Source organism: Haloplanus sp. CK5-1, from assembly GCF_037201915.1.
Classification (GTDB): Archaea; Halobacteriota; Halobacteria; order Halobacteriales; family Haloferacaceae; genus Haloplanus; species Haloplanus salilacus.
The window spans coordinates 2,972,744-3,085,558 of the sequence record NZ_CP147505.1; the positions used below are offsets into that span (position 1 = coordinate 2,972,744).

The 112,815-nt window shown below is 63.6% G+C and carries 112 protein-coding genes, 2 tRNA genes and 3 pseudogenes (2 of these 117 only partly in view); 56 read left to right on the forward strand and 61 right to left on the reverse strand.

All coding sequences use genetic code 11. From position 1 onward, the window contains the following. From NBT81_RS15785 to NBT81_RS15795, 3 genes are all read right to left on the reverse strand, one after another. Nucleotides 1–1,667: the 5' portion of a 4Fe-4S binding protein gene (locus NBT81_RS15785; protein ID WP_338739810.1), read on the reverse strand. It extends 358 nt beyond the left edge of the window; only the first 1,667 of its 2,025 coding nucleotides appear in the window; it begins with the start codon at nt 1,665–1,667; the stop codon falls past the left edge of the window. A gap of 164 nt (nt 1,668–1,831) precedes the next feature. Next, nucleotides 1,832–3,364, reverse strand: a complete 1,533-nt coding sequence (locus tag NBT81_RS15790) for a hypothetical protein (RefSeq protein WP_338739811.1) — start codon at nt 3,362–3,364, stop codon at nt 1,832–1,834. Further along, nucleotides 3,364–4,197 (reverse strand): PspA/IM30 family protein, encoded by an 834-nt coding sequence (locus NBT81_RS15795; protein ID WP_338739813.1) that lies wholly within the window; start codon nt 4,195–4,197, stop codon nt 3,364–3,366. Before NBT81_RS15795 ends, NBT81_RS15790 begins: the two co-directional genes overlap by 1 nt. 76 nt (nt 4,198–4,273) lie before the next feature. On the opposite strand from NBT81_RS15795, the gene NBT81_RS15800 reads away from it, so the two are divergent. Next, nucleotides 4,274–4,864, forward strand: coding sequence for an alpha/beta hydrolase (locus tag NBT81_RS15800; protein ID WP_338739814.1), 591 nt, complete (start codon nt 4,274–4,276; stop codon nt 4,862–4,864). A 59-nt stretch (nt 4,865–4,923) separates the two neighbouring features. Then, the gene (locus tag NBT81_RS15805) at nt 4,924–5,436 is read left to right on the forward strand and encodes a hypothetical protein (protein ID WP_338739815.1); all 513 of its coding nucleotides are present in this window, start codon (nt 4,924–4,926) and stop codon (nt 5,434–5,436) included. 28 nt (nt 5,437–5,464) lie between these two features. On the opposite strand, the gene NBT81_RS15810 is transcribed toward NBT81_RS15805, so the two are convergent. Next, nucleotides 5,465–5,695: a hypothetical protein gene (locus NBT81_RS15810; protein WP_338739817.1), complete on the reverse strand. Its 231-nt coding sequence runs from the start codon at nt 5,693–5,695 to the stop codon at nt 5,465–5,467. Nucleotides 5,696–5,954: 259 nt separating this feature from the next. Here NBT81_RS15810 and NBT81_RS15815 point away from each other — a divergent pair, with 259 nt between their 5' ends. From NBT81_RS15815 to NBT81_RS15830, 4 genes and pseudogenes are all read left to right on the forward strand, one after another. Further along, the gene (locus NBT81_RS15815) at nt 5,955–6,296 is read left to right on the forward strand and encodes a hypothetical protein (RefSeq protein WP_338739818.1); all 342 of its coding nucleotides are present in this window, start codon (nt 5,955–5,957) and stop codon (nt 6,294–6,296) included. Next, nucleotides 6,293–6,655: a phage integrase SAM-like domain-containing protein gene (locus NBT81_RS15820; RefSeq protein WP_338739819.1), complete on the forward strand. Its 363-nt coding sequence runs from the start codon at nt 6,293–6,295 to the stop codon at nt 6,653–6,655. The genes NBT81_RS15815 and NBT81_RS15820 overlap by 4 nt, the downstream gene beginning before the upstream one ends. Nucleotides 6,656–6,661: 6 nt before the next feature. After that, nucleotides 6,662–7,299: pseudogene (locus NBT81_RS15825) on the forward strand (IS6 family transposase). A 33-nt stretch (nt 7,300–7,332) separates the two neighbouring features. Then, a pseudogene (locus NBT81_RS15830) lies at nt 7,333–7,929 on the forward strand (tyrosine-type recombinase/integrase); the annotation flags it as partial. A 370-nt stretch (nt 7,930–8,299) separates the two neighbouring features. Here NBT81_RS15830 and NBT81_RS15835 read toward each other — a convergent pair. Next, nucleotides 8,300–9,652, reverse strand: a complete 1,353-nt coding sequence (locus NBT81_RS15835; RefSeq protein ID WP_338738141.1) for an IS4 family transposase — start codon at nt 9,650–9,652, stop codon at nt 8,300–8,302. A 67-nt stretch (nt 9,653–9,719) separates the two neighbouring features. Next, nucleotides 9,720–10,157: a hypothetical protein gene (locus NBT81_RS15840; RefSeq protein WP_338739820.1), complete on the reverse strand. Its 438-nt coding sequence runs from the start codon at nt 10,155–10,157 to the stop codon at nt 9,720–9,722. Nucleotides 10,158–10,364: 207 nt separating this feature from the next. Between NBT81_RS15840 and NBT81_RS15845 the strand changes: the two genes are divergently transcribed. Next, complete coding sequence (locus tag NBT81_RS15845) at nt 10,365–10,685, forward strand: transcription factor S (RefSeq protein ID WP_338739822.1); 321 nt, start codon at nt 10,365–10,367, stop codon at nt 10,683–10,685. A gap of 74 nt (nt 10,686–10,759) precedes the next feature. Here the strand turns inward: NBT81_RS15845 and NBT81_RS15850 are convergent, their stop codons facing one another. From NBT81_RS15850 to pyrG, 10 genes are all read right to left on the reverse strand, one after another. Beyond that, on the reverse strand, nt 10,760–11,077 hold the full coding sequence (locus NBT81_RS15850) for an RPA12/RPB9/RPC11 RNA polymerase family protein (RefSeq protein WP_338739823.1): 318 nt from the start codon (nt 11,075–11,077) through the stop codon (nt 10,760–10,762). A gap of 48 nt (nt 11,078–11,125) precedes the next feature. Next, on the reverse strand, nt 11,126–11,668 hold the full coding sequence (locus NBT81_RS15855) for a hypothetical protein (protein WP_338739824.1): 543 nt from the start codon (nt 11,666–11,668) through the stop codon (nt 11,126–11,128). After that, nucleotides 11,661–12,461: a hypothetical protein gene (locus NBT81_RS15860; protein ID WP_338739826.1), complete on the reverse strand. Its 801-nt coding sequence runs from the start codon at nt 12,459–12,461 to the stop codon at nt 11,661–11,663. The genes NBT81_RS15855 and NBT81_RS15860 overlap by 8 nt, the downstream gene beginning before the upstream one ends. A gap of 45 nt (nt 12,462–12,506) precedes the next feature. After that, on the reverse strand, nt 12,507–13,343 hold the full coding sequence (locus NBT81_RS15865) for an HTR-like protein (protein WP_338739827.1): 837 nt from the start codon (nt 13,341–13,343) through the stop codon (nt 12,507–12,509). A 24-nt stretch (nt 13,344–13,367) separates the two neighbouring features. Continuing rightward, on the reverse strand, nt 13,368–14,363 hold the full coding sequence (locus NBT81_RS15870) for a beta-ribofuranosylaminobenzene 5'-phosphate synthase family protein (RefSeq protein ID WP_338739828.1): 996 nt from the start codon (nt 14,361–14,363) through the stop codon (nt 13,368–13,370). Nucleotides 14,364–14,382: 19 nt separating this feature from the next. Continuing rightward, nucleotides 14,383–14,706 (reverse strand): cupin domain-containing protein, encoded by a 324-nt coding sequence (locus NBT81_RS15875; protein WP_338739829.1) that lies wholly within the window; start codon nt 14,704–14,706, stop codon nt 14,383–14,385. A gap of 103 nt (nt 14,707–14,809) precedes the next feature. Next, entirely contained in the window at nt 14,810–15,481 is a 672-nt protein-coding gene (locus NBT81_RS15880) for a hypothetical protein (RefSeq protein WP_338739830.1), read from the reverse strand. A gap of 108 nt (nt 15,482–15,589) precedes the next feature. Next, nucleotides 15,590–15,913, reverse strand: coding sequence for a DUF7126 family protein (locus NBT81_RS15885; protein WP_338739832.1), 324 nt, complete (start codon nt 15,911–15,913; stop codon nt 15,590–15,592). Beyond that, nucleotides 15,910–16,827 (reverse strand): glutamine-hydrolyzing GMP synthase, encoded by a 918-nt coding sequence (gene guaA / locus NBT81_RS15890; protein ID WP_338739833.1) that lies wholly within the window; start codon nt 16,825–16,827, stop codon nt 15,910–15,912. The genes NBT81_RS15885 and guaA overlap by 4 nt, the downstream gene beginning before the upstream one ends. Next, nucleotides 16,827–18,476, reverse strand: a complete 1,650-nt coding sequence (gene pyrG, locus NBT81_RS15895; protein ID WP_338739834.1) for a glutamine hydrolyzing CTP synthase — start codon at nt 18,474–18,476, stop codon at nt 16,827–16,829. The genes guaA and pyrG overlap by 1 nt, the downstream gene beginning before the upstream one ends. Nucleotides 18,477–18,588: 112 nt before the next feature. On the opposite strand from pyrG, the gene NBT81_RS15900 reads away from it, so the two are divergent. Together NBT81_RS15900 and NBT81_RS15905 are read left to right on the forward strand one after the other, a co-directional pair. After that, entirely contained in the window at nt 18,589–19,386 is a 798-nt protein-coding gene (locus tag NBT81_RS15900) for an aldo/keto reductase (RefSeq protein ID WP_338739835.1), read from the forward strand. Nucleotides 19,387–19,471: 85 nt separating this feature from the next. Then, on the forward strand, nt 19,472–20,308 hold the full coding sequence (locus NBT81_RS15905; RefSeq protein ID WP_338739837.1) for a ubiquinol-cytochrome c reductase iron-sulfur subunit: 837 nt from the start codon (nt 19,472–19,474) through the stop codon (nt 20,306–20,308). 28 nt (nt 20,309–20,336) lie between these two features. Here the strand turns inward: NBT81_RS15905 and NBT81_RS15910 are convergent, their stop codons facing one another. The 4 genes and pseudogenes from NBT81_RS15910 to NBT81_RS15925 form a co-directional block, all read right to left on the reverse strand. Next, nucleotides 20,337–20,627 carry a ubiquitin-like small modifier protein 1 gene (locus tag NBT81_RS15910; protein ID WP_338739839.1) on the reverse strand — a complete coding sequence of 97 codons (291 nt, stop codon included), beginning with the start codon at nt 20,625–20,627 and terminating at the stop codon, nt 20,337–20,339. Nucleotides 20,628–20,692: 65 nt separating this feature from the next. Then, nucleotides 20,693–21,547 (reverse strand): annotated as a pseudogene (locus tag NBT81_RS15915) (potassium transporter TrkA); the annotation flags it as partial. Between the two features lie 55 nt (nt 21,548–21,602). After that, entirely contained in the window at nt 21,603–23,006 is a 1,404-nt protein-coding gene (locus NBT81_RS15920) for a universal stress protein (protein WP_338739841.1), read from the reverse strand. A 4-nt stretch (nt 23,007–23,010) separates the two neighbouring features. Continuing rightward, nucleotides 23,011–23,745, reverse strand: coding sequence for a nucleoside phosphorylase (locus NBT81_RS15925; protein ID WP_338739843.1), 735 nt, complete (start codon nt 23,743–23,745; stop codon nt 23,011–23,013). A 156-nt stretch (nt 23,746–23,901) separates the two neighbouring features. Here NBT81_RS15925 and icd point away from each other — a divergent pair, with 156 nt between their 5' ends. The 11 genes from icd to NBT81_RS15980 all read left to right on the forward strand — a co-directional run bounded on the left by icd (nt 23,902) and on the right by NBT81_RS15980 (nt 37,970). Continuing rightward, the gene (gene icd, locus NBT81_RS15930; protein ID WP_338739844.1) at nt 23,902–25,161 is read left to right on the forward strand and encodes an isocitrate dehydrogenase (NADP(+)); all 1,260 of its coding nucleotides are present in this window, start codon (nt 23,902–23,904) and stop codon (nt 25,159–25,161) included. 120 nt (nt 25,162–25,281) lie between these two features. Beyond that, complete coding sequence (locus tag NBT81_RS15935) at nt 25,282–25,932, forward strand: adenylate kinase (protein ID WP_338739845.1); 651 nt, start codon at nt 25,282–25,284, stop codon at nt 25,930–25,932. 45 nt (nt 25,933–25,977) lie between these two features. Then, complete coding sequence (locus NBT81_RS15940) at nt 25,978–26,376, forward strand: hypothetical protein (RefSeq protein WP_338739846.1); 399 nt, start codon at nt 25,978–25,980, stop codon at nt 26,374–26,376. A gap of 35 nt (nt 26,377–26,411) precedes the next feature. Continuing rightward, a complete protein-coding gene (locus NBT81_RS15945) occupies nt 26,412–27,320 on the forward strand; it encodes a DUF106 domain-containing protein (protein ID WP_338739847.1) in 909 nt (302 codons plus the stop codon). Between the two features lie 45 nt (nt 27,321–27,365). Continuing rightward, on the forward strand, nt 27,366–27,947 hold the full coding sequence (gene cmk / locus NBT81_RS15950) for a (d)CMP kinase (protein ID WP_338739848.1): 582 nt from the start codon (nt 27,366–27,368) through the stop codon (nt 27,945–27,947). 1 nt (nt 27,948) lies between these two features. Beyond that, the gene (locus tag NBT81_RS15955) at nt 27,949–28,818 is read left to right on the forward strand and encodes an RNA-guided pseudouridylation complex pseudouridine synthase subunit Cbf5 (protein ID WP_338739850.1); all 870 of its coding nucleotides are present in this window, start codon (nt 27,949–27,951) and stop codon (nt 28,816–28,818) included. Nucleotides 28,819–28,859: 41 nt separating this feature from the next. Next, a tRNA-Pro gene (locus tag NBT81_RS15960) sits at nt 28,860–28,930 on the forward strand. 280 nt (nt 28,931–29,210) lie between these two features. Beyond that, the gene (locus NBT81_RS15965; protein WP_338739852.1) at nt 29,211–34,418 is read left to right on the forward strand and encodes a bifunctional DNA primase/polymerase; all 5,208 of its coding nucleotides are present in this window, start codon (nt 29,211–29,213) and stop codon (nt 34,416–34,418) included. Nucleotides 34,419–34,687: 269 nt separating this feature from the next. Continuing rightward, nucleotides 34,688–35,392 carry a transposase gene (locus NBT81_RS15970; protein ID WP_338739854.1) on the forward strand — a complete coding sequence of 235 codons (705 nt, stop codon included), beginning with the start codon at nt 34,688–34,690 and terminating at the stop codon, nt 35,390–35,392. A gap of 61 nt (nt 35,393–35,453) precedes the next feature. Next, entirely contained in the window at nt 35,454–36,644 is a 1,191-nt protein-coding gene (locus tag NBT81_RS15975) for an ISH3 family transposase (protein WP_338737857.1), read from the forward strand. 216 nt (nt 36,645–36,860) lie between these two features. Then, a complete protein-coding gene (locus tag NBT81_RS15980) occupies nt 36,861–37,970 on the forward strand; it encodes a transposase (RefSeq protein WP_338739856.1) in 1,110 nt (369 codons plus the stop codon). Between the two features lie 215 nt (nt 37,971–38,185). On the opposite strand, the gene NBT81_RS15985 is transcribed toward NBT81_RS15980, so the two are convergent. Continuing rightward, nucleotides 38,186–38,824 (reverse strand): IS6 family transposase, encoded by a 639-nt coding sequence (locus NBT81_RS15985; RefSeq protein ID WP_338739857.1) that lies wholly within the window; start codon nt 38,822–38,824, stop codon nt 38,186–38,188. A gap of 93 nt (nt 38,825–38,917) precedes the next feature. Between NBT81_RS15985 and NBT81_RS15990 the strand changes: the two genes are divergently transcribed. Beyond that, nucleotides 38,918–39,562 carry a hypothetical protein gene (locus NBT81_RS15990; protein ID WP_338739859.1) on the forward strand — a complete coding sequence of 215 codons (645 nt, stop codon included), beginning with the start codon at nt 38,918–38,920 and terminating at the stop codon, nt 39,560–39,562. A 20-nt stretch (nt 39,563–39,582) separates the two neighbouring features. Here the strand turns inward: NBT81_RS15990 and NBT81_RS15995 are convergent, their stop codons facing one another. Together NBT81_RS15995 and NBT81_RS16000 are read right to left on the reverse strand one after the other, a co-directional pair. Continuing rightward, complete coding sequence (locus NBT81_RS15995) at nt 39,583–40,347, reverse strand: helix-turn-helix domain-containing protein (protein WP_338739861.1); 765 nt, start codon at nt 40,345–40,347, stop codon at nt 39,583–39,585. 464 nt (nt 40,348–40,811) lie between these two features. Continuing rightward, nucleotides 40,812–41,129 (reverse strand): hypothetical protein, encoded by a 318-nt coding sequence (locus tag NBT81_RS16000; RefSeq protein WP_338739863.1) that lies wholly within the window; start codon nt 41,127–41,129, stop codon nt 40,812–40,814. 216 nt (nt 41,130–41,345) lie between these two features. Here NBT81_RS16000 and NBT81_RS16005 point away from each other — a divergent pair, with 216 nt between their 5' ends. Continuing rightward, nucleotides 41,346–41,873: a hypothetical protein gene (locus tag NBT81_RS16005; RefSeq protein ID WP_338739865.1), complete on the forward strand. Its 528-nt coding sequence runs from the start codon at nt 41,346–41,348 to the stop codon at nt 41,871–41,873. 467 nt (nt 41,874–42,340) lie between these two features. Here the strand turns inward: NBT81_RS16005 and NBT81_RS16010 are convergent, their stop codons facing one another. From NBT81_RS16010 to NBT81_RS16020, 3 genes are all read right to left on the reverse strand, one after another. Next, nucleotides 42,341–43,204 carry an HNH endonuclease gene (locus NBT81_RS16010; RefSeq protein WP_338739867.1) on the reverse strand — a complete coding sequence of 288 codons (864 nt, stop codon included), beginning with the start codon at nt 43,202–43,204 and terminating at the stop codon, nt 42,341–42,343. Nucleotides 43,205–43,409: 205 nt separating this feature from the next. Beyond that, a complete protein-coding gene (locus NBT81_RS16015) occupies nt 43,410–43,925 on the reverse strand; it encodes a hypothetical protein (protein ID WP_338739868.1) in 516 nt (171 codons plus the stop codon). Between the two features lie 1,190 nt (nt 43,926–45,115). After that, complete coding sequence (locus NBT81_RS16020; RefSeq protein ID WP_338739870.1) at nt 45,116–45,733, reverse strand: site-specific integrase; 618 nt, start codon at nt 45,731–45,733, stop codon at nt 45,116–45,118. Nucleotides 45,734–46,077: 344 nt separating this feature from the next. Between NBT81_RS16020 and NBT81_RS16025 the strand changes: the two genes are divergently transcribed. From NBT81_RS16025 to NBT81_RS16035, 3 genes are all read left to right on the forward strand, one after another. Further along, nucleotides 46,078–47,310, forward strand: coding sequence for an AAA family ATPase (locus NBT81_RS16025; protein WP_338739871.1), 1,233 nt, complete (start codon nt 46,078–46,080; stop codon nt 47,308–47,310). Continuing rightward, complete coding sequence (locus NBT81_RS16030) at nt 47,310–49,070, forward strand: 5-methylcytosine restriction system specificity protein McrC (protein ID WP_338739872.1); 1,761 nt, start codon at nt 47,310–47,312, stop codon at nt 49,068–49,070. Before NBT81_RS16025 ends, NBT81_RS16030 begins: the two co-directional genes overlap by 1 nt. 330 nt (nt 49,071–49,400) lie before the next feature. Continuing rightward, complete coding sequence (locus NBT81_RS16035) at nt 49,401–49,715, forward strand: hypothetical protein (RefSeq protein ID WP_338739874.1); 315 nt, start codon at nt 49,401–49,403, stop codon at nt 49,713–49,715. A gap of 20 nt (nt 49,716–49,735) precedes the next feature. Here the strand turns inward: NBT81_RS16035 and NBT81_RS16040 are convergent, their stop codons facing one another. Beyond that, entirely contained in the window at nt 49,736–50,119 is a 384-nt protein-coding gene (locus NBT81_RS16040) for a hypothetical protein (protein WP_338739876.1), read from the reverse strand. Between the two features lie 215 nt (nt 50,120–50,334). On the opposite strand from NBT81_RS16040, the gene NBT81_RS16045 reads away from it, so the two are divergent. After that, on the forward strand, nt 50,335–51,297 hold the full coding sequence (locus NBT81_RS16045; RefSeq protein ID WP_338739878.1) for a hypothetical protein: 963 nt from the start codon (nt 50,335–50,337) through the stop codon (nt 51,295–51,297). Nucleotides 51,298–51,520: 223 nt separating this feature from the next. Here the strand turns inward: NBT81_RS16045 and NBT81_RS16050 are convergent, their stop codons facing one another. Continuing rightward, nucleotides 51,521–51,997, reverse strand: a complete 477-nt coding sequence (locus NBT81_RS16050) for a hypothetical protein (RefSeq protein ID WP_338739880.1) — start codon at nt 51,995–51,997, stop codon at nt 51,521–51,523. Between the two features lie 212 nt (nt 51,998–52,209). On the opposite strand from NBT81_RS16050, the gene NBT81_RS16055 reads away from it, so the two are divergent. Together NBT81_RS16055 and NBT81_RS16060 are read left to right on the forward strand one after the other, a co-directional pair. Next, entirely contained in the window at nt 52,210–52,527 is a 318-nt protein-coding gene (locus NBT81_RS16055; RefSeq protein WP_338739882.1) for a hypothetical protein, read from the forward strand. A 94-nt stretch (nt 52,528–52,621) separates the two neighbouring features. Continuing rightward, nucleotides 52,622–53,272 (forward strand): hypothetical protein, encoded by a 651-nt coding sequence (locus NBT81_RS16060; RefSeq protein ID WP_338739883.1) that lies wholly within the window; start codon nt 52,622–52,624, stop codon nt 53,270–53,272. A 181-nt stretch (nt 53,273–53,453) separates the two neighbouring features. On the opposite strand, the gene NBT81_RS16065 is transcribed toward NBT81_RS16060, so the two are convergent. The 4 genes from NBT81_RS16065 to NBT81_RS16080 all read right to left on the reverse strand — a co-directional run bounded on the left by NBT81_RS16065 (nt 53,454) and on the right by NBT81_RS16080 (nt 56,997). After that, nucleotides 53,454–53,750 (reverse strand): hypothetical protein, encoded by a 297-nt coding sequence (locus NBT81_RS16065; RefSeq protein ID WP_338739884.1) that lies wholly within the window; start codon nt 53,748–53,750, stop codon nt 53,454–53,456. A gap of 357 nt (nt 53,751–54,107) precedes the next feature. Further along, nucleotides 54,108–55,298, reverse strand: coding sequence for an ISH3 family transposase (locus NBT81_RS16070; protein ID WP_425498664.1), 1,191 nt, complete (start codon nt 55,296–55,298; stop codon nt 54,108–54,110). Between the two features lie 63 nt (nt 55,299–55,361). Continuing rightward, nucleotides 55,362–55,943 carry a hypothetical protein gene (locus NBT81_RS16075; protein WP_338739885.1) on the reverse strand — a complete coding sequence of 194 codons (582 nt, stop codon included), beginning with the start codon at nt 55,941–55,943 and terminating at the stop codon, nt 55,362–55,364. Nucleotides 55,944–56,676: 733 nt separating this feature from the next. After that, nucleotides 56,677–56,997 (reverse strand): phage repressor protein, encoded by a 321-nt coding sequence (locus NBT81_RS16080; protein WP_425498689.1) that lies wholly within the window; start codon nt 56,995–56,997, stop codon nt 56,677–56,679. 245 nt (nt 56,998–57,242) lie between these two features. Here NBT81_RS16080 and NBT81_RS16085 point away from each other — a divergent pair, with 245 nt between their 5' ends. Continuing rightward, nucleotides 57,243–57,536, forward strand: a complete 294-nt coding sequence (locus NBT81_RS16085; protein WP_338739887.1) for a hypothetical protein — start codon at nt 57,243–57,245, stop codon at nt 57,534–57,536. Nucleotides 57,537–57,544: 8 nt separating this feature from the next. Beyond that, nucleotides 57,545–58,603 (forward strand): tyrosine-type recombinase/integrase, encoded by a 1,059-nt coding sequence (locus NBT81_RS16090; protein WP_338739889.1) that lies wholly within the window; start codon nt 57,545–57,547, stop codon nt 58,601–58,603. A gap of 469 nt (nt 58,604–59,072) precedes the next feature. Here NBT81_RS16090 and NBT81_RS16095 read toward each other — a convergent pair whose 3' ends face one another. The 4 genes from NBT81_RS16095 to NBT81_RS16110 form a co-directional block, all read right to left on the reverse strand. After that, nucleotides 59,073–59,255, reverse strand: coding sequence for a hypothetical protein (locus tag NBT81_RS16095; RefSeq protein WP_338739890.1), 183 nt, complete (start codon nt 59,253–59,255; stop codon nt 59,073–59,075). A gap of 93 nt (nt 59,256–59,348) precedes the next feature. Beyond that, the gene (locus NBT81_RS16100; RefSeq protein ID WP_338739892.1) at nt 59,349–60,677 is read right to left on the reverse strand and encodes a ribonuclease R family protein; all 1,329 of its coding nucleotides are present in this window, start codon (nt 60,675–60,677) and stop codon (nt 59,349–59,351) included. A gap of 53 nt (nt 60,678–60,730) precedes the next feature. Further along, nucleotides 60,731–61,042, reverse strand: a complete 312-nt coding sequence (locus tag NBT81_RS16105; RefSeq protein WP_338739893.1) for a DUF7562 family protein — start codon at nt 61,040–61,042, stop codon at nt 60,731–60,733. Between the two features lie 66 nt (nt 61,043–61,108). Then, entirely contained in the window at nt 61,109–61,615 is a 507-nt protein-coding gene (locus NBT81_RS16110) for a universal stress protein (RefSeq protein ID WP_338739894.1), read from the reverse strand. Nucleotides 61,616–61,748: 133 nt separating this feature from the next. On the opposite strand from NBT81_RS16110, the gene NBT81_RS16115 reads away from it, so the two are divergent. Both NBT81_RS16115 and NBT81_RS16120 read left to right on the forward strand, forming a co-directional pair. Next, nucleotides 61,749–63,341 (forward strand): COG1361 S-layer family protein, encoded by a 1,593-nt coding sequence (locus NBT81_RS16115; RefSeq protein WP_338739895.1) that lies wholly within the window; start codon nt 61,749–61,751, stop codon nt 63,339–63,341. Nucleotides 63,342–63,350: 9 nt separating this feature from the next. Next, nucleotides 63,351–65,684, forward strand: coding sequence for a hydrophobe/amphiphile efflux-3 (HAE3) family transporter (locus tag NBT81_RS16120; protein ID WP_338739896.1), 2,334 nt, complete (start codon nt 63,351–63,353; stop codon nt 65,682–65,684). Here NBT81_RS16120 and NBT81_RS16125 read toward each other — a convergent pair. After that, on the reverse strand, nt 65,681–66,082 hold the full coding sequence (locus tag NBT81_RS16125) for a helix-turn-helix domain-containing protein (RefSeq protein WP_338739897.1): 402 nt from the start codon (nt 66,080–66,082) through the stop codon (nt 65,681–65,683). The genes NBT81_RS16120 and NBT81_RS16125 overlap by 4 nt on opposite strands. A gap of 444 nt (nt 66,083–66,526) precedes the next feature. On the opposite strand from NBT81_RS16125, the gene NBT81_RS16130 reads away from it, so the two are divergent. Next, nucleotides 66,527–67,006, forward strand: coding sequence for an RNA-binding protein (locus NBT81_RS16130; RefSeq protein WP_338739898.1), 480 nt, complete (start codon nt 66,527–66,529; stop codon nt 67,004–67,006). On the opposite strand, the gene NBT81_RS16135 is transcribed toward NBT81_RS16130, so the two are convergent. After that, nucleotides 66,988–67,653, reverse strand: a complete 666-nt coding sequence (locus NBT81_RS16135; protein ID WP_338739899.1) for a DUF1028 domain-containing protein — start codon at nt 67,651–67,653, stop codon at nt 66,988–66,990. The genes NBT81_RS16130 and NBT81_RS16135 overlap by 19 nt on opposite strands. 105 nt (nt 67,654–67,758) lie before the next feature. Between NBT81_RS16135 and NBT81_RS16140 the strand changes: the two genes are divergently transcribed. After that, nucleotides 67,759–68,109 carry a cell division protein SepF gene (locus NBT81_RS16140; RefSeq protein WP_338739901.1) on the forward strand — a complete coding sequence of 117 codons (351 nt, stop codon included), beginning with the start codon at nt 67,759–67,761 and terminating at the stop codon, nt 68,107–68,109. A gap of 82 nt (nt 68,110–68,191) precedes the next feature. After that, on the forward strand, nt 68,192–71,179 hold the full coding sequence (gene uvrA / locus NBT81_RS16145; RefSeq protein ID WP_338739903.1) for an excinuclease ABC subunit UvrA: 2,988 nt from the start codon (nt 68,192–68,194) through the stop codon (nt 71,177–71,179). Between the two features lie 20 nt (nt 71,180–71,199). Here uvrA and NBT81_RS16150 read toward each other — a convergent pair whose 3' ends face one another. Then, nucleotides 71,200–71,694 (reverse strand): hypothetical protein, encoded by a 495-nt coding sequence (locus tag NBT81_RS16150; RefSeq protein ID WP_338739904.1) that lies wholly within the window; start codon nt 71,692–71,694, stop codon nt 71,200–71,202. Nucleotides 71,695–71,843: 149 nt separating this feature from the next. Between NBT81_RS16150 and NBT81_RS16155 the strand changes: the two genes are divergently transcribed. Then, a complete protein-coding gene (locus tag NBT81_RS16155) occupies nt 71,844–73,241 on the forward strand; it encodes a DUF402 domain-containing protein (protein WP_338739905.1) in 1,398 nt (465 codons plus the stop codon). Between the two features lie 87 nt (nt 73,242–73,328). Then, entirely contained in the window at nt 73,329–73,484 is a 156-nt protein-coding gene (locus NBT81_RS16160; RefSeq protein WP_338739906.1) for a hypothetical protein, read from the forward strand. A gap of 55 nt (nt 73,485–73,539) precedes the next feature. Here NBT81_RS16160 and NBT81_RS16165 read toward each other — a convergent pair whose 3' ends face one another. Then, complete coding sequence (locus tag NBT81_RS16165; RefSeq protein ID WP_338739907.1) at nt 73,540–73,986, reverse strand: universal stress protein; 447 nt, start codon at nt 73,984–73,986, stop codon at nt 73,540–73,542. Between the two features lie 81 nt (nt 73,987–74,067). On the opposite strand from NBT81_RS16165, the gene NBT81_RS16170 reads away from it, so the two are divergent. Then, complete coding sequence (locus NBT81_RS16170; RefSeq protein WP_338739908.1) at nt 74,068–74,805, forward strand: SDR family NAD(P)-dependent oxidoreductase; 738 nt, start codon at nt 74,068–74,070, stop codon at nt 74,803–74,805. Between the two features lie 3 nt (nt 74,806–74,808). Here NBT81_RS16170 and NBT81_RS16175 read toward each other — a convergent pair whose 3' ends face one another. Together NBT81_RS16175 and NBT81_RS16180 are read right to left on the reverse strand one after the other, a co-directional pair. Beyond that, nucleotides 74,809–75,201, reverse strand: coding sequence for a DUF5611 family protein (locus NBT81_RS16175; RefSeq protein WP_338739909.1), 393 nt, complete (start codon nt 75,199–75,201; stop codon nt 74,809–74,811). A 45-nt stretch (nt 75,202–75,246) separates the two neighbouring features. Beyond that, the gene (locus NBT81_RS16180) at nt 75,247–76,161 is read right to left on the reverse strand and encodes a DUF7093 family protein (protein WP_338739910.1); all 915 of its coding nucleotides are present in this window, start codon (nt 76,159–76,161) and stop codon (nt 75,247–75,249) included. A 102-nt stretch (nt 76,162–76,263) separates the two neighbouring features. On the opposite strand from NBT81_RS16180, the gene NBT81_RS16185 reads away from it, so the two are divergent. Together NBT81_RS16185 and NBT81_RS16190 are read left to right on the forward strand one after the other, a co-directional pair. Next, on the forward strand, nt 76,264–76,563 hold the full coding sequence (locus NBT81_RS16185) for a DUF6432 family protein (RefSeq protein WP_338739911.1): 300 nt from the start codon (nt 76,264–76,266) through the stop codon (nt 76,561–76,563). A 43-nt stretch (nt 76,564–76,606) separates the two neighbouring features. After that, nucleotides 76,607–77,731, forward strand: a complete 1,125-nt coding sequence (locus NBT81_RS16190) for an aminomethyltransferase family protein (protein ID WP_338739912.1) — start codon at nt 76,607–76,609, stop codon at nt 77,729–77,731. On the opposite strand, the gene NBT81_RS16195 is transcribed toward NBT81_RS16190, so the two are convergent. After that, nucleotides 77,725–78,858, reverse strand: coding sequence for a geranylgeranyl reductase family protein (locus NBT81_RS16195; RefSeq protein ID WP_338739914.1), 1,134 nt, complete (start codon nt 78,856–78,858; stop codon nt 77,725–77,727). The two genes, NBT81_RS16190 and NBT81_RS16195, sit on opposite strands and share 7 nt — an antisense overlap. A gap of 84 nt (nt 78,859–78,942) precedes the next feature. On the opposite strand from NBT81_RS16195, the gene NBT81_RS16200 reads away from it, so the two are divergent. Continuing rightward, nucleotides 78,943–79,953, forward strand: a complete 1,011-nt coding sequence (locus NBT81_RS16200; protein WP_338739916.1) for a PrsW family intramembrane metalloprotease — start codon at nt 78,943–78,945, stop codon at nt 79,951–79,953. On the opposite strand, the gene NBT81_RS16205 is transcribed toward NBT81_RS16200, so the two are convergent. Next, nucleotides 79,950–80,531, reverse strand: coding sequence for a riboflavin synthase (locus NBT81_RS16205; RefSeq protein ID WP_338739918.1), 582 nt, complete (start codon nt 80,529–80,531; stop codon nt 79,950–79,952). The two genes, NBT81_RS16200 and NBT81_RS16205, sit on opposite strands and share 4 nt — an antisense overlap. A 91-nt stretch (nt 80,532–80,622) precedes the next feature. Between NBT81_RS16205 and NBT81_RS16210 the strand changes: the two genes are divergently transcribed. Next, a complete protein-coding gene (locus NBT81_RS16210; RefSeq protein WP_338739919.1) occupies nt 80,623–80,883 on the forward strand; it encodes a DUF7533 family protein in 261 nt (86 codons plus the stop codon). Nucleotides 80,884–80,937: 54 nt separating this feature from the next. Here the strand turns inward: NBT81_RS16210 and NBT81_RS16215 are convergent, their stop codons facing one another. The 4 genes from NBT81_RS16215 to NBT81_RS16230 form a co-directional block, all read right to left on the reverse strand. Next, on the reverse strand, nt 80,938–81,624 hold the full coding sequence (locus tag NBT81_RS16215; RefSeq protein WP_338739921.1) for a M24 family metallopeptidase: 687 nt from the start codon (nt 81,622–81,624) through the stop codon (nt 80,938–80,940). After that, nucleotides 81,621–83,465 (reverse strand): ATP-dependent helicase, encoded by a 1,845-nt coding sequence (locus NBT81_RS16220; RefSeq protein ID WP_338739922.1) that lies wholly within the window; start codon nt 83,463–83,465, stop codon nt 81,621–81,623. Before NBT81_RS16220 ends, NBT81_RS16215 begins: the two co-directional genes overlap by 4 nt. A gap of 57 nt (nt 83,466–83,522) precedes the next feature. Beyond that, entirely contained in the window at nt 83,523–83,708 is a 186-nt protein-coding gene (locus tag NBT81_RS16225; RefSeq protein ID WP_338739923.1) for an HVO_0416 family zinc finger protein, read from the reverse strand. Between the two features lie 88 nt (nt 83,709–83,796). Further along, nucleotides 83,797–85,296, reverse strand: coding sequence for a carboxypeptidase M32 (locus NBT81_RS16230; protein WP_338739924.1), 1,500 nt, complete (start codon nt 85,294–85,296; stop codon nt 83,797–83,799). A gap of 98 nt (nt 85,297–85,394) precedes the next feature. On the opposite strand from NBT81_RS16230, the gene NBT81_RS16235 reads away from it, so the two are divergent. Together NBT81_RS16235 and NBT81_RS16240 are read left to right on the forward strand one after the other, a co-directional pair. Then, nucleotides 85,395–86,708: a divalent metal cation transporter gene (locus tag NBT81_RS16235; protein ID WP_425498691.1), complete on the forward strand. Its 1,314-nt coding sequence runs from the start codon at nt 85,395–85,397 to the stop codon at nt 86,706–86,708. 7 nt (nt 86,709–86,715) lie between these two features. Beyond that, entirely contained in the window at nt 86,716–87,279 is a 564-nt protein-coding gene (locus tag NBT81_RS16240) for a hypothetical protein (protein ID WP_338739926.1), read from the forward strand. Nucleotides 87,280–87,294: 15 nt separating this feature from the next. Here NBT81_RS16240 and NBT81_RS16245 read toward each other — a convergent pair whose 3' ends face one another. After that, nucleotides 87,295–87,756, reverse strand: a complete 462-nt coding sequence (locus NBT81_RS16245) for a hypothetical protein (RefSeq protein ID WP_338739928.1) — start codon at nt 87,754–87,756, stop codon at nt 87,295–87,297. Between the two features lie 236 nt (nt 87,757–87,992). Continuing rightward, complete coding sequence (locus tag NBT81_RS16250; RefSeq protein ID WP_338737857.1) at nt 87,993–89,183, reverse strand: ISH3 family transposase; 1,191 nt, start codon at nt 89,181–89,183, stop codon at nt 87,993–87,995. Nucleotides 89,184–89,433: 250 nt separating this feature from the next. Here NBT81_RS16250 and NBT81_RS16255 point away from each other — a divergent pair, with 250 nt between their 5' ends. Beyond that, a complete protein-coding gene (locus tag NBT81_RS16255) occupies nt 89,434–90,279 on the forward strand; it encodes a DUF4382 domain-containing protein (protein WP_338739929.1) in 846 nt (281 codons plus the stop codon). Nucleotides 90,280–90,291: 12 nt separating this feature from the next. Here the strand turns inward: NBT81_RS16255 and NBT81_RS16260 are convergent, their stop codons facing one another. Next, nucleotides 90,292–91,380, reverse strand: coding sequence for a M20 family metallopeptidase (locus NBT81_RS16260; RefSeq protein ID WP_338739930.1), 1,089 nt, complete (start codon nt 91,378–91,380; stop codon nt 90,292–90,294). Nucleotides 91,381–91,479: 99 nt separating this feature from the next. Between NBT81_RS16260 and NBT81_RS16265 the strand changes: the two genes are divergently transcribed. Continuing rightward, nucleotides 91,480–93,366 (forward strand): PINc/VapC family ATPase, encoded by a 1,887-nt coding sequence (locus NBT81_RS16265; RefSeq protein ID WP_338739931.1) that lies wholly within the window; start codon nt 91,480–91,482, stop codon nt 93,364–93,366. Here the strand turns inward: NBT81_RS16265 and NBT81_RS16270 are convergent. Continuing rightward, on the reverse strand, nt 93,363–93,644 hold the full coding sequence (locus NBT81_RS16270) for a helix-turn-helix domain-containing protein (protein ID WP_338739932.1): 282 nt from the start codon (nt 93,642–93,644) through the stop codon (nt 93,363–93,365). The genes NBT81_RS16265 and NBT81_RS16270 overlap by 4 nt on opposite strands. Before the next feature lie 107 nt (nt 93,645–93,751). On the opposite strand from NBT81_RS16270, the gene NBT81_RS16275 reads away from it, so the two are divergent. The 6 genes from NBT81_RS16275 to pyrF all read left to right on the forward strand — a co-directional run bounded on the left by NBT81_RS16275 (nt 93,752) and on the right by pyrF (nt 100,510). Next, nucleotides 93,752–95,860, forward strand: coding sequence for an acetate--CoA ligase family protein (locus NBT81_RS16275; RefSeq protein WP_338739933.1), 2,109 nt, complete (start codon nt 93,752–93,754; stop codon nt 95,858–95,860). Between the two features lie 92 nt (nt 95,861–95,952). Continuing rightward, nucleotides 95,953–96,267, forward strand: coding sequence for a hypothetical protein (locus tag NBT81_RS16280; RefSeq protein ID WP_338739934.1), 315 nt, complete (start codon nt 95,953–95,955; stop codon nt 96,265–96,267). Nucleotides 96,268–96,269: 2 nt separating this feature from the next. Beyond that, complete coding sequence (locus NBT81_RS16285) at nt 96,270–98,099, forward strand: ribosome biogenesis/translation initiation ATPase RLI (protein ID WP_338739936.1); 1,830 nt, start codon at nt 96,270–96,272, stop codon at nt 98,097–98,099. 65 nt (nt 98,100–98,164) lie between these two features. After that, entirely contained in the window at nt 98,165–98,299 is a 135-nt protein-coding gene (locus tag NBT81_RS16290; protein WP_338739938.1) for a hypothetical protein, read from the forward strand. Between the two features lie 121 nt (nt 98,300–98,420). Further along, nucleotides 98,421–99,521 carry a site-2 protease family protein gene (locus NBT81_RS16295; protein WP_338739939.1) on the forward strand — a complete coding sequence of 367 codons (1,101 nt, stop codon included), beginning with the start codon at nt 98,421–98,423 and terminating at the stop codon, nt 99,519–99,521. A 143-nt stretch (nt 99,522–99,664) separates the two neighbouring features. Then, nucleotides 99,665–100,510, forward strand: coding sequence for an orotidine-5'-phosphate decarboxylase (pyrF, locus tag NBT81_RS16300; protein ID WP_338739940.1), 846 nt, complete (start codon nt 99,665–99,667; stop codon nt 100,508–100,510). Between the two features lie 6 nt (nt 100,511–100,516). Here the strand turns inward: pyrF and NBT81_RS16305 are convergent, their stop codons facing one another. Continuing rightward, nucleotides 100,517–100,669: a hypothetical protein gene (locus NBT81_RS16305; RefSeq protein ID WP_338739941.1), complete on the reverse strand. Its 153-nt coding sequence runs from the start codon at nt 100,667–100,669 to the stop codon at nt 100,517–100,519. Nucleotides 100,670–100,758: 89 nt separating this feature from the next. Between NBT81_RS16305 and NBT81_RS16310 the strand changes: the two genes are divergently transcribed. Both NBT81_RS16310 and NBT81_RS16315 read left to right on the forward strand, forming a co-directional pair. Then, entirely contained in the window at nt 100,759–101,256 is a 498-nt protein-coding gene (locus tag NBT81_RS16310; protein ID WP_338739942.1) for a J domain-containing protein, read from the forward strand. Between the two features lie 65 nt (nt 101,257–101,321). Then, on the forward strand, nt 101,322–102,920 hold the full coding sequence (locus NBT81_RS16315; RefSeq protein ID WP_338739943.1) for a GTPBP1 family GTP-binding protein: 1,599 nt from the start codon (nt 101,322–101,324) through the stop codon (nt 102,918–102,920). A gap of 65 nt (nt 102,921–102,985) precedes the next feature. Here NBT81_RS16315 and NBT81_RS16320 read toward each other — a convergent pair whose 3' ends face one another. Beyond that, complete coding sequence (locus tag NBT81_RS16320; protein ID WP_338738304.1) at nt 102,986–103,978, reverse strand: transposase; 993 nt, start codon at nt 103,976–103,978, stop codon at nt 102,986–102,988. 161 nt (nt 103,979–104,139) lie between these two features. Between NBT81_RS16320 and csg the strand changes: the two genes are divergently transcribed. Continuing rightward, a complete protein-coding gene (csg, locus tag NBT81_RS16325) occupies nt 104,140–107,442 on the forward strand; it encodes an HVO_2072 family ArtA-dependent S-layer glycoprotein (RefSeq protein ID WP_338739945.1) in 3,303 nt (1,100 codons plus the stop codon). A 101-nt stretch (nt 107,443–107,543) separates the two neighbouring features. Then, complete coding sequence (locus NBT81_RS16330) at nt 107,544–107,876, forward strand: hypothetical protein (protein ID WP_338739946.1); 333 nt, start codon at nt 107,544–107,546, stop codon at nt 107,874–107,876. A gap of 23 nt (nt 107,877–107,899) precedes the next feature. On the opposite strand, the gene NBT81_RS16335 is transcribed toward NBT81_RS16330, so the two are convergent. From NBT81_RS16335 to NBT81_RS16365, 7 genes are all read right to left on the reverse strand, one after another. After that, nucleotides 107,900–108,610: a hypothetical protein gene (locus NBT81_RS16335; protein WP_338739947.1), complete on the reverse strand. Its 711-nt coding sequence runs from the start codon at nt 108,608–108,610 to the stop codon at nt 107,900–107,902. Nucleotides 108,611–108,858: 248 nt separating this feature from the next. Continuing rightward, a tRNA-Ala gene (locus tag NBT81_RS16340) sits at nt 108,859–108,930 on the reverse strand. Nucleotides 108,931–109,008: 78 nt separating this feature from the next. Next, nucleotides 109,009–109,317: a 30S ribosomal protein S10 gene (gene rpsJ / locus NBT81_RS16345; protein ID WP_114584299.1), complete on the reverse strand. Its 309-nt coding sequence runs from the start codon at nt 109,315–109,317 to the stop codon at nt 109,009–109,011. Next, nucleotides 109,318–110,583 (reverse strand): translation elongation factor EF-1 subunit alpha, encoded by a 1,266-nt coding sequence (gene tuf / locus NBT81_RS16350; RefSeq protein WP_338739950.1) that lies wholly within the window; start codon nt 110,581–110,583, stop codon nt 109,318–109,320. A gap of 159 nt (nt 110,584–110,742) precedes the next feature. Further along, the gene (locus NBT81_RS16355; RefSeq protein WP_338739951.1) at nt 110,743–111,696 is read right to left on the reverse strand and encodes a homoserine dehydrogenase; all 954 of its coding nucleotides are present in this window, start codon (nt 111,694–111,696) and stop codon (nt 110,743–110,745) included. Beyond that, the gene (locus NBT81_RS16360) at nt 111,693–112,268 is read right to left on the reverse strand and encodes an amino acid-binding protein (RefSeq protein ID WP_338739952.1); all 576 of its coding nucleotides are present in this window, start codon (nt 112,266–112,268) and stop codon (nt 111,693–111,695) included. Before NBT81_RS16360 ends, NBT81_RS16355 begins: the two co-directional genes overlap by 4 nt. A gap of 183 nt (nt 112,269–112,451) precedes the next feature. Beyond that, a protein-coding gene (locus NBT81_RS16365; protein WP_338739953.1) for a HAMP domain-containing sensor histidine kinase crosses the window boundary here: on the reverse strand, nt 112,452–112,815 show its final stretch. Its footprint extends 818 nt past the window's final position; the window shows 364 of its 1,182 coding nt (coding positions 819–1,182); its start codon lies beyond the right edge, outside the window; the stop codon is at nt 112,452–112,454.

A 112,815-nucleotide genomic window follows, 5' to 3' on the forward strand; every position in this document is an offset into this window, starting at 1 on the left:
GACCACGCGATGTAGACCGGGTCGGTTACGAGCGAACTGTAGAAGGCCGCTTTGAACGGTTCGACCTTCGCCAGCGTCGCCCCGAAGTCCGTCGAGACGACGAAGCCAACCACGATGGCGACGAAGAGCGGATATCGGATCTTCTCCAGTTTGACGTGGTACTCACGGGGGAGTTCGTACTCCCACGGCGTCGCCTTGTAGAGCAGTTCTGAGAGCGCACCGAACGGACAGATCCACCCGCAGAAGACCCCTCGACCCCACTTCGGGATGACGAGGGCGACGTAGATGAACGTGATCGCGACCAGCGGTGCGGAGAAAAACAGCGCCCACCGGAAGCCGCCGGTCGTGGCCCACGAGATGAGCTCTCGGACCAAGATGGCGATTTGCTGGGTGGTCGGCTGGGTCGGGTGGTACCAGCCGAGGAAGACGAGCGTCGCCCCGAGCGTCCCGATCCGCAGGCGGTTGACCGTCACGCCCGCACGCCGACAGAGGCGCGAGCGGAAGGTGAACACGCCGAGGATCCCACCGAGGAAGAGAACGAGCGCCAGGGCGGTACTCCAGTTGTCCTCCCACGCCGACTCGACGGTGCCGACCCACGCCGGTAGCACCTGCGCGGCGGCGGCGTCGACGGGACGCCGGACCGCGAGACCGCCCGGCCCGTAGGTCCGCCGAATCCGCTCCCCGTCGACCGTCAGGTCGAGGACGAACGGTCGGGTCGTGTCGAGCGTCGGAACCACGAGCGCCGCGCTCCAGTCGACGCCCTCGACCTGCGTCTCCCGAACCGGCGGCGCGGACGAGCGGGTCCACTGGTGGAGGCGAAGGCGCTCCGGATCCGGGGAGCCGGGAGCGGCGAGACCGACCCAGAGGACCGTCGCGTTGGCGTCGGTGGCGTTGGCGTCACCGAGGAGGCTCTCTCTGACGGGGGCCGCTTCGATGGGGGCCGCGTAGAGCTGGATCGGCGCGGAGGCGTTGGGTCCGGCGGGCGTCCCAGCGTCCCAGCGAGCCAGTTCGGTTCCCCGACCCAGGTCGCCGAGCGTCATCCGTCGCTCCGCGGACGACCGGTTCGACACGGCCGTTTCGTTCGCGGCCCCGTCGACGTCCGATTCCGAGATGATGCCCTTCTCCCGGGCCACGATGCGGGCGGAGCGTGTCACCGTCTCGATGGACGCCCGCGTGGTCACGGACGCGCCGGTGAGCGCGTCGACGTGATACTCGTCCGATCCGGCTTCGCGGAGCGTAACCTCCTCGGTGACGGACATTCCGACCATCTGGTGGCCGAACTGGCGCAAGCGCTGGATGGCGGAGACGCGGTCAAAGAAGGGTTCGTGCTGTTCGACGAGTTCGACCCCGCGGATGGTGCCGTCGGTGTCCATGGCCACGAGGAATTCGATCGGTTCCTTGCCGTAGCCCTCGACGTCGACGACGTTGCTCGTGAGGAAGACGTAGCCGGCGAGTTGGCGCTCGCCGTCGACCTGGCGGTAGGCTTCGACCGTTCGGTACTCCCCCGACGGCTCCGAGAAGGAGTCGGCACCCGGATAGACCTTCGAGAGGCTTCGCTCCGAGAACGGGTCGTCGATACTCGTTCGGTCGACGGCCGCGACCGTCGCAGGCAGCGAGGCCAAAAGGAGTATCGCGAAGACGATCGCGATCCAGCGAGAGTGGTTCACGCTCGACGGCACGCTCCCGAGTCGGTGCGAGCGTTCGTCGGCAATGCGGCGTCGAGAAGGGGACAGACGACGAGTGGGACCGTGATCTGTGACACGATATCACTCTACGTTCACTATTTTTTAATACTATCGTCACACGGCCGACACCAATCGCCGGAGGGGATTTACCAGTCGACGAACGGCGTCTGGCCGCCCGCACGATCGAGGTAGGTGCGTTGCATCACCTCGATCGCCTCGGGGAGGGTCGCGCCGTCGTCGGCCGCCTCCCTGACCCGATCCTTCTTCCACGCGCTCGGGACGGTCCCGTCGCGTCGGCGCTCGACGGGTGCGAGATAGTCGTCGATCGCGTCGACGCCGAGGCCGGCCTCCCGGAGGCCGCGACGGGCGTGTGCGAACAGGTCGTCGTAGACGGCGTCGGGGTCGGTCGTCCGGTCGCCGTCGGCGGTGATCCACGCCAACTCGGCGTCCGGCCCGTGGGCGACGGCGTCGTAGAAACAGTCCCGGGCGGCCGTCCACGGCAGGTCGAGGACCGGGTGGTCGGCAGCGACGAGTCCCCGGAGCAGCCCGACGACGAGCGCCTGGATGGAGACGGTGTCCCGGACGGTCGGCTGGGTCGGGAGCGGGCGGTACTCGATGCGCAGGGAGGCCCCCTCCCGTTCGGTGCCGACCGGTTGGCCGCCGACGACGCCACGGACCCACCGCCAGTGGACACCACGCTTGTGGTCGTACTCGCGGATCGTCGACCGGTACGGACTGGCGTCCGGGGCGTCCCCGTCGGCGAGGACGGGCGCGTACGTCTCGTCCGCGACGACCCGATCCACCACGTCGGTCGCCGCCGCGAGGTCCCGCGGGAACCGGACCTTCCCCTCGCCGCGGGGTGCGCCGGCGTTGATGCTTTCCTCGAACACCCGGATCCGGTGTTCGTGGAGGGTTGCCTCGATCACGTCGGGATCGGCGGCCGCGTCGTAACAGTCCGCGGGGAGAAACGGGGAGTTACTCGACAGCGAGAGGACCGGACCGGTCGTCCGCAGCGCGGCGTTGAAGTAGTCGGGGAAGTCGTCGACCTCGGGGATCTGGAGGTGTGGCTGGATCGAGGTGGCGAGCGACTCGGCGAGGATCGTCGGATAGGAGAGGCGAGCACCGGGCGCGTCGACGGTGATCGTCCCTCCACTCCGGTCGAGGATCTCGTTGTCTAGTGCGACGTAGCGGGGGTGCTGGCGCATGTTCCGCGCGACGACGACCCCCGACCGCTCCTCGACGGCGCCGAGGTAGGTGTCGGTCCCACCGGCTGGGGGGATGGTCCACATGGCGTCGAGGACCGGGACGAGACCCTCGTCGCCGAGGACCGTCCGCGCATCCGCCACGTTCTCGGCGATGCGGTCGGCCTGTTTCGCGAGGCCGTCGGCGTCGAAGGGTGTCGCCTCGGAGTTGACCTCGAGGTTGTGGACGCCGAGTTCCTTCGCGAACCCGCCGCGGTCGAAGGCCGCCTCCGGGATGGACGCGAGGCGACCGTCGTCGTCGACGGCGTAGGCCTCCAGTTCCATTCCGACGGCAAAGTCGTCGGTGTCGAGACGGCCACTGACGATGTCGTCGCGGATCCGGACGGCCTGGTCGCGGGCCCGACGGTCGAACTCCTCGCGGATCTCGGGGTCGGTCGATCGCTCGACTGCGGCGACGAGGTCCGGTTCGTCGCCCATCAAGCCGACTCCTCGCGGTCGTTGTCGGTCTCGCCCTCACTCTCGCGTTCGCTCTCCCGCAGTTCGTCGAGTTCCGCCTCGACGTCGTCGTCGACGGGAGCCGTCGATTCGTCGGCGTCGGCCTCGGAACCACCCGACTCCCCCAACTCCGCCTTGAGCGTCTCCAGTTCGGCGTCCACCTCGGTCGACGTCCGCCCGGACTCCAGCTGGCGGTCGATCTCGTCTTTGTCCGAGAGGGCGTCCTCGAAGGCACCCGACTCCTGGAGTTCGTCCATCGCGGCCGACCGAGCCTCCATCTCGTCGGTCCGCTCCTCGGCGCGTTCGAGCGCCCGACCCACGTCGCCCATCTCGTCGCCGACGCCGCTGATCGCCTCCGAGACGCGGTTCGACGCCTCCGCGGCCTCGTAGCGCGCCTTCATCGTCTCCTTTTTCGTGCGGAACTCCTCGATCCGGCTCTGGAGGGTGTTCTTCTTCTCGACGAGGTCGTCCTGTGTCGACTGGAGGTCGGCGATCTGACCCTCCAACTCCTCGATCTGGGTCATCTTCTCCTTCTTTTTCTCCAGTGCCCGCCGCGCGAGGTCCTCACGGTCCTGGCGTACGGCTTCGCGGGCCTGTTCGTTGTGTTTCTCGACGTTGTCCTCGAGGCGACGCTTCTGGATCTCGAGGCGCTTCTTCTGTGTCGTCAGATCGGCGATACCCTGTTTGACCTGCTGGAGTTCGTCGCGCATCCGCTCGTAGGAGTAGTCGAGCGTCTCGGTTGGGTCCTCCGCCCGGTTCAGGAGGGCGTTGAGCTTCGACCGAACGACGTAGGAGGCCCGCGAGAGTATTCCCATACCCCTCCTTGGGGACGCGGGCCTTAAAATCTCACCCGGCGACAGGATCGTAAGGGAGGGAATCGTAGCCAACGGTGTGACGACCGAACGCGTCCGGATTCCGGGGACACGTCCAGTTCGGGGGAGTCTCGACAGCGACGACGGCGACGCCCGGGCCGTCGTCGTCGCGGCCCCCCCACACCCCCAGTGTGGCGGCGACCGACACGACGGCCGCCTGCGTGCGGTGAGCGCGGCCCTCCCCGAGGGGATCGACTGTCTGCGTTTCGATTACGGTCCCTGGGACGAGGGGCGGGGCGAACGCGCCGACGCCCGCGCCGCCCGGGAGTGGGCGGCCGACCGCTACGACCGCGTGGCCCTCTTCGGCTACAGTTTCGGCGGTGGCGTCGCGCTCCTGACAGCCGCCGCCGTGAGCGGCCCAGTCGCCGCGCTCTCGCCCGTCGCCCGCCTCGACGACGGGAGCGACGTGGTCGCCGCCGTCGACCGGGTCGACGACCCGCTGTGGGTCGGCTACGGGATCCGCGACGACACCGTCGACGCCGAACGGGTCGGCGAGGCGGTCGGCGGCCGGGGTGGGACGGTCGAGACGTTCCCGGCCGACCACGTCTTCGTCGGCCGGGAGGCGCGGGTGGGGAGCGCGGTGGCGGCCTTCTTCGAGGACGTGCTGTGATCCGGAGGGCAGCCACCGCACGCGAGCGATTTTTGCTACTCGCCGCCGTACGGGACGGCGTGTCATCGACCAGCTACACCCGACGCGGGGTGGTCGGCCTCGGGGCCGCGATCGCGACGAGTCTCACCGGGTGCGCGGGTGGCGATGGGGGATCGGGGACCGATCCGGCCACCGATACCGACGACGCGCGATCCAACGACCTCGACCGCCGCGAGGCGAACGTCGTCGGCGTGACCGTCGAGAGTGAGGGCGGTGGCGACTACCGGTTCGACGTGACGCTCCTGCACGACGACGACGGCGAGGACGGCTACGCCGACTGGTGGCAGGTCGAGACGCTCGCGGGGGAACGACTGGGTCGACGTGACCTGGCCCACCCCCACGGAACCCGCGAGTTCACGCGGTCGAGGACGGTTTCGGTGCCGGTCGGGACGACCTGCGTCGTCGTTCGTGGGCACGATCGGACCCACGGCTGCGGTGGACGGGCGATGCTCGTGAACGTCGAAACCGGCGACGGTACCGCCGTCTACCAAGGGTCGGAGCGGGAGTCGGTCGCCGACCGCGAGTGTCGATAGCCGTGGTCCCAACGAACGCGTGCTCCCGCTACTCGTCTCGCTGTGCCCGCCGAGAGAGCTTGAGATACGTGGCGAGGCCGAGGATGGTCGCCGGCCAGAGACCGACGAACTGCCCTTTCTGCTTGTCGCCGCGCACGTAGTAGTAGTACAGCGCCAGCGCGACGGAGCCGACGGCGGCCAGTCCCGCCGGGCCGAGGCCGGTCGATTCGAGGTCGTCTGCCAGTTCGTCCGTCGGTTCGTCGTTTGTTGTGTCGCTCACCTCTATCGGTTGGTCCCCAGACGGGTATCTCTTTCGTCCGTGTGACAGGAAAAGCCGTTCGTCGACGGGTCAGTTGTACTCCCGCCAGCGGTAGCCACACTCCTTGCATTTGATGCGTGGTAACAGCGTATACAAAAATCAAATTTATAGCCCATATGTACTCAAACTAACAAGAAAATCCTCAAACTCAGGTCTTTTATCTCGTTAGCGTAAGCAAATCGTAGCATTTATTATTGTATAGTTATACGTTTTATTTGCTATGTCAGAAAAAAATGACGAGGAAAAACCAGATAAGAAACTCGTTGGCGTCAGAGTTGAACCAAAGAGACACGAGCGATGGACTGAGTTTGTCGAAGAGTCTGATGAATTTGGCTCGCTTGCTCAGGTCCTGAGGGTAGGGGTTGAATCCGTAATCAACGATGAAGAGGACGATTTGGACGAACAGTTGGATATGCTGAGGGATGAACTGGAAATGCTGAGACAAGAGAACCGCCGTACGCGTGAAGCTGTTGAGGAAGTCCCTGAGAAAGTGGATGGTGCTACACAGGTGGCAGAGGAGGTGATTTATCGGCTTGAGGAATTCGAGGGTGATCTGGAATGAGAACAGAGTTCGAAAGTTTTGTTGACTATCTCAAAGCCCGTAAGTCGAAGAGTACGTGGCTTAATCGACAGAGTGGTTTGAAGAAATTGAATGAGTGGATGGACGAGAAAGACTACGAGTTGGAAGATTTGGATGCTGTGACACTGGAGAGCTTCTTGACTTGGATGGCTAACGGAGACGTGTCTAATCGCACTGCTTACGAGTATATGACGGCGGTTCGTCTGTTCTTTGATTGGTACGAGAAACGGTCCGATTTCACCGTGAATCCTGCGAGGAATGTTGACACGGATTGGATTGATAAAGACGAGCCGAAGCACTCGGGTCGCGTTAAGTTAGAGGATGAGGCGGACGAGTTCTGAGTGCTTATGCCAGAATTCGACCGCCTCAACGGATGTATCGAGTGGATCGACTTGTCGTTTGTGGAGCGAAAGCGGACTCCCGAGTGGGCGATTCAAGTGGGCATCCGGTGTCATCTCGCAGGTATGTCAACAAGGGATGCCAGTCAGTTTCTCGATGAGTTGGGAGTCAAACGTAGTCACGTCGCGGTTCACAACTGGGTGCACAAGGCCGATCTACAGCCGATGTCGACGGTGAGTGCGGATCAACTTGCGGTCGACGAGAAAGTGATCCGCATCAACGGCGACGACTACTGGCTGTACGGTGCCGTCGATCCCCAAACGACGAAATCCTGCAGTTCAGGCTGTTTCCAGCGACGACGAAACAGACGACGCGATGGTTTCTGACCGAGCTGCATCGGCAATATCGGCTAGATGGCGTCGAATTTCTCGTCGATGACGCCGATTATCTAGTGAACGTCCTCGACGAAGACGGGTACCGATTCCAGATGATTTCACACGGGAATCGGAATGCCATCGAACGTGTCTTTTGGGAGATAGAACAACGAACCTCATCGTTCGCAACTAGTTTCAGCCATGTCGAACCGCAGACAGCAGAATCGTGGCTCCAAGCCCTCGCCGTCCGGCACAACTCACGCCAAAGTTAACGCGACCAGCACTCGAAGCCAAATCTAACAGTTGAGGAGATGAGAGCATTGATCGAGTCAGCTCCGTCGATGAGGGCGAAAGCGATGATTAGCTTGATGGCAAGTACTGGGATTCGTGCTAAAGAGTGCTGTCAGGCTGAGATGGACAACTTGGACTTGGACGAGCGGAGCTTAATGATTGACACGGTTAAAACAGATTACGGCGAGAGACCCGTGTACTTCGATCTTCGAACGAAGCGTATTCTGAAAAAATATATTGAGAATGGATACCGTGAGAAGTACGCTTCAACAAATGACGAGTACATCTTCCTGAGCTATAACAAGAACCAGCACAAGGAGCATCCGCACGTCAGTACAGACCGTCTCCGTGATGACTTTCTCACAGCTGTCGAGAACTGTGAGAAGATTCAGGATAAGGTTGAGAAAGAGGAAATGGAAGACGGCAGGGAGCGTAGCACGATTGGAACGCATATTCTGCGTCGTTCCTTCTCTCAGCATTGGATCGATAACGGTGGAGACTTGATGTCGCTTAAGAACCACCAAGGGTGGGAAAATCTGGAGACGGCTAAACAGTACTTGAGCGATGATGTAGACCGTGAGACTCGTGACAGATACGGTCTCAGCCTCTAACTGTTCGAGGCGTTCTCATAACTGCGTCCTCTCTACTATTGAATCTGCGTTGACGGAAGAATCGAGCAATCTCCTCAACAATTACTTGTGGGAATATAGAGTATCCTCGTTTATCTCAGAGATCATCTCACAGCTTGACGACAATCTGGCTATTGAGACTGATGTAGAAACGGGCTGGTGATACACTAACAGGAGGGTGTGATTATTTAGGGTTATAATTCGATCTAACACGTATGTATGACAACCGTTGGAACAGAAACAGAGACATCGTATCGCCACAAGACCCAACTTTGAGTCCGAACCGAGAATTTGTTATCCAACCACAGAAGCAGAGTCACCGAATACAAGGTGATTTCGCATCTGTTCTAGTTTAGTGGCGGTCAAAGCCGAACTCACCTCGTTCAACCTGCTCACGTAACCGATCTCTGTGTGGATTTGGATTTCGTGCCACCCATAACAACAGCTCGTCCAGATCTGGCAGTTCGTAGCCCAACTCGACCATGAGGTACAGCTGGATCAGATGAGCGTGGCGTTCGACGGCTAGCGAACAGCGACGGCGGGGGAGCCGCGACGCCGACGAGTCGGCGTCTTCGGCGGCTTCGGCCTCTCGTTGTCTTGCCTCAAGCGACCGTAACTCATCCACGATTACACGACTCATCAGCAGCGAAATTGCCGCCATGATGATCAGCGCCTCGATGATGTAGGCGTCGGTCGTGTTGATCTCATCCAAGCCGAACCGCGACTTCAGCTCCTTGAACAGCAGTTCGACCTCCCAGCGCGCCCGATAGAGCTGCGCAATATCGGGCGCGCTATAGTCGTCTTTGCCGAGATTCGTCAGGTAGAGGTGGTACTCTTCGGTCTCCTCGTTGCGCAGGCCGACCAGTCGAAACGTCCGGGTCGCGCTGGCGCCCGACCCTCCCTTGCGCTCGAATGAGAGCGTGATGCGGACGTCGATCTCCTGTCGCTGCAGGTCGTCGAGGACGGCCTGCAGCGACTCCCCTTCGAGTGGGATACTGTTGCCCCGCCACGTCCGCAGTTCTTCGACGATCTCGAAGTTCGCGTTTTCCTTGACGCGGGAGACGAACCAGCCGCCGTTCTGGTCGATGCGGTCGAACAGCCAGAAGTCGTAGAAGCCCAAATCGAGCAGTATGAGGGCGTCAGCTACCCACTCTCCGGTGGGTAGCTGACTCCGGTCGTGAGTAGTTCCGTCGGTTGTACGGAACCGGGTTGGAAGGCCGGTGGAGAGTGACTCTGTGAGGTGGAGCTTCAGTTCAGCCTGGTCTTCGCCAGTTGCTGCGTAGATATCAGCGGCGTCCTGGTACAGCGAAACGATAGTTGCGTCGGCAATGAGGACGTCTCGAAAGCGTTCGAGACGTCCGTTCAACTCGGCTCGTCCGGTATCGAGATTTTCGATGGCGTCATCGAGAATCTCTCGAAGGAGTGCAACGAAACCCGGTTCGAACCAGTCGTGGAACGCCGCGTAAGAGAGTTCCTCGCAGTCAGCCATCTCGACGTAGCGTTCGAGAAATGCCTGGAGAGAGCGGTCTGATCCAGCGGCGAAACCGAACGAGAGCGTGTAGAATAGCGCAACGATGTCGAACTTCCGCTCTCGTTCGACAAGTGATGTTGCGCGAGCGCGCTCGCGCAACTCGTCGGAGGGAAACGCTCTTTGAATCCGGTCAACAATCACCGAATCCGGTGGGGTATAGGTCACACTTCCCACCGGATTCCTCAACCGGGTAGTTGCAACGATATCCAATCAACAGACGGCGGTTGGATTCTTCGCTAAACTAGAACGCATGCCTTCTCCGTGAAAGACTGTCTTCGTCTGTGGGATCTCGGAAATGGGCAACTGGATTCCTCAGGTTGTGAAGCTCATCCAGTGCGACCCCATTTACTCCATCTGGTTCCACGATGTCCTTCTCAGCGAGGAAGTCCACAGCATCGTGGTACCCAAGCATATCATTTTCTGTAAACTCACCTGCGTCATATGCCATAGCACAGACAGACTGTTCTATGAATGATTGACCGAGCAATATGGATCCAGAGAATATCCCGTAAATATAGGAGAGTTGTGAATCTTCATAGAGTGTTAGTGCTTTCTCACCACCGAACATCGACATTCCGTGTGAGTATTGCGGTCGGTGTTTAGAAATCCACTCAGCTCTTTCATTCATCCCGTCTCGTTCTGCCTCAATAAGCTCATTTACGTAGCTTTCTGCGTCCATATTGATTAATTTCTTACCTACATCATTACCAATGCTGGGTGCGTATGTTAGGTATTAACGACTCTTGTGAAATGTTTGCTCTCGACAGTCGCCAAGAGCTCAAATTAACCGCTACAGCTCGTCGATTTCCTGCCGACGCTTGCTGGACCTACCAGAACGTTACCGAACTTAACACCTTTATCCGACAGGCGTATATCCTCACCTAAGATGGAATTCTGTGACGAGTGCGGTTCGATGATGAAAAAACAGGATGGAGTGATGGTCTGCGATAGTTGTGGACATAGGGAAGAGCAGCAAAGAGACGCAGAAGACTTCATTACCACGACCAAGCAAACGGGTGATGAATTAATTGAGACGGAGGAAGGGGCGAATTTCGAAGGCAAGCCCACTGATGAGAGTGTTCATTGCGATGAGTGTGGAAACGGGAAGGCGTGGTACACAATCAAACAAACAGGGTCTGCTGATGAGCCCCCAACTCGATTTTTTAAATGTACTGAGTGCGGTAATCGCTGGCGAGACTATAACTGAAGTCTCTCCTCAAACTCGACCGTCTCAAATTCCGATTCAATTTCTCAAATAGCGATGGAAGTGCCGACTTTTGATTACGAATATGCTACGCTATTACGTTTCTCGCATTTGAAGAATCGCGTCGGCGGTTCGTCGGCCGCACCGGTCTGTTTGATCGTGTACCACGCCTCGCCACCCCCACAGTCGTCGCAGGTCACGTCGGTCGCCGTGGGTTTCCCCTCGAAGTTCGCACCCTCCTCGGTTTCGACGAGTTCGTCGTCGCTCTGGCTCTCGGTGGAGACGAACTCGGCGGCGCGTTCCTCGTCGCGGGCGTCGGTCGCGCCACAGGACGTACACGCCATCTCGCCGTCGCGGGCGACCATCATCGACCCACAGTCGTCACAGAACTGCATACGGCGGCCGTAGCGCGCCGAGACACAAAGGTGCCTCGACACGTCGAGTCAGTCGATGCGTGACTCGCGACGCTCGGCGACGATAGGGCAGTTGCGCACGCGGAAGTCGTCGGCGTCGACCACCTCGACGATGGTCGTCCCCTCGTGGGTGCAGGTCACCGCCGGCGGGTCGGAGAAGTGTGGGCACTGCTGGCAGAACTCCCGCTTCGAGACGACGTGGTCGTCGGCCGCGGACGCCTCGTGGACCTCGGCCCCGAGTCCCACGCCAGCCTCCGGTCCGTCCTCACCCTCGACGAAGGACTCCCAGACGGCCTCGTCGTCGACCTCGGCGACGTCGACCGGTTCGAAGGGATCGTCGCGACCGGCATCAGTGTCGGCTCCGGCCTCTGCCTCCGCGGACGCGCTCCGTTCCCGCACCTCGCGAGCGAGGTCGGCGAGGGGGATGTCGTCGTCCGCGTCGAGGTCGTCGTCCACGTCGAGGTCGTCGTCCATGTCGAGGTCGTCGTCCACGTCGAGGTCGTCGTCCATGTCGAGGTCGTCGATCGCGGCGAACGGATCGTCGGCGTCGTCCTCGTCGCCGCCCTCAACCATCGGTCGTCCCTCCAAACTCGGTCTCGTCGCCGCCGTCCTCGCCGTCGGTCAGCGCCGGGTGTTCCCCGGTTGCGAGCGTCGCACTTCCGAAGAACCCGGACGAGGGCTCGAAGTCGACGTAGGTGGCTTCGCAGTGTGGACACCGGGGTCGAGAGAGCAGTCCGACGTCGACCGTCGAGCCACAGTCGCCACACGCCGCGGTGCGGTCGCCGTGGCGGTTCGCCGTCGTCCGCAGCTCGTCGACCGCCCGTCGATCCGTCTCGGCAGCGCTGAGATGCCTGAGTTCCGTGCGGAGGTCGGCAACGGTGTCCTCGAGGTCGCCGGTCGTGTCGGTCAGGTACTCCAGGATCTCCTCGTAGTTCTCGAACCCGCGGTCCAGACGGTCGGAGAGCGCGTCGACCTGCGCCGCGGCGTCCTCGGCGGCGTGGGCGGCGGCGTCGACGCGGTCGGCCAGTTCGGGGTGGTCGTGGTCGCGGGGTGCCTTGGCGTCGGCCTCGCGTTTGACCTGGATCACCCGGTCGCGGACGTCGTCGATCTTCGTGTCGAGGTCGTCCTCGACGTCGCCGACGCGGTCGGACAGCACCTCGATGCGCTCTTCCATCCCGTCGAGACGCTCCAGGTCGACGTCGATCGGAGCACCGTCGGCGTCGGGGTCCGCCTCGGCGTCGAGATAGCGGTACACCGAGACAGCTCGCGCGAGGAGTGTTCCTGGATCCGCGTCGTGCTCGGCGGCCCGCCGTTCGACCCACTCCCGTAACTCATCCGGGAAGGCGTCGGACTGTTCGCCTGCCATCCCGTATCCCTTTTTCGCCGCAGCATAAGTATCGGTCGGCCTGCCCTACCGGATCTTCCGGACACCGCTGACGTCGAACCCGCCCTCGTGAATCTCCGTCTCGAACCGGATGATGTTCTCCGCTTCGAGCCGCGAGAGGACCCCCCGGAACTCCTTGACGAACATGGTGCGAGCGCGCTTGGAACCGCCGCTCTCCCACTCGAACTGGAGGGTCCCCGAGGTGGCGTCCATCAGGTGGCCAAGCGACGTCGCCTCCAGTGTCTCCTCCTGGGCCAACAGGAGGATGAGTCCACCCCACTGGTAGGCGACCTTCTGGATGCCCTTCATGACGAGGGCGATGTCACTCCACGTCATGTCGTCGCTGACGGCGGCGACGAGGTCGGTCACCGAGTCGACGATGACGAGGTTCCCCGGCGCGTTCTCGCCGAGGTAGTCGCCGAGGGCGCTCAGTGCGCTCTCCCGGCGCTCGCGCGTCGCTAGATCCTCGACCGTCCGGGTCGCCCCAGCGTACCACTCCCGCGGGATCGGGCTCAGTTGGAAGTACTCGGCCGAGAGATCGCGAAACTGGACGTGGTCGACGGCCGTGTTCGCCAGATCCTCGTCCATCGTGTACGACATCTCGCGTTCGAGGTGGTCACGGCCGGTCGTGAAAGAGACGTAGTGTATCTCCTCGGGCGGCGTCGCAGACGACTCCACATCGCCGTAGTGGAGGTCGAACGCGTCGCGGTCGCCGTAGTACAGGCCGTTCATCGCGGCGCTCGTGTAGGCGAACTCGCGGGCGCCCGCACCGGCCTCGCCGACCAGCAGGACGACGCTCCCCGGTGGCGCACCGCCGCCGACGATGGAATCGAGGCGGGCGATACCGAAGGGGATGCGTGCCATGGGCGGCGTAGGACCGTCGGCGAGTTAGTCGTTGCGGCGCGGGTCGCCGTCGACCGTCGCACCGCGGTTGTGACCCTCGGCGACTAGGACCCGGCCGTCGACGCCCGCGGCGTCCAAGGCGTCGCGTCCCGCCTCCCGTGCCGCCGCCGACCGCGAGGCATCGGTGACGCCGTACACCGACGGCCCCCAGGAGGACTGCCCCGCGCCGTAGACGGCCGGGTCCTCGTCGAGGGCGGCGACGAGTTCGCCGGCCGGCGGGCGGTAGACCCCACCCTGTTCGTCGGCGTACCACGTCCCGTTGAGGCGGCCGACCTCCGCGACGGCCGCCCCGAAGCGTTCGGCCGATCCCTCGGTGATCGCCGGGAGGACACGCCGGGCGATGACGCCGGCGAGACGGTCACTGGGTGACGGGGACGCGGTTTCGACAACCGAGCGCATGCTTCGGTCCTCGGCGTCGCCGCTCGGTCCCGTGGGGGAGTCGGGCACGACGACGAGAAAGCGCCAGTCCTCGGGGATGGGGTGACGCGCGGCGACCGGCGGCACCGACCACCGACCGAGCGCGGGCCGATCGGTCGTGAACCGCGCGGTCGGGTGGCCGGCATCGAGGACGAATCCGCCGTCCTCGAAGGTGGCGACGCCGACACCGGAGCGGCCGCCCCGACCCAACTCCGGTGCGAGGCGTCGGACGTCGACCGAGCGGTCGTGGGCGCGCGCGACGGCGACGAGCGTCGCGAGTGCCAACTGCGTCCCGCTCCCGAGGCCGACGTGCCGGGGGAAGGAGCCGTCGACGGTCACGTCCGCGCCGTCGACGTCGAGGTGGTCGACTGCCCGTTGCGCGTAGTCGCGGACGGTCGGATTGTCACAGGTCACGCCCCCGTCGGGGGTCGCGGCGACGCTGACCCGCGGGCGGTCGAGACCAACGCCCAGACTCCCGTAGAGGCGTTCGCGGGCCAGGCTCAGGTTACAGAAGCCGAAGTGGAGGCGGGCGTACGTGGTGACGACGGCGCGGTCGCGGGACATGGATCGGTGGCGACGCCGCTCAGCCCGACCCCGGGAGCGGACAGAGACTGGCGGTGAAGACGGCGACGTCGTCGGTGTCGTTGCGCGCCCCGTGGACCACGCCGCGGTCGTGGTAGACGACGCCGGGGGCGTCGACCGCCTCCTCGTCGTCGCCCTGGATCACGGTCACCGTCCCGCGGAGGACGTGAAAGACGTTCGTGCTGTCGGCGTGTTCGTGTGGTTCCAATCGAGCACCCGGCCCCAAGGCGAAGGCCTTCACCAGTACGTCGTCGCCGACGGCGAGTTCGGCCGTCACCACTTCCTCGGGGGCCGGATCGAGCGTCTCCAGTCGGTCGAGCGTCATGGCGGCTAGTCGACCGCCTGCGTCTTAATCGGTGCGCTTCCGGGAGAAAACGGAGGAACGAGCGGTCGTCGATCGGAGGGCCGTCGCGTGGGGGAGTCAGGGGTTATCGACCGGCCGGCCCGCCGTCACCGAAGATGGAGCCGAGGAGGGTCGAGACGCGGTCGGGAACGACGGCGGGGAGCGAGGACGGGGGACCCTGTCGGTCCGCCGTCTCTGCCGCGTCGGCCGCACCCGCGTCGGCGGACGCGCTGCCGTCGGCGGCGTTCTCGTCACGTTCGTCGTCCTCGATTTCTTCGGCCTCCTCGTCACGTTCGTCCTCGGCCTCCTCGTCACGTTCGTCCTCGGCCTCCTCGTCACGTTCGTCCTCGGCCTCCTCGTCACGTTCGTCCTCGGCCTCCTCGTCACGTTCGTCTTCGTCCTCCATCTCGAACTCGCTCCCTTCGAGGACGAGCGAGCCGTCGTCGACCGCGTACTCGCTTTCGAGTTCGACGCTCGCCGTCTCGGTGCTCACCTCGAACTCGTCGTCGGGGCGCTCGAAGGCGACGGTCCCGTCCGCGTCGGTCTCGCCGACCGCCTCACCGTCGACCTCGACGGTCGCGTTCTCGACGCCGTCGTCGTCCTCGGTCACGGTGACCGTGACGACACCGTCGTTCAACTGTGCGTCCATGGCGTACGCGCCGTCGCCTGCGTCGTGCGTGCTCCCGACCGCCGCGCCGACGCCGGTGGCGGCCACCAGCACGGCCAGCAGGATCGCGAGCGGTTTCGTGACGGACATTGCACTCGACGGCTGGAACGGGAGCCACTTCAACCGGGGAGACGGTGAAGTCGAATTTCGGAGTTTCGAAGCCTATAAACCCGAATTAACCGGGATTAACCGATCGAATCAGGCGAGTTCCTCGGCGACCATGTCGACGCCGAACAGGTCGGGATCCATCGCGAGGTCGGTCTGCCCGCGCGCGAACTCGGGGAGGGAGTCGTGGCTGTAGACGACGATCTGGACGTCGGAGTTGCGCTCTTTGACCACCGAGATGGCAGTCGCCTCGTCCAGATCCGTGAGGACGAACAGGTCGGCCTCGGCGACGTCCGCGTCGTCGAGGACCGAAGCGGTGAGAATCCCGTCGACGCGTTCGACGTCGATGCCCTCGGCCTCCAGCGCCGCCCCCAGTCCCTCGTGGTCCGGGCCGGCGAGGATCGCTCGGGTCGTCATTCGTACTCGATGGTCGCGGGCGGTTTGTGGGTGACGTCGTAGACGACCCGCGCGACGTTCTCGTTCTCGCCGGTGATGCGGCTCTGGATGCGCTGGAGCGTCTCCCACGGGAGTTCCTGTGCACGCGCGGTCATCCCGTCCCGGCTCTCGACCGACCGGACGGAGACGACCCAGCCGTGGACACGGTTGTCGCCTTTGACACCCGTCGCCTTGCCGATGACGGCCGCGAACGCCTGCCACGGATCGTGCTCCTCGACCTCCTCCTCGACGACGTGACACGCCTCGCGGGCCACCGCCAACTTCTCTTCGGTCACCTCGCCGATGATGCGGACGGCGAGACCGGGACCGGGGAACGGCATCCGCTCGGAGACCACCTCCTCCAGATCCAGCGCCCGAGCCACCTCCCGAACCTCGTCCTTGTAGAGATCGCGGACGGGTTCGACGATGCCCTCGAAGTCGATCACCTCGGGGAGGCCACCGACGTTGTGGTGGGATTTGATGTTGCCCTCGCTCTCGATGCGGTCGGGGTAGATCGTTCCTTGCACGAGGTAGTCGGCGTCGGCCTCGCGGGCCTCGCGTTCGAACTCCCGGATGAACCCCTCGCCGATGACGTGGCGCTTCTCCTCGGGGTCGGTGACGCCCTCGAGGGCGTCGAGGAATCGGTCCTGCGCGTCGACGACTCGTAGGCTGTCCATGAACGCGAACGTCTCGCGGATGCCCTCCGTCTCGCCTTTCCGCATCAGCCCGGTGTCGACGTAGACGGGGGTGAGGCGGTCGCCGATCGCGCGGTACGCGAGTGCGGCCGCGACCGACGAGTCGACGCCGCCGGAGAGCGCGATGATGGCGTTCTCGTCGCCGACAGCGTCGGCGATCTCCTCGGTCGCCTCCGCGATGAATTCGTCGGCGTCGACCATCAGGCCTCCACCTCCCGTTCGGTCACGTCGGTACGATCGAGCACCGACTCGACGAGGCCAACGAAGGGTGGACTCGCTCGGTCGGGACGCGACCGGAACTCGGGGTGGAACTGCGTCCCGAGGAAGAAGGGGTGGTCGTCGAGTTCGACGATCTCCATCCGGTTGTTCGCGCGCCCGGAGAAAGTGAGCGATCCCGCTTCGAGGTCGTCGATGTACTCGGGGTTGACCTCGTAGCGGTGGCGGTGGCGCTCGGTGCAACTGTCGGCGCCGTACACCTCGTGGGCGAGCGTCCCGGGATCGATGTCGGTGGTGTGTGCCCCGAGTCGCATCGTCCCGCCCAGATCCTCTAGGTCGTACTGTTCGGGAAGGAGGTCGATCACCGGGTACGGCGTCTCCTCGTCGATTTCGGCGGAGTGGGCACCCTCCAAACCGAGGACGCTCCGCGCGTACTCGACGACCGCCATCTGGAAACCGAGACAGAGACCGAGGAAGGGAACGTCGTTCTCGCGGGCGTAGCGGATCGCTTCGATCTTCCCCTCGGACCCGCGGGATCCGAAGCCACCGGGGACGACGACTGCGTCGGCCTCGCGGAGGCGTTCGGTGTGGTGGTCGCGCATCTCGTCGGCGTCGACCCACAGCGTGTTGACGTCGACCTCCTCGTGGATGCCCGCGTGTTTCAGCGCCTCGTGGATCGACATGTAGGCGTCTTCGAGGGCGTACTTGCCGACGAGTGCGACGTCGATCTCGCCGGTCCGCTCGCGGGTGACGAGGTCGCGCCACCGGCTGTCTCGCTCCTCGTGGGGGAGCGCCTCGTCGGCGATGTTCAGTCGTTCCATCACGTACTCGTCCAACCCTTCCTCCTCGACCATCAGGGGAACGTGGTAGATATCCTCGACGTCCGGGTTCGAGAACACCGCGTCGGTCGGGACGTCACAGAACAGCGCGATCTTCTCCCGCGTCTCGGCGTCGAGGTGGTCCTCACAGCGACCGACGAGCACGTCCGGTTGCAGGCCGATCGAGCGCAGTTCCTTCACGCTGTGTTGGGTGGGTTTGGTCTTCTGTTCGCCGTTCTGGGAGTAGGGGACGAGCGTGACGTGGGCGAAGAGGACGTCCTCGTCGTCCTCCTCGTGGGAGAACTGCCGGAGCGCTTCGAGATAGGGCATCCCCTCGATGTCGCCGACGGTCCCACCGACCTCGACCAGACAGACGTCGGTCCCCTCGGCGGCCTCGCGGATGCGCCGCTTGATGTCGTCGGTGATGTGTGGAATGATCTGGACCGTGTTCCCCAGGTAGTCGCCCGCCCGCTCCTTCTCGATGACGTGTTGGTAGGTCTTCCCCGTGGTGACGTTGTGGTCGAACGTCATGTCCGTCCCGAGGAAGCGCTCGTAGTTCCCGAGATCGAGGTCGACCTCGCCCCCGTCCTTGAGGACGTACACCTCGCCGTGCTGGTAGGGGTTCATGGTCCCCGCGTCCACGTTGAGGTACGGGTCGATCTTTACGGCTGTCACGTCGAAGCCCGCGTTCGCCAGGAGACGGCCGGTGCTCGCGGCCGTGATACCCTTGCCGAGACCGGACATCACCCCGCCGGTCACGAAAACGAACTTCCGACCCAATTCCGGGTCGTATCCGGTGTCGGATTCCGTCGGCATAACGACCATGCGCGAGGCCACATGAAAATCGTTTCGCCTGGCCGGTCGCGTGGCTGCCGGTCACACGGGGCCACATCGCAGGATTCGAGTCGGCAGCGACCGTCGGCCCCGTATGGATCTGCCCGAACTCGGTCTCGGGACGTACCGACTGACCGACCCCGACGACTGCGCGACCGCCGTCGAGACGGCCCTCGGGACGGGCTACCGTCACGTCGACACCGCCGAGTACTACGGGAACGAGGCGGCGGTGGGCGAGGGCATCGCGTCGAGTCCCGTCGACCGCGACGACGTGTTCCTCGCGACGAAGGTGTGGCGGGACCGTCTCGGTCGCGACGCGTTCCCGGAGAGCGCACGCGAGCGGGTCGACGCTCTCGGCGTCGACGCCGTCGACCTGCTGTACGTCCACTGGCCGCTGGGGACCTACGACCCCGACGAGACGCTCCCGGCCCTGCTGGAGGCGCGCGAGCGAGGGCTGACCCGACACGTGGGTCTCAGCAACTTCACGCCGCCCCTCTTGGACGAGGCCATCGACCGACTCGGCGAACCGCCGGCCGCCCACCAAGTCGAGATGCACCCCCTTTGCCAGCAGGACGACCTCCGGGCACACGCCCGCCGCCACGACTACCCGCTGGTGGCGTACGCCCCCATCGCGCGCAACGCCGTCGCAGACGTGCCCGAGATCCGCGAGGTCGCCGAGAAACACGACGCCACGCCCGCACAGGTGTCGTTGGCGTGGGCGCTCAACAAGGAATCCGTGGCGGTCATCCCCAAGTCCGGGACGCCCGAACACATCCGCGAGAACTACCGGGCCATGGAGCTGGATCTGGACGACGAGGACGTGGCACGCATCGACGGGATCACACGGGAGGAACGGGTCGTCGATCCGGGGGACGCACCGTGGAACCGCTGACCGGTCCGACCCCGTTCGGGCCGACGACGCCGCGAGCGGCCGGTCACTTCGTCATACTTTTCACTGCCCGCGCCAAGGTTCTGGCATGAGCGCGGACGACAAATACCCCGAAGAGAGCGGGCGACGGCGGTTCGTCAAGGGCGTCGTGGGCGGGTCGGCGCTCGCCGGCGTCGGCGCACTCGGGACGGTCACCGTCAACAGCGCGACTGCCTCGCCGGGTGCCGGTGGGGGGGCGACGCAGGCGTGGGCCATCGAGAACACGGCCGGCCCTGCGCCACGCGGGATGCCACAGATCCCGCTCGAAGTCGACGACGAGGGCTACATCAGGGGAATCTGGCCGGACGTCGAGACCACGCTCCAAGGCGGGGTCGAGATCCGGATCGCCGAGATGGACCTCGGCGGGACGACCTACTCCTCGGAGTGGTTCCAGTACTGTGGCGTCGAAGGGTACCAAGGCATCCAGCCGGGGTACGAGAGTGACAACTACTTCAGATCGGACTCGGCACCTCCCTACGACTGGCAGTCGTCGAGCAAGGAACAGGGCGATCGCTTCCACGTCGACGACTTCAGCGACTACACCGAGTGGGGCAACGGCATCGGCGACGCCGGCGCCGGGAAACCAGCCACGGGCACGTGGCGGTCACAGGACGCCGACGACGTGATCCCGATCCAGGTGATCCGGAGCAAGCGCGTCGAACAGGCCGCCCAGAACGACGAGTGGTTGCAGGCGAGCACCGACCAGGGGTTCATCGCGTGGCTCAACAAGTGTACGCACTTCTGCTGTGTCCCCGGCTACAAACAGACGGAGGACGTGGCTCGCTTCGGCGACCCCAACGGGGTCTACTGCCAGTGCCACCAGTCGGTGTACGATCCCTTCTCGGTCGTCCAGACGCTGTTCACCGCCCGCCCACGGCCGGACTGATCGAGCCGGCACCCACTACCCGCTTCCCTCACTCGGTCGCGCCACGCCCGCCGCTCACCGGCGGGAACAGCGCGAGTTCGTCGCTCGCCGCAACCGTCGTCTCCAGTCCGTCGGCCGCGTGGACGTTCTCGCCGTTCCGGAGGACGTTGATGTGGTCCGCGACCGCTCCCGAGTCGTCGAGGACGCGTTCCCGGAGCGACGGCTGTGCCTCGAACAGCGCGTCGAGTGCGTCGCCGACCGTCGCTCCGTCGTCGACGTCGACCGATATCTCCCGGTCGCCGGCCACCTCCGCGAGGTCAGCGAACAACTTCCACTCCATAGGGTACTCTCCCGGCCCGTCGGTCAAATGGGTTGCGTCTCGGACGGCCGACTCCGGGCGCCGAGTCGACGGTACGCCTCGGCGCGACAGACGACGTACACCTCGTCGCCGGCGACGAGCGTCCGGTCGTGGGGGAGCGTGTCGACAGATCCGTCCTCGCCCTCGACGGCGACGACGGTGGCGTCGGCGTCCCGCGCCCGGTCGCTGCGGAGGCTCACGACGTGCCCGCGATAGCTCCCCGCCCCGGTCGAGAGGGTCACCTCGTCGCCGCGGGCGGTTCCGGTGGGGAGGAGGGCACGGACCGAGACGCCGCGCTTGCCGGCTGGGATGCGCTTCGAGAGACCGCCGGGCGGCGGCGCGGCACTCACCGTCGCCCGCGCGCGTTCGTCGAGCGAGACGGACACGTCCGTCAAGTCGAACTCGGTGCGGAGGCGGTCGGCAACCCGTGACTCCAGTTCGACTACCGGCACGTCCGCGGGGACGGGCGGGTGCCCCTCCATGTCGCCGACGTCGCCGGCGACGGTGACACGGGCCTGTCCGCGGCCGCCGACCAGTTCCACCACGTCCGTCGAGAGGGTGCGGTCGGTGAGTTTGCGGAGCGAGAGTTTGCGCGGGAAGTCGGCGACCATCTTGTCTCCGACGCTGTGGGCGTACAGCGAGAGCATCAACACGACGATGAGGGCGACGCTCAGCCGGATCTGATTCGACGACCGGGTGAACGTCGGATCGTTCAGCGCCATCAGGCCACCGTTGACGCCGGCGATGGCCACCGCGAGGACGACGACACCGAACGCGGGGACGGTGACGCCGGTGACGTACTTGAACAGGAAGCCCAAGCCGTAGGAGACGAGCGCCGGAATGATACCCGTCAACACGCCGAGGTAGACGCCGAGTAGGAGTTCGACGGGGACCGAGGCCATGATCACGTCTCGGCGCGGAGGACGATACGGATTGTCGTCGGACGCGGTGGCGACCCTACACGTTCCCGCGGTCGACGACCGCGACGTCGCAGTCGATGTCGCGCAGGCGCTCGAACGTCGGGGGCGAGAGGAGCCGGGAGGCACGGGACCGGTCGCCGGACGATCCGACGACGAGGAGGTCGTAGGTGCTCGCGTTCGCCCCGATGAACTCGGTGACCTCGCTCCGGGCGACGCGGGTCTCGACTTCGGCGTCGACCGTCTCCGCGAGGTCGGCGAGGCGCTTCTCTGCGCCGCGGCGCTCCATCTCCGCTTCGATACAGGTACAGACGCTTAGACTCCCGTTCGGTCCGGTCAGTCGGGTGCCGAAATCGAGCATCGCGTGGGCGCTGTCGCCCGGCCGTGCGACCATCACGAGGACGCGCCGCCAGCGGCGACGGCCGGCCGTCGTCCGGACGGCGACGGTGTCGTAGCGGCTGTCGAACACGCCGTGCACGTACGGCGAGAGCAGGCCGCGGTCCTCCTCGTACGGCGTGACCACGAGGTCACAGTTCGTGTTCGACGCCGTCTCGACGGTCGTCGACACGGGCGAGCCGCGAGCGACGACCACCTCACAGGGGACACCCGCCCGCGTCCGGACCGTCTTCGCGACCGACTCCAGTCGCTCGGCCGTCCGGGTCGCACGGGTGTCGGCGTCGGCATCGATGGCCGGCGTCGCAGCGTCGTCGCCGCCCCCGTCTCCACCGTCGAGGACGGCCAGCAACACGACCTTCCCCGCGTCGTGGGCGGCCGCGAGCGTCGCACCGAAGACGGCCGTCGTCTCGGCGATAGCGGGGTCACCCCGCATCGGCACGAGGACGTGATCGGCGCTCCCGGCCGTGTCGTAGAGATACCGGGCGCGGCGCTCGTAGAACCGCGACCGCCAGAGGCCGAAGACGACGGCGACGAGCGTCCCGAAGACGGCGACGCTCGCGACGTACGCTTCCGGCGAGGCGTCGTCGGTCACGAGGACGAGCAGCGCCGTCGAGAAGGCGGCTGGCTCCTCGACGTCCAGAAACCACGTCACGACGCCGGTCAGGAAGATGGAGAGCGCGGCGCTAAGCGGTGAGACGACCGGCTCCGCGGGGGCGACCGGGAGCGCGAGCGCTACCCAGCCACAGCACGCGCCGGCGACGAGGCCGACGACGAACTTCCGTGGGGAGGCGTACCGGCCCTCGGGATCCGAAAAGAGGGTGTACGCGCCGGCGGCGAGGGGCGGAAAGAGCAGGAAGGAGAGCTCGGTCAGTACGTTCGAGACGACGGTGACGAGGGCGATGAGCAGGGGGACCGCCACCAGCACCGTCAGGTGGAGCAGATTTCCGGTGTGTTGGATCCAGCGACCCAGCGCCGCGAGTTCGCGCCGCTCGATCCGCCGGAGGCGTCGGACGATGGCGGCGACGCGGGCGAGGATCCGATCGAGCATCCCCCTACCCGAGCGTCGCGGCGGCGTCGAGGGCCAGTCCGATCATCCGCTCGACGTTGTTCCGGGCCTTCGGCGGGAGTTCGTCCGCGGCCGTGTCGCCACTCCCCTTCTGGGTCCCCTCGACGAGGTTGCCGTCGACGGTACAGACGGCGCCCGAACGCAACCCCTTCCGGCGGGCGAGGGTGAACAGTGCGGCGGCCTCCATCTCGACGGCGAGGAGGCCGGCGGCCTCCCAGTCGTCGACGTAGTCGTCGGTCTCGGCGTAGAACGCGTCGTCGGTGACGACGGGGCCGACGTGGACCGACTCGCCTTCGGCTTCGGCGGCGTCGATCAGCGCACGCGTCACCTCGAAGTCGGGGACCGCCGGATACTCGACCCGCTCGTAGCGCTTGGTCGTTCCCTCCTCCTTGGCGGCGGCCGTCGCGACGACCATGTCGCCGATCTCGATACCCGACTGGAGCGCGCCGATGGTCCCCGGACGGATCACCGTCTCGACGCCGACCGCTGCGAGTTCCTCGAGCGCGATGGCCGCCGAGGGCGACCCGACGCCGGTCGAACAGATCGTCAGGGGGACGCCGTCGTACTCGGCGTCAACGAGGCGATACTCCCGGTTGCGTGCGAGGTCGGTCGCGGCGTCACAGGCCGCGGCGATGCGCTCGACGCGGTCCGGATCGCCCGGCAGCAGTGCTACGTCTCGGACGTCGCCCTCGTCGACTCGCAGGTGTGGTTGGACGGCCATGGCCCACCGTCGGCGTGCCGCGATCAAAAAGACGGGGTTCGGCGACGGAACACGGACGGGTCGCGCGCCGTCGCTCGCCCCAGGAGCCACGGGAGCCGATCGAACGACGGCGATAACGGCAGGTCTTTCACGCTGGTCGATGAAGGCGCCGACGATATGAGCTACGACAAGATCGAAGTTCCCGACGAGGGTGACGCGATCACCTTCGACGAGGAAACCGACGAACTCGACGTTCCCTCGACCCCGATCATCCCCGTCATCTACGGGGACGGGATCGGCAAAGACGTCGGCCCGGCCGCCCAGCAGGTACTCGACGCCGCCGCCGAGGCGACCGGCCGGTCGATCAGTTGGATGCGCCTCTACGCCGGCGAGTCCGCCCGGGAGCGCTACGGCGAGAACCTGCCCGAGGACACCGTCGAGGCGATCCGCGAGTTCCGCGTCGCGATCAAGGGGCCGCTCACGACGCCCGTCGGCTCCGGCTTCCGCTCGCTCAACGTCGCGCTGCGGAAGAAACTCGACCTCTACGCGAACGTCCGCCCGACCTACCACCTCGACGGGGTCCCCTCGCCGGTCAAGAGCCCCGAAAAGATGGACATGGTCAACTTCCGGGAGAACACCGAGGACGTGTACGCCGGCATCGAGTGGGAGGCCGGCACCGACGAGGTGGAGACGGTCCGCGAGTTCGTCGAGGAGGAGATGGGCTTCGACTCGACCATCCACGACGGGCCGGTCGGCATCGGTCTCAAACCCATCTCGGAGTTCGGGAGCAAGCGCCTGATCCGGGAGGCCATCGACTACGCCCTCGAGAACGGCCGCGACTCGGTGACGCTCGTCCACAAGGGCAACATCATGAAGTTCACCGAGGCGGCGTTCCGCGACTGGGGCTACGAACTCGCCGAGGAGGAGTACGGCGAGGACGTCATCACCGAGGACACCCTCTGGGACGAGTACGAGGGCGAGGCGCCCGAGGGAACCGTCGTCGTCAAGGACCGCATCGCCGACAACATGCTCCAGCAACTGCTGACCCGCACCGAGCAGTACGACGTGTTGGCGATGCCGAACCTCAACGGCGACTACCTCTCGGACGCCGCGGGCGCACAGATCGGCGGCCTGGGCATCGCCCCCGGCGCGAACCTGGGCGGCGGGCGCTGTCTGGCCGAACCCGTCCACGGCTCCGCGCCGAAGTACGCCGGCGAGGACAAGGTCAACCCCACCGCGATGATCCTCTCGGGCCGGATCATGCTCGAACAGCTCGGCTGGGACGACGCGGCTGACCTCGTCCGCGACGCCGTCGAGGAGACCATCTCCTCGGGGAAGGTCACCTACGACCTCCACCGACAGATCGAGGGCGGGACGAAACTCGCCACCAGCGAGTACGCCGACGTGGTCGTCGAGAATATCGAGAAGCTCTCCTGAGCGGCGACCCCCGCCCGATAGCCGGCGTTCCGGCCATCGAGGGGACCGACGACGGTTCGGATGCCGTCAATATCGCCCCCGTTTCTTCACGCATTTATATCCGGAGGGGGAGATGTAGGTATGAGCGAGCCACGCGTGCTGTTGCTCGGCGCACCGGGAGCGGGCAAAGGAACGCAGAGCAAGCGCCTCGCGGAGGAGTTCGGTATCGAACACGTCACGACGGGCGACGCGCTCCGGTCGAACAAGGACATGGACATCGGGCACATGGACACCGAGTACGACACGCCACGGGCCTACATGGAGGCCGGCGACCTCGTCCCCGACGCGGTCGTCAACGAGATCGTCAAGACGGCCCTGCAGTCCGCCGACGGCTACGTCCTCGACGGCTACCCCCGAAACCTCGATCAGGCCGAGTACCTCTCGGAGATCACCGACCTCGACGCCGTCGTCTTCCTCGACGTGAGTCAGGGGGAACTCGTGGATCGGCTCACCGGACGGCGGGTGTGTGACGACTGCGGGGCCAACTACCACGTCGAGTTCAACCCCCCCGAGACCGAGGGCGTCTGTGACGACTGCGGCGGCGAGTTGATCCAACGCGACGACGACACCGAGGACACCGTCCGCGACCGTCTCGAGGTGTACGAGGAGAACACCGAACCGGTCGTCGACCACTACCGCGAGGCGGGCGTCCTCGTCGAAGTCGACGGCGAAGGGACCCCGGACGAGGTGTTCGAGGCGATCAGCGACGTCGTCGACGACGCGGCGAACTAGCGACGGGGGCGAAGCTATATTTCGATGGGCCGACGAGCGACGAGCGTGCGATCGACCACCCACCGGCGGCTGTGTGGCGTTCTCGGTGGCCTCCTCGTAGCGCTGGTCGTCGGCGTCGTCGCGGCCGTCGGGATCGCCCCACTTCGAGCGCCGGTCGTGGCCACACAGGTCTCGCTACTCGGGCTCTCGGGAGCGTTCGACCTCCTCGCTGCCGTCGAGACGCCGATCACCGAACGGGTCGCGTGGTACCGGCTGAGCGGGGTAGCGAACGTCGCACTCGGCCTCGCGCTCCCGGTCGGCCTCCTCGGCTGGACGGGCACGGGAACCGGCGGGACCGTGCTCCTCGTGGTCACGGCCGTCGGCGGCCTCGCGCTCGTCGGCGTCGGGGTCGACCTCGCTCTGTTCGCCGGCGAACACGTCTACCAGCGGCCGCTCGAAGAGTAAAAGGTTCATAACCGGCGGGTGGTTACCCCTCCTCAATGGCACGGATCGAGCAGAAGGTGCGAGACCTCGTCGCGGCCGACGCCGAGATGGAAGGGGTCATCCAGACGGTGCTGGACCGGGCAGAAGACGGCGAGGTCAAGTGGGTCGACGTCCGCGACGACTTATCGAGCGGGCAGTGGGGCCGCCTCATCGAGAAGGGTGTCCTGATCGACGGCGACGCCGGGTTCCGTCTGGCCGACGCCGAGGCGACCCGCGACGCGCTCGACACCGAGAGTGGAGCGGTGGCCGACATCGACACCGGCACCGACTCCGACGACGAGAGTTCGTGGTCGATGTGGGACAAGGGCGCGGCGGTGTTCAGCATCGCCCTCTTCGCCGGCTACTCGTGGGCGCCGATGCGCAACGTCATCGGATCGGCGATGAACGTCGTCCTCGGCCCCCTCGAATCGACGCTTCCCTTCTACGCCGTCGTCATGATCCTCGCCGTCGTGACGGGGCTGTACTCGACGATCCTGCAGGCGAACCTGATGGATTCGGAGAAGATGGGGGAGTACCAAGAGCAGATGAAGAAGATCCAGGAGAAACGCAAGGAGGCGAAGGAGCGCGGCGACGACGAGGCCCTGGAACGAATCCAGGACGAACAGATGGACGCCATGGGCGACCAGTTGGGCATGTTCAAAGAGCAGTTCCGGCCCATGGTGTGGATCATGTTCCTCACCATCCCCGTCTTCCTGTGGATGTACTGGGGCGTCGGCATCAGAGGGGCGGACGCGGTGTTCGACCTCCAACCCCTGATCTTGCCGCTCGTCGGCGAGCGAGCGTGGACCGACGGCGTCGTCGGCCCCATCCAGGTGTGGATCGTCTGGTACTTCCTCTGCTCGATGGGGTTCACACAGATCATCCGCAAGGGGTTGAACATCGACATCAGCCCGACCGGAACGTAGCGCGAAGTGAACACGCTCTTTTAGGCGGCCACCCTGAGTGTCGGTATGCTACTCACCGTATCCGGACCGGCGGGCAGTGGGAAGAGCACCACTGCCGCCGGCCTCGCGGAGACGCTCGATCTGGAGCACATAAGCGGCGGGGACATCTTCCGCAACCTCGCCGACGAACGGGGGTACACGCCGGTCGAGTTCAACGAACTCGCCGAGGAAGACGACCGAATCGACCGCGACCTCGACCGCCGCCTGTACGAAATCGCACGGGATCGGGACGGGATTGTCCTCGAATCCCGGCTCGCCGGCTGGCTGGCCGGCGACACCGCCGACTTCCGCCTCTGGCTCGACGCCCCGCGGGACGTGCGCGCGGCCCGGATCGCCGACCGCGAAGGGAAACGAGTCGAGCGCGCCCGCGAGGAGACCGGTCGACGCGAGCGGAGCGAGCGGAAACGCTACGCCGACTACTACGGGATCGACATCGACGACCTCTCGTTCTACGACCTCGTCGTGAACACCGCGCGGTGGACCGCCGCCGACGTTCTCGCCCTGCTCACGAACGCCGTCGAACGGTACGACGCCGCCGCCGACGAGGGACGCTATCCCGTCGATACCGTCGCCGAATTCGACGTCTGAGATGCGTCTGCGTGCTCCACCGGGCGACCGCGACCTGACTGCTCGCCTCGAGTTCGGCGTCGTCAACCTCGACAAGCCGCCCGGCCCCTCGGCCCACCAGGTCGCCGGCTGGGTCCGCGACCTCGCCGGCGTCGACCGGGCCGCCCACGCCGGCACGCTCGACCCGAAGGTGACGGGTTGTCTCCCGATCATGCTCGGGGACGCGACCCGCCTCGCACCCGTCTTCCTCGAAGGCCGCAAGGAGTACGTGGCCGTCCTCGAACTCCACGACCGGCGGCCGGCCGACCTCGACGACGTGCTCGCCGAGTTCGAGGGCGAGATCTACCAGAAACCGCCCCGGAAGAGCGCCGTCTCCCGCCGGCTCCGAACCCGGACAATACACGCCATCGACATCCTCGAAACACGGGACCGACAGGTCCTCCTCCGGATCGAGTGTGCGAGTGGCACCTACGTCCGAAAGCTCTGTCACGACCTGGGCCTCGCGCTCGGGACCGGTGCACACATGGGCCACCTCCGGCGGACGGCCACCGATCCCTTCGACGACCGCGACCTCGTGACGCTGCACGACCTCGCCGACGCCCTCGCCGTCGCCGAGGAGGGCAACGAGGGACCGATCCGCGAGGTCGTCGCCCCCGCCGAGCGCGTGCTTGGCGACCTGCCGGCGGTCACGGTCGCCCCGAGCGCCGCCGAACAGGTGGCGACCGGCGCACCCGTCTACGCGCCCGGCGTCCTCAACGCCGACGAGAGCGACCCCGACGCGCTGGTCGCCTGCTACACGCCCGACGGATCGGCGGTGTGTCTCGGCCGGCGCGTCGGCGACCCCGACGCCGACGAGGGACTCGTCGTCGACCTCGAACGCGTGCTGGTGTAAAGCGACACGCTTAACCCGGATACGGACTTCGCTGAAAGCGCGGGACCGTGGGGTAGTGGTATCCTCTGCGCATGGGGTGCGTTGGACCCGTGTTCGAATCACGGCGGTCCCATTCCCCGTTCTGCCGGATCTACACACTCGACAGTTCAGCCGCCAGCTACACAAATTTCTTGTTCAGACACTCGAATAAATCCAAGGGTTTATACGCCTATTCGATGGCGGCGCCAAAGCCGACTGGGCATAAAAGAGCAAGACGAGTATCGGTATCCAATTTGCGGGGCATGGTGTATCGAAGCGTTCGACAGTAGCGACGAGTACAGCTATCTCCCCGACTGTTCGCAACAGCCCGGTCATCTCGATCGCGATGCAAGGAGCATCAAGGGAATATCGGCATGACGTCCACTCTCTCTCTCAAGGAGTGGGCGCGGATTCTCGACGGTGATGAACCTCCAGCCCTGGAAGTAGCGCAACGGCTCGCCGATGCCCGTGACCGAAGTGTCGGCACCGCACAGGATGCTGTATATACCGCCTTGGAGCGCGGTAAACTCGTTGAGGAAGGCGAGGGTTTCGGCGGCGTTCGACTCGTGGAGGATTCCGAGTCGGAGGAACCATCGAATTCGACGAGTAGGAACTCGGATAATCCGGAGCCACGAGAGCAAAATCCCATCTCCGAGACAGAGGAAAACTCGCAGCGCGCCAGTGTGTCGCGTTATCGGAGTGTGTACCTCGACGCAGTCGAGGAAACCGGGCGAGAGTCGTGGGAATTCGTCGAGGAGGGTGCCATTCAGACAGCGCTCGATCGTATCGGATTCGCGGAGCTAGTTGATAACGGCGACCTCTTTCAGATCCGCGGATGGCGGTTCGTCGACGTGTCCGACGACGGTGAGGATCCGCGGCGGCGATGGTATTACCCGAGCGGTGACGAGCCGCGCCCCGAGGAGTTCCGGCGGTTCCATCAGGCACTTACCGCCGAAGCCCCAGACGGGTATGAACCGCATTATTTCAAGGTCCAGCCGGCGGGGAAAGCGCCCGCGCGGTGCGGCAGCTGGAAAACCGATGAGGCGCGTCTCACGATTGATGAGGCGATCGAATGGCTCCGCAATGGTGGGAACGTGGGCGTCGCCGGGCGACCGGACGACCCGCTGATTAACGTCGACATCGACGACGACGAAGCAACCACTCCGGCGGATGTCCCGACGTCGCTCCGCGCGCGGTCGCGATCGCGGACCGGGTGGCATACTTGGTATTTCGACCACGGCGACGAGGTCCCGAATATCCCGACTGACGAGTACGGCGAGGTTCGGACCGACTGGCAATACGTCGTCGCGCCGGGGTCGTTCGTCGCGTCGATGGGCGAGGAGATACCCGACGCCGCCGACGACCCCGGATACTACACGGTCGAAGACGACACCGACGTCACCGAAATAGAGTACGGCGACCTTCCTGAGGTGTTCCGTGAGGCCGCCGAGAGCGTCGTGGAGGAGGATGAGGATGCCGAGAGCGTCGACGCGTGGGACGGCGACAGCGCCGCCGCGGAGAGTAGCGATGGGCGGAGCGCTGTGTTCGATATTGAGGCGGCCGACCTCGTCCAGGCGACCGACGCCGGCGAGCGATTCACCTCAATCTTCCACGACAGCGATACGGGCGCGAATATGTCCGTTTCAGGCGATAAGCTCCATTGTTGGCGCCACGGTGTCGCTCACGGGGGACTCCAAGCGCTCGCGACGCTGTCAAGCGAGGCGTCGTACGGCTGCCGGGAACTCGGGGCGGCTCACAAAAACAGCGGCGCGGGATCGAATAAGCTCAAAGGCGATTGGCGTCTTGTATGGGCAGCGTGGTACGAGGCGAAACGACGCGGCGCCGTCCCATCGGATGACCCCGTACCGTACCGGGCGCTCCGCGGCATCGCCGTCCGCGATGGAGTCGTCGACGAGAGCGACCTCGTTGACCGCGACGGCGAGACGGGGGATATCGTCTCTGACTCCGACGATGATGACAGCGAGACGTACCGAGCGCTTCCCAGCGGAACGTACGATGAGGTTCTCGACCATATCGAGGATACGTACGGTGTCGATCCCGGCCGCGACTCACTCAACTCCGGGCGACCAGACTCCGAAAGCGACCCCGAGATCCAGAAAGGGATTGATGTGACGTTCGCCACCGAAGTCGCGTGGCGGGCCGCTGGTGCGGTCACTCCCGATGAACTTAGCGGCGACCTGCAGGTGCCGACCACCGACGACGGCACCAGTTGGGAGTGCCCGCGGTGTGGCGGCGAAATCGGTGTCGTGCGGGCAGCTGCCCTCGATATGAGCATCGCCAGCGGATGTTGCCCCGATCTCACCGACGAGACGTACCACAACGCCTACCAGCACACCCGTCGGTCGCTCGATGCCCCGCTCCCGGAGTACGTGGACCACCGGATGGCGACCGAACGCTGGGACGTGGTTCGCGGTGCCCTGCAGCAACTCGACTTCTGGCATCTTGACGCGGACAGCTTCAACAGCGAGGTGACCGGGCGCGGCGACGACATCGACGGCGACGCTGAACTGACGCTTGACCCCGCGTGGCGCGACTCTGAGGGTGGTGAATCCGTCCTCGTCTTCCCCTCGGGTACTGTCTACGAAGCCCACCCCGATCATGAGGGCGTCCTCAGCGTCCTGCGGTTCGTTGCCCTTGATTCGGGTGCCATCTCGTGGGACGAGTTTACCGACGACGAGTACCTGCTCTCGGGCGACACCTTCCGGCACGTTTACGAGATTGCCCGGATGTACGGAGCACCGCTCCCTCGCTGGCAGGGAACCGACGCTTATCACACCGCTGTCCTGCCACCAGCGGACGAACTCGTCAACGAGGATATCGGGCACGACGAACGCCTGCAGGCCGCACGTGACGGGGTTGCCGACCTCTATGCAGAGGCTGCCGAGACCGACGAGGCCTCGCTACTCCGCGTCTTGCCGGCACTGGGCAAGACTCGACAAGTGTTCGCGCAGGCCGACGAGTATCCTGCACTCTACACTGCCGATCGCAAGGAACTGATGGCTGAGGCCGTGGAACGGGCGAACAAATTCGGTGTCTCCTCGTACATCCTTCCAGTGTTCGCGGAGAACGGCCCGCCGTCGGAGGTAACCGAAGCGGCGGCCGCCGCCGTTCGGGAGAATGGCCAGCACCTGCTCGGTCAGATGTGGCAACTCAGAGATCTCGTCGAAAAGCGTCTTGACAAGATCGATGCGGAACTTCCCGACCCCAGCGAGTGCGACACCACCGACGAGGACGAGGTACAACTTAACCGGGAGAGCTGCCCGGTCGCGAACGGTAAGCACGGACTCGGGTGGTGGCTCACTGTTCACGCCGCTCGTGAACGAGGCTTCCGCCCACAGCAGATCCACGAGAACGCGCCGGCGCTGTTCGGTCGCTATCTCCCGTGTACCTGCAGCGACGACGAGGACGTTGAGGACGGGGGGGTCACCTGTCCGTACACCGAAGGATGGGAGACTGCGACTGATCCCGAGGCTCCTATCGATGTCCTCGTCGGTCACTACACTTACGCAAACGTCGAGGGGGCTCGCACCTACTCGGTGAAGGAGAACGACCAGGTGCGAAAGGAGCCTCGTGTCGTTGCGCTTGATGAATTCGCCGGTGACGCCTTCCAGCGTGACTTCGGAGACGAGTACCCCGACCACGCCGCGTGGCTCGGCGGCGCTCTTCGCGAGGACGTCGACGACTGCGAGGACGTCTTCCGGAAAGCCGATGACATCTGGCACGACGAGGTTGTCCGCAAGTGGCTCGACGGCGACAGCATCAGCGACGAACACGCGGAGATCTCTGGCGTCCTCGGCGCGGCAGACGACGCTCTGGACGCTACCGAAACCGCCGAGTGGCTTCTCAAAAATCGACGAGGCGCCTGCAGCGATCTTGGCGTTGAGGACGCTCTCGGTCGCCTCACGAGCCTGCACCCTGAATGGGACACCGACGTCGTGACGACCGTCACAGCGGATCTCACAGTCGCTGTTACCGACGAGGACAACCGAGGCGGGCACACCAGCGTCCTGAACCACATCGACGAGCTGGTCGACCGACTCCGTGGAACCCAACTGAGCGACGGGAGCATCAAAGCCGCACTCAACACCGCCCTTGATAACGCCCCGCACGTCGACGGGGCGCTCGGCAGCCTCGTTAAGGATGCCGTCACGGGCTACCGCCAGCGCGATGACAGCGCTCGCGGACGGCTTAATGCCGCGCGGGCGGCCCTACAGGGCGGCCGTGAAGGGTGCGAGACGCTCGCTATGCACGCCGAGGACGGCTACGCCCATCCACTGGCCTACGCGCTACTGTACGGCCTGCTGGCCCCCAGCGACGACGAGAACGTTGCGACCGTCCGCGCGGAGAGCTTCACCTTCGGCCGAGATGAGGGGACGACCCTCAACTCGGTGGACTACCGGAAGAGCAGCATCCTCGTCGACCGCAACCAGAACGGTGCCGTCGTGAATCACCCGCCGGGGTTCACCGCTGGCGGCAGTGAAAATCCGGTTGTTGCTCTTGACGCGACCGGACGCTCAAGCCTTTGGGAGCTGATTCTCGGTCGCGAGGTGACCACCCGTGACATCCACGACTCGATGCGCGAGCGACGAGAGTTCCTCAGAGAGGTCTACGGCCTACAGATCGTCCAGACGAGCCAGAACGCATACTCCTACGAGGGCAACCCGAGCGGAAAGAACCTCGATGACGATATCGAACTCGTGGACAAGGTCGGCCGCCAGTACGCCGGTGTCATCGGCCAGAAGCCTGCCGTAATCACCACGAACGACGTCGAAAATCATCTTGAGGACCGCCTGAGCGATGTTGCTTCAGCCACCGAACACTACGGGAACCTAAAAGGATCGAACGCGCTGGCCGATTCCCGGCTGGCCGTTTTGCTTGGGTGCCAGCACTTCGGCGACAAGTTCGTTGAGCGGTGGGCCGCACTTGCCGGCGGGGAAGTCCACCGGACGGGCCGGGGGTCGACGCTCAATTACAACTCCCCGATCGGAAACGAACTGCTCCGGCATATGCAGGAGGATCAGGTGATGCAGGCCGCGCTCCGGTTCGGCCGCGACTCTGGCGGCGCTCTCGTCTTCGCACATACTGCGGCCCTTCGCCCCGATCTCCCGGTCGTCGCGGAGGGCATGGTCATCGAGACGTTCTCGAAAGGCGCACAGGCGACCAGCGACGCACTCTCCCAGCTTACTAATCGTCGGAAGCTTACCGTGGCCGACGTCGCTGACGCGCTTGACGACCCGCCAGAGCGGCGCACAGTGCGACGACACCTCAACCGCTTCACTGATGCCGGGTTCCTCAAGAAGGACGCGACGCCGAACGGCTACGCGAACGAGTTCTCGGTGGTCAAGGAACCGCGGCCTGCACGGATTGAACTACCCGACTGCGACACCCGTGCCGCCGAGGACGACCCCGGACGAGACGCACAGGGTGTTTACTATACGTGGTCTGTCCGGGTTCATCCGAACGACCCACAGGGTGGTGAGCGTCGCGAGGTGAACGAGGCGCAACTACCAGCACCTGGTGGGGCTGCTGGGACCGAGGTGGCCCCGGTGCCGCCGGACTGACGGTCGCGACCTCCATCCTGCTTGCCCCGGTCACCAGCTACGCGTTTCGCCGAGATTCATCCATTACAGGATTCGATCCTCTGTTTAGCTATCGATATTACGTGAAACTGTCAGAAACGGTGTGCAAGATACAGAGTCTGACGGCACCGTAGAAAGGGTAGTCGATAAGTGACTAGAATCCATTGGATAACTCTGCTCTAACTTTGATCTATAATTTTCATAGGTTATTTACATCAGCGTCCCGTTAAATCAATAAACTGGTTGATAACGTGTTTAAAGAAAATAACGAGTATCAACAGGAAAAGCTATTTTCGCCTGTAAAGAACCTTTCTACCAGTATTGAAGAGAAATTACAAAATCACTGGTCAACTCATTTTCATCAACATATATTTACTCAGATAGATGAAACAAAGTTCGAGCGGCTATACCACGACGGGTATAGCCGTCCGAACAAGCCCGTCAATGAGCTTGTCTCACTGGAGATTATCAAACACCTGCTTGGTCTCTCTGACGAAGAACTTGAATACGCCTATATCTTCGATTTTCGCGTCAGAAACGCACTTGGGAAAGAAACACTCGGCGACAACATCTGCCAAAAGACGTTCACCAATTTCCGCCGGCGGTTGATGGAACACGAAGAAGAGACTGGTCAGGATCTGTTACACGAGGTTTTCGAAGATCATCGCAACTATTTCCAAGAAGAGTTTGAGATCGATGCCAGTACGCAGCGGATGGATTCAACGTTTATCGAGGCGAACATCAAGCAACTCTCCCGTGTTGATCTCTTCGCCAAAGTTCTCCACAACTTCCTGTGCGATCTCCCTGAGGAGATCGTACAGGAGTTGCCCGCTGGTATCGACGAGTTCGCAGACACCGATAACTTGGAACTGTCCTACCAGCTTGAACCAGGCGAGATTCCAGCAACCATCGCTAGTTGTCCACTCTGGCTCAAGAGACCAGTTGCTGACACGTAGTGATCAGAATGACGCGACTGAATCAGTCGCCTGATTCAGCCGCCGTCCGGATGGATGCGTGATGAGGCTACCAAAACTCAAACGCATCCTCACAGATCCGGACGAGTACATTTCGAACAGCCAGTTGAAGTCTCTTAGCATGGAGTTGCTTGAGCTGATACCGATGGAAGGAATCGAGGGCTCTGGCCTCGATTCCGAGGAGATCATGGAAGTCGTCTTACGAGCTGCTGTTGACACAACCTCAGTCAACGGCGTCACAACGAATACTGAGGACACGCCAAACCGCGAGCCAGTGATGGACTGGTTGCACACCCTGGAGAAAGAGCCGATGCTCGATGCTGTCAACGATATCCTCGCACTGGTGGCAATGACGGTTCTCGACCGCGGCGGGTCGAGAACCATCTGTCTGGACTTCATGGACAATCCGTTCCACGGTCATCCAGACGACGAGGACGAGTTCAGGAGAATGGAAGCACGGGACGGAACCACGAAGTGTCACCGGTACTGTACTGCGTTCGTCATCGCGCAGGGAAAGCCACTAACACTGGCAGTTGAACCAGTTGATGGCGAGGACAGCAAGGCCGACGCGGTCGAGCGCGTGCTCGCCCGCGTCGAGACATATCCATTCGAGACCGACCAGATCCTCATGGACAGAGACGCCTTCGTCGGGGAGTTAATCGGTGTTCTTCGGGAGACAGCACCGCCAGTCTTTCCGGTCATAACCCGGAAAGACTCGCTCCGGGAGAAACTTGCTGTCACTGCTTCGCATATGACAGAAGAGACGGTCTGTGAAGACAAAGAGTACGAACAGACGTATCCGCTGGCAGTGAACGTCACCTACCAGAACGGTGATCGTGGAAAATCAGGGCTCAAACAAACGGGCTACGCGGCGTACGGTCTGGAAGACCGCACGCCGCAGCAAGTGGCGCAGGTCTACAACCATCGGTCACGGATCGAGAAGAGCTATGAGAAGTTCCGCGAAGCGCGTGCTTTGACAACGACGCCATCGACGATAATTCGGCTCTTCTACGTGGGTGTCGGGTTCCTGTTGGAGCAGTTGTGGCTCGTGTTGCAATGGGCAGTGCTCGCCCGGCCACGGCGTGGCGGGCGAGCACTCCCGACAGATTTCACGTTCAGTGATGGGTTTCTCCACGGGATCGAGCAGGTGTTAGACGATGAGCTCGGCTGGAAGCAAAAGCATCGGACAAACAGTGAAGGGTTACCACCAGGATACGAGCACGGACTCGGCTGAGCCGCCTCGCTTCGGCTGAAGCGAGGCTGGCGAACAGCGACAGCTATCTTTTGACGGTCGTCGAAATAACTGCCACAGCGGACAACAGCCAAGTATTTGATATTTTTCTAACTCGGTGCAGCGTCAGGAGTGGAATTCGTCTCGTTTCGGCCTTCTTATCGTGTTAAACCGGACTCTTGCCACCGGCGCTATCGATAGAGTGGACAACTAGCGACCATGGAAACACTCGCTGAGCATACCGCGTGGCTTGTTGATCGGTTCGAAGATGACGATGAATACGCCGAGTTGGAGAGCTTTGCTCATCTTCAGCAGGTTCTCGACGAACAGTGTTATCGCATTGCTGAACTCGAAGATGACGATGATGAGGACGATTCTGCTGACCAACGCCAGCCCGGTGACGACTCGTCACCGGACTGGCAACCACTCCGAACGTACACCTCTCCCGAAGAGAGTACCAACACTGAACAAAATGAAGAAAACACAGGCTCATCCGGAGAAAACGCCGATGACCAGTCCGATCACGTCGGGCTGAAAGAGCCCGACGAGATCGACAGTGGCACGATGCAAAACCCTCACGATGAGGACGCAACCTACCGCTCGAAGAACGGTGAGGACTATCACGGATACAAGGCGAATGTAGCGGAGACGTGCAATGGTGAGAATCCATTCCGACTCATCACTGCGGTTCGGGTCGATACCAACAACACGGACGACGGCGACCTCCTTGACGAGGACGTAACGACCCTCTCAACTGAGACTGGGTTACGTGACCTGCTCGTGGATGGCGGGTACACGCACAAGGAAGTAGAGAAGCGCTGCCGTGATCAGGAGATCACGCAGCACTTCTCTGGAATCGTCGGTCAACGGCCTGGAGCGGAAAAGATGTCGCTGGCTGCGCCGGAGTGGGACGGGACGAGAATGGTTGCGTGTCCTGCCGGACACGAACCATTCGACCAGAACCACTACGAAACCGGTCGTATTTCTGGAAAGATGGAGAAGGAGTTCTGTGACGAGTGTCCGCACAGAGAGAGCTGTTTCGTCAAGGAACAACAGAAACACTATAGCTACGGTTTCAGAGAACGGCGGGTAGAAATTGCGCAGCGACGCAAGCGGTTAGATGACCCGGCTGAACAGGAGTTTCTGAAGTTACGTGCCGGCGCTGAGTCGTTGATCAACGAGATGTATCACAAAGACGGGGAGAAAACGAAGTTCGCAGGAAAAATCAAGGTGAAAAACGGGTCAATAGCGAAAGCTATCGGGAGAAACCTGAAGCGAGCCTCCGGATTCTTGGAATCGGAGGCGAAGCAAGAGAAATCGGCGGGATAGTCGGGCAGACAATTCTGTTTGTCGCTGTCAGCTAGATCTTCTGTGGTGACGGCTCGCTTCCGGTGAGATATTCACTGGTGATTGGGGCGGGGTGTTCCCGGCGGAACACCCCTTTCTACGGTGCCCTCAGAGTCTGTATGCAGCAGGAGAATATTGTTCGTTTCATGGCTTGAACGGTAAAACAGCCGGTAGGTAGGCCTGCTTACACGGTCGCGTTAACTTTGGCGTGAGTTGTGCCGGACGGCGAGGGCTTTGAGCCACGATTCTGCTGTCTGCGGTTCGACATGGCTGAAACTAGTTGCAAATGAGGAGGTTCGTCGTTCTATCTCCCAAAAGACACGTTCGATGGCATTCCGATTCCCGTGTGAAATCATCTGGAATCGGTACCCGTCTTCGTCGAGGACGTTCACCAAGTAATCGGCGTCATCGACGAGAAATTCGACGCCATCTAGCCGATATTGCCGATGAAGCTCGGTCAGAAACCATCGCATCGTCTGTTTCGTCGTCGCTGGAAACAGCCTGAAATGGAGGATTTCGTTCGTTTGGGGATCGACGGCACCGTACAGCCAGTAGTCGTCACCGTTGATGCGGATCACTTTCTCGTCGACCGCAAGCTGATCCGCACTCACCGTCGAAACCGGCTGTAGATCGGCCTTGTGCACCCAGTTGTGAACCGCGACGTGACTACGTTTGACTCCCAACTCGTCGAGAAACTGACTTGCATCTCTCGTTGACATACCGGCGAGATGACACCGGATGCCCACTTGAATCGCCCACTCGGGAGTCCGCTTTCGCTCCACAAACGACAAGTCGATCCACTCGATACATCCGTTGAGGCGGTCGAATTCTGGCATAGACACTCGGAACTCGTCCGCCTCATCCTCTAACTTAACGCGACCGCTTACACACCACACACTCTCAAGTGCGTGGTTACGGGAAATAGTGCCATGTCAAACGAATCTGCGTGTCGCTACACACTAGTCACAAATCTACACAAGCCGAGTATTGATGCCGGAGAGACTATTACGTGTGATCTATTTATTATTGGGTCAGGTGCGGTTCAGCGTTCACAGATATTCGTTGGACACTCAAACCCAAATTTGGTTGATGAAAACATCGGATATGTCAAAACGTCGCTTATTATCGATGAAAATGACGAAATCGTGTACGGCGACGCAGCGCTCGATCATGCCCGTGATCATACAGATAACTTGAGTGAGGCAGGTGGGCACTATTCATTCGACAACAGGTACTTCGAGACGATCGACTATGACCTCGATGAGATTGAAGACCTTGATTTTGGGGTTTCTTTTCTCGAAACCCGACATGACACCCACGTCCCTCTGCAATTTCAACTTCCGACGTCTGAGAACGCCAAACCGGGTGACTATACCATCCCATTTGTACTCACATACGAATCCGAAGAAAGCGTGCTGCGACAGACAAAAGAGCCAATTAGCATACACATTAACGATGCACGTGAGCAATGGGAACCGTGGCCAACTTACGCGAGAATTGCGATCGCCGTCATTGGGACGGTTTCGCTTATGTTGACTGCTGTCTCTGTAGCACTCACTGCTGGATTGCTATAGAGATGACGCACCAGTAACGCTCAATCGATTTGTTCTTTCGATTCGTACCACTGCCTGAGAAGATGGTCTTCAAGGTTGAACAGCAATTGAACAATAGGGCTTTCCAGATTCAACCGATAGTGCTGACTGCCCGCACTCTTATGACCATGTTTGATAATACCGTACTCAATAAAGCTCTCGCGATGATTGTACACCGCTCCGCGACTAACACCCGCGATACGGGCCCAGTCTGAAACATTAAGCTGTTGTTCCGGTTCGCTTAGGAACGCAGCCAGTAATTTCGGTTCCGGATGGTCCCCAAAGACCCAGGTCAGAGGCGTTCCTTCGGCATATGGGTCTTCGATATCTGCCGTAATATCGGAGTCTACGGGTGGGTCGCGGGTCGCCGTTACGGGTTCATCCTCATGTTCGTATTTGTATTTCAGAAGCGTCGCTTCCAATTCGATTAGGAGTTCTGTCGTCTTCGTGTCTGACAATTGGTATAGCTTGATATCAGTTTGGCCGACTTGTCCCATCTCCTCAAGGATCCCGTGATCCAATAGGTTACTCAAGTGATCGTAGACGTTGTTTCTGATCACGCCCGCTTGGCGTGCAAGGTCAGATTTGTTGAGTGGCCGGTCGTGTTCGCTCAGAATCGCCGCGACGAGTTTGACTTCGGGGTGGTTCCCCAAGACCCACGTCAGTGGCGTATCGTCAGCATAGGAGTCATCTTCATCTCGCGGTTCTTTCGTGTCGGTCTGGTCTCCGACACCCGATTCGTGGTGGTTCTGGTCTGGGTGAGACATGGTGGCTTCGAAAGCGTCCGTCCGGTTCCACATGGATGGCGCCCGTATGAGGGCACCAAAACTAGCCACCAATATAATGGTTTCCCTCCATACAGAGGTGGGCTTTGGAGATACACACCCCTGCAACAATCACCGATTTAACTACTATATTAGGGCCATTATGATATAACTGAGAATACAAGTATGTCTCACGTTCCCACGGATCTCATTGATGATTCTGACGACCATCGGTTTGCGGAGAAGCTCATTCGCAAACTCGGCAATAATTGTTGCGACCCAGATAATCCTGTCTCAGTCCGTACGCTGATGACCTGGTTACGGGATAATGTGAGTCGGCGAGCGGTGAAGCGTATATTGGGGCAATTAATCGCTGATGAACGGACGCCTGTTGAAGGGGACGTGGAGGAGGAAGTCTACCTATCGATAGACTATTTCCACAATCCTGGATCGTCGTCGTACGGCAATTAGTACGGACTGTCGATCCACGTAGTGTCAGCTCCTCTCTCCTCTGCAAATTCAAGGGCTTCCTCAAACGACGTCAGCCGGATATTCTTTCGGTGGCTGCCGCCGTACGCTTCAAGGGGGACAGTTGGATGGGTGACCATCTGATCGATGACGTCTTTCACCTGACCTTCCTGATGGCTCGGGAACCAATTTGCGACGGTGCTTCGCTGCTTTTTGTGGGAGCCGACCACTTTCTTTCGTAGCAGCTTCTTCATCACTTTCGCTGCCATCCGGGCAGTCTCCTCGTCATCAAAGGGGTCGAGAGTGATGGCAGTCATCCGTTGCACCTTGTGTGTATCGCTAACAAACGACAGTATAATAAAGCTTGTGCTGAGAGAATACACTGATGGATTTTGAAGATACGTTAGCGTATTCCACTGCAACAGACTTTTGTAATATCGGGGCGTATTGGGGGTACGGGCAGTAAAAATCCGCTATGGGAGTCGTGCGAGCGAATGCGTAGTAGCATTCGCAAGACCACCCAACTGCAAACCATGATACACACGCTATCCCTCCGGAAAACGATTGCGAACCTCTGCCAGGTCAGTGTCAGTGATGAGTTTACCAGGTTCATCCGATCGAAGGCACCGACTGGGTTGGTCACGGACTATTTCGTCGAGACATGTTCGGACGTGATCACTCTGCGGGACAAGTTCACAGACAACCTAGCCTCGATCCCAGTTACAGATGGCGGAAAGGACGTCCATGTCAGTGACCCCTATGCTGACGGGACGCCCCTCACATGGGTGTTCGGCAACACTCCGGAGACGAAGGTTGTCGCTGCGTTCCTTAGTGAGCCCGATACAGCACTGGATACCACCGACATTGCGCGCCTGGCAGGTGTCAATAGAACCGTTGCCGAGAAGCAGGCAAAGCAGCTTGACAAATATGGTCTCGTCTCTTGCCACGGGGGTAATGAGACGGAATTGGTCTATCAGTTGGACATCCAAGATGAAAACGTAGTCCGTCTCCACAAGATGGAGGACAGCTTCCTGAAACGCGAATACAACCAGGGAGGGTAAAATGTACTGCTTTCACCACTGAGGCGGTCGAAGTATTGTTACTTTGTGAGCGGTACCCGCCACCGAGTAACAGCCCGACTGGAGCCTCCGTGATAGCTCATTGCAACGAAAGTAAACGGATCCCGTAAGGAGGATTGTAGAATATTATTCGCAACTATGAACAGCTGTCGGTGCCGGTCTGGGAAGTATTGTAGATCTCGGAACCGACCTTGATAGTGCTCTGTCGCGGGCGGTGGTCGGTTGGTGGATATTTCTCCAATGCCCGACGTCGACAGTAGTGGAAGGTCAAGTAGCTGTACTTACCGACTCAATTAGCTCACGTTGGATGCCGAACCGATGACCGACTCGCGCTGTGTATTCAGCATGGTCGTCAGCAACTCTCAACACTCCGCAATATCGGTAGATGGGGCAGCGTGGCCTCGATCCCCGAAAGATGGACACTGGCAGAGATGACGAGCGGCCTCTGCTCAGGACCACTCTGGATCTTCGGCGAGCACATCAGGCACATGCCCCAACTCCCGGTGAGCACGCTCGCGTAAAGTCTCGGCCAGTTCTTGGTTGAACTGTCGACCGCGTCGACCGTGGTGCACTTCTCGATGGCAGTTTGGACAGAGAGCGATCACCGCGTCAGGATGGTCGGGGCCGCCATCGCCGAGCCGAAAGACGTGGTGAACCTCCAGGTACTCACCGCCAGAGGCGGTGACAAACGGCGCCTCGTCGCCACATCCTTGACAGACACCATCGGCCCACTCAAGTGCATAGTTTCGAACCGCCTGTGAGGTGGCGTAACTCGGGCCGCCGCTGGTCGTCTGAGCCGGGCTTTCGTCTGCGGCATTCTCTGCGGCCACCCTTATTGATCTGCCGGAAACTGTCTCTTTTTCACCGTCAGAACCGTCGCTGAGCTTTCGGAGGCGGAAGCGGATTTCATCCCGAAGCTTCCCATCAGCGCCAGCTCGCTCCTCGAAGTGGTGGTCGACGTACTCGTACTCCCCGAGGTATACGACAAACGTGTCGTCGACGGATGACTCCTCAAAGAGATGGACCTCGTTTCCATCCTCTGCGTGGTCCCGGAGGCCCGCGTTTGCCCGACCGTTCGTCGTCGACCTATCAAAGGTCTGGTTACCGGTTCGACCCTGTCCAGAGTATACGAACTCCGTCTCAGAGACGAACTCGTCTTTGTAGCCGTGCTCCTCGCCGCTGTCTCCAGTGAAGACGAAAACGCAGGGTACCTGAGCGGAGACGGATATCCCACACTGTGGATTACCACCAAACTGGTCGTGGATACGCTTCCGTTTGATCCGCTGCCCGACGTGGAAGGGGACATTCGACATGCAACCTATAATACTCAATCACCCACTTCTTTCTTGTCGGCAAAGACGGCCAATTATGGCAGCAGACTGGAATTTCTCTGACGCGCCAGCGATCCTCATCGATACGTCTACGCCTGTCCAGAGGCAGGACACCTACAGAGTAAGTGAACCGCCCTCTTCGGCAAACAGGTTAGCACGATTCCAGTGCTGAATACAGAGGGTGTATTCAGGAGGACTGTAATCGCTTGTGTACAGCCCTCCATTTGTGTCCACTAATTCGACCGAACTCAACATCAACTTGCTTAGTGATTTCATGGACTAATTCATCACGTTCTACCGGCTCGATTCTATGCTCATCCGGTAACCGAGATTCAAATACAACAAAGTCGGTTTCATAGTAGATTACTTCGAGTCCGTGATGGATTTTTAACTCTATCTGTTCATTATCCTCCAATAAATTTAAGAAATCATCTGCTTCCGCTTCAGTTAGTAGCTTTTGATCAGATGTAGTTGTACTATCGTTCCAATACTCTATATGGCCATTCAAGCTGGCGAGACACACCGAACACAGTATCTCTATAGCTAATCGCCTATCGCCCTCAACAACGACATCACATCCAGGTGGCTGTACAGATCCTCCAACAAGGTAGCATGCGTGTGCTCCTCCTATTTTGTCCCCGCAAATATCACACTCATAACGTTCCTGCCGCTGTAGCCGATCTGGAATGATCTCACGATTCATATTCTATGCTCACATAGACCGTTCTTAAACGTCTATGCCCCAACCCCGTTTTTGCGAGATACGCGCTATGTATTCAACACGAGACGGAGAATATCAACGCATTTCGATAGGAGGCTGAGCGACATGCAGGCCGCTGTAGTAACTGGACATATCTCCCTCAAGTATCGAAGCGGACCTGTCCAATAACAGGCATTTCTAAACAGACTGTCGAAAAACGCCGTTGTTTATATACCCATACTCCCTGTCGAAATCCACAACATGATGGACTGTCCAGAGTGCGGCCATCGGATGCCGATACACGTCCGAAACAACGGTGAGGATGGCGAGGATATGCACCGTTGTGGGATGTGCCGCGACGAATACCCTGAATCCGAGTGGCGGGCGTGACGGTCGCTTACTACGTTTGTGTTTCGACGGCCGAGTAAAGCCTGGACTGGCTGCTGCGATCTATCGCTGATTACGCCACCGATAGCCTCGGTACCGTCATCATGACCACCGGCACCCACCGGGAGGACTACCGAACTGGGAAGGCATATTTTGCCGCCAACCCGAAAGCGCGGTCCTGTGAATCTATTTCTATCCGATGGGAAAGCCTGCCGGCGTAGTCACAGAGAACAGGCTCGAAAAAATATCGGTGGTTATCCGTCAGAAGGAGTCCAGTCAGGCTTGGTATTCCTGTGTATCCCGGCATGCGTCGGATCTGGAGGTGATCGGGTCTGTCAAGATCGCTTGTCCAAGTTAGATCGGACGTGGCAGAGGGTTTGATCCGATAGTCCAAAAGCGGGAGACTGCGGCGCTCTATTAGCAGGCGACACCGTATAATAAGCTCTGGACCGAGTCGTCTAATGGCCTTTCTCCTTCCGAACTGTTCAGTACAATCTATTCTGGTCCTCGGTCCCGCCAACATCAAAGCTACGTCCGTCAGTTAACCTTCTACCGTTGATGACGAAGTTTTTGACGGATAGGTCGGTATGTTCCTAATATCGACGGAGAGGAGTGCTAATTTTCAACTCGAAATCAGGAGACGATTTTGATTTCGGGGTCTGACTGGATCACGATGCAATTCCCCGACAGCGTCACGCCAATAGCGCTTCTTCGTCCGTTGATTGGGTGAGCTAACACGGGAAGGCTTGGCTCGGATTATCTAACGCCGACGTCCCGAAATCACAGCAAAATCCAGAAATTAACGATCAAACTTTGATCAGGTGGTCGTAGATACGCTCGGTGGTCTGGATCGAGCGATGTCGAAGGCGGTTTCGGACATCGTACAGCGTGTTTTCGTCCTCGGTGTTCATCATTCGATAGGCGACACTGTGCCGCAGGGCGTGTGGCGTCACGTCCCCAGCATCTCCCCTAGAGCCATCGACGCGGTAGGGACGGACGCCCGCCATCTCCGCGACCTTGTGTAGCATATTCCGAACTCCCTGGGTACTGATCCGGTCGGACGATCGGCCCGGGAACAACGCAGGCGATTCTTTCCACCTGCTGTTCAGGTACGACGAGACGAGTCGAGTAACGTCCGCGGACAGTTCCATCGTCACTGGACCGGGGCTGTTGTCGTTCGGATAGTCCTTCTGGATGTGGCCGGGGAGATAGAGCTCACTGTTCCCCTCTCGTAACATCTCGACATCGACGTCGACGAGTTCACCCACGCGGAGGCCAGTGTCGTAAGTGAGTGCGATGATCGTCTCGTTTCGCTGCTGGAGATAGGGAGCCCCACCCTCGTAACATGCCGTACGTAGCGCGTCGACTTGGTCGGGAGTTAGCCACACCTTTGCTCGAACTTTGGAGTTTGCATTTTCGGGCATTCGAGGACAGTCCTATTATAAACGATACAGGGTCTAATCACTTCGAACTTTGGACTCCACAAGTAGACTCCCAAGTTCGGCACAACCGCAACTCGGCTGGTTTCAATCCCGATCTTGACAGAATGTTGAATGCTCGATACCAGCGATTCAGAGTACGTCAATCATATGAGTGGGTTGGGATGAACCTATTCAGTTGCATATCCACGGTTGCTCTGAGGGTGCTGTTTATAAGTATCTGAACATTTTGATTCCGGATACGGATTTCGAAGGTTGTTGAATCTCTAAAATTCAGCAAAAATATCGCCTGAATAGACTTTTAATGACCGGCCTGTTTGAACACGGTAATGAGCGACTCTTCGGATGACGATTACTCCCTTGAGCAGGCGAAGGAAGATATCGGGATCCTCCGGCGTGTCGAGAGTGAGACTGTCGAGGCAATCAGGAATACCGAAGAGGAAGCAGTTATCGAATATCTCATCAAGGAACAACAGCTGGACATCGCCCACGAAGGGAAACGCGGACTGGGGAATGTTAGACGTGCTGTCCTCGAATCAAATGCTGCATCCGACGAACTCAAGCGACTAGTGAGTCTTCGGGGCGATGAAACCCCAAAGGACATCTTGGTGCCACGGGAGGTCAAGCGCAACGCACAGGTCGCTCTCGAAGCTGGGAAGCCAGTCGTCCTATACGGCCCGACAGGTACTGGGAAGACAACCTTCGCGAAGCAACTTGCGCGTGAAACCTGCATCGGCTATACACTCAACACCGCTACTCCGTCCTGGACCCCTTCAGACATTATTGGGGGGATCAGTCCAGACTACTCTGGCGATTCATTGAGTTATCGTACGAAACTCGGCTGTGTATCGGAGGCTGTACAGCGTGCTCGCCGATTCGACGGCGAGTACGGGGTCATCCTCGACGAGATTACCCGCGCAGACATTTCGAAAATATTCGGGCCGCTCTACACAGCTATTGAAAACCCCCATCAAACGATCTTCGAGACTGACGATGGTGAAACCATCGAGCTCGACGAACGGGTGAATATCATCTGCACGATGAACATGTCCGATAGGACGGTAAACGAGCTCGACAACGCTATTACTCGCCGCTTTGCGATGATCGAGCTCGACGAATACGAGGAAGACAAACGCCGCCAGCTGTTCAAAGACTGGATCAACACCCACATTAGTGGCAATTCGGATCTCGACGAAAGCGAGATTCTCAGGCTCTTCGAACGCGACTATCAGGGGATCAATCACGGCAATGAGTCGACATCCCAAGGGTCAATTATGCGCTTCGGTCCGATGCATTACCGGGATATCGCCATCTTCCTCGGTGTTGGCTGTCGCGAGGGTGGCGCATACGAGCACGACCAGACCGAAGCGGTCGGCCAAGCATTCCAGACTTATATCGTCCCACGTCTGCTGAACTCGGCAGCATTCCCGCAGGTCGAACGTATAGCCGAGCACTATCGAGCACTGAACGGTGAGTTCGATGAATTCGACCTTTCGCCCGCTGCTGAACTTGCAGAACGAGAACTTGAGCAAGAGCGCCGCCAGATGGGATCCTACGAGTAATGAGTACCGTCGACGAAGTGTATGAATTCGGGCAAGACACCTTCAACGTCCCCGAGCGGGGAGAAATCCGGATAGAGGGGTGTCCGTCCAGCATCGCGGACCAGCTTCGTCGCGCATCATTCACACAGGAAAGCCCCGACGTCTTCACGAAGAGTCAGGAATCCCTTGGTTCCGACCAGGAGTATGACGTCGTCACGGTAACTGTCGACGGCGAGAACGACGAGACTCTACACGTTGAGGCGACCGACATCATCGGCGTCGTGAGCTTGACCCCATCTTCGAAAATCCAGGTCGACCCCAAAATCGAGTGGGAGTATATTTTCGATATGCTCCTTGCGATCTACGACCAGAACCGCTCGATCGAGTATCACGGAATCCCGCTTCAGGATTTCCTCTCGGACGATATCGACCTTGACGACGTTTTCGTCGTACTGGCAATCAACTATCTCGACGGCTTGGAGGAAATCGAACGACATGGATTCATCCGTGACCTCGTCATTCGTCGTGTCAATAGCCTGAATGGCCGGGGTGAAATCGATGTCGAGCAGACGCTCCTGAACCACGCACGCGGAAACCTCAAACCCCACTGGATCCGCAACGAAATCGAACATAACAACGCTGCGAACTCGTTGCTCCACTATGCAGGAAAGACCCTCCTCCGACTGTTTCAGCAGAAATCGTCCGAGCGCGATCACCCGGCCTATGACCGTATCTTCTCGGAAGTACACCGAGAAGTCGAACGCTTGGAGGATATGGGAGTCAACAGCAGTCTGGACCGGATGGACGAGTATCGTCGAATTTCGCTGGGGGATCTCCCGAAGCAGCGCCGGTACTACCAGAAAGCGTTCGACGTCTCGAAGGCCATTATGTCGTCGTCGCTTGGACAGCAGCTTCGGGAAGGACCCCGTGAGTTGGTGGTTGACTACGTCCTCAACATGGAATCGTTGTTCGAGCAGTACTCGCAGGTCGTCATCGAGCGCAAGCTCGATTACGTGAAGTCCTATGACCATCTCGGTGAGTTGGACGACGTAACGCCCGTTCGGTCGCCGTCAGTCAATCCCTTCGAAGACGAAAACGAGATCTATCATCAGCCGGATCACGCCCTCCAAGAGGCTGAGGAGACTATCGCAATCCTCGACTCGAAATACTACGCTGAGGGCCACGATCCAGTCAAGGAGTCGCCGTCTCGATCCCGGCTGTTCAGTTATGCCTACTTACTCCACGCTGACCATCTGGGCTTTCTCTGTCCCCTGCTGCCGCCGCGACGACGACGTGTTGTCCAAACCGGGGCAGAGCTTCAAATCATCTCGCCAGATGGGGAGTTCACGCTCGATGGGTACGACGATGCCGTCCACGAATACCTGCACGATGTCCTCGTGGGCGACTACCCAGAACTTGAAGCGTTCCGCGCCGTGACGCAGAACCGACTCTGTCTGGACGGCGCTGACGAGGATGATCTCTGCGAAGCGAAGTCGATGAGTGGTCCGTTCGCGTTCAAGGATGCACGAGATTTCTCGCTCCGTGTTGTCAAGGCCGCAGCTGACGAGCACTCGTGGGATGTCCGAAATCGGTACGATCTTGAACAGGACGGTGACTGGACGCGCGAACAGATTGAAACCCGGTGTGGCCGCCGGTACGAGCATGCAACAACCTGTATTCCCGTGTTCTGTCGAGATGATGGCCAAGAGTGGATCGACCTGTACTTCTTCCAGAACGGTACTGGCCAGGTCGAAAAAGAGGGTCCTCTGAAACTGCTTTAGATAATAATGTACCGAACACCGTATCAGTGGACGACGGATCGAGGACTCACTCACATCCTCTACGACAATCATCAACCCCCAAGCGGGGGGTTCGGGTGGACGAGCCTCTGCGAGGAGTGGCAACTCCCCATCGAAGGCGAACACCTCGAACTCGATGAAGATGTCACCGCGTCGTCTACCACGTGTGAACAGTGCCGAGAACAACTCGATCGCTCGCATGTCGACCATTCGGACGACGACTGCGCTTGCTTACATGGTTGTGTGGTCAAGTTCCGCCGTAGCGGAGACGGGGACATAATCCGAGCACGTCGGCTCTGTCGAGGGGGTTCAGTGCATCACGATATTGCGTTCGAACCGACGTCGTTCACAGGCAATCTCTACGACCACGTCGATGCCGTGTGTGAGGACTGCTGGCAGGCCTACGTCAGTCACCAGTGGAGTGGCGACGCTGAGGGTGGGGAACTTCGGGTCGACGTTTGGACGGACGAGGGAACGAAAACGTACTACGCGGCCTCCGTTGAAGCCGTAAACGCCGGCCTCGAAGCCAGACTTCGTCTGACGAGTGAGAACGACCTCAAATTAGAGGTTCCCCGCGAGAAAATCGATTCGGTTGCCCTGACACCCGCTCGGCGCGTCGATTACTGAACGCCGTACGTGGACTCTGCTCAGAACGGTGCGACGAGCCACTCTCCCCCTTCCTTTCGGTCAAGTTGCGGCCCGAAGACCTCCTGAAGCGGATAGAGTTCGTCGTCGTACCGGAGATCGTAGGTCTTCCCACGTCGGTGGAATGACCCTTGGACGACAAACTGCACGGTCGGTGTCTGGTATTCAAGGTCGTTCGCTCGGCGGTCCATCGCCCGTGCGAGGTCGGCTGCCTGCCCGCCGTCTTCGAAGGCTACACCGAGGCCAACGACACTGACCGTCTCGGGCACGTCGTCGTCTTCCAGACAGTCGATGAACTCGTCAACCGGTATCTGGTGGTCGAACGTGTCGTACGCTCCGTCAATGACGATATTGTATCGGCCGGGAATCTTCCCAGGACCTGCCATCTCGATTAAATCATAATTGGAGGCGTTATAGTAGTTTCAATACAAGCGAAGATCTGATACCCCTCTTCGACTTTCTATTGAATTCAGCAGCTATCACGTAAGTGGAAATAATTTAGTCACTTCGAGTTACCACCTGATATAACAGATTCAACAAAATGAGGTTTCTCACTCTCTGTAGTATCAGCCTCTTTGCTGCTGTGGTGCTGCTTGGTTTAGTGCTGTTTCTCCCCATAACTATTGCAACTCTCTCGACTGTACTCGTGGTTTTGTGGATTTTACGTCGAGACGGTGTCCACGGACAGACCGCTCTGGCAATTGGTCTCTTCTATCTCTTCATCTGGATTATCACTGCGGAAATCGGATTCAACACCGCAGTTACAGACCTCAATCAGCTCGCGTTTCTCCTTTTCGGGGCAGTCGGTGTGGGGTACCTGACGATCGAGCGACTCGTCGCAGCTGCTATCGCTTCCGTTCGGTCTTCTGCTCGTGGCTCGACTCTCGGAAGATTCGGTAGTGCTCTCTTGGGGGCTCTAACGACCTTTATTTTCGCGTACAAAGTAAGCCGAATGGTTAGCGTTCGCACATACACCGCTATCGGGCTCGTTCCCGGAATAGCACTCAACCTGGCCCTCTCGACCGGCGATTTCGGCGCACTTGGACAGTTAATCGCAGAAATATCTGGCTTCGCAGTGATCGGATTTATCCTCGGTGGTGCGTTTCTGCTGGATTCTCTGGAGAGTGCAGTTTCGGGTCTCAGGAAGTATCGAGGCGAAAGTGACGACAGTGTTGATGGGCCGAACACCAGTCCATCGGCCAACATTCAGGAACTATCCGACGAACAATTCCTCAATCTTGTGGAGGGGATGATCATATCCGTTCACGAGCGGGGGCGGTTGATTCCTACTGATGTGGATGGCTACGCCCTTATTTACGCCGAATCAAATGAGGGTGATGAACTCATTATCGCTATTCGTGACCGGGCGATACCACACCAAGCGAGTGAGTTCGTCGCACAACTTGAGCAGATTGGAGACTCTGCAGTTCGGGAACTTGGCGGTCGACCAGACAATCTCAGCCTCGTGACCGACGTGGACCTGAACGAGCAGTTGGGACTCTATCTGGCTTCGGAGGGGCTTGATGTCTTGGACGCGCCGTGGTTCGACGAAAGATTTGGATGACTCCCACTATTTCGGAAAATTCGTGTATCTTAGTCGTGCTCACCGGTGGCCGTTTTCCGAGAATCGTTGATCAGCCATCCCAAGTTCTATATGCTGGCGTATAGTACATAGAGTTGAGCGCAGAGGTGCTGCGTGGAGCCTGTGTGACCATGGCCCGCAAGCCTAGCGGCGTAAGCCAATAGGCGTCGAAGACGGACGTGGGCGCAGGAAATGCACCTGATTTCTACACTTCAGAGAGGCGAGTAGCGAGTTCTTCATAGCCCTTTCTTCGGGTATACTGCACGATCGGCCGGACAGAGGACTCGAACTGGACTGGCTCGCCGCCGCCCATCACACCCTCGAACCAACAGTTCATCCGCGTTGGAACGGTTTCGGCCCTTCGTTGCTCAATTGGCTCTGTGTACACAGGAGTGGAGGAGTTTATTATCTCATTGTATGCGGGACCCCAGAGGTGGTTGAATTCCTCTTTGGTCACTGGGGCTGTCGGCGTCACCTCAGAACAGTGACGAGGATGGTCGATCTGGTATGCAAGATGACTCGCACAGAGGTCGGCGAGCAGGGATGTAGGATAATACAATTCCGACTGGATACAGGTAGCCATCGGTGGACAGCTACCTGAGATTCCCGTGATTGCCCGCCCAAACCGCTCTGCCTTGTCCTCGTTACCGTCGAGAATTACGAGCGAATCTTCGACTCCCACCTGTTCAGCGAGAACAGCAGATTGGACTGCCTCAACACGCTCTGGATCAGACCCGTCTCGTCCAAGATGAGTAGTCGCTTTCAGATACTGGCTGTTGTCCTGAACGACCGTCTCGAAGAACCCAACGCTGTCTTCGTACGTCGAATCAGGTCTCGGATTATATCAACTTCAAACGCGACGGATGGCAGATCCGATTAGAACTTGCCGGCCCCTTGTTCAGTATCGTCAGGAAAGCCGGAAAAATAACGGATTTAACGGCTGAACTCTCCACAGCCCTATCTTCGATTGGTGTCGCGGGAATTGAAGAACGGTTCCGCGAAGCGATTGCTGAATACGCAAACGCCGTGTTCTCCGTCCCCGCATTCACGGTCTCGATAACCCTCAGTGTAGCCGCGTACCTCCTTAAGAAACTCTACGATGCGGAACGTCTGGTTCTCGGAGTCATTCATCAAGCCTCGATTGAAGAGTTACCAAGTTGGATGGGATTGGTTGAGGAAGCGAAAAATAATCCGGATATCACCATTTCCTGACTCTATTACTATCCTTACACAATCTGCGTACGATGGAGGATTCGAACCTCCTTCTGCGAAATTGCTTTGCCCCGCGAATCCCACAGAGTCCATAATGTCAGATCTCGGGCGATGGGTCATATGGGGTCTTCTTCCATCACTGATCGGTGGGCTTCTTCTCAATACTGTCGTCCCCTTCGGCTCAATCAACAGCGATGTCTTCAACGTAGTGCTGACGGACCCCATACTCCGAGTCGGTGCGTCAACTGTCGTACTACTCGCCCCCGTGTACTTCGGCGTGAGCTACATCATTAGGCTCGTCCAGTCTCTCATAGACCGGCGACGAGAAATTAAGAAAAGCAACTCTCCGAGCGTCTACAGTAGCACGTCAAAGCCGAGTAAGCTAACGTGGTACGGCGTCGTGCGACAGTACGGTGCCGACTGGTACGTGGCCTTCGGCGAACCCCGCCGTGGCAGTACCAAGTACGCATACCTCGAGAAGGGGCCATGTTGCCCGAACTGCCAGACCGAAATGGTTCATCGGAACAAGACACGACTCATCGTATTGAAGAAACGAGTATGGTTGTGTCCGGAGTGCGAGACGGTCGTTGAACGGCCCAAAGAGTTGCTATTCGAAGAAGAACGCGGAGTGGAGAACATAGTCGAGAAACACATAACGGCTGCCCTCTCTACTGACGATCCTGAAGAGTACATCGACTCAATTGATGCCCTCGATACGGGACAATGGGGGAGAGGCCTTCCTTGAGGTTTGAGAGTTCACATCCGTATCCTATCGCCGCACGCGGTACACGTTGAGGCTCGCTCTACCGGCTGGTTCACTACCGGCTACTCGAAATAAACAGCGTGAATTTGCTGACTACAAGCTCTATATGCAGCACGCCGTTAGTGCCAATTGTTGAGAGCTCTCACAGATCCATTCTCAGAGGTCAGTCTGAATCCTCGAATCGCTTCACTTTCTTCTGGTCTTTCTCGTAATATTCTATACAAAAACCATCGAGTATCTCGACGAGTTCTGAGTCCGCTGAATCCGACTCAACAACCTGCTCCACAATTTGTGAAACCTGACTATCCTCTATCGCCACATCTCTCTGAGATACGTGGTCGTTAGCGATGGCTTGAGGGTCATCTTTGTCGTCAACTTCATCAAATGCTAGCCGAGTGATGCCACCAGCCACCCCCCCGGCTGCACCACTAACAATCGCTACAAATACAGGTTCAAGCATTATAGGAGCTCGAAGACTGGATTTCCTCAGAGAGCATTTTCCCAACGACGTTCAGTACGCCATTCAATTCACTTGAAGAGGGCTCGTAATCTCTCTCGTGGAACTGGCGTTCAATTTGATAGGTCATCAGCTCCCTGAGCACTTTCGCTAGTTGTCCACTCTCTTGATGGCGGCGGCAACAAGAGTCCGGTCTAACACGGTAAGGACGCTGATACGAGACGAAGTACACATCTGACGCCACGGAGAGTTGAGGAAGAGTCACAAATCTGGATTGTTTTGGCTGTAGTTGTCGTTCAGACTGATCTCCGAAGACAGCTGTCGCTGTTCGCCAGCCTCGCTTCGCCGAAGCGAGGCGGCTCAACCGAGTCCGTGTTCGTATCCTGCTGGCAGTCCTTCTCCGTTAGTCCGGTACTTCTCTTTCCAGCCGAGTTCGTCGTCTAACACCCGTTCGATCCCGTGCAAAAACGCGTCACCAAACGCGAATGTTTTCGGAAGTGCTCGCCCGCCCCGCCGTGGTCGGGCGAGCACGGCCCACTGTAACACGAGCCACAACTGCTCTAACAGAAACCCCACGCCCACGTAGAACAGCCGGATTGTCGTCGATGGCGTTGTTGTCAGGGCACGCGCTTCTCGGAACTTCTCGTAGCTCTTCTCTATCCGTGAACGCTTGTTGTAGGTCGTAGCGACTTGCGCGGGCGTGCGGTCTTCCAGACCGTACGCCGCGTATCCTGTCGCTTTCACACCAGACTTTCCGCGGTCACCGTTCTGATAGGTAACGTTCACCGCCAGTGGATACGTCTGTTCGTGCTCTTTCCCTTCGCAAATCGTCTCTTCGGTCATGTGTGACGCGGCCTTGGAGAGTTTCTTCCGGAGCGAGTCTTTCCGGGTTATGACCGGAAAGACTGGCGGTGCTGTCTCCCGAAGAATACCGATTAACTCCCCGACAAAGGCGTCCCTGTCCATGAGGATCTGGTCGGTCTCGAATGGGTATGTTTCGACGCGGGCGAGCACGCGCTCGACCGCGTCGGCCTTGCTGTCCTCGCCGTCAACTGGTTCAACCGCCAGTGTGAGTGGCTTTCCCTGCGCGATGACGAACGCAGTACAGTACCGGTGACACTTCGTGGTTCCATCTCGTGCTTCCATTCTCCTGAACTCGTCCTCGTCGTCTGGATGACCGTGGAACGGATTGTCCATGAAGTCCAGACAGATGGTTCTCGACCCGCCGCGGTCGAGAACCGTCATCGCCACCAGTGCGAGGATATCGTTGACAGCATCAAGCATCGGCTCTTTCTCCAAGGTGTGCAACCAGTCCATCACTGGCTCGCGGTTTGGCGTGTCCTCAGTGTTCGTCGTGACACCGTTGACGGAGGTTGTGTCAACAGCAGCTCGTAAGACGACTTCCATGATTTCCTCGGAATCGAGGCCGGAGCCCTCGATTCCTTCCATCGGTATCAGCTCAAGCAACTCCATGCTAAGAGACTTCAACTGGCTGCTCGAAATGTACTCGTCCGGATCTGTGAGGATGCGTTTGAGTCTTGGGAACTCCATCACACACAGGAATCCGGGCAGCGGCTGAATCAGGCGACTGATTCAGTCGCGTCATTCTAATCACTACGTGTCAGAAACTGGTCTCTTGAGCCAGAGTGGACAACTAGCGACTTTTTTTTCAAAGTGCGTTGGATTCACCAGTTCGATGTATTCGGACCATCCTTTCCCGTTGATTATGTCTGCGTCGATATCTATGGTTAGATCAGTTGGGAGCTCCAGTGCGGGAATATCCTCTGGTTTTACAGGTACATTCGAAAATTTGTCCTCGTAAGTAGGACGCGGCTGCTTTCGAATTCCGTTCGGCATCGGAATATCTATCCGTATTTCCCCTGGCCTCGGTGTAGATTCCACTTCAAAATCATAAGCAGAGAACTGGACAGTGGGAGATAAACTGAATGTCATTAAATAGTCATCGTTCACTTCGTCTTTCAGCATCATATATTGTTCCCGAGATCGAAATTCCAACGCGAGCCGTCCATCTTCATCCTCTTCCTCATCGACCCTACTTTTGTTATATACTCTGTCAAATTGGACACCCCCGACATGTACCGTTATCCGCAGTATATCATCAGCAGAAATATATTCAACAGTATATTTGTCAGGCTGAGTGCTCTCTAAATTCTCACCTGAGTTTTCCGGGGTCATGAGTGGAATGTGTGATATGAGCCGTTATCAAAGTAGTTCTTACAATCACAATACCCATCTAAATCTCCATAGAATACTTGAAATTCCTATGCAGCGTAACGATATTCTGAACTATCGCTTATCCGCATTAATCGGGCGAAGCGAACCCGGCACCACGTCTTCGTATCGATTGAATTCTCAAAAATATCTTGAGCGACAGCTTGCTGACCACCTCCTCTGTATCTTGCACGGCGTTTCTGACAGTTTCACGCACTATCGATAGCTAAACCGATGGCTGCATCCTGCACTGTACACCGCTCACTCCTTGAAGTTTCAGCGAGTCAGTTGTCGGAGACCACTCGTAAACGCCCATTCTTCAACGTCATGAACTCTTCAAATGAATATATGTCCTCTAAGAATGTTCTTTACCATGCTGAGTATAATCAAAAGTGCACCACAGGATCTTAGATAGCCCGAATTTACTATTTAACAGCATCTCACCGTCTATCTGAAGTAAAGCTCAATAAGCAGCATCTAGCTGTCGTTCCAACAGCTGGACTTGTCTACAATCTCTTTGAGTGATTTCAGTTCTTATTGGAATTGTGCGATAGAGATCTCTTGGCTTCGATATTGGGAAGATAGTACGAAGAGTCTTTATTGACTTTCACTATCTCTTTGCTAAATTCGGTTAGTCAGCGATCGATATCTGGATCACGAACAAAATCTGAATTCACTTTACCTGTCGGTACAGGGGTTATCCTTCCTGTTCCTCACTTACGTCGCTAACACGATTTACTGCTGCACCATTGTTCTCATCAAGCCGTACCCAGTTCTGCGTGTCAAGTTTGCCATCAAGATACGCCTCGCCCTCGTCAGTAAGAATGTAAACACCGTTACCCAAATGTTGAAGTAGATCTTCGTCAGCCAGTCTTCGGCATCTCTTAGCGATATACTGACGAGAATAATGTATTGGCCCTTCTCTCTTCATCTCTGTGGGAGACCCAGAATCATGTTCTCTAATATACTCCAACACCCTATCGTCAACGAGCGTCATCCAGTCTCCAGAGTGGCGCATATACATTCTACCTTCTCGTATCAGATAACACATTTCCATTTAAATAACCATGCATAGTTGTACTCATAGGAGTCTTCGTAAACTATAATATACGGCGGAATGATTAGTAACCTACGGAACCACGCGAGACCCTGTTGGCACTTCGAGATTGGTCGGTGACGCGGACGGTGCTGGAATCACCGCCCGCGTTACGGTTCCGCGGTTAAGCTATGCGAACCGCGAGTACCACGGGACGAATGTCCCGCATGATCCGAGAGGGACCGAGCGGAGAAAGACCTGACGACGACTGTGTCGTCTGTGGAGACCCAGCCGACGGGATCGACGCCGGGCGCGACGGCAACCCGCCCGTCTGTCGACGGTGCGTGAGGATCCGCTTCGACGGCGGAGTCGTCGAGAGCGCGAAGTATCACGCAGTGCGTTCGGACTGCAACTTCGGGGAACTCGAAGACGATCAACACCGCGCGGCGCAAGCGGTCGACGAACACGAGAGCGACGAGCCGCCGCACGCCGTGCACTTCGAGGAGGTGGCTGAGCGATGAGATTCCAAATGCGAACAGACGGCGGTCCGTCCGACCTCGACGTCGACGATGCAGTGACCCGGTGGCTCGGTCGACTCCGTCTCGACCACGCCGATGCGACGGTCGAATCGTACCGGCGACGTCTCTTGCACTTCCTCGATTGGTGCGACGAGCACGACATCGACACTGTCGGCGAGGTGACGGCGTGGGACATCGACGAGTTCGACATTCATCGGCGGGAGGAAGGCGTGAAGTCGATCAGCCTCAACAACGAGTTGACGGCCCTCCGGCTGTTCCTCCGGTACTGTGAGCGCGTCAGCCTCGTCGGCGGTGGCCTTTCCGAGACAGTCGAGCCGCCGACTGTCCCAGATGGTGAGGAGACGAACGACGAGTTCCTTGCACCGAACGACGCCCGTGACTTACTCGCCACCTACCGGAACGGCCGGGACCGATACACGCGCGAGCACGCCGTTCTCGAAGTGGCGTGGTGGATCGGGTGTCGCAAGGGTGGCCTTGCCGCGCTTGACCTCGACGACTACGATGCCAACGAGGGGTACGTCCGCTTCCGCCACCGACCGGAAACGGGGACGCCGCTGAAGAACGGTCCCGATGGCGAGCGCGTCGTCGGCCTCGGCGCAGATACTCGGGACGCACTCGACGGATACATCGAGCACAGCCGTCACGACACCACCGACGAACACGGCCGTCGTCCGCTGTTCGCGACGGCGCAGGGTCGGGCGCACATCAACACCCTCACGAAGTCGGTATACTTCGGGACGGTCCCGTGCCGGTATCGGGAGTGTCCGCACGGCAACGAGCGGCCGACCTGTAAGTTCTACTCCCGGACGAACGGGTACAAGTGCCCGTCGAGTGTGTCGCCCCACCCCGTCCGGTCGGGGTCGATCATGTGGCAACTCAACTGCGGGATGCGCCCCGACCGCGTCGCCGAGCGAGTGAACGCGACTGTCGAAGTGATCGAGACGTACTACGACAAGGTGAGCGAACTGGAGGACTACCGCGAGCGGCGAGCAGACGACTTGGACAAACTCGGTTTCGACGACTCTCAGGAGAGTGATGACGATGCATGAAATCAACAGACTGCGTACGAATCATCGGAACACGGCGGTCCCATACTCCTGTTGGGTCCTCGTGGACGAGCGAATCGAGTCCACGGCGGTCCCACTCGGTTTTACAGGCGAATCACCACCCGGTAGCGACCCCCTTATCACGAGGTGGTCGGCATGAGCGGTGGTGCTCGTCTCACCGATCTGTCGGACCTGCCGACGCCCTGCTGTGACTTCTGCTGTGGTCGGATCGAGTACGAGGGCTCAGGAGTACACTGTACTCGACGAGGGAGTGTGTCGGCCGTGAGACGCCACGGTCCGACCTCTGGCGCGTCTCGTCACGACCACGTCGGACGGGAGTCTCACCTAGCGTGTCTGTCCGGAGTGCAACGGAGGGGATCGCCGGAGAGTGTGGACGTCCCGCTCGGCGGCTACCCCGAGATCGACCGTCCCGACGACACCGCGCGTACGCAATCTTCGACGCCGTCGCCGATCACGCGACGTGTTCGACGGCGGCCTCCCCACAGTGGGGACAGTACTCGTAGCCGTCGGCCACCGACGCCTCACAGGAGCGACAGACGTACTCGGGGTCGGAGTCGGAGTCTGCGTGGTCTCCGTCCACGAACGCCCGTTTCGTCTTCTCGAATTTCTCTCCAGCTTTCCTGAACAGGCTCATCGCCCCAAAGAAGGGAGGGATTCGAATAAGCGTTGGGCAGCGCGCGGTCGCTGGCGCCCCAGTCGGTCCCCGGTCGACCGCGCGGTGGCCCGCTCAGTCCTCTGCCGGCGGCAGTCCCTCGTCGTCCACGACGTCGCCGTCGGCGTCGACGGTGACGACCCCGCGGTTGTTCACGGCGTAGGGATCGAGGCCGATCTCCTCCATGAACCCTTTGTAGAGGCGCTCGACCGTCTCGCCGTCCTTCTGTCGGTCGGAGGCCCGATCACAGAGCGCGATCAGGTCCTCGGGCACGTCGTTCTCGTGGACGATCCAGTGGTTGATGAGGTCTGAGAGCCGGCGGATGGGAGAGGTGAAGTGGCCGTAGATGTCGAAGTTGAGCGCGTGGTGGCCGCCGAAGGGGTCGTTCATGTACTTCGCGCGCGGCATCACCTTCAACACGGCGCGCTGGATCTTCGAGAGCATCCGGTCGGGAGAGGTCTCCAGGGCCCCGTTGACGGCCTTTCGGGGGTCGTCCCACTTGTCGGAGGGGATGGAGACACCGTTCAACTCCTGAATCTCGCGGAGGGCGTCGTTCCACTGGTCCGGCGTGGGCTGGGGGTGGACCCGGTACATCGCCTCGACGCCCCGGTTCCACATCAGTTCGTGCGTGACGGCCTTGTTCGCCTTCAGCATGCACTCCTCGATGATGGTGTGGGCGCGGTCCCGGCGTGGGTTGAGGACGAGCGAGCCGTCCTCCTTGCGCTGTTCGTGCATCCGGTCGGCCAACTCGAACGCGCGGGTGTTCTCGTCGTGCAGGGGCGCGTCGGGATCCTCCAGGCGCTGTTCACACTCCCCGTACGTCAGTCGCTCGTCGCTCCGGATGACGGACTTGTAGATGTCGATCTCCTCGAAGGAGAGCGTCTCGGGGTCGAGTTCCATCTCGACGGTGTGGGCGAGGCGGTCCTCGTCGGGGACGAGCGAACACACCGTCTCCGCGAGTGTCGGCGGCAGCATGTGGACGGTGTAAGCCGGGAGGTAGACGGTGTTGCCGCGCTGGACGGCCTCCTCCCACATCGCGGAGTCGGGGTGGACGTAGTGGGTCACGTCGGCGATGTGGACCCACAAGCGGTAGGCGTCCTCCTCCTCGCGGACGCTGATCGCGTCGTCGAAGTCCTGGGCGTCGATGGGGTCGGTCGTCCACGCGGTCAAGTCACGCAGGTCCTGCCGTTCGTCGAGTTCGGCCTCGATTTCGGCCTGGACGCCGTCGGTTCGCTCCTCGGCCTCGCGGAGCACCTCGCGCGGGAAGCCGTCCCGAATCTCGAACTCCTCGAACAGTTCCTCGCGTTTCTCCTGTAACTGCCGGGCCTCGTCGGGACTGATCTCGACCGGGCCCTGTCCCTCGGCCGTGCCGGCCTCGGCTTGTGCCTGCGAGTCGTTCGTCATACCCCGGAGTAGAGGTGACGGGTAGTTAGACGTGTCGGGCCGGGTATCGCCGACTACGACTCGGGTTCCTCGGGGTCCGCGGAGCCGTACCGCTCCTCGACGGCGCCGTAGTAGCGCTCCAGAAACGCCTCCCGGGAGAGGTGCTCGTCGTCGGCGATGTCGACGAGGAGGGATTCGAGGTCGTCGCGTGGCTGGTGACAGAGGCTCCGGTAGCACGACTTACAGAGGTGCTCGAACTCCTTGCCGCGACGGCTCCACCGGTCGCCCTCCTTGTCGTACTCGCGGGCGTCGGATCGGCGAAGCGACGTGCCACACGCGATGCAGACGACCGTCTTCCCGTCTCCGTCCGAGCCCGAACGCCACATGGTCGACGACAGGCACCACGCCCACTTAGCGTTTGTTACGCGTCGGACGTGCGACGGACGGCGTGGTTACGCGTCGTCGCCGTCACCCATCACCGTCAGCACGGGCCGATCGGCGCTCAACAGCACTGACTGCGTGGTGCTTCCGAACAGCGTCTTTCCGACCGGACTCCGCTTTCTCCCGCCGATCACGAGATACGCCGCGTCCCGGCGTCCGGCCTCGGCGACGACTTCCGAACCGACCTCGCCGACGCGCCCGACCGGCGTGGCCTCGTCGGCGTCGTCGAGCGTTTCCTCGATCACAGCGCGGGCGACCCCTTCGGCGTGGGCCTCGCCGTCCTCGATGGTGTACTCGCCACCACCGCTGTCCCCACGTCGCTCGTACTGGACGCCGGGCGCGAGCGATGCGATGGCGTTGTCGGGTGCCGAGACCGCCTCCCAGCGCTCGTCGAACCGTTCCTGGAGCATGACGTGCAACACGATCAGCGGTTCGCCGTGGGCGGTCGCCATCTCGTGGCCGGCACGCACCACCGGGTCGGGCGTCGTCTCGCCGTCGGCTGCTGCGAGGATGACCATACTCTCCGTGTTCGGACGATTGATAAAAATATCAGGGTTAGCCTGGGAGTCTCACCCACGACGACTCGACCCACCGTCCGTGCCGACGGAACCGTAGGTTTATACGATAGTATTGTATAGTATACCCACAAGCATGAACGAACAGATCTCGAACGGGGTTCGACTCTTCCTGTCGGTCGTCGTTGCGCTATCGCTCGTCCTCTCGGCGGCGGCGACGCCCGTCGCCGCCGCGTCGTACGACGAATACCAGGAGCCCGAACTGGTCCCGACGATCCAGGGCTCGAACGTCGTCGCCCCGGGGGAGACGGCGACGCTGACGGTGCAGTTACAGAACCGCGGAACGGCAGTCACTCACTCCGACGGGAACGTCGACCGACTCGCGTCCGTCGTCGACGCCCACGGCGTCACGCCGGGGACCGCGACGGCGACGACGGTGACCGTCGACGCCGGTGGCGCGCCGCTCGAGGTCGACTCGGGCCCACAGAGCGCGGGCAGTATCTCTCCCCGGAGCGAAGGCGACGTGTCGCTCGAACTCGACGTCGACGAGGGCGCGTCGCCCGGAACGTACGAACTCCCGGTAGTCGTCGAGTACCAGTACATCCACCGGATCAGCGCCGACGCCGACGACTTCTTCATCGTCCGAAACGACGTGCGAGTGACCAAACACGTCACGGTCCGCATCGACGAATCGTTCCGACTGGACGTCGTCGGCGTGACGAGTGAGAACCTCCGTCACAAGGAGGATGGAACCGTCTCGGTGACGGTTCGAAACGCCGGAAGCGAGACGGGAACCGACACGGAACTCCAGCTGCTCGAGACTGGGCAGCTCCGACCCCGGACCAACGGCGTCTCCCTCGGACGGCTGGAGTCCGGCGAGACGGCGACGGCCGAGTTCCGCGTCGGCGTCAGGGATATCGAAGCGGCCGGTAACTACTCCGTCGGCGTCCGCGCCAACTACGAGGACGAGGACGGGACGGTGAAACAGTCCGAGATCAGGCGCGGTACCGTCGGCGTCGAGGACGCCCCCTCCTTTACTCTCGACGCTTCCACCGAGTCCCTCTACGTCGACTCGACCGGTGCGGTGGCGCTGACCGTGACGAACACCGGCGACCGTCCCGTCCGCAACGCGCGGGCGGTCCTCCACCCGACCGAGCCGTTCTCCCCGCTGTCGACGAGTGCGAGCCTCGGCACGCTCGACCCCGGAGAGAGCGCGACGACTCGCTTCAAACTCGAAGTCGCCGACCGGGCCGTCCCGCAGACCTACCCGCTCGTGTACACCGTCGAGTACGACGACGCCTACGACGAACGAGTCACCAGCGAGGAGCGAACCGTCTCGGCGGACGTCGGTCCGGAGATGACCATCGAGACGTCCGGATCGCCCGCCGTCGCGGCCGGTTCGACGGAGACCATCGACGTGACCGTCCGAAACACCGGCGACGACGTCATGCGCGACGCGGTGGCCCGCATCAACGTGAACACGCCGTTCGAGACCGACGACGACACGGCCTACGTCGGCGACCTGGCACCCGGCGAATCCCGGACGGTCACGTTCACCGTGAGTGTCGACGACGAAGCCACCCCGAAAGCCTACACCGTCGACACGACGGTCAAGTACGACAACGCCTTCGACCGTACCGTCGTCACCGGAACCGAATCGACGTCCGTCACGGTGACCGAGGGGGGCGGTGGCCTCCTTGAGACGATCCTCGACATCTTCGGACTGTAAATGAGTCCGATGAACGCCGGACAGCGCGTCCGAGACGGGTTGGAGGCGCTCGGTCGAGTGTCGGCCACGAACCGACGGGCGGTGTTCGCCGTCGTCCTCGCGTTGGTCCTCGTCTCCGGCGGCGTCGCGGCGACGTCGCTCCAGATGAGCATGGGGATGACACTCTACATCGACGACGAGTCCCAGACCGCCGAGGACTGGTCGATGCTGAAAGAGGACTTCGACACAGGCAACAACGTCTTCGTGATGGTGCGGACGGACCAGTTGTACGACCCCGAGACGATCCGGGCCATCGACAGGCTGGATCGGCGGTACACCGCGCTCGACGAGACCGAACGGGTCACCAGCCTCGCCGACCTCGTCAGGATGGGAAACGACGGCCGGATCCCCGAGACGCGGAGCGGCGTCGAGCGGTCGCTGGAACGGGTCCGCGCGACCGACCCCGCAGCGGCTGCGCTGATCGACCAACTCGTCCCGGAAGCGGGAACGACGATCGTCCTCGCGTCGTACGGTGAGATCGGTACCGTCGATCGGGGGGCGTTCCTCCCACAGCGTGGCTCCGATATCGTCTACTCCGAGATGCAGTCGGAGACAGACCTCGCCGTGTTACCGCCGGGCATGGACGTGACCGTGACCGGCCAGCCCGTCTTCGAGAACGCCGCCTTCGGACTGATGCTCCCCGAGATGATCACGCTGTTCGCCGGCGCGTTCCTGCTCATCTTCGGCGTCGTCTACGTCGTCATGCGACGGAAACTCCAGCGTGGCTGGCACGTCCTGCTCCCACTTGGGACGGCGATGACCGCGCTGGTGTACATGGCTGGTGCTATGGGCGTCCTCGGCTACCGGTTCAACGCGATCATGTTGGGCGTGATGCCCATCGCACTGGGTCTGGGGATCGACTACGCGCTGCAGATCCACACCCGGTACGTCGAAGCGCGCGAGAACGGCCGTCCGCCCGTCGACGCCGCGGGGCTCGCGTCCCGAACGACCGGGCGAGCGTTGCTGATCGCGATGGGGACGACCGTCGTCGGCCTCGGGTCGCTGGTCGTCTCCGAGGTTCCACCGGTCCAGCAGTTCGGGATCACGAGCGCGATCAGCGTCTTCGCCAGTATGCTGCTCTCGGTGACGGTGTTGCCCGCCCTGCTCGTTCGCTTCGATACGGGCGACGCCGACATCGCGGGGAACGATGCCGACGACGACCGCCTCGAAGCCGTCCTGGATCGCTTCACCCGCACGGTGACCGGCGGCAAACCGGTGCTCACGCTGTTTCTGGCCCTCTTGCTCGTCTCCGGCGGCGCGTACGCCTACCCGCAGGTCCAACCGGAACAGGAGATGATGGACTTCTGGCCACAGAACCTGGACGCGAAAGAGGACATGGACACCCTCTCCGAGACGGTCGACAACCCCAAAGCCATCTACGTCGTCGTCGAGACCGACCGGGCCTACACGCCGGAGACGTTCCGCGAACTCGCGACGTATCAGCGGCTCATGCTCGAGAACCCCGACGTCGGAGCGGTGACGAGTCCGGTCACCGTCGTCGCGGCGACCAACGGCGGTGAGATCCCGCGGACACAACGGGAACTCGACGCCACGTTGCGGGCACGGACCGGTGACGGTCCGACGAGCGTGCGCGATCCCGACGAGACGCCGAACAAGGTGTTGCTCACGTTCTACGTCGACGACGTCGAGGGCGAACCCGTCCGGACGCTCATCGACGAGTTCGAGGGCAACGCCGCGTTCACGCTCTCGACCGCCGACGACGTTCGCGTGACCGGCAAGCCCGTCCTGAACCGCAACGTCATCGAGAACGTCACCGCGGGACTGACGCCCATGACGGTCCTCAGTTTCTCGCTTGGCTTCCTGTTTCTCGCTCTCGCGTTCTGGTCCGTTCGGGTTTCGAGCGTTCTCATCGTCTCGGTCGCGGCGAGTGCCTCCCTGCTCGTGACCGGTGCGATGTACCTCTTCGGCGTGCCGTGGAATCCGCTGACGATCACGATGTCGTCGCTGACGCTCGGTATCGGTATCGACTACGGCGTCCACGTCTTCGAGCGGTTCGAACACGAACTGCTCGACCGCGGGCAGTCACCGCTGGACGCCGTCGCGACGGCTGTGGCGAAACTCTCCCGGCCCATCGTCGGATCGAGTCTCACCACCATCTTCGGGTTCGGGATCCTGACGTTCTCCCGGTTCCCAGTGCTCGCGAACTTCGGCGTGACGACCGTCTTCGCCATCGGACTGTCGCTGTTCGCCGCGTTCGTCATCCTCCCGGCCACCCTCAGCGTCGTTCGTGTCGTCGATCCCGAACGCACAGGCGGCGAGGTGGACGACTCGACGGGGCGTTAATCGACCGACTGCGGCGTCGCGTCCCGTTGCTCGTATTTCTCTTCGAACTCCGTGATGAGTTGCCCCATCTTCGCGTACCAGTCGTTCAGGAGACGCTGCATGTCGTCCGCGATGTTCGAGGGATCGGTCGGATTGTAGACGTGGTAGTAGCCGCCCTGATCGTAGTTGATCTGTTCTTTCTGGATGAATCCGGCTTGGAGGAGTCGCTGGACGGCCCGGTACGCGGTCGATCGTTCGCGGTCGACGGCGTCGGCGATCTCGTCGACGGTGAGTGGCTCGTCGTCGGTTACGAGCGCCTGGAACACGTCCCTGTCGAGCTGTTTGAGCCCGTGAAAACACTCGAGGAGCCCCTCACACTCCATATCCTGGCGGAGTTGTTCGGACATCGAATCCGGCATCTTACGACGACGTAGGGGCCCCCCGATGAAAATATTTGTGTATGAAAAACACACTCCTGCGCGATTCACACGCCGAGACCGGTCCCGACTCACGCAGTTCGTCGTCCCACATCCCGAACACCACCGGTAAACCGCTCCGGGCAGTATTTTTGTGTGTCTCCTATACTACGGACGTCTGACTGTCCGGAGACGTCGCCAGAACGGAAACCGCACTCTCGCCGGAGGGGACGAAACGGGGGCACTACTCCCGTGCAACGTGGGCGTCGACGGGACCGAAGACGGGACGACCGGCGTGAGTGCGGTCGATCCGGCGGCTCTTCTCGGCGTCGTCGGCGACGACGCCTTCGCTCACACGGAGTCAATATATTGTAGTAGAAAAACAATACTCCGAAGGGTCCGTCGTCGGAACGGGCGACTTATGACCCGAGCGGCCACAGGACGGATATGGAGGTCAAATCGCGCCACCACCTGCGGAGCGACGAGATCCGGGAGTTGGAAGCGACCCTCGAAGCGGCGCTGGGCGTCGACCTCGACGGCGAGACGTACGAGCGCGTCGACCTCGTCGGCACCGAGTTCGATCTGGTGCTCGTCGACGGCGACCCACAGGTGTTCGTCGTCGACGACGAATCCTTCCTGACGGTCCGTGGGGCGAACGCCTACCCACCGGAGCGACGGGTCGTCACCGTCGACGCCGGTGCCGTCCAGTTCGTCAGCGACGGCGCGGACGTGATGCGCCCCGGCATCGTCGACGCCGACGAGGTGATCGATCCGGGCGACCTGATCGTCGTCGTCGAGGAGACACACGGCAAGGCGCTCGCGGTCGGGCGCGCACTCGAACCGGGGGCGGACCTACCGGGCGAGTCCGGCAAGGTCGTCGAGTCGGTCCACCACGTCGGCGACGACCTCTACGAGTTCTCGGTCTGATCGTCGGCGTACCGCTCCACCGCCCGTTCGTACCCTCGCTTCGCGCGCCGGTACGTCTCTCGGAGGTCGGCTATCGGCGCGTCGCTGGCGTCGACCCGGAGGTCGTCGTACAGCGTCGTCGCCCCGTCGGTCCGCCGGACGGCGACCGCCGCGCTCCCGGTCGGTAGCTCCCGACGGTCGCCACCCGCCCGTTCCCCGGCCGCGAGCGCGGTGAGCAGGCGAACCGCGAGCGGCGCGTCCCGCTCGTTCTCGCGGAACGCCCGCGACACCGCCTCCAGCACAGCCTCGTCCGACAGCGACGTGCCGGCGACGCCGTACCTCTCGTCCGCGACGTGACCCGCCACTGCCCGGCAGTCGTCGCCAGTGTGACCGTCTACATTGGCGGCGTCGACGCCGTGGACCTGTCGGCGTGGTGCCGCGGCGTCGCCGAGGGCATCCGAGAGCGAGCGGCCGTCGGCGAGGGCGTCGAGACACCGCCGACCCACGTCCGCGTCGGTCACCCCGGCGGTGGCGACGGCCCCGTCCTCGCTCGCGTGCGTGGCGACGCTCCCGACCGCCGGGAGGCGGGCCGCCGCGGCGACGCCGAACCGGTAGGCCCCGTCCGGACCATCCTCCAGTCGATCCCGGGCACAGATGCTGTAGGTCACGGTCGGGGCACACGCTCCGAAGGGAAAAAGCCGTCCGGGATCCGGGCCGTCCGACCCTCGGCGTCTGACGCAAGAACTAATGAGGCGGTAGGCCCACTACGGACCATGGGCATCATGAGCAAGATCCTCGGCGGCGGCGGCAGCCACAGCACCGAGGACTACGTCGAACTGAACCTCGACGACTTCGACACGACCCGGGCCGACGCGGACATGCAGGTCCGCCTCGCCGAGATCAGCGAACAGCGCGACGCCATGGCGATCAAGGACGCCGTCTACGATGGTGACCTCGTCATCGCGGACATCACGCGACTGAGCCCGAGCGACAGCGTCGTCGACCGAGTACTCGAGGACCTCCGGCAGGTCGCCCGCGAGCGGGACGGCGACGTGATCGTCAAAGACGACGACCAGATCATCGTCACGCCGAAGGGTGTGAAGATCGGTCGCGAGAAACTGTAGCGCCGGGCGTCGGCCAGACGCGAGCTCCCGCAGTCTCGGGAACCGACAGGGTTTCACTCGTCGCGCACCCAGTCGGGCGTAGATGAAGGAGTACATCGAGGTTCGCGGGGCCGAGGAACACAACCTCAAGGACCTCGACGTCCGCATCCCCCGCGAGGAGTTCAGCGTCGTCACAGGGCTGTCCGGATCGGGGAAGTCCTCGCTCGCCTTCGAGACGGTGTACGCCGAGGGGCAACGCCGCTACATCGAGTCCCTCTCCGCGTACGCCCGCAACTTCCTCGGGCAGATGGACAAACCGCAGGTCGAGAGCGTCGAAGGACTCTCGCCCGCCATCTCCATCGACCAGAAGAACGCAGCCAACAACCCCCGGTCCACGGTGGGGACCGTCACGGAACTGCACGACTATCTCCGTCTGCTGTACGCCCGCGTCGGCACGCCCCACTGTCCCGAGTGTGGCCGCGAGGTGGGCGAACAGAGCCCGGGCCAGATGGTGAGTCGCCTCCTCGATCTGCCCGAGGGGACGAGGGCGAAACTCTGTGCGCCCATCGTCCGCGACCAGAAGGGAGCCTTCGAGGACCTGTTCGACGAACTCGTGAGCGAGGGGTACAGCCGCGTCGAGGTGGACGGCGATCCCTACGACCTCACCGTCGACCGTCCGGACCTCGACGAGAACTACGACCACACGGTCGACGTGGTGGTCGACCGGGTGAAAGTCGACCCCGACGCCCGGTCGCGGATCGTCGACTCCGTCGAGACGGCCCTCGGGGAGGCCGGGGGCGTCCTGAAAGTGATCCTGCCGGACCCACCCGCGAGGATCGAACTCGGCGGCGCGACGGCTCGGTCGACCGGTGATTTGGCCGCCGTCGACGCCGACGGCGACGAGGACGGCGCAGCCGACGACGTCCCGGACCGCCTCGTCGTCGAGTTCTCCGAGGCGTTGGCCTGCACCCACTGTGGCATCGACATCCCGGAACTCGAGACGCGGAGTTTCTCCTTCAACAGCCCCCACGGGGCCTGCCCGGAGTGTGAGGGGATCGGGAACACGAAAGCGGTCGACGCCGACCTCGTGGTACAGGACCCGAGCAAGCCGCTGAAGAACGTCTTCGAGCCGTGGAGTTACAACCGGTCGTACTACCGCCGCCAACTCGACTCGCTGGCCCGCCACTTCGACGTCGACCTCGACACCCCCTTCGAGGACCTCGATCCGGCGGTGCGAGAGGCGTTCCTCCACGGCACCGACGAGGAGGTGCTCTTCGAGTGGACGACCAAGAACGGTGTTCGGCGCAAGCGCGAACCGTTCGAGGGCGTGATCGGCAACCTCGAACGCCGCCACGTCGAGACGGACTCCGACAACACCCGCGACCACATCGAGGAGTTCATGGCCGTCACCACCTGCGGAGCCTGCGAGGGGACTCGCCTCAAGCCCGCCTCGCGTGCCGTCCTCGTCGACGGCACCCCGATCACCGAGGTGAACCGCATGAGCATCGGCGACGCCCTCGACCACTTCGAGGGGTTGGAGTCGTCGCTCTCCGACCGGGACCGCACCATCGCCGAGGAGATCCTGAAGGAGATCCGCGCCCGCCTCGGCTTCATGACCGAGGTTGGACTGGACTACCTCACCCTCGACCGCGAGGCGTCGACCCTCTCGGGTGGCGAGTCCCAGCGCATCCGCCTCGCCACACAGGTCGGGTCCGGGCTGGTCGGCGTGCTGTACGTCCTCGACGAACCCTCCATCGGCCTCCACCAGCGGGACAACGACCGCCTCCTCGACACCCTCGAAGGGTTGCGGGACCTCGGGAACACGCTCCTGGTCGTCGAACACGACGAGGAGACGATGCGCCGCGCCGACAACGTCATCGACATGGGCCCCGGGCCGGGTCGCCGCGGCGGCGAGGTGGTCGTCCAGGGCGACTTCGACGACGTGGTCGATTGTGACGACTCGATCACCGGCGACTACCTCGCCGGTCGACGGGGGATTCCGGTGCCCGAGGAGCGCCGCGACCCCGGCGACGGCCGCCTCACGATCCGCGGGGCGCGCCAACACAACCTCACGGATCTCGACGTCTCCATCCCCGTCGGCGAGTTCGTCGCCGTCACGGGCGTCTCCGGGTCGGGCAAGTCGACGCTGATCAACGACGTGCTCTACAAGGGGCTGGCCCGCGGGATGAACGACAACACCTCCGTCGACCCCGGCGACCACGACGCCATCGAGGGGATGGACGCCATCGAGACGGTGCGGCTGATCGACCAATCACCCATCGGGCGCACGCCCCGGTCGAACCCCGCCACCTACACCGGCGTCTTCGACCACGTCCGCGAACTGTTCGCGGAGACGGAGCTCGCGACCCAGCGGGGCTACCAGAAGGGTCGCTTCTCGTTCAACGTCAAGGGCGGTCGCTGCGAGGAGTGTGGCGGCCAGGGCACGGTCAAAATCGAGATGAACTTCCTCTCGGACGTCCACGTCCCCTGCGAGGAGTGTGGGGGCGCGCGCTACAACGACGAGACGCTGGACGTCACCTACAAGGGGAAGACCATCGCCGACGTCCTCGACATGGAGGTCGACGAGGCCCTCGAGTTCTTCTCCGCCAACCCCGGCATCCGCCGCCGTCTCGAACTCTTACGGGACGTGGGGCTGGGATACATGCGACTGGGCCAGCCCTCGACGACCCTCTCCGGCGGCGAGGCCCAGCGGGTCAAACTCGCCGAGGAGTTGGGCAAGAAGGACTCCGGCGAGACGCTCTATCTGCTGGACGAACCCACCACCGGACTCCACTCCGAGGACGAGCGCAAACTGATCGAGGTGCTCCACCGCCTCGCCGACGCGGGCAACACGGTGGTCGTCATCGAACACGAACTCGACCTCGTCAAGAACGCCGACCACGTGATCGACCTCGGCCCGGAGGGTGGCGAGGCCGGCGGCCGGGTGGTCGCGACGGGGACGCCCGAGGAGGTCGCCCGCGTCGACGACTCCCACACCGGGCGCTACCTCCGGGACCTCCTGCCGGACGTCGACCTCGACGGGCCGCGGTCGGACCGGCGGAAGCCGGCCACGCCCGCGGACGACGACTGACCGACCCCCGCGTCACGCCGTCACTCGTCCGGGGGGCCCTCGATAAGCTCGTCCGCGTCGCCCTCCATAAGCTCGTCCGTGTCGCCCTCGATAAGCAGGCCGATCGCTACGATGTCGAGGTAGACGCGGGAGAAGTCGCTTTTCGCGAGGGCCCAGCCGTCCATCTGCTGCCAGGCCGTCTGGAACTCGTCGACGACGGCGTCGAGTCGGTCGACCGTCTCCGGATGCTCCCGTCGCCACCGTCGAACCGTCTCGGCGTCGGGGCCGGAGTCACCCAGAAACGAGACGAGCCCGTCGTCGGCCAGTTCGGAGAACAAGGCCTCGACGTCGGGGCGGATCTCGTTGTACGACCGGGCCGCGGACGCGACGTCGGGCACCACGTCGCGGTCGGGGTCGACGTCGGTCGTGACGTACTCGATCGTGATCGGATCCTCGTGATCCGGGTGTGTGAGTTCGAACCCCTCGTCGATCCGTTCGATCGCTTCGATCTCGAGCTCCGCCGGCTCGTCGGACATGTTATCCGACGCGTCGGAGGTGGGACTAATAAAATCACGGCCCGGCTCCGACGTGGGCCCCGAACCGCCCGTTCCGTCGGAGTGAAAACCCCCGAGAGCAAACGGTGTGGCGTGATGGACGCCGACCGACCCGCCGACCGGATCGACGGATGAACGTCCGCGTCCGCGGCATCTACACGACCGCACTCACTCGCCGGTTCCTCGACGCCGGACACGACGTGGTCGCCGCGTCCGACCCCATCCGCGAGCGCTTCGACGCCGACTTCGGGACCGACCCCCACGACGTCGCCGTCGAGACGACCGACGACCGACAGGGTGTCGGCGTCGCCGGCGACCCCGACGCCGTCGAGGAGGCGGTCGACCGTCTCCGTGTCGCCCGCGACACGTTCGCGTGGCCCTCGCCGACCCCGCGGGACGCCGTCTTCGACGCCCGCGTGACCGAGACGCTCGGGAGCGGCGCGGTCTGTGACCTGGGCGACGCCGACGGCTTCCTCCCCTTCGGCAACGTCGACGACCACGTGACCGAGGGCGACGAACTCCGGGTACAGGTCGTCGAGTCGGCCGCGCCGTGGATCGACCGCCGGCCCGTCCTCGACGCCGGGGTTCGAGTGCGTGCGGGGCCGGCGACGCTCGTCCGGGGCGAGTCGGGGATCACGGTCGACGCCCGAGACGACCGGGCCGCCCGCGAACTCGCGGGCATGACCGACCTCCTCGGGATCGACCCACCCGACGGTTGGGGCCTCCGCTGGGCCGACGCCGCGACCGACGCCGACATGGGGGCACTGGAGGCGGCGCTCTCGACGACGGTCGGCCGCGCCGAGACCGCCGAGTCGGCGCTCGACTCGCCGGTCGACCCCTCGCGCCGGGTCGCCACCCCCGCCGCGACGACGTGGGTGTGGTTCGGCCGTGAATCGCGGTTCGCCCTCGATACCGACCGCCGCGAGGTGACGACGACGATGCCCGGCCACCACCGCGTGAAGGCGGGGTCCGAGGAGGCGAGTCGAGCCGTCGACTTCGTCGAGGCGTTGGGTGGGGCCGACGGCGACGACTTTCCCTTCGTCCCGGTGACGGACACCTTCGGCCCCGTCGCGGGCGACACCGTCCGAATCGACCACGGCAAACCCGACGGTCGCCGGATCGTCCTCGGGCGGGCGGAGGTGACCGACCGCGACCCCGACGGCACGCTCACCCTCCGCCGGGAGATGACCGGCGGCGGCACGTACGACGCCCTCGGCGTCGACCGCGAGGCCGGCGACGTGGCGGTCACGAAGGTCCGCGAGGGGCGGTGGTGGTATCCGACGGTGTACCGGGGCGACGACGGCAAGCGCAGGGGAACGTACGTCAACGTCTGCACGCCCGTCGAGGCGTTCCCCGACGCCGTCCGCTACGTCGACCTCCACGTCGACGTGGTGAAGGGGCCGGACGGCGAGGTGCGCCGCGTCGACGACGACGAACTCGACGCGGCGGTCGAGGCGGGGCTGGTGGCCGAAGCGCTGGCGGAGAAGGCCCGGTCGGTCGCGTCGGGGCTGGTCGAGGCTCTACAGTAGCGATCGAAACTGTTTGCACAGCCGATCGTCCAGCGGCAGGCGAGCAGGTGTACGACGACTTCCATACCTGATTGGGGGTGTTGTGTTGTGCGCCACCCCGCCGCCGACGCGACGACTTGCGGGGCGTCGGCGTGGACGAGCGTCGCGGTGCGGGTCGCGTTCCGGCGGCTGGTCCTGTCGACGACCGTCGACGCGAAGCCGTCCCAGCGGGGGTGTCTCGGTGCGGTGGGCGCCGATTCGTAGCCGGTCCGAGGCCCCACGACGGTCCTGACGTCGTCGCGCCGAGATACGCCGCCATCTACTCCGTGCCGGTGCGGACGTACAGCGTCGGGCAGGGGGCGTCGAGCATGATCGACTGGGCGACGCTCCCGAAGATGGCCTTGCCGGCCGGCGTGCGTTCGCGGCCGCCGACGACGACGATGTCGGCGTCGTGGGCCTCGGCGAGGTCGACCATCGTCTCCCCGGGGTCGCCGACCTCCCCGCGGATGGTGTACTCGATGTCCGCATCCTCCAGCACCTTCACGAGGTCGCGAACCGCCGTGTTGCGCTCGGCTACCTCGTCAGGCATCGCGTCGTCGAGGTTGAGTTTCGAGCGTGAGACGTCGAATCCCTCCTCCGTGTACCCGTGGGCGAGCACCACGTCGGCGCCCGCTGGCCCCGCGATGTCGACGGTCTCTTCGGCGAGTCGTTCGACGCGTTCGTGATCCTCCGGTCCGATCGCGACCAGGATGGTCTCTAAGGCCATGCCCGATCGATTCACGGGCCTGATACAAACCGTTACCGCCGGGACCAGTACGATTTTGCGGCCGCTCCCCCATGCCTCCGTATGCTCACGACGGATCTCTCCGACCGGGTGGCGCTGGTGACTGGGAGCGCGTTGGGTGTCGGCCGGGAACTCGCCCTCTCGATGGCCGACGCCGGCGCGTCGGTCGCCGTCCACTACCACACCAGCGCCGAGGACGCGCGCGCGACGGCGGCCGTCGCCCGCGAGGCGAGCGGGTCGGCCACGACCGTCCAAGGCGACGTGACCGACCCCGACGAGGTGGACGCCATGTTCGAGGCGGTCGAGGCCGACCTCGGGACGGTCGACCTACTCGTCAACAACGTCGGTGACTTCGCCCCCCGCCACTGGGAAGACCTCGACTTCGAAACGTGGAACCGGGTGCTGGAGACGAACCTCAACGGCACGTACCTCTGCTCGAAGCGGGCACTCCCCGCGATGCGCGAGGCGGGGTTTGGCCGCATCGTCAACGTCGGCTACGCCGGGACGGAGAAGGCGCTCGTCTACCCGAAGAACTTCCCCTACCTCGTCGCGAAGACGGGCGTCATCATGTTCACGCGGATGCTCGCGAACGACACGACCGAGGACGGCATCACCGTCAACTGCCTCTCACCGTACGTCGTCGAGAACTCCGACGAGTTCCCCGACGAGGCCCCACGGGGCCGGTGGGCCTCCTTCGCCGACCTTCGGCAGGTGCTCTTCTTCTTCCTCGATTCCGACAGCGGCTACGTCAGCGGCGAGAACGTGGAGATAGACGGCGGGTGGATTCCCGAAGCGCTCTGAGCGTTACGCGTTCGGCACGTCGTCGGGGTCGTCCTCGACGGAGCGTTTCATCGAGTCGCGCCGCGACTTGGCGTCCCGCTTGGTCACCTCCAAGAGGAAGTCGTTCTTGGCGTTGACGGCGTCTTCGGCGGCGTCGGCGTTGCCCTCGGCGATCACGTCCGCGGCGTCGCGCTCCTCGAAGTGGACGGCCAGTCTGTCCTTCTTGCTGCTGTACTCCGCGGCACCGGCGACGATGCGCTCGAAGACGGGGTTGTCGGGGTCCTCGACGACGTAGAGTTCGTGGCCGTCGACCTCCTCGGTGCCCGTCACCGTGCCGAAGTAGCTCTCGATCGTTCCTTTCAGATCCGGCGCGTTCTCCTCCAGCGTCTCCCCACGACGCATCTTGTACTTCTTCATAGGGGGTGCTTCGAACAGCGCCGGTTTACCAGTTTCGTCCTTCCCTCACCGCTCGGTAATGTACGACTTGTGACACTCCGGGCAGATGTCGCCAGCACGCATCGAGGATCCACCGGCCGCGCGGGCGTAGCCACAGTTGGGGCAGAAAAACTCCGTCGCCGTCCCGTCACGGTCGTCGCCGATCGGTTCCACCTCGTCGGCGGCGACGAACTGCTTGTCGGTGGTCGACGACGAGACCGACCCGTTCGTGGCCGCGCCCCCACGCTCGTCCTCGGCCGTCGTCGACCCCCCGACCGTCGCCGCGGGCGGATCGACGTCACTCGGTTCGGCGTCGAACCCTTCGTCTTCTCCCTCCGGTTCGGGCCAATCGTCGCCGGAACCGACGACGGTCGACCCGTCGGTCGCGTCGGGACCCGTCGAGTCGCCCGTGGACGGATCCGGTTCGGGCCCGGAGTCCGATCCGTGCGCGGCGGGCCACTCGCCGTGCCCGCGGTCCTCGCTCGACCCATCGTCGTCGTCGAGGATGATCGCGTCGTCGACGCTCCCGGTTCCGTCGTCGGGGTCAGAGTCGGAGTCGGAGTCGGCCTCCGCAATCACCGGTTCCGGCTCCGAATCGGGCTCCGGCTCGGACGCCGACCCGAGCTCTTCGGACTCACCCACGGTCGGGTCGCCGCCATCGCCGGTGCCGTCGTCGGCGACGGCTTGCCCGTCGGTCGGTCCGTCGCCTTCCCCGAGGTCGGGCGTCACACCGTCGCTGCCCAGTCCCGTCGCCATCGTCTCGTCGGCAGGGCCCTGCACCGGCCGGACCTCCTTGTTCTCGCTGACGATCCGGCGCTCCCCACACCGGTCGCACATCTCGACGGTCCGGTAGGTCACCACCACTTCGTCACCCCGCTCCTCGCGCTCGCGCTCCACCTCGCGGTTCGCGTACTCGTGTCCCAGCAGGCACCTGAGTCCCATTGGAGTCCGGTAGCGGGCACTACACCAAAAGCGTCCGTCAGACGCGCGTCGGACGCGTCGCCGTCGGTACAGGTAAGCCGTCCGCGGCCGTTAGCCCCGCGTATGAAGGCCAAGCGGGAGTTCCGGGACCGGCCGGACGTGCAAGTGGCAGTCCTCGACGAGTTGGTCGACCGCCGCGAGGAGGGAATGACCGTGTTCGAACTCCGTGCGGCCGCCGACCTCGACATCGACACGCTCGAGGGCGCGCTCGCCGACCTGAAAGACGACTCGCTCATCTCGGTCGAGGCCACCGACGGCCGGACGGTCGTCCTCCCGGACGACCGCGTCGTCCCCGATCCGGCCGATCCGCCGGACGACGACGGGAGCCTGGTCGACGCCGTCCGCGACCGCCTCGGGCTCTGATCGACCGCGTCGCTTTTTCCTCCCGGCCGCCTACGCACGCCCGATGACACGCGGCCTCCACGCCGACTACGGCGCCGAGTTCGAGACGCGCGGCGGACGCACGGTCGTCGCGCACTACGGTCGCCCAGAGCGGACCCACCTCGCGGTCCGCAACGGCGTCGGCGTCATCGAGATGGGCTACGGCGTCGTCGTCGTCGAGGGAGGAGACGCCGTCGACTACGTCGACAACGCCGTCTCCAACCGCGTCCCGGACGCCGACGGCGAGGGGTGTTACGCACTCCTGCTCGACCCACAGGGCGGGATCGACACCGACCTGTACGTCTACAACGCCGGGGAACGGCTCCTCTGTTTCACGCCGCCGGCCCGCGCCGAACCCCTCGCGGCCGACTGGAGCGACAAGGTGTTCATCCAGGACGTGTCGATCCGCGACGCCACCGACGACTTCGCTGTCTTCGGCGTCCACGGACCGAACGCGACGGAGACGCTCTCGACTCTGTTGGCCGGAGCGACGATTTCGGAGGCGCCACTCACGTTCGTCCGCGGCTCGATCGCCGACGCCGGCGTGACGGCCGTCTCGACGGACGACCCGACCGGGGAGACGGGCTACGAGGTGGTGTGCGCGGCCGACGACGCCGAGTCCGTCCTCGACTCACTGCTCACCCGTGGTACCCCGACGACGCCCGTCGGCTACCGGACGTGGGAGACGCTGACGCTGGAGGCGGGGACGCCGCTGTTCGAGACCGAACTCGACGGCCGGATTCCGAACGTCGCGGGCGTGCGAAACGCCCTCGACTTCGACAAAGGGTGTTACGTCGGCCAAGAGGTCGTCTCCCGCGTCGAGAACCGGGGCCGCCCGAGCAAACGGCTGGTCAACCTCCTCCTCCTTCCCGACGCCGATGCCGATTCGGTGGTACCAGACACCGGTGCGGCGGTGCTCGACGGCGACGCCAGCGTCGGGGAAGTGACTCGTGGCGCCGCGAGTCCATCACTCTCTGGGCAACCGATCGCGCTCGCGTACGTCGATAGCGACGCGTACGAACGTGACGATCCCCTCGATCTCGACCTCGACCTGGGCGTGCGCGTCGACGGCGACGTGGTGAACGCGGCGTTCAGCGATCTCCCCTTCGTCGAGGGGAGCGGCCGATCGGCCCGCCGCCCCAGTTACTGACCGTCCTCGCCGTCGGTGGGCGACGGGTCGCTCCCCGAGGGGAGGAGTCCCGAGGCGACCGCCCGGAGGTGACGCGCCGAGAGGAGCGACGTGGGACGGTCCATGTGGACGCCGATTTCGCCGTCGAGCGCCCACAGGCCGAGACGTTGGATCGGCTCCGGGAGCGAGTACGCCCGCCGAATCAGGTGGCCGAGTCCGATCTCCCGACGCAGGTCGTCGCGCCACGCCCGTTCGTAGTCGGCGAGCGTCGAGGGGTCCGCGGGATCGATCGTCTCGGCGGCGTGGTCCGCGGCGATCATACCGTAGAGGATGCCCCCGCCGGTGAAGGGTTTGGTCTGGGCGGCGGCGTCGCCGAGGAGGAAGACCCGGTCGCCGGTCACCGTCTCCGGCGGCCCGATCGGGATGCCACCCGAACAGCGGCGGTCCGTTTCGACGCCGTAGGCGTCGGTCAGGCGGTCGAACGCCTCGGTCACCTCGACGCCCGGCGGCGCGGCGAGGCCGTACTCGACGCCCGCCTCGCCACGGGGGATGCGCCACGCGAAAAAGCGCGGCACCGTCAGGTGGACGTCGACGAAGTCGCCGTCGTCGGGGGTGTCGTCGAAGGCGAGGACACCGTGGAGTCGCTCGGCCGGTTCGGGGAGGCCAGCCTCGCGGCGCACCCGCGAGACGGGGCCGTCACAGCCAGCGACCAGTCGTGTCTCGAACGTGACCGTCCCGCCGTCGGCGCTCGCGGTCACGGTCACCCCGTCGGCGCGTTCTTCGACCCCCGTGACCGTGTGGCCCTCGCGCACGTCGGCCCCGGCCCTCCGTGCGGCGTCGGCGAGCGTCCGGTCAAGTTCGACCCGATCGATGACGTTCGACACCTCCTCGGACTCGTAGAAAGGATAGGCCCGCGACTCCGGGCCGCCGAGGTGGAAGTTCGCGCCGTACACCCGGTTTTGCCGCAGGCGGTGCTCGGCGTCGTCGGGGACGTACTCCCAGACGTCCGTGCTGACGTGGCCCGAACAGGCGAGCGGTGTGCCGACCGTCCCCTTCTCCAGAGCCAGGACGTCGTACCCGGCCTCGGCCGCCCGGCGGGCGAAGCGTGCGCCCGCCGGTCCGACGCCGACCACGACGAAGTCGTACATACCGGCTCTTCCGCCGCGCCGAGACAAATAGTCGGCGGTCCCGACGGCCAAGGGATTAACCCTCGGGACGCCGACGAGTGACGTATGTCGCGCAGACGGGACCCGGTCGAGGAACGCGCCGACGACGCCACGGACCTTTACGACGTCGCTACGTGGGAGCGGCGCGGCCCACTCGACGCCGTCGCGTCCGGCATCTACCGCGTCTCCGTCGCCTCGGCCCGCCTGTTCGTCGTCGGCGTCGCACTCCTCATCCTCGTCGCTATCGGCGGGTTGAGCGCGCTGACCGACCCACAGATCGGGGTGTTGACCGCCCTTTCGGCCATCCCCGCGCTCGCGCTCACCGTCTACGTCCGCTACTCGGACGTGACGTCCAACGAACCCCTCTCCCTGCTCGTCGCCACGTTCTTGCTCGGCGTCCTGACGGCCAACTTCGCCGCGGTCCTCAACTCCTACACCCGCGGGCTCTTCGCCGGCCTCGGCTTCCTCGGGACAGTCCTCTTTTTCTTCCTCGTCGTCGGCCCCGTCGAGGAGACGGTGAAGCTCCTGGCCGTGCGCCTCTACGCCTACGGCACCGACAGTTTCGAGGCCGTCGTCGACGGGGCGGTGTACGGTGCGGTCGCCGGACTGGGCTTCGCCACCATCGAGAACGCCCTCTATATCACCCAGAGCGTCGACGTCGCACCGGCCACCGCCGGACTCGGCATCATCGGGGCCGGCGGCGGCATCACCGCAATCCGCGCGCTGGCCGGACCGGGCCACGTCATCTACTCCGCCTTCGCGGGCTACTACCTCGGCCTCGCGAAGTTCAACCCGCGGAACCGTGGCCCCATCGTCGTCAAGGGACTGCTCATCGCCACGCTCATCCACGCCACCTACAACGCCACGGTCGGTATCGCCTCGGGGCTGATCGGGTTCGCGACCGGCCTGCCACAACTCCCCGCCTTCCTGGTGTACGTCCTCATCTACGACGGCATCTTCGGGCTGATCCTCTTCCGGAAGATCCGGCGGTACAACCAAACCTACCGGACGGTCCACGAGGACGAGGCGGCCGAGGAGTCGGTCGTCGAGTCCGAGGTGACGGAGTTCGACCCCTAAACCAGTCGCTCGACGTACTTCGCCACCACGTCCACCTCGACGTGGACGGGGTCGCCAGCCGCCTTTTCGGAGAGCGTCGTCAGGTCGTACGTCGTCGGGATGATCGCGACCGACACCGTCCCGGCGTCGTCGTCGAGCGCCGCGACGGTGAGGCTGATGCCGTCGAGCGCGATGGAGCCCTTCGAGACCACGTAGCGCCGCAGGTCGTCGGGGAGGCCGAACGTGAACCGCCAGTCGTCGCCGACCCGCTCGACCGCCTCGACCGTCGCGACGCCGTCGACGTGGCCCTGGACGACGTGGCCGTCGAACCGTCCCTCCGCGGGCATGGCGCGTTCGAGGTTGACCGCGTCTCCGATCGCGACGCTCCCGAGGTACGTCTTCTCGACCGTCTCCTCGGCGAGGAACACCTCGAACCAGTCGTCGTCGTGGCGTTCGACCGTGAGACAGGCGCCGCTCACGCTGATCGACTGGCCCTCCGCGACGGCGTCGAAGCCGTGGCACAGGCGGAGGCGACGACCCCCGTCGGCGTCGTCGACGCCGATCACTTCTCCCGTCCCCTCGACGATGCCCGTGAACATACCAGCCCGTCGGGGACGGCCGGAGTAAGGGGTTGCGATCCAGCCGACGCGAAGCGGCGACGCTTTGGGGCGGCGCGCCGTAGCCACCACTATGCGACTCGGGATCATCGAGACGGTCGGGCTGGCGGCGTCGCTGATCTTCGCCATCCCGCTCGGTCTGTTCGGGATCGAGAGCCTCCTCTCGGGCCGCCCGGCGCTCGGGGGCGGCCTCGTCGTCGTCGCGGTCCTGATGGTCGTGCTCCCGCGTCGGCTCACGACCCCCGCCGACCTGCCGGGCGCGGTCGTCGAGCGGGTCGTCGGGAGCGCGGTGAAAGAGCCCGACGCCGACGACGAGGAGCGTCGTACCGACTGACCGTCGTCACACACCCGGTCGCGGGATCACTGGCGATCGGGGTGTCGAACCGTTTCACTCGCTACTGTCGTACGCCCCCGTCGACAGCGACGTCGGCGTCGACCCGAGCGGTCGACAGCCCGACTCGGTGACCGTGTAACACGTCCCGATCCGGACGCGGCCGCGATCCGTCTCGGTCGCGATCGGATCGAGGACGAAGACGTCGCCGGCGTCGAGGGAGTCGTCCGTCGAGAAGTCGAGGACCCGGCTCCCGACCGACCGCGCCACGGGGCCGTCGGCTGCGAGGCCGTACGCCCCCAGTTCGGCGATCGCCTCGTCGACGACCCGTCGGGCGGGCAGTCCGGGTTCGACGACCCGTCGGACGGCGTCGTGTGCCATGCCGACCGCGACGGCGGCCCGACGCTCCCACCCGCCGCGCCCGTCGACGACGAACGTCCGCGATAGCGGGCCGGCGACCCCGTCTACCCGGGGTTCGAGGGCGACACGTACCGGACGTCCAGCAGCCAGTTCTCCCGCGGGTTCGACGGTCGTCGCGCCCGACGGGTCGCCGCCCGCCCGGCGTACCCCGCCGTCGGCGACGGTCGCCAGTCGGTCGGCCGTGAGCGGGTCGCCGTCGACGCGCAGGTGGCCGTCGGCCGGCGTCGCGGCCGCGAGTTCGACCGCGGCGGCGACGACGCCGGCGTCGGCGGAGTCGAGTGCGGATTCGACCGCTCGCGCCGCGGCGTCGGCCCCGCCCGTCACGCCTCGGGTTCGGGGACCGGCGTGGACTGGGCCTCCTCCAGCATCGCCTCGACGTCCTCGTCGCGGAGTTCGTCGTGCAGGAGGACGCTGATCGGGAGGGTCGGTGCGCCACCGATCAGGTTCTCGAGGAGGACGAGTCGCTCCCGGGCACGACTCATCCCGACGTAGAACACGCGGCGCTCGTTGTCGGTCAGCAGGGGGACGGGACTCGTGTGGGCGGTGAACTCCTCGACGCCGGCCACGTCGGTCGGGTCGTCGACGCTCGCCGCCATCTGCTCGACCACCTTCTCCGTGAGGTCCGTACAGACGAACACGTGGTCGGCCTCCCGGCCCTTCGCGGAGTGGATGGTGCCGACGCGGACCCGACTTGGATCCATCCCGTGGTAGTCGCCCTCGAAGTAGGCGTCGACGGCGTCGCGCTGGAAACTCGTCACCTTCCGGAGCATGTCCCCCGCGGCGCTCCGCCCGGGCATGAAGGGGACGTGGTCCTCGACGACGTCGGCCGGCACCTCGAGTTCGGTGATGTCGTCGGCGTCGGCCGCCTCCTCGCGGTCGTCGAGGTAGTCGTAGAAGTCGTCGCGCTCGTTCGTCCCGAACGCCGACTCCTGGAGCATGTCGGCGAGGCGGCGCGCCTCCAGTCCGTCGATCGATTCGCCCGCTTCTACCTTCTCGACGGCACGAACGTACTGCGTGAGGCGGTCGGTCCACATCCGCTGGTCGGTCATCATCGAGAAGGGGATTCCTTTCGGGAGGAAGTCGTCGATGAACTGGAACATCTGGTAGCGGGCCCGGAAGAGGATCATCAGCGTCTCGTCGGTGGTGTCGACGGTGTGTTTCACGTTCCGCACCACCTCGAACATCGAGGGGTTCTGGATCCCCTCGACGACGCCACCCTCCTTGCGGGGGTTGAGGTCCTTCTCCTGGCGGACGTCGATGTGACGGATCTCCCGATTGACGACGTTGAGGATGCGCGACGGGAGCCGATAGGAGTTGGGCAGGACCACGTCCTCGTCGACCGCCGCGTCGAGCAGAATGCTGGGATCGGCCCCCTGCCACGCGTACACCACCTGGTCGTCGTCGCCGGCGATCAGGACGCCCTCCATGTGGGGTTTCCACTCCTCGAACACCCCGTGTTGGAGGGTGGTGATGTCCTGAAACTCGTCGATGACGAGGTAGTCGACGTGGGGAACCAGCGACCGCTCGGCCACCCGCTCCAGCATGTCGGCGAAGCCGACGAGTCCGTGTTCGCCCTTGTAGGCGCGCCAGGCGCGGATCACCTGTGGCACGTCGATCCGCTCGTCGTCCGACGGCCACGTCGGGGTGTACTTGTTCCCCTCTTGGGCGTTCGGATCCCGGTCCGGGGGGAGTCGCACCGTCTCGACGTCCCACTGGAAGGGCACGTCGTACCAGTCGGCCACGTCGCGCTGGGTGCGCTGGAGCCACTGGCTGGTGGCGATGATCTTGTTGCCGAGGGTCGTCGACCGGGCCGTCCGTCGGCCGGCCCCACCGTACTCGTCCTCGAACTCGACGCCGTACTCCTCGCAGAACTCCTTCTTGTCGCTCTCGCCGACCACGTCCCCGCGGGAGAGATCCAGCAGTTCGTACGCCTTCGCGTGCATCGTACAGACGTTGCCTTGGAGCGCCCGCGGCGACGTGTCCAGTCGCTCGGCGAGGCGTTCCCGGACCTCGGCGGCGGCGGCGCGCGTGTAGGAGACGACCAACACGTCGCGAACGTCGACGTCGTCGTCCTCGAGGAGTTCGTCGACCCGGTCGAGGAGGGCGGTGGTCTTCCCGCTGCCGGGGCCACCGAAGAGACGGGTGACCGTCGCGTCGTCACTCATGGTCGTTGCACACGCCCCGAAGTGTGATAAACGGCGTGGCTCGCCCGGTTGCCGGTCTCAGGCCGCCGGGTCCCACCCACAGACCGAGCAGTCGGTGGCCGACTCCTCGTGGAGTGCCCCACAGTCCGGGCACTGTAGCTTGTTATAGGATCGTTCCCAGCGTACCGGTGTCGTCTCGTGGCCGTTGTCCGCGAGGAACTGGTCGAACAGTTCGTCGTCGTGTTCGCTGGGTCCGGCTGCCATACACGTCATGGTATGTCATACCACTACTTAGTCGTATTGGTGTGGGTAAGTGTGACACATCGCTCCGCGAACGTCCGCCGGATCGACGCTATCGGTCGATATCGTACAGTTCGGTGTACTTCTCGGTCGCGTAGTCGACGAACGCGTCGGCGGCGACGTCGGAACCGGTGGCTCGCCGGACGAGTTCGTTCGTCTCGAAGCGCTTGCCGTGGCGGTGGATCCGGTCGGTCAGCCACTCGTGGAGTGGGTCGAACTCGCCCCGCCGGATCGAGTCGTCGAGGCCGTCGACGTCGCGGTCGGCGGCGTCGAACAGTTGGGCGGCGATCACGCTCCCCAGCGAGTAGGTGGGGAAGTAGCCGAAGTTGCCGTGCGACCAGTGGATGTCCTGGAGACACCCCTCGGCGTCCGTCTCGGGCCGGACGCCCAGATACGACGCCATCTTCTCGTTCCAGACGGCCGGCACCTCCGCCACGTCGAGGCCGCCTCGGATCAGGTCGCGTTCGATCTCGAACCGGAGGACGATGTGGAGGTGGTAGGTGAGTTCGTCGGCCTCGACCCGGACGAGGTTCGTGGGGTCGACGGCGTTGACCGCCTCGTACGCCTCGCGGACGCTCACGTCGCCGACGTCCAAGTGGTCGCGAACCCGCGGGAGGCACCGCTCCCAGAACGCCGTCGACCGGCCGACGTGGTTCTCCCACAGGCGCGACTGTGACTCGTGGATCGAGAGGTCCCGCGCCTCGCCAAGTGGCGACCCGTAGGCGTCGTCGGGCAGGCCGAGCGTGTAGGTGGCGTGGCCGAACTCGTGGATCGTCGAGAGCAACGCCCCCATCGGATCCGACTCGTCGTAGCGGGTGGTGATCCGGGCGTCGTACGTCGTCCCCGTCGAGAACGGATGGGGTGCGGCGTCGAGGCGTCCCCGCTCCCAGGGGTAGCCTAGGTCGTCCAAGACGTCCCGCATCAGCGCCTCCTGTCGGTCGGCCTCGAACGTCCCGGCGAAGGCGTCGGTCGCGAGGTCGGCCTCGGACGCCCGAACGCCGTCGACGAGGGGTACCACCGCCTCCCGGAGCGTCGTCAACACCTCCTCGGCGTGTTCGAGGGGAAGGCAGGGTTCGTACTCCTCGAACAGCACCTCGTAGGGGTCGCGGTCGGGGTCGATATGCTCGGCGTAGCGGCGCTTGAGGTCGAGCAGTTCCTCGAGGTGGGGGGCGAACGTCTCGAAGTCGTCGTCCGTCCGGGCCTCGCGCCACGCGGTCAGCGCCTCCGAAGAGGCGGCCGAGATGCGCTCGACCAGTTCCGTCGGGACCCGGACCGCGCGTTCGCGTTCGCGGCGCACCTCGCGGACGACCGCCCGTCGCTCGTCGGGGAGGTCGGCGGCCTCCAAGTCGTCGAGGAGCCCACCGAGTTCGTCGGCCGTGAGCAGGTCGTGTTCAACCGCCGAGAGCGCCGAGAGCTGTCGTGACCGGGCGGGCGTCCCCTTTTCGGGCATCATCACCTGCTGGTCCCAGGAGAGCAGTTCGCCGGCGTGGGAGACGTTCGCGATCCGACCCACCCGGTCGAGCAGGTCGTCGTACGCGGTCGTGTCGCTCATGCCCGGACCAGGGACCCCGCGGTAATCAACCCCGCGCCGTCCCCGGGTGTTACCACCGAGTGGTAACACCTATACGGGCGAGGCGTCCACCGATGGGCATGACCGACGACGCGGCCGCCGGATTCACCGAACGGATCGAAGGGTACGCCACCGAGATGGGGCCGTCGTGGATCGCCGGGGCCATCGCCGCGGGGCCGGCCACCATCGCCAGCCTGGTGACCGGGGGCGCGCTCTTTGGCTACGGCCTCCTCTGGGTGGTCGTGCTCTCCGCGGGCGCGGGGGCGCTCGTCCAGTACCTGTCGATGCGGCTCGGTCTCCTCACCGAACGCGGCATCGTCGCCGTCGTCGAGGACCACCTCGGGACCACCTGGGCCTGGCTGCTCGTCGCCGACGCGGTGATCGCCGCCGGCGTCGCCCAACTCGTCATCATGAAGACCGTCGCGACGGTGTCCGCGACGGTGACGGGAATCGACGCCCGGATCTGGGGCGTCGCCTGGGCGCTCGTCCTCGCGCTCGGACTGGCCGGCCGAGGGTATCGCTTCCTCGAACTGGCCGCGAAACTCCTCGTCTCGCTGGTCGTCGTTGCCTTCGTCGCCAGCCTGTTCGTCGTTCCCGTCGACTACGGCGCGGCGGCGTCCGGACTGGTCCCCAGCGTGCCCTCCGGGGGCGCGCTCGTCGCGGCCGGCATCCTCGGCGGTGCGGTCCACATCACGCTCATCACGATGCAGTCGTACACGATGCGCTCACGTGGATGGACCCGCGACGACTACGGGACCGCCTCCTTCGACGTCGGCGCGTCGATGCTCGTCGCGTTCGGAATCTACAGCCTCGCCATCTTCCTCGTGGCCGCGAGCGTCCTCACGCCCGACGACCCCTCGACTGCGGTCGGGGCGGCGCAGGCACTCGGCCCGCTGGTCGGCGCGAACGCCAAGTGGCTGTTCCTCGTCGGACTCTGGGGGGCCGCCGTCTCCACGCTCGGGGGCAACACTATCGTCCCACCCTTCCTGCTGGCCGACAAACTCGGCTGGGGAACCACCATCGAGGACTCCCGCTACCGCTGGCTACTGGTCGCGACGGCGCTCCTGTCTGCGCCGGGCGCGTTCATCGGCGGTGCCGTCATCGGCCAACTCGTCCTCGTCCTCGCCGTCGGCACCGTCGGCACCCCCTTCGCCATCGCCATCGTCCTCTACCTGCTGAACTCCGACGCGGTGGCCGACCGGAACTCCCGCCTCGCCAACGTCGGGGGCGTCGCGCTGTTGCTCGTCACCGGCGCGCTCGCGGCCAACTTCGTCCGGGAGCAGGTCGGCGGCGGCGTCGACCCGCTCACCGGGTTCGTGCTCGCCTTCGCCGTCGCGCTCGGCGTCGCCATGGCGGGGCTTGGCGCCAAGTACGCCATCGAAGAGGTCGGCTGAGCCGCCCGTGAGCGACCCCGATCCCACCGTCCCGCGCTCGGGAACGACGCTGATCCTCGGGCCGTCGAACGCGGGCAAGACTCGCCTGACCGCCCGCGCGCTCGCCGACTGGCTGGACCGCGAGGGGACCGAGGGGGTCGTCGTCTTCGAGTTCGCGCCCGAAATCGAGCGCGACGGACGGGTTCTGGGCGGCCGTCTCGACCGTTTCTACACCCCGCCACGCGGCGTGTGGACGGGCGTCCTCGACGCCCACGCCCCCAGAGCGGCCGCCGACTCGCCCGAGGAGGCGGTCGACCTCGCGGCCGACAACGCCCGCCGTGCGACCCGCCTGTTCGACGCCGCGCCCGCCGACCCCCGTGCCGTGTTCGTCAACGACGCAACCATCCCCTTCCAGCACGACGAGGGCGACCCCGACCGCCTGCTCGACTACTGTGCGACCGCCGAGATAGCCGTCCTGAACGCGCTCGCGGGCGACGCCATCGCCGGCGACGACGCCGTCTCGCGTGTCGAGCGACGGACGCTGTCGGCGTTCCGCGGTGGCGTCGATCGGGTGCTCGAACTGGACGGCTGATCGTCGCGCCGACCGTCACGCCACGCCCCTCGACTCCCCCTCGACGAACGTCCCGTCGGCACAGTTCGGACACGATTCCCCCACCAACTCGCTCAGCGTGTCCACTCGCCCGCCGCCACAGTCGGGACAGCGGCGCTCGTCCCGCTCCGTGTCCAGTTCGAACTGCGCGAGGCAGTCACGACAGACGCAGTAGGCGTTGAAGCCGGTTCGCGCCTCTCGCCGCTCCTCGGAGGGGTTTTCGCCCAGTACGCGCTCCACGGTGACGTGTTCCATCGGGTGGGGGCAGACGACCCGCGTGTACCCGTCGGCCTCGACCTCCTCGATCGGCGTCCCGCATCCGCCACAGGAGTCTTCGCTCTCGTCGACGGCCTCACCACACGCCGCACAGACCTTCGCTTGTACGTACATGTACCCACCCCACCCGCTGGGCATCGTGAACTCGCACGTATCACAGTGGTACTCGTGGATCGGTGGCACACCTGCGCCGTCGCACGCACAGTCGCTAGTTGTCCACTCTATCGATAGCGCCGGTGGCAAGAGTCCGGTTTAACACGATAAGAAGGCCGAAACGAGACGAATTCCACTCCTGACGCTGCACCGAGTTAGAAAAATATCAAATACTTGGCTGTTGTCCGCTGTGGCAGTTATTTCGACGACCGTCAAAAGATAGCTGTCGCTGTTCGCCAGCCTCGCTTCAGCCGAAGCGAGGCGGCTCAGCCGAGTCCGTGCTCGTATCCTGGTGGTAACCCTTCACTGTTTGTCCGATGCTTTTGCTTCCAGCCGAGCTCATCGTCTAACACCTGCTCGATCCCGTGGAGAAACCCATCACTGAACGTGAAATCTGTCGGGAGTGCTCGCCCGCCACGCCGTGGCCGGGCGAGCACTGCCCATTGCAACACGAGCCACAACTGCTCCAACAGGAACCCGACACCCACGTAGAAGAGCCGAATTATCGTCGATGGCGTCGTTGTCAAAGCACGCGCTTCGCGGAACTTCTCATAGCTCTTCTCGATCCGTGACCGATGGTTGTAGACCTGCGCCACTTGCTGCGGCGTGCGGTCTTCCAGACCGTACGCCGCGTAGCCCGTTTGTTTGAGCCCTGATTTTCCACGATCACCGTTCTGGTAGGTGACGTTCACTGCCAGCGGATACGTCTGTTCGTACTCTTTGTCTTCACAGACCGTCTCTTCTGTCATATGCGAAGCAGTGACAGCAAGTTTCTCCCGGAGCGAGTCTTTCCGGGTTATGACCGGAAAGACTGGCGGTGCTGTCTCCCGAAGAACACCGATTAACTCCCCGACGAAGGCGTCTCTGTCCATGAGGATCTGGTCGGTCTCGAATGGATATGTCTCGACGCGGGCGAGCACGCGCTCGACCGCGTCGGCCTTGCTGTCCTCGCCATCAACTGGTTCAACTGCCAGTGTTAGTGGCTTTCCCTGCGCGATGACGAACGCAGTACAGTACCGGTGACACTTCGTGGTTCCGTCCCGTGCTTCCATTCTCCTGAACTCGTCCTCGTCGTCTGGATGACCGTGGAACGGATTGTCCATGAAGTCCAGACAGATGGTTCTCGACCCGCCGCGGTCGAGAACCGTCATTGCCACCAGTGCGAGGATATCGTTGACAGCATCGAGCATCGGCTCTTTCTCCAGGGTGTGCAACCAGTCCATCACTGGCTCGCGGTTTGGCGTGTCCTCAGTATTCGTTGTGACGCCGTTGACTGAGGTTGTGTCAACAGCAGCTCGTAAGACGACTTCCATGATCTCCTCGGAATCGAGGCCAGAGCCCTCGATTCCTTCCATCGGTATCAGCTCAAGCAACTCCATGCTAAGAGACTTCAACTGGCTGTTCGAAATGTACTCGTCCGGATCTGTGAGGATGCGTTTGAGTTTTGGTAGCCTCATCACGCATCCATCCGGACGGCGGCTGAATCAGGCGACTGATTCAGTCGCGTCATTCTGATCACTACGTGTCAGCAACTGGTCTCTTGAGCCAGAGTGGACAACTAGCGACAGTAGTTAATGGCTCGCGTCGGGGCGGTCCGCCGGCCACCAAGCGTATCCCCGTCAGAGCCCGAGTACCAACCGTGATATCGATCCTATCCCGGTGGACACGAGCGTACCGGACGGAGACACGGTTCCACGGAGTGGGGTCGTGAGACGCCGTTCTTTCGTCGCGACGGCGGCCGGACTCGGCACCGCGGCACTCGCCGGCTGTTCCGGCGGCGACGATGGGGAGAGCGACGGCGACGGCACCGACGGTGGCAGTGGAGGGAGCGGCGGCGACGGCACCGACGCCGGCGGTGGGGGGAGCGCGGTCGGTACCTTCCGTCTCCTCGTCAGCGACCAGCCGGCGGCCATCGGGGACTTCGACTCGCTCTCCGTGACTCTCTCTTCGGCCCGCGTCTTTCGGACCGAGGCGGACGAGACGGTTACCCCGGCGGCGGTGAACGCGACGACGACGGCGACGTCGACACCGGTGACCGAAACCGAAACCGAGGCCGACGAGGACGACGGCGAGGGCCGCGGGTTCGTCGAGTTCGACCTCGACGGCGTCACGGTCGACCTCACGCAGGTGGTCGGCGACCGGGCCGTTTCGGTCTTGGAGTCGGAACTCGAAGCGGGGCGGTACTCGGGCATCGAACTCCGCGTCGAGAACGCCGAGGGCGTCGTCGACGGCGACACCGTCGACGTGATGGTTCCCAGCGACCGCCTCCGCATCGTCAGACCCTTCGAGGTCGCCACGGACACCGAACTGTCGTTCGTCTTCGACATCAACGTCGTTCAAAAGGGCCCGCGGGGCGGCTACAACCTCCTGCCCGTCATCGGGAAGAGCGGCGTCGTCGGCGAGGATATCGACGTCGAGGAGGTCGGCTCGGACGAGGACGACGCGGACGACAAAGAGGATTCGACGGCGACGCCGACCGACGACTCGACGGCGATGCCGACCGACGGAAGCGACACCTCCGACGACGGCGGGTCGAACGAGACGGCGACCTGAGACCGACGACCGCTACGCCGTCGCGCCGAGGGGCGACTCGGCGACGGCACGGTAGAGCCGTTCGCACCGCTCGATCACTTCCACCGAGACGCTCTCCTCGCCGGTGTGTGCCTCGCCGGGTTCTGCCGCCCCACAGACCACACACGTCGTCCCCGCGCCGGCCAACCACCCCGCATCGGTGGCGTGGGGTTTGACGACCCGTTCGGGGTCGCCCTCCTGGGCCACCCGCGCCGCCTCGACGGCCGTCTCCGCGAACGCGGCGTCGTCGCAGGCCATCGGCGGGAGGTCCTGGTCGACGACCCACTCGACGCCCGCTATCGATTCGGTTCGGGAGAGCGCCGCCCGGTCGCCGGGCACCGTCCGCTCGTCGACGGTGACGGCACACGACTCGGGGATCACGTTCCACGCGGAGCCACCCTCGATTTCGGTGACTGCGACGCTCCCCCGCACCTCGTGGCCGAGCACCGTCGCCGCCGGCGCGTCCAGATTCCGGACGACGTCGACGGCGTCGCAGGCGCGGTAGACGGCGTTCTCGCCCGCCTCGGGTTCGCTCGCGTGGGCGCTCTCGCCCGCGACGTGGAGCGTGCTCCCCCGCCGACCCTTGTGGGCGACGGCCACGTCCGTGACGCCGGGCGCGGAGTAGCCGGTCGACCCCTCGCCGACGACGGCGTAGTCGGGGGCGAAGCCGTCGTCGATGGCCGCGCGAGCACCGACCCCTCCCTGTTCCTCGCCCGCGAAGGAAGCGAGGACGAGTTCCTGCGCGGGGTCGGCGTCCCGAAAGGCGATCATCGCCGCCGCCAGACTCCCCTTCATGTCCGCGGTCCCGCGGCCGTACAGCCGTCCGTCGCGCTCCTCGACGGTGTACCCACCGTCGTCGTCGACCTGACGGTCGGCCGGCGGCACCACGTCGTGGTGCCCGACGAGGGCGAGGGTAGCGGTGCCCGCACCGCGGCGCGCGATCACGTTCCCGGCGTCGTCGCGCGTCACCGTCGCGTCGGTCTCCGCGCGGAGCCACGATTCGACGGCGTCGCCCGCCGCGCGTTCGTCCTCGTGGCTCGGGACCGAAGCGAGTCGGCGCGTCAGATCCGAGGTGTCGCTCATAGCCCCCACAGGGGTGTCGCCCCCTTAGGCCCTGTCGGTCGTGTGGTCACTGGATCGCCGCTTGAATACGCTTATCCGTCTCGCTCCCCGAAATCCGGCATGAACATCGTCCCGGACACGAGCGCGGTCGTCGACGGCCGCGTGTCCGAACGCGTCGAGTCGGGGGCCTACGAGGGAGCGACGATCACCGTTCCCGAGGCCGTCGTCGGCGAACTCGAGTGGCAGGCCAACGAGGGCCACGATACCGGCTGGGAGGGAATCGAGGAACTCCAGCGGTTGGTCGACCTCGCCGCGGACGGCACGATCACCGTCGAGTACCACGGCGCACGACCCGACGCCGGACAGAAGCGCGACGCCGACGAGGGGGAGATCGACGCCCTCGTCCGCGACGTCGCCGACGACCTCGACGCCACGTTGCTGACCAGCGACGTGGTGCAGGCGGAAGTCAGTCGGGCGAAGGGACTCGACGTCGAGTACGTCGAACCGCAGGGCCGCGATGAGGGCGGCGACGACGGCCTCGACATCGAGGAGTTCTTCGACGAGACGACGATGAGCGTCCACCTCCGCGCGGGGGCGAAGCCCAAGGCCAAGCGCGGCGCCATCGGCGACATGCACTACGAGACCATCCGCGACGGGGAAACCTCCGAGGCGGAGATGAAGGAGTTCGCCCACGACGTCGCGGAGACGGCGCGGGCCAGCCCCGACGGCTTCGTCGAACTCGACGAACCCGGGATGACCATCGTCCAGTACCGCGACTACCGGATCGCCGTCGCCCGGCCACCGTTCGCCGACGGCTTCGAGATCACGGCCGTCCGCCCCATCGTCAAGACCGACCTCGACGACTACGAGTTCGCCGAGGACCTCAAGGAACGCCTGCTCGAACGGCAACGTGGCGTCCTCATCTCCGGTGCGCCCGGCGCGGGGAAGTCGACGTTCGCACAGGCTGTCGCCGAGTTCCTCGCCGACCACGACAACGCGGTCAAGACGATGGAGAAACCCCGCGACCTGCAGGTCGGCTCCGACATCACCCAGTACACCGCCCTCGGGGGCGACATGGCCAAGACCGCCGACTCCCTGTTGCTGGTCCGTCCGGACTACACCATCTACGACGAGGTGCGCAAGACCGACGACTTCGAGGTGTTCGCGGACATGCGCCTCGCCGGTGTGGGCATGGTCGGCGTCGTCCACGCCACCCGCGCCATCGACGCCCTCCAGCGACTCGTCGGCCGGGTGGAACTCGGCATGATCCCGCAGGTGGTCGACACGGTGGTCTACATCGAGGCCGGAAGCGTCGACACCGTCTACGACGTGACGACCGAGGTGAAGGTGCCCGAGGGGTTGACCGCCGAGGACCTCGCCCGGCCGGTCATTCAGATCACGGACTTCGAGACCGGCACACCCGCCTACGAGATATACACCTTCAACCGGCAGGTCGTGACCGTCCCCCTCGAGGGCGACGAGGGGAGCGAGACGGGCGTCTCCCGCCTCGCGCGCAAGGAGGTCGAACGCGAGATCAGATCCATCGCTCGCGGGCACGTCGAGGTGGAGTTGAAGGGGCAAAACGAGGCCGTCGTCTACGTCGAGGACGACGACATCTCCTACGTCATCGGGAAGGGCGGCGGCCGGATCAGCGACGTGGAGGATCGCCTCGGCATCAGCATCGACGTCCGCACCCTCGACGAACGGCCGTCGGGTGGCGGGGGAAGCGGGGCCGGAAGTGGTAGTGGTGGGAGCGGCGGTCGGTCGTCCGGGAGTCGGGGCGGAACGGTCGTCACACCCGAGGTCACCTCCCGGCACGTCGTCGTCGACATCGAGGACGGCGTCGACGTCGGCGAGACGGTCGAGGTGCGGGCCGACGACGAGTATCTGTTCACCGCGACAGTCGGTCGTGGCGGGGAGATACAGGTGTCACGCGGCAGCGCGATCGCCGACGAACTCGAAGCCGCGATCGATCACAAACGGCGGATCACCGTCCACCCGGCCTAGTCACATTCGACGCAGGCGGCGTCCGCCTCGCCGACCTCGGCCAGTTTCGCCTCGTTCAACTGGTAGAGGTTCTGTCGGGCGTCGGCGAAGTAGACGTCCTCGTCGACGACACCGAGTTCTTCGAGGCGTTCGAGCGCGTACCGCACCGTCCGGGCCGACAGCATCGATTCCTCGACGATCCCCTTCTGGGTCAGCGACCCGTTGTATTCGAGGACCTTGAAGACCAGTTTCGCGCTCGGCGGAAGGTCGTCCAGACCCTCCTCGTCAGTTCCTGGCATTACGTAACTGGAACGCCGCCACCGGCATAAATGTTCACCGACCGGTCGGGTCGTGAATAGTGCCGCAACTTCCATCATTAATACTCGACGGATATCGACTTGTGTCTATGGGTGTACAAGACACACGTCGAAAGCTCGACCCGCTGTTCGATCCCGACTCGTTGGCCATCGTCGGCGCCAGTCCCGACTCGTGGTACGCCTCCCGAATCACGGACAACCTCCTGTCGTACGGCTACGACGGCGACGTCTACCTCGTCAACCCCAACCGTGAATCGGCGTGGGACCGCCCCTGCCACGACTCCCTTTCGGCGCTGCCCGAGACGGTCGACCTCGCCGTCGTGGTCGTCCCCCGGGAACACGTCGTCGACGTGGTCGAGGAGGCCGCCGAAGTGGACGTACCGACGGCACTGGTCATCTCGACGGGCTTCAGCGAGGCCGACGAGCGGGGGGCCGAACTCGAGGCGGACCTCGACGCGGTCGTCTCGGACGCCGACATCGACGTCGCCGGGCCGAACTGCATCGGCCTCGCGAACGCCAGCGAGGGGACGGTACTGACCGGGCTGTGTTCGCGCCAACCCGAACCGGGGCGGATCGGCCTCGCGAGTCAGTCCGGGGCGCTCTCCTTCGCCACCTTCTTCGAGAACGCCGCCGACGAGGACACACACTTCTCCCACGTCGTCTCGACCGGGAACGAGGTCGACCAGAGCCTCGCGGACTACGTCGAGTACATGGCCGCCGACCCGGACTGCGAGGTGATCTGTACGTACATCGAAGGGGTGACCGAGCCACGGCGGTTCATCGAGGTGGCCCGGGAGACGGTGGCGACGGGGACACCCGTACTGGCGGTGAAAGTCGGGAGTTCGGACGTGGCGCAGGCGGCCGCCGAGTCACACACCGGATCGCTGACCGGCAACGACGCCGTGTGGGACGCCGCCTTCGGACAGGCGGGCATCGAGCGCGTGCCGGACATCCCGGACCTCACGACGCGGGCCCAGGCCCACGCGGCGTTCGATCCGCCGGACTCCGATCGCGTCTGTGTCGCCTCGACCAGCGGCGGCCTCGCCACGCTGCTCGCCGACCTCGCCGAGGACCGGGGTCTCGAACTCCCGGAGTTGACCGAGGAGACGGAGACGGCGCTGCTCGAGATGGACGACCTGCTCACGTTCGGCGAACTCCACAACCCGGTCGACATCCGCGCCGCCGGCGCGGAGGTGTTGACCGAGGTCGCCGCGGAACTGTTCGACGACGACCGCTTCGACTCCTACGTGTTCGGCATCGGCCTTTCGGCGGTGGACGAGGACGCCGACGCCATCGCCGACCGCCTGCTCGAAGTCGGCAGGATGACCGACGACCCCGTCATCTTCCTGTGGACGGGCCGAACGGAGCCGGGCAGCCTCGACGACCCTCAGCCCTACGAGCGCGTCCGCGCCGAGTATCCGCTGTTCTACGAGCCCGGCAAGTCCATCGACGCGTTGGCGTCGCTCGTCAACTTCGACGAGGCGCGCGACCGACTCGTGGGCCGGCCGCCGTTCGAACTCGACGACCGTCCGTCGGCCGACCTCCCGAGCGACAGCACGCTCACGTGGTCGCAGTCGACGTCGCTGCTCGAGGATTACGGGGTCGATCTGCCGGCGACGCGGTCGGCCACGTCGAGCGAGGAGGCCGCCCGCTACGCCAGTGGGATCGGGACGCCGGTCGTGATGAAAGTCGACTCGCCGGACGTAGCCCACCGCAACCGGATCGGGGCGGTTCGGGTCGGCGTCGACTCCCCCGCGGAGGCACAACGGGCCTACGAAGAGATCGTCGCGAACGTCTTCGAACACGACTCCGAGGCGAAGATCGAGGGCGTCCTCGTCCAGGAGATGGTCGACAGCGGGGTCGAGGCGCTGGTCGGCGCGTCCCAAGATCCGAACCTCGGGCCGGTCGTCACGCTCGGCTCCGGCGGGACCCAGGTCGAGGCCCTACAGGACACCACCCATCTCGTCGCACCGTTCGGCAAAGGCGACGCCTACGGTGCGCTCGATCGGACGGACCTCCCCGACAAGTTCGACCACGAGTTCGGCCCGGACGCGTCGCTGGACAGCCTCGCGGGCCTCATCACCAAGATCGGCAATCTCGTGGCGAAGCGACGGGACGTGGCCGAACTCGACCTCAACCCGGTGATGGTGCGCCCGGAGCGGAGCGTCTGTGTGGACGCGTTCGTTCGAACCGACTGACACGGGGCGCGGTGTCCCGGTCTCGACGCGCAGCGTGCGGTCCGATTCGGCGTATCGAACGCCTTTTCATGTCCGGCGCCGCAGAGTCGTGTATGGCTACGGAAACGCAGACGGGGCTCACCGGACACGTCCGCGGGGTGACCGTCACCACGCTCGCGTGTCTCGCCGGCGTCGCGGCGAGCGTCGCCGCCGCCGCCGTCGTCGGGACCGGCTCCGGGGCTGCCTCCGACACCCGGGCGCTCGCGTTCTTGGTGGCCGCCGTCGCCGGCCAGTACCCACTGTTGAAGGCCGTCGGCGTCGACGTCTCCGACTTCGGGGCGAAAGACCACCTCTACGTGGCGTTCATGACGTTCACGCTCTGGTTCATCAGTTTCGCGATCCTGCTCACCACCGGCGCGACCGTCTAACCATGGCCGACGACAGCATCGCGGTCGTCGACCTCGATCGGTGTCAACCCGACCGCTGCAACTACGAGTGTGCGAACTTCTGTCCGCCAAACCGGACCGGCGAGGAGTGCATCGTCACTCTCGAAGAGCGCCACGACGACCCCGACCTCTACGACGGCGATCCGGCCCAGATCAGCATCTCCGAGGAGCTCTGTCTCGGCGAGACCTGCGGCATCTGCGTCGAGAAGTGTCCCTTCGACGCCATCGAGATCATCAACCTCCCACAGGAGTTAGAGGACGACCCGATCCACCAGTACGGCGAGAACGCCTTCCGGCTCTACGGCCTGCCCGTCCCCGAATCCGGGACGGTCACCGGGCTCCTCGGCCCGAACGGCATCGGGAAGTCCACCGCCGTCCACGCGCTGGCGGGCGAGACAGTCCCCAACCTCGGCCGGTACGACGACGCCCCCGCGTGGGAGACGGTGCTCGACCGCTACCGCGGGACGGCGCTCCAGACCTACCTCGAACGCCTGATCGACGACGAGGTGGCCGTCGCGCGCAAACCCCAGTACGTCGACCGCATCCCCGACCAGGTCGACGGGACGACGAGTGACTTGCTCGCTGGGACGGACGAACGCGGCGTCGTCGACGAGTTGGTCGACCGCCTCTCGATCCGGCCGGTGATCGACCAGCCGATCGACACGCTGTCGGGCGGCGAACTCCAGCGAGTGGCGCTGGCGGCGACGCTCGCCCGCGACGCCGACTTCTACTTCCTCGACGAGATCACCCCCTACCTCGATATCGGGCAACGGGTGACTGCGGCCCGCCTCGTCCGCGAGCTGGCCGACGAGGAGGACCGCTCGATGCTCGTGGTCGAACACGACCTCGCCGTCCTCGACCTCCTCGCCGATACGATCCACGTCGCCTACGGTGAACCCGGCGCGTACGGCGTCGTCACCGACCCCAAGTCGGTGCGCAACGGCATCAACGAGTATCTCCGGGGCTACCTCGACAACGAGAACATGCGTATCCGCCCCGACGAGATCACCTTCGAGCAGCATGCGCCCCGCGAATCGGTGGACGGGACGCCCCTGATCGAGTACCCCGACCTGCACAAATCGTACGGCGAGGGCGAGTTCTCGCTGTCGGTCGACGCCGGCACCATCTACCGCAGCGAGGTGCTCGGCGTGGTCGGCCCGAACGGCATCGGGAAGTCGACGCTCGCGAAACTGTTCGCGGGGTCGCTCACCCCCGACGGGGGCGACCTCGATTTCAACCCGGACATCGCCTACAAACCCCAGTACGTCGAGGTCGACCAGCCGATGCGGGTCGACACGTTCCTCTCCTCGATCACGGACGACTTCGGTACCTCGTTCTGGAACACGGAGATCGCCCGACCCCTGCAGTTGGACCGGATCATGGAACAGCAGTTGACGGACCTCTCGGGTGGGGAGCGCCAGCGCGTCGCCATCGCAGCCTGCCTCTCGGAGGAGGCCGACCTCTACCTGCTGGACGAACCCTCCGCCCACCTCGACGTCGAGCAGCGGGTGCAGGCCACCACCGCCATCCGCCGGTACGCCGAGAACCACGACGCCACCGCAATGGTGATCGACCACGACATCTACATGATCGACCTGCTGGCCGACCGCCTGATGGTGTTCGACGGCGAACCCGCCCAGCGCGGCCACGCCTCGACCCCACAGGACATGCGCTCGGGGATGAACGACTTCCTCGCGGATCTGGACATCACCTTCCGGCGCGACGAGCGGACGGGGCGTCCCCGCATCAACAAGCCCGACAGCCAACTCGACCGCAAGCAGAAGCGCCAGGGCGAGTACTACTACACGCCCTGATCGGTCGTGTGCGGCATAGACACGACCGCTTCAGCGTTAGGTCGGTGGCGGCCGAGTGGTGACGTATGGAGACCGAGACTTGCGACACGACGGCGACGGACGCGTCTGAGACGACCCCCGAACGCCCGGAGTTTCGGGGCTGTGCCGTCTGTTATTCGGTCGAACTGGCCGTCTACGCGGTACGACGGGCGCGGCGCTGACCGGTCGGCCCGGTCGCCCGAGACCCTCGAATCGTCCAGTTCGACCGACTCGTACCCCACGAACGCCACCCAGCGTTCGACGCCCAACCGATACTAGTGTCTGGGACCCATACGACGGCCGATGGACGACCAACCGCTTCCGAGCGACCTCCCCGACCCGGACTCGCTCGGGGACTCGTTTCTCGTCTACGAGGTCGAGGTCGGTGACGATCAGGTGCTGTACTACGGCGACCTCGCCGGTGCGAAGGAGGCCGTCCTCCGGACGCTCTCCCCCCGGTTTCGCGAGCGCGGCTACCGCGTCTCGCTGGAGTACCGGATGGGGGAGCACGTCCTCGTCGCGACGGAGCGGTCCACGGGGATAGACGGTATCCCGTGGACGAACGTCGTGTTGTTCGGTCTGACGGTGTTGACGACGCTCTACGCCGGATCGCAGTGGTACGGGATCGACGTGGCCGCCGACCCGCTCGCCATCGTGGGGGCGTGGCCCTTCGCCCTGTCCGTCGTAGGCGTCCTCGCGGTCCACGAACTGGGCCACTACGTCTTCAGTCGCTACCACGACGTCGAGGCGACGCTCCCCTACTTCATTCCGATCCCGAGCATCCTCGGCACACTCGGGGCGGTGATCCGGATGAACGACACCATCCCCGACCGTCGGGCGCTGTTCGACATCGGCGTCGCGGGGCCGCTGGCCGGCCTCGTCGCGACCGTCGTCGTCACCGCGGTCGGCGTGTCGTTGCCGCCCGTCCCGGTGAGCGAGGGGAGCGTCGTCGCCGGCCTCGACATCGGCTACCCGCCGCTCGTCGCCGGCATCGCGGCGCTCCTGGGTGAGCCACTGGCCTACGGCGACGGCCGGATGGTCAACCCGGTCGTCGTCGGCGGCTGGGTCGGGGCGTTCGTGACCTTCCTCAACCTGCTCCCCGTCGGCCAACTCGACGGTTCCCACGTGACCCGTGCGTTGCTCGGGGAGCGGATCGGTACGATCCAGCGAGCCGTCCCGGTCGGCCTGTTCGGCCTCGCCGCGTACCTGTTCGTCTTCGAGAACGGTCGGGGGGCACAGCTCTGGGCGCTCTGGGGGGTGCTGTCGCTCCTCTTCCTGCGGGGCGGCACCGCGACGCCGATGGACGAAACCTCGGTCGACCGGACCCGATGGGTTATCGGTGGGGTGACGCTCCTCCTCGGGCTGTCGTGTTTCACACCGATTCCCATCGCGATCACCGGGTGAGACGGCCGTCCCCATCCGGATGGTCGCCGACAGCGAGTCGTGTAGGAGTCACTGTGTACTCGCTTTCTTGTCCACGAATTCCCGAAGTAGGGGATCACCCTGAGTTCCGCACGCTTTAGGTCGACGCCACTCGACCATCTCACATGAGCGCCTTCTTCGATCGCCTGCACGATCGGATCGACCGCGTCGACAGCGTCGTCTCGGTCGGCCTCGACGCCGACCCCGACCGAATCCCCGACTTCCTCACCGACCGCGACCTGCCGCGCTGGGCGTTCAACCGCCGGATCATCGACGCCACGCACGATCACGCCGCCTGCTACAAGCCAAACGCCGCCTTCTACGAGGACGCCGACGGCTGGCGGGCACTCCGGGAGACGATAGCCTACGCCCACGGCAAGGACGTCCCCGTCTTACTGGACGCCAAGCGCGCGGACATCGGCAACACGTCCCGGCGATACGCCGGGCTGCTCGACACCGCCGACGCCATCACGGTCAACCCCTACATGGGCCGGGACTCGCTCGACCCGTTCCTCTCCCGGGAGGACGCGGGCGTGTTCGTCCTCTGTCGCACCTCGAACCCCGGTGGTGCGGACCTGCAGGACCTCGAACTCGCCTCGGGCGAACCGCTCTACCGGCGGGTGGCGGCGCTCGCCGACCTGTGGAACGAACACGGCAACGTCGGCCTCGTCGTCGGCGCGACGGCACCCGAGGAGCTCGAACGGCTCCGCGAGGAGGTGCCCGACATCCCCTTCCTCGTTCCCGGCGTCGGGGCCCAGGGCGGCGACGTCGAGGCGGCCGTCGAGTACGGCCTTGCCGACGGCGTCGGCCTCGTCAACTCCTCTCGGGGCATCATCTTCGCCGGTGAGCAGAGCTCACCGAGCTCCCGGACGGAATCCGGGGACGCCCCCCGAGACGACGAGGCGGCGTACTTCGGCGCGGCCGGCGAGGCGGCGAAGCGACTCAAAACACGCCTCAACCGGCACCGCTGAGCCCGGTCAGTCGTCGCCCATCCGCGTGCCCCCGGCACAGTCCACACACAGGCCCGTCCCCCGTTCGTAATGCTCCGTGCAGACGGTCGCCCCGCAACTCCCACAGGAGTGTCTCGCCGTCGCGCTCTCGCAAACCTGACAGATAGTTGTGACGCTCATAGTTCACGTATGCCACGGTACGGTTTCACCCTTTGGGCGGGACATCAGCGGGCGAGACGCTTACGGTCGTGGGAGACGGAGGCGACGGTGTGGACAGGGACCGACTCGTGCTCGGCCTCGCCGCGGTGTTCGCCGGCATCACGGTCGTGCTCGTGGTGCTCGCGTTCGTCCGTCAGCTATTCCTGCTGTTTCTGGCGCTTCCCTTCGGTCTGACGACGTACCTCATGTGGCACCACGCGACGGGGCGACTGGCGGCCCGCACCCGACGACGGGCGCGGGCGAACGGCAGTACCGGGTCGCGGCGCTCTCCGGGCGGGTTCGGCGCGACGGCCGGTGGGCGCGGGAGCCGTAACCGTCGCGCCGGTCGAACCACACAGGGCGGTCGGACCGGCGGGGCGAGCGCACCCGACGACACCCCGACCCGGCGCGAGGCCTACGAGACGCTCGGTCTGGAGCCCGGTGCGGGCGAGGACGCGGTCCGACGGGCCTACCGGTCGAAGGTCAAGGACGTCCACCCCGACACGGAGGAAGGTGACGAGGAGGCGTTCAAGCGCGTGAATCGCGCGTACGAGCGGCTCCGTGGCTGAAATAGTGTGATAACAGTACCCAAACGACGGAAAGCGTTTTGCCGAGTGGTTCCATACCACGGTGCATGACCGCCGATCGGGCCGTCCTTCGGGAGGCCCTCGAACGCGGCGAGGAGGAGGGGGGGCCGATCGAGTTCAAGGAACGACTGTCCCGCGACGTCCACTTGGCCGACGGGCGCATGGAGAGTCTGGCCGCACAACTCCGCCACCGGATGCTGTCCGGCGACGGCGAGGCGACGTACGTCGTCGGCGTCACGGACGCCGGTCGGGTCGCCGGCATCTCCCCGTCGTCGTTCTCGGAGTCCATGGACGTCCTCTCCTTGCTCGCGGAGGAAGCAGGCGCACACATCGAGGACGTGGAGACGTGGGGCGTCGGCGGCGACGACGGCGACGGACTGGTCGGCGTCGCCACCGTCCGCGAGGGCGGTATCCTCGACACCGACGACTCCCACATCGTCGTCGGCACCGCCGGCCACGTCGACCACGGCAAGAGCACGCTCGTCGGGACGCTCGTCACGGGGCAGGCCGACGACGGCGAGGGCGGCACCCGCGGCTACCTCGACGTCCAGCCCCACGAAGTCGAGCGGGGCCTCTCGGCGGACCTCTCCTATGCGGTGTACGGCTTCGACGATTCGGGGCCGGTGCGGATGGACAACCCCCACCGCAAGACCGACCGTGCCCGGGTCGTCGAGGAGGCCGACCGCCTCGTCTCGTTCGTCGACACCGTCGGCCACGAGCCGTGGCTCCGGACGACGATCCGGGGACTCGTCGGGCAGAAACTCGACTACGGGCTGTTGACCGTCGCCGCCGACGACGGCCCGACCGACACGACGCGCGAGCACTTGGGGATCCTGCTCGCGACCGAACTGCCGACGATGGTGGCGATCACGAAGACCGACCTCGTGAGCGAGGAGCGCGTCGAGGAGGTCGAACGCGCCGTCGAACGCCTCCTTCGAGACGTCGAGGAGACGCCGCTCCGGATCGAACGCCACGGCGTTGGGACCGCCGCCGAGGAGATCGGGGACGTGGTGCCCATCCTGAAGACCAGCGCCGTCTCGGGAACCGGGCTGGACGCCCTCGACGACCTGTTCGAACGCCTCCCCAAGACCAACGGCGACGACGGCGAGTTTCGGATGTACATCGACCGGACGTACTCGGTGACCGGCGTGGGAGCCGTCGCCTCCGGCACCGTCAACTCCGGCACCGTCGAGGCGGGCGACGACCTCCTCCTCGGGCCGATGGCCGACGGCTCCTTCCGCGAGGTCGAGGTGCGCTCCATCGAGATGCACTACCACCGCGTCGACCGCGCCGAGGCCGGCCGCATCGTCGGCATCGCGCTCAAGGGCGTCGCGGAGGCGGAGATCGAGCGTGGGATGACCCTCCTGCCCGCCGACGCCGATCCCACGCCGGTCCGCGAGTTCGAGGCCGACGTGGTCGTCCTCAACCACCCGACCCGCATCGGCACGGGCTATGAACCCGTCGTTCACCTCGAAACGGTCAGCGAGGCGGCCGTCTTCCGCCCCGAGGACGGGCACCTCCTCCCCGGCGACCACGGGACCACGACCGTCGAGTTCAAATTCCGACCCTACGTGGTCGAGGAGGGCCAGCGGTTCGTCTTCCGCGAGGGCCGGAGCAAGGGCGTGGGGACGGTCACGGACGTGTAGGGTTCCGTCTCGACGGCTCTCCCCCAAGATACTTATCGCCTCTAGAGGGTGTCATAGAACTCTTCTCACACCGTGATGATTGTGCTTCCCGGATTGTCTCCGCGTTCGTAGTTGGTGATTGCGACGACGAGGCGCAGACACAACGCGAGGAACACCTGCGCTCGTGCATGGACGCGGCCTCGGGCGTGCGTTCGCCCGAGGCCGCAGCCCTTGACTGATTCGTTGGTTCGTTCGACGCCACTCCGGCGGTTGTACGTCTCGTCTAGCGTTGATTGCTTCAGCTGAACGTCGTTGCTGTGTTTTTCAATGCGGTCTTCTACCCTGTACTCGATATCTTTCGGGTCGTCGGTGTTTCGTGGATTGTACGGAGCGACTGGCACGACCCCTGCGGCCAGCAGGTGGTCGTGCCAGTCGAGCGTGTCGTAGGCACTGTCTCCAAGCATCCACATCGGTTTCCCGACGGCGAGCGCGTCACGCGTGACGCGCATCGCCGTCTCTTCTGGTGCTTGTTTGCTCTCGGTGAACTCGGCTGCAATCGGGATCTTTTGCCCGGTTGAGACGATCGTGCAGCCGTAGCCGTAGTAGTACTCGTCATCGGTTGGATCATAGCACTTCGATGCGTCTGGATCGGCGGGCATCGCTCTCACGTCGGTTGAATCGATAGAATACGTCAAGTCGAGCAGGCCCCGCAAGGCGGCCTGCTCGACGAGATGGTCGAAGACCCGGTCAACAACGTGCTCAAGATCAGTGAGGAATCGATCGACCGCGTCTCTCGACGGCGGTCGATCGAAGCTACAGCTGAGCCAGACAACGGTGTTGTTCAGTTCTCGTGCAACCGGACGGATACCGTAGATGTTCTTGTAATAGCAATGGAGAAAGCCACGCATCATCTCGGGCGGCTCAAGATCTCGTGTTCGCCCCGTCTCCGCCGGGGCGAACACGTCGAACCCTTCAAGAAACTCGAAGGAGAGGTGCTCGAACAACGCCAACGTCTCCGTTTCCACGGCATTGAAGAACGATTCTACCGAAGGATCATCTTGCAGGGTCGCTGAACTCATTCCACCTCAGCGTTCACCCTGCTCTTTGGTATGCGAACTGTTCTATGACACCCTCATCGCCTCTATTTAAAACAGTAGTCACCCCTACCACTGTGGCCAGACCTCCCGTCACGCCACGATCAGGTACGGCAGAGCGGTTCCACATACGATACAAGCAACATATGACGGACTACAACGACAAGATCCGCGCGGTCGTCCTCGCGGCGCTCATGGTGTTCTCGGTTTTCGCCGGCACCGTGGCGCTCTCGGGGTCGGCTACCGCGACTGTAGACACTATCAATGGTGACGCCGCCACTGAAGACGTCGAGATTGGGCAGAGCCAAGTGACACAGAACGTAGTGTTCGACGTAACGATCGACGGTCAATCAAACACGGAGACGGTCAACATCAACGTATCGGAGGCCACCGATGCCGGATCCAGTATCGAGGATCTCGATGCCGGCAACGTCACGGTCGGTGGCACTGACTCCGCCGAGGTCAGCCTCGGGACCATCAACAACGACCTCGGGGCGGGCGACCCGAACATCGACATCGACCTCCAAGACGATACTCAAGACGGTACCTCCCACACCGTCACGATAACCGCCACGCTGACACACGACACCGGCAGTATCAGTTCGGAATCGAGTCCGAACACGTACAACATTACGAACACGACTGGTACTACTGGGACGGCTAGTGGGACGGTCGACTTCGCCTTCCAAGACACGACCGCCCCGACGGTCGTCATCAACAGCGTCTCCCCGACTTCTCCCGGTCAGTACGGCACCGTGACCGTCGACTACAACCTGACGGACGCGGGTACCGGCGTCGACACCACGGGGTCGGTTACGAACCTGACGCTAGAGGACAGCGACGGCGACAAGATCGCCGACACCAGCCTGACGACTGGAACCAATCAAGAGACGACGTTCGATCTCACGAACCTCGCCGGCGGCGAGGCGGCGCCCGGGACGCTCACGCTGGAACTCAACGGGACGGACAGCGACTCCGTCACCGATCCAGAGACGGCGTCGCCCATCGACACCAGCGCCTCGGTGACGGGCGTCGGCAGCGACAATCGCGCGCTGTACACGAACGGGACCGGCACCTTCGACACTCGTGACGGTACGGGCGTCGTCTTCGACGGCGCGGACGTGTTCCAGGGTGAGGAAGACATCGAGTTCGGCGGGCCCACCTCCCTGACGGGTGTCAGCGGTGACGCCGAGGGCCAGACCCTCCAGCTTCCGGTCAGCCAGAGCCAGGCGACTGGACAGTACGACGAGGACGGCCCGGACGTGTTCCGAAACGGCGATAACGTCGGCGTGACAGTGCTCGAACCGCGTGTCACCACCTTCGACATCGAGAACAACAACGGCGAGGACATCTCGGGCAGCTCGGTCCCGCAAGGTCAGACGGACGAGCGCGGCGCGGGTGACCTCACCGTCGTTGCCGACTACAACTACAACCAGGCCGAGGACCTCGAACTCACCGTCGAGAACGAAGACGGTCTCGACGTGACCGGCGACGCTATCGACGGCAACGCTAACGCCTTCGAGAACTCCAACGGCGAGGTCACTTGGGACCTCGACCTCTCGGACCTCAACACGGGGACGTTCACCATCGAAGTCGCTGGCTCGGACGACCTCGACTTCGGTAGCGCAACCGAGTCGACGACGGTCACCGTGACCGGCGACGACGACGTCACGCTCGACCTCGCATCCGATTCGGTCACGCGCGGACAGGACGTGACCTACACGATCCGCGGGTCGAACGCCGGCGACACGCACGCTATCGCCATCAGCGGCGATGACTTCCGCGACAACGCGAACAACCGCGACCGGATCTTCCGCGATGTCGGTGACGTCGAATACCGCGGCTACAACGCGAGCAGCGACGTCGCGTGGGCCGTCGTTCAGATCGACGACGACACCGGTGTCGGCGTCGGTCAGGTCGACACGAGCCAACTCGACACGACTGACGTCGACGTCGACCTCTACGCGTCGTCCAACATCGACCTTGCGACGGCCGGCACGGCCGAATTCGACGCGAACAACACGATCGCGAACAACGACCCCGAGGACGACCCCTCGCTAGAAGTCGAAGAGGGTGAAGTCTCGGTCAACACGCCCGGCGAAACCTACGTTGTCGGCAGCGAAGTCGACATCAACGGCACGGCCTCGGAAGGCATCGAAGACGTCGCCTTCTACGTCCGTCGCCAGGGCGAATACAAGCTCCTCGAACTCGACAGCAACGCGGACCCGCAGACGACGATCTCCGTCGACGCGGACGACACCTTCGAGAAAGAGGACGTCGTGCTGAGCGAACACGGCGGCAACGGGAACGACCTCCTGTCCCAGCCGGGCACCTACCGCTTCGGTGTCATCGACGCCGCTGACGTGAACGGTACGTCGGGTACCACTCCGAGCGTCAACGTCTCGGCGTTCAACACGGGCACGAGCTCGCAGAAGTCCCTCCGTGTCGTCGACACGGAACTGGAAGCGAACTTCCAGACGGTCGGCGGCCAGGTCTCGACTGATGACGATGTCATCAACGTGACCGGGACGTCGCTGGGTTCGCAGACGGTCGCGTTCCTCTTCATCGACGAACGTGGGAACGTCGCGTACACCAGCGTGACCACGGACGACGACAACACGTTCGAAGAGGACGAACTCGACATCAGCGGTGACAACAACATGGACCTCGCTGAAGGGCAGGTCAGCGCCCACGCACTCACGGCCGGGCGCGACGGCTCCTTCGGTGACGGTGAACTCCCCGGATCCAACACCGGTGACGACACCTACACGAACCTCTCGAACTTCGTTGACGAGCTCAACGACCAGTCGCTGACGGGCGACCAGGCACGAGCACGCGTCCTGGATCAGACGACCGAAGCAGTCGCGAGCGACGACCGGGTGGTCACCTCGACCTTCCGGCTTGCGGACTCGCAGTCGACGATCCAGAGCGTCTACCCCGAAGGCATGGAAGCCTCGGGCGTCAACCCGGTCGGCGTCGACGACACGATGGTCGTCGAAGGCGCGACCAACCTCCGTCCGGACGACAACTCGATCACCGTCGAACTCATGACGCAGGAGGGCGACTCGGTCGCACTGACGACGACCGACGAGTGGTCCTACGACGGTCAGTGGATGGTCTCCCTCGAACTCGAGGACGTGCAGACGGGCACGTACGACATCGAGGCCGACGACAGCTACAACACTGACGTCACCGAGGTAGAGATCGTCCAGAACCGCCAGACTGCGACGCCGGAGCCGACGGACACGCCGGAACCGACGGCAACGGACACGCCGGAACCGACGGACACGGCGAGGGACACACCCGAGCCTGACACGGCGACGGACACGCCCGAACCGGACACGGCGACCGCAACGCCGACGTCCGAGGGCGGCCCCGGCTTCGGTGCGGTCATCGCGGTCATCGCGCTCTTGGCGGCTGCGCTGCTGGCCGTCCGACGCGACAACTAAGCTAACGACGACTGACCGCCGGTAGCGGTCACCCGACGCGGTTTCTTTCCGTGGACGCGACTTCCAAAACCGATATCCTGCTCTGCCACGATTGGAGAGCCATGACCGATCTGATGTCCGGCGAACCCGGAAACCGCCCGTACGGCGGCACCTGCCCGGCGTGCAAACGCGAGTACCGGCACGCGATCACGTTCACCCGCGACGGCGCGATCCGGGGCGATATCTCGGGCGACATCTGCATCACACCCGGCTACCTGTTCGCCCACTCCGAGATCACCGTCACCGACCCCGACGACGACTTCCCGACAAAGGAGGTCGGCGGGATGGGCAACCGACGGGAAGTGCCAGTCGAGAAGACGGACGTCTCCGGGGTGTGGGTCTCCGACGGCGACGAGACGGACCCGTTCGTGCTCCCCGACGACGGCGAGAACTGACCCCGCACTCGGCTCCGATCGGATCAGATCAGCAGTTGCGACGGATCGACGGGGCGCTCGAACCGTCGACAGGCCTCCCGGAGTGCGTCGAGCGTGAACGTCACCTCCGCATCGTACTTCTCGACGGGGACCCCGTACTCGTCGGCGCCGACGCGTTCGAGGAATCGATACGAAGAGACGACGACGCGCCGTTCGGGCACCGTGAGGAACAGCCGAGCGTCGGGGTCCCAGTCGAACCGTTCGTCGGTGTACGCCGGATCGTGGGGCCACGCGAAGACGGCGTTCTCGCGGATCGTCCCCTCGAACCGACTGGCACGGTCCCGGTCGTGGGCGTGGGGTGGGTACTCGATTCCGGTCGCGAGGATGCGCTCTTTCAGTCGCTCGCTTCGAGCGTAGTGGACCACCGCCACCCACCCGTCCGCCGGGTCGACGGGTCGGGTTCGGTGCACCCGGACTGGCGTCCCCGTCGGAACGATAACCTCGACACGCGGGCCGGCGTACGACAGCGTTTTCGCCGGCGGGTAGTTCAAGAGCGCCGTGAACCGCTTCTTCCGGACGTACTCGTGTACCGAGTACCGACAGCCGTGGGAACAGCGCCACTCGTCGCCGTCGAGTACTCCATCCGACGCCGGACAGTCGTAGCACGTCTCGGGGTAGCAGTACGCACAGAGCGTCCCCTCAGGGACCGGCGTGCGACAGCACAGACACCTCGACCGCGTGTCGGTCGACGGCATTCGACGTGTCCGACTGGCGGGGGGCGGCGTAAACAATCTTTCTGCAGACAGGGGGGTGTCTGGCGCGGTCGTGGTGGTCGCTCTCGTTTCCTGAGCGACCGGCAAAGTAGGGATGGGCTCGGCGGGAGTCCCGCGAGCGAACGCAGTGAGCGAAGGAAATGGACTCGCCGGGAGTCCCGCGAGCGACCGAAGGGAGCGAGTGGGACTACGGCGAGTCCACGACTGAACGAACGAAGTGAGTGAAGAAGTGGACTCGCCGGGATTTGAACCCGGGGCCTCTTCCTTGCGAAGGAAGCGATCTGCCACTGATCTACGAGCCCGCACTCGAACCCAGCCGTCGGGCGTACTTGTAAGCTTCTGTTCCGGGCGGAAAAACGCCTTAGCGCCGTGGCCCGCGGTCAGTCCTCGAGGACGATCTCGATACTGACGTCGTTGGGCACCTGGATGCGCATGAGCTGGCGCAGTGCGCGTTCGTCCGCATCGATGTCGATCAGCCGCTTGTGGACGCGCATCTCCCAGTGCTCCCAGGTGGCAGTCCCCTCGCCGTCGGGGGACTTCCGGGACGGGACTTCGAGCGTCTTCGTGGGCAGCGGGATCGGACCGCTGAGGCTGACTCCCGTCTTGCTCGCGATCTCGCGAACTTCGTCGCAGATCCCGTCGAGGTCCTCGGGGCTCGTGCCCGCCAGACGAACGCGTGCTTGCTGCATCTATCGTTCGTTGACCGAGAGCACTTTGCCGGCCGCGATGGTCTGACCCATGTCGCGGATGGCGAAGCTACCGAGCTCGGGGATCTCCGAGGACGGCTCGAGGCTGAGGGGCTTCTGTGGTCGCACCGTGACGACCGCGGCGTCGCCGGACTTGATGAAGTCCGGGTCCTCCTCGGCGACCTCGCCGCTCGCGGGATCGAGCTTCTGGTCGATGGACTCGATGGTACACGCGACCTGTGCCGTGTGGGCGTGGAAGACCGGCGTGTAGCCCGCCGTGATCACGGAGGGGTGCTGCATGACGACGACCTGCGCCTGGAACGTCTCGGCGACCGAAGGCGGGTCGTCGGCCGGACCACAGACGTCACCGCGGCGGATGTCGTCCTTGCCGATGCCACGGACGTTGAACCCGACGTTGTCGCCGGGGCCGGCCTCGGGCACCTCTTCGTGGTGCATCTCGATGGTCTTGACCTCGCCACCGACGTCCGAGGGCTGGAACGACACGTTGTCGCCGACGTTCATGATACCCGTCTCGACGCGGCCGACCGGGACCGTCCCGATACCGGAGATGGTGTAGACGTCCTGGATGGGGAGGCGAAGCGGCGCGTCCGTCGGCGGCTCCGTCTCGGGCAGGTCGTTCAGGGCCTCAAGCAGCGTCGGCCCGTCAAACCACTCCATGTTCTCGGACTTCTCGGCGACGTTGTCGCCCTCGAAGGCCGAGATGGGGATGAACGAGGCGTCCTCGGTGCCGAACCGGACCTGCTTGAGGAGCTGCTTGACCTCTTCGACGACCTCGTTGTAGTCAGTCTCGCCGTAGTCGACGAGGTCCATCTTGTTGACGCCGATGATCAGTTCGTTGATCCCGAGCGTCCGCGCGAGGAAGACGTGCTCGCGGGTCTGGGGCGCGACGCCGTCGTCGGCCGCGACGACGAGCACCGCGTTGTCCGCCTGGGAGGCGCCCGTGATCATGTTCTTCACGAAGTCACGGTGGCCCGGACAGTCGACGATGGTGAAGAAGTACTCGTCGGTGTCGAACTCCTGGTGGGCGATGTCGATGGTGACCCCGCGCTCGCGCTCCTCGGCGAGGTTGTCCATCACGTAGGCGAACTCGAAGCCGCCCTTGCCCTTCTCTTCGGCTTCCTCTCGGTACTGCTCGATTACGTGCTCGGGGACCGACCCTGTCTCGAACAGGAGTCGGCCGACGAGCGTGCTCTTGCCGTGGTCGACGTGGCCGATGATGGCCAAGTTCTGGTGCGGTTTGTCACTCATGGTGGGAATCACGCGCTAAGGCGCTTGGTGAGGAGTATTTTGCCCGATTCACCTAAAACCATTTCGATACGCATCACAGACGCTCGGGTCGCGGTCGGGCGATTTGTGACACCGTCCCGCACGATCACGGGACGGGGCTGCGTCGCGTCGACGCCGACCTCACTCCAACCGGCCCACGTCCGAGAGGATCGCCGTCGCCGTCTCCGGCCCGCCGGCACCCCGGCCGCTGAGGTGCAGCTGGCCGGCATTGACCGTCTCGAACTGGACGATGTTTCGCGTACCCGTGACCGCCAGCGCGTCGTGTTGCGGGACGAGACGCGGACCGACACGGACGCCCTCGGCCGTCGCCTCGCCGATGAGGCGGACCGTCCGGCCGTCCTCGCGCGCCAGTTCGAGAGCGCTCGCCGGGAGGTCGCGAATCCCCTCGACCGAGGCGTCCTCGAGGCTGTACACCCGATCGCCCCCGCTGAGCACGTTCGCCAGGATGACGAACTTCAGCGCCGCGTCGGTCCCCTCCACGTCGAAGGCGGGGTCGGCCTCGGCAACGCCGAGGTCCTGTGCCTCGGCGAGGACGTGTTCGTAGCCCAATCCCTCGGCGGCCATCCGCGAGAGGACGAAGTTCGCCGTCCCGTTGAGGACGCCCCGGGTGGCCGTGATCTGGGACGGGCCGAAGTCGGCGATGGTCGAGAGGATCGGAATCGCGCCGCCGACGGCCGCCTCGAACTGCACCGTCCCCTCGCTTTCGGCTTCGAGCGCCATCAGGTCGCCGTACCGCTCGGCGACGGGACCCTTGTTCGCGAGCACCGCGTGACGGTCCCGCGTCAGCGCCGCCGCGACGTGGGAGAACCCGGGTTCGGCGTTGCCGAGCGTCGTCGGCGTCGCCTCGACCAGGACGTCGTAGTCGGCCGACAGCGCGTCTTCGGGATCGCCGGTGCCGACAACGCCCTCGCGTTCCTTGCGGTCGAAGACCGCGTCGGCGTCGATACCGTCGGGATCCACGGCGGCCGAACTGGAGTCGGCCACCGCGGTCACGACGTGGCCGTACTCGGGCGCGAGGTCGACGACCGATCGACCGACCGCACCGACGCCGATCACCGCGATGTCGAGGCTCATTCCGACACCTCCACGAGCGGTTCGATGACGTCGAGACCCTTGCTGTCGGCGATGTCGCGGACGTGGTCGAACACCTCGTCCGTGCGACCGGTGCGGGTCGCCAGCCGCAGGCGGGCGCTCGACGCCCCGTTGCGACCCTGATGGGCAGACAGCGAGAGGTCCGAGAGCGTCGCGTCCGTGCTCGACTCGATGCAGCGAAGCGTATCGGAGAGGTCGGTGTCGACGATGTCGCCGACCAACAGGAGCGTCAACTGCTCGCCGTACCGCTCCGCGCCAGCCTGGACGACGTTGACACCCTCCTCGCGGAGCGCCTCGACGATGCTCTCGAAGCGATCCGGCGGACACTCCACGTCGACCTCGACGGGGATGTGTCCCCGTGGCGTGAGGTTGCCGCGTTCGTGGAAGATCGACAGCAGGTTGCCGCCGTTGTCGGCGATGGGGCGAAGCGCCGATAGCAGTTCGCCCGGCTTGTCGACGAGTTCCAGCCGGATCGTGTGCGTCTGTGGTCGCTCGCCACCGTCGGTTCGCTCACCCTCTTCGTCCTCGTCGGTGGTGACTGCCTCGTCGGGCATTCAGGCCGTCACCCCCACGGCACGACCCGTCGGCCGAATAATTGTGATCGGCGACGGGGACGGACCGCGGGGTAGCTCCGTGCCGACACGTCGACTGCCGGTGGTCGTGCCGCTAGGCATGGTACACACTGTGCCAAGGGAGTATAAGACAGCATCGGTCGATCCTCGGCGTCGAGGTGGCGGTCAGACCGAGGCAGGACCCGTCGCGGACGGCCGCCCCGCGTCGACGGTCGCCGGAGGGTCGGCGCGCTCCTGGGTGAGAGTGACGACGGTCCAGCCGTCGTCCGTCCTAAAGGAGAGGGAGCCACCTGCCGACTCGGCGACCGAGCGTGCGACCCAGAGGCCGAGGCCGCTGCCGTGTGTGAGTTGTGTGATCTGCGTCTCGCCCGTGATCACGTCGCGCTCGTCCGCGGGGATGCCGGACCCGTCGTCGGCGACGTGGACACGAACCTCGTTGCCGTCGGCCGCGGCCGTGACGCGGACCCGCGACCCGCCGTGTTCGACGGCGTTCTCGACCAGTTCCGCGAGCGCCGTCTCGACGTCCTCG

Coding starts and splice junctions, on each gene's coding strand:
- cmk (WP_338739848.1), top strand. CDS start 27,366: ATGCTACTCACCGTATCCGGACCGGCGGGCAGTGGGAAGAGCACCACT.
- NBT81_RS16015 (WP_338739868.1), bottom strand. CDS start 43,925: ATGAATCGTGAGATCATTCCAGATCGGCTACAGCGGCAGGAACGTTAT.
- NBT81_RS16000 (WP_338739863.1), bottom strand. CDS start 41,129: ATGACTGCCATCACTCTCGACCCCTTTGATGACGAGGAGACTGCCCGG.
- NBT81_RS15980 (WP_338739856.1), top strand. CDS start 36,861: ATGGAAACACTCGCTGAGCATACCGCGTGGCTTGTTGATCGGTTCGAA.
- NBT81_RS15880 (WP_338739830.1), bottom strand. CDS start 15,481: ATGTCCGTCACGAAACCGCTCGCGATCCTGCTGGCCGTGCTGGTGGCC.
- NBT81_RS15795 (WP_338739813.1), bottom strand. CDS start 4,197: ATGGGAATACTCTCGCGGGCCTCCTACGTCGTTCGGTCGAAGCTCAAC.
- NBT81_RS16190 (WP_338739912.1), top strand. CDS start 76,607: ATGACACGCGGCCTCCACGCCGACTACGGCGCCGAGTTCGAGACGCGC.
- NBT81_RS15870 (WP_338739828.1), bottom strand. CDS start 14,363: ATGTCCCGCGACCGCGCCGTCGTCACCACGTACGCCCGCCTCCACTTC.
- NBT81_RS16120 (WP_338739896.1), top strand. CDS start 63,351: ATGAACGCCGGACAGCGCGTCCGAGACGGGTTGGAGGCGCTCGGTCGA.
- NBT81_RS16065 (WP_338739884.1), bottom strand. CDS start 53,750: ATGCTTGAACCTGTATTTGTAGCGATTGTTAGTGGTGCAGCCGGGGGG.
- NBT81_RS16305 (WP_338739941.1), bottom strand. CDS start 100,669: ATGAGCGTCACAACTATCTGTCAGGTTTGCGAGAGCGCGACGGCGAGA.
- uvrA (WP_338739903.1), top strand. CDS start 68,192: ATGAAGGAGTACATCGAGGTTCGCGGGGCCGAGGAACACAACCTCAAG.
- NBT81_RS16090 (WP_338739889.1), top strand. CDS start 57,545: ATGCGAACAGACGGCGGTCCGTCCGACCTCGACGTCGACGATGCAGTG.
- NBT81_RS15995 (WP_338739861.1), bottom strand. CDS start 40,347: ATGTCTCACCCAGACCAGAACCACCACGAATCGGGTGTCGGAGACCAG.
- NBT81_RS15925 (WP_338739843.1), bottom strand. CDS start 23,745: ATGGCCGTCCAACCACACCTGCGAGTCGACGAGGGCGACGTCCGAGAC.
- NBT81_RS16185 (WP_338739911.1), top strand. CDS start 76,264: ATGAAGGCCAAGCGGGAGTTCCGGGACCGGCCGGACGTGCAAGTGGCA.
- NBT81_RS16075 (WP_338739885.1), bottom strand. CDS start 55,943: ATGACCCCGGAAAACTCAGGTGAGAATTTAGAGAGCACTCAGCCTGAC.
- NBT81_RS15900 (WP_338739835.1), top strand. CDS start 18,589: ATGGATCTGCCCGAACTCGGTCTCGGGACGTACCGACTGACCGACCCC.
- NBT81_RS16200 (WP_338739916.1), top strand. CDS start 78,943: ATGTCGCGCAGACGGGACCCGGTCGAGGAACGCGCCGACGACGCCACG.
- NBT81_RS16100 (WP_338739892.1), bottom strand. CDS start 60,677: ATGACGAACGACTCGCAGGCACAAGCCGAGGCCGGCACGGCCGAGGGA.
- NBT81_RS16355 (WP_338739951.1), bottom strand. CDS start 111,696: ATGAGCCTCGACATCGCGGTGATCGGCGTCGGTGCGGTCGGTCGATCG.
- NBT81_RS15790 (WP_338739811.1), bottom strand. CDS start 3,364: ATGGGCGACGAACCGGACCTCGTCGCCGCAGTCGAGCGATCGACCGAC.
- NBT81_RS15850 (WP_338739823.1), bottom strand. CDS start 11,077: ATGCAGTTCTGTGACGACTGTGGGTCGATGATGGTCGCCCGCGACGGC.
- NBT81_RS16025 (WP_338739871.1), top strand. CDS start 46,078: ATGAGCGACTCTTCGGATGACGATTACTCCCTTGAGCAGGCGAAGGAA.
- NBT81_RS16180 (WP_338739910.1), bottom strand. CDS start 76,161: ATGGGACTCAGGTGCCTGCTGGGACACGAGTACGCGAACCGCGAGGTG.
- NBT81_RS16125 (WP_338739897.1), bottom strand. CDS start 66,082: ATGCCGGATTCGATGTCCGAACAACTCCGCCAGGATATGGAGTGTGAG.
- rpsJ (WP_114584299.1), bottom strand. CDS start 109,317: ATGCAGCAAGCACGCGTTCGTCTGGCGGGCACGAGCCCCGAGGACCTC.
- NBT81_RS15845 (WP_338739822.1), top strand. CDS start 10,365: ATGGAATTCTGTGACGAGTGCGGTTCGATGATGAAAAAACAGGATGGA.
- NBT81_RS16095 (WP_338739890.1), bottom strand. CDS start 59,255: ATGAGCCTGTTCAGGAAAGCTGGAGAGAAATTCGAGAAGACGAAACGG.
- NBT81_RS16175 (WP_338739909.1), bottom strand. CDS start 75,201: ATGAAGAAGTACAAGATGCGTCGTGGGGAGACGCTGGAGGAGAACGCG.
- NBT81_RS16155 (WP_338739905.1), top strand. CDS start 71,844: ATGAACGTCCGCGTCCGCGGCATCTACACGACCGCACTCACTCGCCGG.
- NBT81_RS16360 (WP_338739952.1), bottom strand. CDS start 112,268: ATGCCCGACGAGGCAGTCACCACCGACGAGGACGAAGAGGGTGAGCGA.
- guaA (WP_338739833.1), bottom strand. CDS start 16,827: ATGGTCGACGCCGACGAATTCATCGCGGAGGCGACCGAGGAGATCGCC.
- NBT81_RS16170 (WP_338739908.1), top strand. CDS start 74,068: ATGCTCACGACGGATCTCTCCGACCGGGTGGCGCTGGTGACTGGGAGC.
- NBT81_RS16210 (WP_338739919.1), top strand. CDS start 80,623: ATGCGACTCGGGATCATCGAGACGGTCGGGCTGGCGGCGTCGCTGATC.
- NBT81_RS16060 (WP_338739883.1), top strand. CDS start 52,622: ATGTCAGATCTCGGGCGATGGGTCATATGGGGTCTTCTTCCATCACTG.
- NBT81_RS15840 (WP_338739820.1), bottom strand. CDS start 10,157: ATGGACGCAGAAAGCTACGTAAATGAGCTTATTGAGGCAGAACGAGAC.
- NBT81_RS16040 (WP_338739876.1), bottom strand. CDS start 50,119: ATGGCAGGTCCTGGGAAGATTCCCGGCCGATACAATATCGTCATTGAC.
- NBT81_RS16295 (WP_338739939.1), top strand. CDS start 98,421: ATGGACGACCAACCGCTTCCGAGCGACCTCCCCGACCCGGACTCGCTC.
- NBT81_RS16320 (WP_338738304.1), bottom strand. CDS start 103,978: ATGAGTTCAGCGACCCTGCAAGATGATCCTTCGGTAGAATCGTTCTTC.
- NBT81_RS16260 (WP_338739930.1), bottom strand. CDS start 91,380: ATGAGCGACACCTCGGATCTGACGCGCCGACTCGCTTCGGTCCCGAGC.
- NBT81_RS15990 (WP_338739859.1), top strand. CDS start 38,918: ATGTCAAACGAATCTGCGTGTCGCTACACACTAGTCACAAATCTACAC.
- NBT81_RS16235 (WP_425498691.1), top strand. CDS start 85,395: ATGACCGACGACGCGGCCGCCGGATTCACCGAACGGATCGAAGGGTAC.
- NBT81_RS16225 (WP_338739923.1), bottom strand. CDS start 83,708: ATGGCAGCCGGACCCAGCGAACACGACGACGAACTGTTCGACCAGTTC.
- NBT81_RS16080 (WP_425498689.1), bottom strand. CDS start 56,997: ATGCGCCACTCTGGAGACTGGATGACGCTCGTTGACGATAGGGTGTTG.
- csg (WP_338739945.1), top strand. CDS start 104,140: ATGACGGACTACAACGACAAGATCCGCGCGGTCGTCCTCGCGGCGCTC.
- NBT81_RS15860 (WP_338739826.1), bottom strand. CDS start 12,461: ATGGCAGGCGAACAGTCCGACGCCTTCCCGGATGAGTTACGGGAGTGG.
- NBT81_RS16110 (WP_338739894.1), bottom strand. CDS start 61,615: ATGGTCATCCTCGCAGCAGCCGACGGCGAGACGACGCCCGACCCGGTG.
- NBT81_RS16140 (WP_338739901.1), top strand. CDS start 67,759: ATGGGCATCATGAGCAAGATCCTCGGCGGCGGCGGCAGCCACAGCACC.
- NBT81_RS16220 (WP_338739922.1), bottom strand. CDS start 83,465: ATGAGTGACGACGCGACGGTCACCCGTCTCTTCGGTGGCCCCGGCAGC.
- NBT81_RS15985 (WP_338739857.1), bottom strand. CDS start 38,824: ATGCCAGAATTCGACCGCCTCAACGGATGTATCGAGTGGATCGACTTG.
- NBT81_RS16265 (WP_338739931.1), top strand. CDS start 91,480: ATGAACATCGTCCCGGACACGAGCGCGGTCGTCGACGGCCGCGTGTCC.
- NBT81_RS16280 (WP_338739934.1), top strand. CDS start 95,953: ATGGCTACGGAAACGCAGACGGGGCTCACCGGACACGTCCGCGGGGTG.
- NBT81_RS16070 (WP_425498664.1), bottom strand. CDS start 55,298: ATGGAGTTCCCAAGACTCAAACGCATCCTCACAGATCCGGACGAGTAC.
- NBT81_RS16290 (WP_338739938.1), top strand. CDS start 98,165: ATGGAGACCGAGACTTGCGACACGACGGCGACGGACGCGTCTGAGACG.
- NBT81_RS16330 (WP_338739946.1), top strand. CDS start 107,544: ATGACCGATCTGATGTCCGGCGAACCCGGAAACCGCCCGTACGGCGGC.
- NBT81_RS15935 (WP_338739845.1), top strand. CDS start 25,282: ATGAGCGAGCCACGCGTGCTGTTGCTCGGCGCACCGGGAGCGGGCAAA.
- NBT81_RS15885 (WP_338739832.1), bottom strand. CDS start 15,913: ATGACGACCCGAGCGATCCTCGCCGGCCCGGACCACGAGGGACTGGGG.
- NBT81_RS16005 (WP_338739865.1), top strand. CDS start 41,346: ATGATACACACGCTATCCCTCCGGAAAACGATTGCGAACCTCTGCCAG.
- NBT81_RS16150 (WP_338739904.1), bottom strand. CDS start 71,694: ATGTCCGACGAGCCGGCGGAGCTCGAGATCGAAGCGATCGAACGGATC.
- NBT81_RS16165 (WP_338739907.1), bottom strand. CDS start 73,986: ATGGCCTTAGAGACCATCCTGGTCGCGATCGGACCGGAGGATCACGAA.
- tuf (WP_338739950.1), bottom strand. CDS start 110,583: ATGAGTGACAAACCGCACCAGAACTTGGCCATCATCGGCCACGTCGAC.
- NBT81_RS16315 (WP_338739943.1), top strand. CDS start 101,322: ATGACCGCCGATCGGGCCGTCCTTCGGGAGGCCCTCGAACGCGGCGAG.
- NBT81_RS16270 (WP_338739932.1), bottom strand. CDS start 93,644: ATGCCAGGAACTGACGAGGAGGGTCTGGACGACCTTCCGCCGAGCGCG.
- NBT81_RS15910 (WP_338739839.1), bottom strand. CDS start 20,627: ATGGAGTGGAAGTTGTTCGCTGACCTCGCGGAGGTGGCCGGCGACCGG.
- NBT81_RS16130 (WP_338739898.1), top strand. CDS start 66,527: ATGGAGGTCAAATCGCGCCACCACCTGCGGAGCGACGAGATCCGGGAG.
- NBT81_RS16105 (WP_338739893.1), bottom strand. CDS start 61,042: ATGTGGCGTTCGGGCTCGGACGGAGACGGGAAGACGGTCGTCTGCATC.
- NBT81_RS15905 (WP_338739837.1), top strand. CDS start 19,472: ATGAGCGCGGACGACAAATACCCCGAAGAGAGCGGGCGACGGCGGTTC.
- NBT81_RS15815 (WP_338739818.1), top strand. CDS start 5,955: ATGTCAGAAAAAAATGACGAGGAAAAACCAGATAAGAAACTCGTTGGC.
- NBT81_RS16085 (WP_338739887.1), top strand. CDS start 57,243: ATGATCCGAGAGGGACCGAGCGGAGAAAGACCTGACGACGACTGTGTC.
- NBT81_RS15875 (WP_338739829.1), bottom strand. CDS start 14,706: ATGACGCTCGACCGACTGGAGACGCTCGATCCGGCCCCCGAGGAAGTG.
- NBT81_RS16115 (WP_338739895.1), top strand. CDS start 61,749: ATGAACGAACAGATCTCGAACGGGGTTCGACTCTTCCTGTCGGTCGTC.
- NBT81_RS16335 (WP_338739947.1), bottom strand. CDS start 108,610: ATGCCGTCGACCGACACGCGGTCGAGGTGTCTGTGCTGTCGCACGCCG.
- pyrG (WP_338739834.1), bottom strand. CDS start 18,476: ATGCCGACGGAATCCGACACCGGATACGACCCGGAATTGGGTCGGAAG.
- NBT81_RS15820 (WP_338739819.1), top strand. CDS start 6,293: ATGAGAACAGAGTTCGAAAGTTTTGTTGACTATCTCAAAGCCCGTAAG.
- NBT81_RS15965 (WP_338739852.1), top strand. CDS start 29,211: ATGACGTCCACTCTCTCTCTCAAGGAGTGGGCGCGGATTCTCGACGGT.
- NBT81_RS16030 (WP_338739872.1), top strand. CDS start 47,310: ATGAGTACCGTCGACGAAGTGTATGAATTCGGGCAAGACACCTTCAAC.
- NBT81_RS15955 (WP_338739850.1), top strand. CDS start 27,949: ATGCGTCTGCGTGCTCCACCGGGCGACCGCGACCTGACTGCTCGCCTC.
- NBT81_RS16285 (WP_338739936.1), top strand. CDS start 96,270: ATGGCCGACGACAGCATCGCGGTCGTCGACCTCGATCGGTGTCAACCC.
- NBT81_RS16010 (WP_338739867.1), bottom strand. CDS start 43,204: ATGTCGAATGTCCCCTTCCACGTCGGGCAGCGGATCAAACGGAAGCGT.
- NBT81_RS15855 (WP_338739824.1), bottom strand. CDS start 11,668: ATGGTTGAGGGCGGCGACGAGGACGACGCCGACGATCCGTTCGCCGCG.
- NBT81_RS15920 (WP_338739841.1), bottom strand. CDS start 23,006: ATGCTCGATCGGATCCTCGCCCGCGTCGCCGCCATCGTCCGACGCCTC.
- pyrF (WP_338739940.1), top strand. CDS start 99,665: ATGAGCGCCTTCTTCGATCGCCTGCACGATCGGATCGACCGCGTCGAC.
- NBT81_RS16020 (WP_338739870.1), bottom strand. CDS start 45,733: ATGCCCGAAAATGCAAACTCCAAAGTTCGAGCAAAGGTGTGGCTAACT.
- NBT81_RS15975 (WP_338737857.1), top strand. CDS start 35,454: ATGAGGCTACCAAAACTCAAACGCATCCTCACAGATCCGGACGAGTAC.
- NBT81_RS16195 (WP_338739914.1), bottom strand. CDS start 78,858: ATGTACGACTTCGTCGTGGTCGGCGTCGGACCGGCGGGCGCACGCTTC.
- NBT81_RS16205 (WP_338739918.1), bottom strand. CDS start 80,531: ATGTTCACGGGCATCGTCGAGGGGACGGGAGAAGTGATCGGCGTCGAC.
- NBT81_RS15865 (WP_338739827.1), bottom strand. CDS start 13,343: ATGGCACGCATCCCCTTCGGTATCGCCCGCCTCGATTCCATCGTCGGC.
- NBT81_RS16230 (WP_338739924.1), bottom strand. CDS start 85,296: ATGAGCGACACGACCGCGTACGACGACCTGCTCGACCGGGTGGGTCGG.
- icd (WP_338739844.1), top strand. CDS start 23,902: ATGAGCTACGACAAGATCGAAGTTCCCGACGAGGGTGACGCGATCACC.
- NBT81_RS16275 (WP_338739933.1), top strand. CDS start 93,752: ATGGGTGTACAAGACACACGTCGAAAGCTCGACCCGCTGTTCGATCCC.
- NBT81_RS16250 (WP_338737857.1), bottom strand. CDS start 89,183: ATGAGGCTACCAAAACTCAAACGCATCCTCACAGATCCGGACGAGTAC.
- NBT81_RS15945 (WP_338739847.1), top strand. CDS start 26,412: ATGGCACGGATCGAGCAGAAGGTGCGAGACCTCGTCGCGGCCGACGCC.